Annotated in this window: 98 protein-coding genes, 15 pseudogenes and 1 CRISPR repeat array (2 of these 114 cut by a window edge); of the genes and pseudogenes, 43 read left to right on the top strand and 70 right to left on the bottom strand. The window is 67.1% G+C overall.

Annotated features, from left to right (window positions below):
* From ACSJDS_RS17940 to ACSJDS_RS17950, 3 genes are all read right to left on the bottom strand, one after another.
* Positions 1 to 634, bottom strand: partial view of a DMT family transporter gene (locus ACSJDS_RS17940; RefSeq protein WP_473034422.1) — the 5' portion only. Its footprint begins 260 nt before the window's first position; only the first 634 of its 894 coding nucleotides appear in the window; its start codon is at positions 632 to 634; its stop codon lies beyond the left edge, outside the window.
* A 107-nt stretch (positions 635 to 741) separates the two neighbouring features.
* Positions 742 to 1,044 carry a nucleotidyltransferase domain-containing protein gene (locus tag ACSJDS_RS17945; protein ID WP_473034423.1) on the bottom strand — a complete coding sequence of 101 codons (303 nt, stop codon included), beginning with the start codon at positions 1,042 to 1,044 and terminating at the stop codon, positions 742 to 744.
* Positions 1,045 to 1,094: 50 nt separating this feature from the next.
* On the bottom strand, positions 1,095 to 1,364 hold the full coding sequence (locus tag ACSJDS_RS17950; protein ID WP_473034424.1) for an Rdx family protein: 270 nt from the start codon (positions 1,362 to 1,364) through the stop codon (positions 1,095 to 1,097).
* A gap of 55 nt (positions 1,365 to 1,419) precedes the next feature.
* Between ACSJDS_RS17950 and ACSJDS_RS17955 the strand changes: the two genes are divergently transcribed.
* The 4 genes from ACSJDS_RS17955 (at position 1,420) to ettA (ending at position 5,674) form a co-directional block, all read left to right on the top strand.
* On the top strand, positions 1,420 to 2,733 hold the full coding sequence (locus ACSJDS_RS17955; protein ID WP_473034425.1) for an MFS transporter: 1,314 nt from the start codon (positions 1,420 to 1,422) through the stop codon (positions 2,731 to 2,733).
* A gap of 109 nt (positions 2,734 to 2,842) precedes the next feature.
* Positions 2,843 to 3,277 carry a PAS domain S-box protein gene (locus tag ACSJDS_RS17960; protein WP_473034426.1) on the top strand — a complete coding sequence of 145 codons (435 nt, stop codon included), beginning with the start codon at positions 2,843 to 2,845 and terminating at the stop codon, positions 3,275 to 3,277.
* A 389-nt stretch (positions 3,278 to 3,666) separates the two neighbouring features.
* Entirely contained in the window at positions 3,667 to 3,870 is a 204-nt protein-coding gene (locus ACSJDS_RS17965) for a PA3496 family putative envelope integrity protein (RefSeq protein WP_473034427.1), read from the top strand.
* A gap of 142 nt (positions 3,871 to 4,012) precedes the next feature.
* Entirely contained in the window at positions 4,013 to 5,674 is a 1,662-nt protein-coding gene (gene ettA, locus ACSJDS_RS17970) for an energy-dependent translational throttle protein EttA (protein WP_473034428.1), read from the top strand.
* Positions 5,675 to 5,847: 173 nt separating this feature from the next.
* Here ettA and lpxL read toward each other — a convergent pair whose 3' ends face one another.
* From lpxL to ACSJDS_RS18040, 14 genes and pseudogenes are all read right to left on the bottom strand, one after another.
* Positions 5,848 to 6,762 (bottom strand): LpxL/LpxP family Kdo(2)-lipid IV(A) lauroyl/palmitoleoyl acyltransferase, encoded by a 915-nt coding sequence (gene lpxL, locus ACSJDS_RS17975; protein ID WP_473034429.1) that lies wholly within the window; start codon positions 6,760 to 6,762, stop codon positions 5,848 to 5,850.
* An 827-nt stretch (positions 6,763 to 7,589) separates the two neighbouring features.
* Positions 7,590 to 8,700: pseudogene (gene alr / locus ACSJDS_RS17980) on the bottom strand (alanine racemase).
* A gap of 180 nt (positions 8,701 to 8,880) precedes the next feature.
* On the bottom strand, positions 8,881 to 10,326 hold the full coding sequence (locus ACSJDS_RS17985) for a TolC family outer membrane protein (protein ID WP_473034430.1): 1,446 nt from the start codon (positions 10,324 to 10,326) through the stop codon (positions 8,881 to 8,883).
* A gap of 306 nt (positions 10,327 to 10,632) precedes the next feature.
* Positions 10,633 to 11,628 carry an RNA polymerase sigma factor RpoS gene (gene rpoS, locus ACSJDS_RS17990; RefSeq protein WP_473035068.1) on the bottom strand — a complete coding sequence of 332 codons (996 nt, stop codon included), beginning with the start codon at positions 11,626 to 11,628 and terminating at the stop codon, positions 10,633 to 10,635.
* A 147-nt stretch (positions 11,629 to 11,775) separates the two neighbouring features.
* The gene (locus ACSJDS_RS17995) at positions 11,776 to 12,084 is read right to left on the bottom strand and encodes a peptidoglycan DD-metalloendopeptidase family protein (protein ID WP_473035069.1); all 309 of its coding nucleotides are present in this window, start codon (positions 12,082 to 12,084) and stop codon (positions 11,776 to 11,778) included.
* Complete coding sequence (locus tag ACSJDS_RS18000; RefSeq protein ID WP_473035114.1) at positions 11,994 to 12,815, bottom strand: LysM peptidoglycan-binding domain-containing protein; 822 nt, start codon at positions 12,813 to 12,815, stop codon at positions 11,994 to 11,996. The genes ACSJDS_RS17995 and ACSJDS_RS18000 overlap by 91 nt, the downstream gene beginning before the upstream one ends.
* Positions 12,808 to 13,766, bottom strand: a pseudogene (locus ACSJDS_RS18005) (DUF368 domain-containing protein). The gene ACSJDS_RS18000 and the pseudogene ACSJDS_RS18005 overlap by 8 nt, the downstream one beginning before the upstream one ends.
* Before the next feature lie 35 nt (positions 13,767 to 13,801).
* Positions 13,802 to 14,482 carry a protein-L-isoaspartate(D-aspartate) O-methyltransferase gene (locus tag ACSJDS_RS18010; protein ID WP_473034431.1) on the bottom strand — a complete coding sequence of 227 codons (681 nt, stop codon included), beginning with the start codon at positions 14,480 to 14,482 and terminating at the stop codon, positions 13,802 to 13,804.
* A complete protein-coding gene (gene surE, locus ACSJDS_RS18015) occupies positions 14,469 to 15,215 on the bottom strand; it encodes a 5'/3'-nucleotidase SurE (protein ID WP_473034432.1) in 747 nt (248 codons plus the stop codon). Before surE ends, ACSJDS_RS18010 begins: the two co-directional genes overlap by 14 nt.
* A 10-nt stretch (positions 15,216 to 15,225) precedes the next feature.
* Complete coding sequence (truD, locus tag ACSJDS_RS18020) at positions 15,226 to 16,317, bottom strand: tRNA pseudouridine(13) synthase TruD (protein ID WP_473034433.1); 1,092 nt, start codon at positions 16,315 to 16,317, stop codon at positions 15,226 to 15,228.
* Positions 16,310 to 16,810: a 2-C-methyl-D-erythritol 2,4-cyclodiphosphate synthase gene (gene ispF, locus ACSJDS_RS18025; RefSeq protein WP_473034435.1), complete on the bottom strand. Its 501-nt coding sequence runs from the start codon at positions 16,808 to 16,810 to the stop codon at positions 16,310 to 16,312. The genes truD and ispF overlap by 8 nt, the downstream gene beginning before the upstream one ends.
* A 1-nt stretch (position 16,811) precedes the next feature.
* Positions 16,812 to 17,560 (bottom strand): annotated as a pseudogene (ispD, locus tag ACSJDS_RS18030) (2-C-methyl-D-erythritol 4-phosphate cytidylyltransferase).
* An 84-nt stretch (positions 17,561 to 17,644) separates the two neighbouring features.
* Positions 17,645 to 17,899 (bottom strand): annotated as a pseudogene (ftsB, locus tag ACSJDS_RS18035) (cell division protein FtsB); the annotation flags it as partial.
* A gap of 239 nt (positions 17,900 to 18,138) precedes the next feature.
* Positions 18,139 to 19,284, bottom strand: coding sequence for a GNAT family N-acetyltransferase (locus ACSJDS_RS18040; RefSeq protein WP_473034436.1), 1,146 nt, complete (start codon positions 19,282 to 19,284; stop codon positions 18,139 to 18,141).
* Between the two features lie 1,034 nt (positions 19,285 to 20,318).
* On the opposite strand from ACSJDS_RS18040, the gene ACSJDS_RS18045 reads away from it, so the two are divergent.
* From ACSJDS_RS18045 to ACSJDS_RS18070, 6 genes and pseudogenes are all read left to right on the top strand, one after another.
* Positions 20,319 to 21,311 (top strand): aldehyde dehydrogenase family protein, encoded by a 993-nt coding sequence (locus ACSJDS_RS18045; protein WP_473034437.1) that lies wholly within the window; start codon positions 20,319 to 20,321, stop codon positions 21,309 to 21,311.
* Positions 21,308 to 21,658, top strand: coding sequence for an aldehyde dehydrogenase family protein (locus tag ACSJDS_RS18050; protein ID WP_473034438.1), 351 nt, complete (start codon positions 21,308 to 21,310; stop codon positions 21,656 to 21,658). Before ACSJDS_RS18045 ends, ACSJDS_RS18050 begins: the two co-directional genes overlap by 4 nt.
* 173 nt (positions 21,659 to 21,831) lie before the next feature.
* A pseudogene (gene edd, locus ACSJDS_RS18055) lies at positions 21,832 to 23,717 on the top strand (phosphogluconate dehydratase).
* Positions 23,718 to 23,766: 49 nt separating this feature from the next.
* Positions 23,767 to 24,734 (top strand): annotated as a pseudogene (gene glk, locus ACSJDS_RS18060) (glucokinase).
* A complete protein-coding gene (locus ACSJDS_RS18065) occupies positions 24,734 to 25,684 on the top strand; it encodes a D-hexose-6-phosphate mutarotase (protein ID WP_473035070.1) in 951 nt (316 codons plus the stop codon). The pseudogene glk and the gene ACSJDS_RS18065 overlap by 1 nt, the downstream one beginning before the upstream one ends.
* Entirely contained in the window at positions 25,681 to 26,670 is a 990-nt protein-coding gene (locus tag ACSJDS_RS18070) for a carbohydrate kinase family protein (protein ID WP_473034439.1), read from the top strand. The genes ACSJDS_RS18065 and ACSJDS_RS18070 overlap by 4 nt, the downstream gene beginning before the upstream one ends.
* Positions 26,671 to 26,822: 152 nt before the next feature.
* On the opposite strand, the gene ACSJDS_RS18075 is transcribed toward ACSJDS_RS18070, so the two are convergent.
* The 5 genes and pseudogenes from ACSJDS_RS18075 to ACSJDS_RS18095 form a co-directional block, all read right to left on the bottom strand.
* Positions 26,823 to 26,957: a hypothetical protein gene (locus ACSJDS_RS18075; protein WP_473034440.1), complete on the bottom strand. Its 135-nt coding sequence runs from the start codon at positions 26,955 to 26,957 to the stop codon at positions 26,823 to 26,825.
* A gap of 836 nt (positions 26,958 to 27,793) precedes the next feature.
* On the bottom strand, positions 27,794 to 28,597 hold the full coding sequence (locus ACSJDS_RS18080; RefSeq protein ID WP_473034441.1) for a PoNe immunity protein domain-containing protein: 804 nt from the start codon (positions 28,595 to 28,597) through the stop codon (positions 27,794 to 27,796).
* A complete protein-coding gene (locus tag ACSJDS_RS18085) occupies positions 28,594 to 29,352 on the bottom strand; it encodes a PoNe immunity protein domain-containing protein (RefSeq protein WP_473034442.1) in 759 nt (252 codons plus the stop codon). Before ACSJDS_RS18085 ends, ACSJDS_RS18080 begins: the two co-directional genes overlap by 4 nt.
* Positions 29,353 to 30,327: 975 nt before the next feature.
* Positions 30,328 to 32,334: pseudogene (locus tag ACSJDS_RS18090) on the bottom strand (type VI secretion system Vgr family protein); the annotation flags it as partial.
* Between the two features lie 155 nt (positions 32,335 to 32,489).
* Entirely contained in the window at positions 32,490 to 33,008 is a 519-nt protein-coding gene (locus ACSJDS_RS18095) for an Hcp family type VI secretion system effector (RefSeq protein ID WP_473034038.1), read from the bottom strand.
* A gap of 36 nt (positions 33,009 to 33,044) precedes the next feature.
* On the opposite strand from ACSJDS_RS18095, the gene ACSJDS_RS18100 reads away from it, so the two are divergent.
* Positions 33,045 to 33,311: a hypothetical protein gene (locus tag ACSJDS_RS18100; RefSeq protein WP_473034443.1), complete on the top strand. Its 267-nt coding sequence runs from the start codon at positions 33,045 to 33,047 to the stop codon at positions 33,309 to 33,311.
* 157 nt (positions 33,312 to 33,468) lie between these two features.
* On the opposite strand, the pseudogene cra reads toward ACSJDS_RS18100, so the two are convergent.
* Positions 33,469 to 34,469, bottom strand: a pseudogene (cra, locus tag ACSJDS_RS18105) (catabolite repressor/activator).
* 398 nt (positions 34,470 to 34,867) lie between these two features.
* Between cra and ptsP the strand changes: the two are divergent.
* The 5 genes and pseudogenes from ptsP to ACSJDS_RS18130 all read left to right on the top strand — a co-directional run bounded on the left by ptsP (position 34,868) and on the right by ACSJDS_RS18130 (position 44,211).
* Positions 34,868 to 37,747, top strand: coding sequence for a phosphoenolpyruvate--protein phosphotransferase (gene ptsP / locus ACSJDS_RS18110; RefSeq protein ID WP_473034444.1), 2,880 nt, complete (start codon positions 34,868 to 34,870; stop codon positions 37,745 to 37,747).
* Positions 37,747 to 38,702: pseudogene (gene pfkB / locus ACSJDS_RS18115) on the top strand (1-phosphofructokinase); the annotation flags it as partial. The gene ptsP and the pseudogene pfkB, both read left to right, overlap by 1 nt.
* A gap of 19 nt (positions 38,703 to 38,721) precedes the next feature.
* A pseudogene (locus ACSJDS_RS18120) lies at positions 38,722 to 40,468 on the top strand (PTS fructose-like transporter subunit IIB).
* Between the two features lie 156 nt (positions 40,469 to 40,624).
* Positions 40,625 to 42,313 carry a glucose-6-phosphate isomerase gene (pgi, locus tag ACSJDS_RS18125; RefSeq protein ID WP_473034445.1) on the top strand — a complete coding sequence of 563 codons (1,689 nt, stop codon included), beginning with the start codon at positions 40,625 to 40,627 and terminating at the stop codon, positions 42,311 to 42,313.
* Positions 42,314 to 42,498: 185 nt separating this feature from the next.
* On the top strand, positions 42,499 to 44,211 hold the full coding sequence (locus ACSJDS_RS18130; protein ID WP_473034446.1) for a methyl-accepting chemotaxis protein: 1,713 nt from the start codon (positions 42,499 to 42,501) through the stop codon (positions 44,209 to 44,211).
* Between the two features lie 32 nt (positions 44,212 to 44,243).
* Here ACSJDS_RS18130 and ACSJDS_RS18135 read toward each other — a convergent pair.
* From ACSJDS_RS18135 to cas4g/cas1g, 3 genes and pseudogenes are all read right to left on the bottom strand, one after another.
* Positions 44,244 to 44,333: pseudogene (locus ACSJDS_RS18135) on the bottom strand (bifunctional 4-hydroxy-2-oxoglutarate aldolase/2-dehydro-3-deoxy-phosphogluconate aldolase); the annotation flags it as partial.
* 57 nt (positions 44,334 to 44,390) lie between these two features.
* A CRISPR array of direct repeats spans positions 44,391 to 46,323; the repeat unit is 36 nt; unit sequence GCTTCAATGAGGCCGAGGCTATTCGCCTCGGAATAC.
* A gap of 214 nt (positions 46,324 to 46,537) precedes the next feature.
* Entirely contained in the window at positions 46,538 to 46,831 is a 294-nt protein-coding gene (cas2, locus tag ACSJDS_RS18140) for a CRISPR-associated endonuclease Cas2 (protein WP_473034447.1), read from the bottom strand.
* Positions 46,832 to 46,833: 2 nt separating this feature from the next.
* Positions 46,834 to 48,549, bottom strand: a complete 1,716-nt coding sequence (gene cas4g/cas1g / locus ACSJDS_RS18145) for a CRISPR-associated endonuclease Cas4g/Cas1g (RefSeq protein ID WP_473034448.1) — start codon at positions 48,547 to 48,549, stop codon at positions 46,834 to 46,836.
* 121 nt (positions 48,550 to 48,670) lie between these two features.
* Between cas4g/cas1g and ACSJDS_RS18150 the strand changes: the two genes are divergently transcribed.
* Positions 48,671 to 48,973 carry a ribbon-helix-helix protein, CopG family gene (locus ACSJDS_RS18150; protein ID WP_473034449.1) on the top strand — a complete coding sequence of 101 codons (303 nt, stop codon included), beginning with the start codon at positions 48,671 to 48,673 and terminating at the stop codon, positions 48,971 to 48,973.
* Positions 48,961 to 49,314 carry a type II toxin-antitoxin system PemK/MazF family toxin gene (locus ACSJDS_RS18155; protein ID WP_473034450.1) on the top strand — a complete coding sequence of 118 codons (354 nt, stop codon included), beginning with the start codon at positions 48,961 to 48,963 and terminating at the stop codon, positions 49,312 to 49,314. Before ACSJDS_RS18150 ends, ACSJDS_RS18155 begins: the two co-directional genes overlap by 13 nt.
* Before the next feature lie 50 nt (positions 49,315 to 49,364).
* Here ACSJDS_RS18155 and csb2 (ACSJDS_RS18160) read toward each other — a convergent pair whose 3' ends face one another.
* From csb2 (ACSJDS_RS18160) to zwf, 11 genes are all read right to left on the bottom strand, one after another.
* Positions 49,365 to 49,823, bottom strand: a complete 459-nt coding sequence (gene csb2, locus ACSJDS_RS18160; RefSeq protein ID WP_473035071.1) for a type I-G CRISPR-associated protein Csb2 — start codon at positions 49,821 to 49,823, stop codon at positions 49,365 to 49,367.
* Positions 49,715 to 50,884: a type I-G CRISPR-associated protein Csb2 gene (gene csb2, locus ACSJDS_RS18165; protein WP_473034451.1), complete on the bottom strand. Its 1,170-nt coding sequence runs from the start codon at positions 50,882 to 50,884 to the stop codon at positions 49,715 to 49,717. Before csb2 (ACSJDS_RS18165) ends, csb2 (ACSJDS_RS18160) begins: the two co-directional genes overlap by 109 nt.
* Before the next feature lie 2 nt (positions 50,885 to 50,886).
* On the bottom strand, positions 50,887 to 51,846 hold the full coding sequence (gene cas7g, locus ACSJDS_RS18170) for a type I-G CRISPR-associated RAMP protein Csb1/Cas7g (protein ID WP_473034452.1): 960 nt from the start codon (positions 51,844 to 51,846) through the stop codon (positions 50,887 to 50,889).
* 12 nt (positions 51,847 to 51,858) lie between these two features.
* A complete protein-coding gene (locus ACSJDS_RS18175; RefSeq protein WP_473034453.1) occupies positions 51,859 to 52,197 on the bottom strand; it encodes a hypothetical protein in 339 nt (112 codons plus the stop codon).
* Complete coding sequence (gene cas8g1, locus ACSJDS_RS18180; RefSeq protein WP_473034454.1) at positions 52,143 to 54,044, bottom strand: type I-G CRISPR-associated protein Cas8g1/Csx17; 1,902 nt, start codon at positions 54,042 to 54,044, stop codon at positions 52,143 to 52,145. The genes ACSJDS_RS18175 and cas8g1 overlap by 55 nt, the downstream gene beginning before the upstream one ends.
* 23 nt (positions 54,045 to 54,067) lie before the next feature.
* The gene (cas3, locus tag ACSJDS_RS18185; RefSeq protein ID WP_473034455.1) at positions 54,068 to 55,774 is read right to left on the bottom strand and encodes a CRISPR-associated helicase Cas3'; all 1,707 of its coding nucleotides are present in this window, start codon (positions 55,772 to 55,774) and stop codon (positions 54,068 to 54,070) included.
* Between the two features lie 19 nt (positions 55,775 to 55,793).
* Positions 55,794 to 56,477 (bottom strand): DEAD/DEAH box helicase, encoded by a 684-nt coding sequence (locus ACSJDS_RS18190; protein ID WP_473034456.1) that lies wholly within the window; start codon positions 56,475 to 56,477, stop codon positions 55,794 to 55,796.
* 77 nt (positions 56,478 to 56,554) lie between these two features.
* The gene (locus ACSJDS_RS18195; RefSeq protein ID WP_473034457.1) at positions 56,555 to 57,511 is read right to left on the bottom strand and encodes a helix-turn-helix transcriptional regulator; all 957 of its coding nucleotides are present in this window, start codon (positions 57,509 to 57,511) and stop codon (positions 56,555 to 56,557) included.
* Between the two features lie 179 nt (positions 57,512 to 57,690).
* A complete protein-coding gene (locus tag ACSJDS_RS18200) occupies positions 57,691 to 58,353 on the bottom strand; it encodes a bifunctional 4-hydroxy-2-oxoglutarate aldolase/2-dehydro-3-deoxy-phosphogluconate aldolase (RefSeq protein ID WP_473034458.1) in 663 nt (220 codons plus the stop codon).
* A gap of 33 nt (positions 58,354 to 58,386) precedes the next feature.
* The gene (pgl, locus tag ACSJDS_RS18205) at positions 58,387 to 59,061 is read right to left on the bottom strand and encodes a 6-phosphogluconolactonase (RefSeq protein WP_473034459.1); all 675 of its coding nucleotides are present in this window, start codon (positions 59,059 to 59,061) and stop codon (positions 58,387 to 58,389) included.
* A 1-nt stretch (position 59,062) separates the two neighbouring features.
* Positions 59,063 to 60,556, bottom strand: coding sequence for a glucose-6-phosphate dehydrogenase (gene zwf / locus ACSJDS_RS18210; RefSeq protein WP_473034460.1), 1,494 nt, complete (start codon positions 60,554 to 60,556; stop codon positions 59,063 to 59,065).
* A gap of 220 nt (positions 60,557 to 60,776) precedes the next feature.
* Here zwf and ACSJDS_RS18215 point away from each other — a divergent pair, with 220 nt between their 5' ends.
* Positions 60,777 to 61,640 (top strand): MurR/RpiR family transcriptional regulator, encoded by an 864-nt coding sequence (locus tag ACSJDS_RS18215; protein ID WP_473034461.1) that lies wholly within the window; start codon positions 60,777 to 60,779, stop codon positions 61,638 to 61,640.
* 23 nt (positions 61,641 to 61,663) lie between these two features.
* On the opposite strand, the gene ACSJDS_RS18220 is transcribed toward ACSJDS_RS18215, so the two are convergent.
* On the bottom strand, positions 61,664 to 62,326 hold the full coding sequence (locus ACSJDS_RS18220; RefSeq protein ID WP_473034462.1) for an ArsR/SmtB family transcription factor: 663 nt from the start codon (positions 62,324 to 62,326) through the stop codon (positions 61,664 to 61,666).
* 114 nt (positions 62,327 to 62,440) lie between these two features.
* Between ACSJDS_RS18220 and ACSJDS_RS18225 the strand changes: the two genes are divergently transcribed.
* The 4 genes and pseudogenes from ACSJDS_RS18225 to ACSJDS_RS18240 all read left to right on the top strand — a co-directional run bounded on the left by ACSJDS_RS18225 (position 62,441) and on the right by ACSJDS_RS18240 (position 66,059).
* Complete coding sequence (locus ACSJDS_RS18225; RefSeq protein WP_473034463.1) at positions 62,441 to 62,794, top strand: carboxymuconolactone decarboxylase family protein; 354 nt, start codon at positions 62,441 to 62,443, stop codon at positions 62,792 to 62,794.
* Positions 62,795 to 62,902: 108 nt separating this feature from the next.
* Positions 62,903 to 63,759, top strand: a pseudogene (locus tag ACSJDS_RS18230) (putative selenate ABC transporter substrate-binding protein).
* Between the two features lie 12 nt (positions 63,760 to 63,771).
* Positions 63,772 to 64,545 (top strand): ATP-binding cassette domain-containing protein, encoded by a 774-nt coding sequence (locus tag ACSJDS_RS18235; RefSeq protein ID WP_473034464.1) that lies wholly within the window; start codon positions 63,772 to 63,774, stop codon positions 64,543 to 64,545.
* Complete coding sequence (locus tag ACSJDS_RS18240) at positions 64,542 to 66,059, top strand: PhnE/PtxC family ABC transporter permease (RefSeq protein ID WP_473034465.1); 1,518 nt, start codon at positions 64,542 to 64,544, stop codon at positions 66,057 to 66,059. Before ACSJDS_RS18235 ends, ACSJDS_RS18240 begins: the two co-directional genes overlap by 4 nt.
* Positions 66,060 to 66,066: 7 nt before the next feature.
* On the opposite strand, the gene ACSJDS_RS18245 is transcribed toward ACSJDS_RS18240, so the two are convergent.
* Together ACSJDS_RS18245 and ACSJDS_RS18250 are read right to left on the bottom strand one after the other, a co-directional pair.
* Positions 66,067 to 66,438 (bottom strand): RidA family protein, encoded by a 372-nt coding sequence (locus ACSJDS_RS18245; RefSeq protein ID WP_473034466.1) that lies wholly within the window; start codon positions 66,436 to 66,438, stop codon positions 66,067 to 66,069.
* A 243-nt stretch (positions 66,439 to 66,681) separates the two neighbouring features.
* Entirely contained in the window at positions 66,682 to 68,184 is a 1,503-nt protein-coding gene (locus ACSJDS_RS18250) for a carbohydrate porin (RefSeq protein ID WP_473034467.1), read from the bottom strand.
* A 349-nt stretch (positions 68,185 to 68,533) separates the two neighbouring features.
* On the opposite strand from ACSJDS_RS18250, the gene ACSJDS_RS18255 reads away from it, so the two are divergent.
* The 6 genes and pseudogenes from ACSJDS_RS18255 to ACSJDS_RS18280 all read left to right on the top strand — a co-directional run bounded on the left by ACSJDS_RS18255 (position 68,534) and on the right by ACSJDS_RS18280 (position 75,872).
* The gene (locus ACSJDS_RS18255; RefSeq protein ID WP_473034469.1) at positions 68,534 to 69,805 is read left to right on the top strand and encodes an ABC transporter substrate-binding protein; all 1,272 of its coding nucleotides are present in this window, start codon (positions 68,534 to 68,536) and stop codon (positions 69,803 to 69,805) included.
* Positions 69,806 to 69,820: 15 nt separating this feature from the next.
* Complete coding sequence (locus tag ACSJDS_RS18260) at positions 69,821 to 70,801, top strand: carbohydrate ABC transporter permease (protein ID WP_473034470.1); 981 nt, start codon at positions 69,821 to 69,823, stop codon at positions 70,799 to 70,801.
* Positions 70,798 to 71,640, top strand: coding sequence for a carbohydrate ABC transporter permease (locus ACSJDS_RS18265; RefSeq protein WP_473034471.1), 843 nt, complete (start codon positions 70,798 to 70,800; stop codon positions 71,638 to 71,640). The genes ACSJDS_RS18260 and ACSJDS_RS18265 overlap by 4 nt, the downstream gene beginning before the upstream one ends.
* A gap of 261 nt (positions 71,641 to 71,901) precedes the next feature.
* Positions 71,902 to 73,520 (top strand): annotated as a pseudogene (locus ACSJDS_RS18270) (alpha-glucosidase family protein).
* A 78-nt stretch (positions 73,521 to 73,598) separates the two neighbouring features.
* Positions 73,599 to 74,705: an ABC transporter ATP-binding protein gene (locus ACSJDS_RS18275; protein ID WP_473034472.1), complete on the top strand. Its 1,107-nt coding sequence runs from the start codon at positions 73,599 to 73,601 to the stop codon at positions 74,703 to 74,705.
* Positions 74,706 to 74,822: 117 nt separating this feature from the next.
* Complete coding sequence (locus ACSJDS_RS18280) at positions 74,823 to 75,872, top strand: LacI family DNA-binding transcriptional regulator (protein ID WP_473034474.1); 1,050 nt, start codon at positions 74,823 to 74,825, stop codon at positions 75,870 to 75,872.
* 54 nt (positions 75,873 to 75,926) lie between these two features.
* On the opposite strand, the gene ACSJDS_RS18285 is transcribed toward ACSJDS_RS18280, so the two are convergent.
* From ACSJDS_RS18285 to ACSJDS_RS18315, 7 genes and pseudogenes are all read right to left on the bottom strand, one after another.
* Positions 75,927 to 76,781, bottom strand: a complete 855-nt coding sequence (locus ACSJDS_RS18285; RefSeq protein ID WP_473034475.1) for a universal stress protein — start codon at positions 76,779 to 76,781, stop codon at positions 75,927 to 75,929.
* Between the two features lie 91 nt (positions 76,782 to 76,872).
* Positions 76,873 to 77,886, bottom strand: coding sequence for an isocitrate dehydrogenase (locus tag ACSJDS_RS18290; protein WP_473034476.1), 1,014 nt, complete (start codon positions 77,884 to 77,886; stop codon positions 76,873 to 76,875).
* Positions 77,887 to 77,971: 85 nt separating this feature from the next.
* Positions 77,972 to 79,462, bottom strand: coding sequence for a SulP family inorganic anion transporter (locus ACSJDS_RS18295; RefSeq protein ID WP_473034477.1), 1,491 nt, complete (start codon positions 79,460 to 79,462; stop codon positions 77,972 to 77,974).
* 343 nt (positions 79,463 to 79,805) lie between these two features.
* Positions 79,806 to 80,720, bottom strand: coding sequence for a DMT family transporter (locus tag ACSJDS_RS18300; RefSeq protein ID WP_473034478.1), 915 nt, complete (start codon positions 80,718 to 80,720; stop codon positions 79,806 to 79,808).
* 261 nt (positions 80,721 to 80,981) lie between these two features.
* Positions 80,982 to 81,719: pseudogene (locus ACSJDS_RS18305) on the bottom strand (slipin family protein); the annotation flags it as partial.
* Positions 81,720 to 81,774: 55 nt separating this feature from the next.
* Complete coding sequence (locus ACSJDS_RS18310; protein ID WP_473034479.1) at positions 81,775 to 83,277, bottom strand: NfeD family protein; 1,503 nt, start codon at positions 83,275 to 83,277, stop codon at positions 81,775 to 81,777.
* A 309-nt stretch (positions 83,278 to 83,586) separates the two neighbouring features.
* Entirely contained in the window at positions 83,587 to 83,898 is a 312-nt protein-coding gene (locus tag ACSJDS_RS18315) for a putative quinol monooxygenase (RefSeq protein WP_473034480.1), read from the bottom strand.
* 98 nt (positions 83,899 to 83,996) lie between these two features.
* Here ACSJDS_RS18315 and ACSJDS_RS18320 point away from each other — a divergent pair, with 98 nt between their 5' ends.
* Positions 83,997 to 84,401 (top strand): VOC family protein, encoded by a 405-nt coding sequence (locus tag ACSJDS_RS18320; protein WP_473034481.1) that lies wholly within the window; start codon positions 83,997 to 83,999, stop codon positions 84,399 to 84,401.
* A 306-nt stretch (positions 84,402 to 84,707) separates the two neighbouring features.
* Here the strand turns inward: ACSJDS_RS18320 and ACSJDS_RS18325 are convergent, their stop codons facing one another.
* Together ACSJDS_RS18325 and ACSJDS_RS18330 are read right to left on the bottom strand one after the other, a co-directional pair.
* Positions 84,708 to 84,962 (bottom strand): hypothetical protein, encoded by a 255-nt coding sequence (locus tag ACSJDS_RS18325; RefSeq protein WP_473034482.1) that lies wholly within the window; start codon positions 84,960 to 84,962, stop codon positions 84,708 to 84,710.
* 11 nt (positions 84,963 to 84,973) lie between these two features.
* Positions 84,974 to 85,465 carry a hypothetical protein gene (locus ACSJDS_RS18330; RefSeq protein WP_473034483.1) on the bottom strand — a complete coding sequence of 164 codons (492 nt, stop codon included), beginning with the start codon at positions 85,463 to 85,465 and terminating at the stop codon, positions 84,974 to 84,976.
* Positions 85,466 to 85,762: 297 nt separating this feature from the next.
* On the opposite strand from ACSJDS_RS18330, the gene ACSJDS_RS18335 reads away from it, so the two are divergent.
* From ACSJDS_RS18335 to ACSJDS_RS18350, 4 genes are all read left to right on the top strand, one after another.
* Entirely contained in the window at positions 85,763 to 86,830 is a 1,068-nt protein-coding gene (locus tag ACSJDS_RS18335) for a phosphotransferase family protein (RefSeq protein WP_473034485.1), read from the top strand.
* A 47-nt stretch (positions 86,831 to 86,877) separates the two neighbouring features.
* On the top strand, positions 86,878 to 88,089 hold the full coding sequence (locus tag ACSJDS_RS18340; RefSeq protein ID WP_473034486.1) for an ABC transporter substrate-binding protein: 1,212 nt from the start codon (positions 86,878 to 86,880) through the stop codon (positions 88,087 to 88,089).
* A 75-nt stretch (positions 88,090 to 88,164) separates the two neighbouring features.
* On the top strand, positions 88,165 to 89,859 hold the full coding sequence (locus ACSJDS_RS18345; RefSeq protein WP_473035072.1) for an ABC transporter permease: 1,695 nt from the start codon (positions 88,165 to 88,167) through the stop codon (positions 89,857 to 89,859).
* Positions 89,856 to 90,491: an ATP-binding cassette domain-containing protein gene (locus tag ACSJDS_RS18350; protein WP_473034487.1), complete on the top strand. Its 636-nt coding sequence runs from the start codon at positions 89,856 to 89,858 to the stop codon at positions 90,489 to 90,491. Before ACSJDS_RS18345 ends, ACSJDS_RS18350 begins: the two co-directional genes overlap by 4 nt.
* Here the strand turns inward: ACSJDS_RS18350 and ACSJDS_RS18355 are convergent.
* From ACSJDS_RS18355 to ACSJDS_RS18370, 4 genes are all read right to left on the bottom strand, one after another.
* Positions 90,481 to 91,275: a YiiX/YebB-like N1pC/P60 family cysteine hydrolase gene (locus ACSJDS_RS18355; RefSeq protein ID WP_473034488.1), complete on the bottom strand. Its 795-nt coding sequence runs from the start codon at positions 91,273 to 91,275 to the stop codon at positions 90,481 to 90,483. The two genes, ACSJDS_RS18350 and ACSJDS_RS18355, sit on opposite strands and share 11 nt — an antisense overlap.
* Positions 91,276 to 91,437: 162 nt before the next feature.
* Complete coding sequence (locus ACSJDS_RS18360) at positions 91,438 to 91,836, bottom strand: hypothetical protein (RefSeq protein ID WP_473034489.1); 399 nt, start codon at positions 91,834 to 91,836, stop codon at positions 91,438 to 91,440.
* Positions 91,837 to 91,982: 146 nt separating this feature from the next.
* The gene (locus ACSJDS_RS18365; RefSeq protein WP_473034490.1) at positions 91,983 to 92,396 is read right to left on the bottom strand and encodes a hypothetical protein; all 414 of its coding nucleotides are present in this window, start codon (positions 92,394 to 92,396) and stop codon (positions 91,983 to 91,985) included.
* Between the two features lie 403 nt (positions 92,397 to 92,799).
* Positions 92,800 to 93,198 (bottom strand): hypothetical protein, encoded by a 399-nt coding sequence (locus ACSJDS_RS18370; protein WP_473034491.1) that lies wholly within the window; start codon positions 93,196 to 93,198, stop codon positions 92,800 to 92,802.
* A 318-nt stretch (positions 93,199 to 93,516) separates the two neighbouring features.
* Here ACSJDS_RS18370 and ACSJDS_RS18375 point away from each other — a divergent pair, with 318 nt between their 5' ends.
* Positions 93,517 to 94,140 carry a sigma-70 family RNA polymerase sigma factor gene (locus tag ACSJDS_RS18375; protein ID WP_473034492.1) on the top strand — a complete coding sequence of 208 codons (624 nt, stop codon included), beginning with the start codon at positions 93,517 to 93,519 and terminating at the stop codon, positions 94,138 to 94,140.
* Positions 94,134 to 94,352 carry a zf-HC2 domain-containing protein gene (locus ACSJDS_RS18380; RefSeq protein WP_473034493.1) on the top strand — a complete coding sequence of 73 codons (219 nt, stop codon included), beginning with the start codon at positions 94,134 to 94,136 and terminating at the stop codon, positions 94,350 to 94,352. The genes ACSJDS_RS18375 and ACSJDS_RS18380 overlap by 7 nt, the downstream gene beginning before the upstream one ends.
* 89 nt (positions 94,353 to 94,441) lie before the next feature.
* Here the strand turns inward: ACSJDS_RS18380 and ACSJDS_RS18385 are convergent, their stop codons facing one another.
* From ACSJDS_RS18385 to ACSJDS_RS18400, 4 genes are all read right to left on the bottom strand, one after another.
* Positions 94,442 to 94,903 carry a DUF302 domain-containing protein gene (locus ACSJDS_RS18385; RefSeq protein ID WP_473034494.1) on the bottom strand — a complete coding sequence of 154 codons (462 nt, stop codon included), beginning with the start codon at positions 94,901 to 94,903 and terminating at the stop codon, positions 94,442 to 94,444.
* A gap of 45 nt (positions 94,904 to 94,948) precedes the next feature.
* On the bottom strand, positions 94,949 to 95,362 hold the full coding sequence (locus ACSJDS_RS18390; RefSeq protein ID WP_473034495.1) for a hypothetical protein: 414 nt from the start codon (positions 95,360 to 95,362) through the stop codon (positions 94,949 to 94,951).
* A 163-nt stretch (positions 95,363 to 95,525) separates the two neighbouring features.
* Entirely contained in the window at positions 95,526 to 95,876 is a 351-nt protein-coding gene (locus ACSJDS_RS18395) for a DUF3179 domain-containing (seleno)protein (RefSeq protein ID WP_473034497.1), read from the bottom strand.
* Positions 95,876 to 96,559, bottom strand: a complete 684-nt coding sequence (locus ACSJDS_RS18400) for a DUF3179 domain-containing protein (RefSeq protein WP_473034498.1) — start codon at positions 96,557 to 96,559, stop codon at positions 95,876 to 95,878. The genes ACSJDS_RS18395 and ACSJDS_RS18400 overlap by 1 nt, the downstream gene beginning before the upstream one ends.
* A gap of 220 nt (positions 96,560 to 96,779) precedes the next feature.
* Here ACSJDS_RS18400 and ACSJDS_RS18405 point away from each other — a divergent pair, with 220 nt between their 5' ends.
* Both ACSJDS_RS18405 and ACSJDS_RS18410 read left to right on the top strand, forming a co-directional pair.
* Positions 96,780 to 97,472, top strand: coding sequence for a TIGR04283 family arsenosugar biosynthesis glycosyltransferase (locus tag ACSJDS_RS18405; RefSeq protein WP_473034499.1), 693 nt, complete (start codon positions 96,780 to 96,782; stop codon positions 97,470 to 97,472).
* On the top strand, positions 97,462 to 98,079 hold the full coding sequence (locus ACSJDS_RS18410) for a TIGR04282 family arsenosugar biosynthesis glycosyltransferase (protein WP_473034500.1): 618 nt from the start codon (positions 97,462 to 97,464) through the stop codon (positions 98,077 to 98,079). The genes ACSJDS_RS18405 and ACSJDS_RS18410 overlap by 11 nt, the downstream gene beginning before the upstream one ends.
* A 122-nt stretch (positions 98,080 to 98,201) precedes the next feature.
* On the opposite strand, the gene ACSJDS_RS18415 is transcribed toward ACSJDS_RS18410, so the two are convergent.
* From ACSJDS_RS18415 to ACSJDS_RS18430, 4 genes are all read right to left on the bottom strand, one after another.
* Positions 98,202 to 98,543 (bottom strand): hypothetical protein, encoded by a 342-nt coding sequence (locus ACSJDS_RS18415; protein ID WP_473034501.1) that lies wholly within the window; start codon positions 98,541 to 98,543, stop codon positions 98,202 to 98,204.
* A 67-nt stretch (positions 98,544 to 98,610) separates the two neighbouring features.
* Entirely contained in the window at positions 98,611 to 99,042 is a 432-nt protein-coding gene (locus ACSJDS_RS18420; protein ID WP_473034502.1) for a DoxX family protein, read from the bottom strand.
* A 107-nt stretch (positions 99,043 to 99,149) separates the two neighbouring features.
* Positions 99,150 to 99,809, bottom strand: coding sequence for a hypothetical protein (locus ACSJDS_RS18425; RefSeq protein WP_473034504.1), 660 nt, complete (start codon positions 99,807 to 99,809; stop codon positions 99,150 to 99,152).
* Positions 99,809 to 100,894 carry a cation:proton antiporter gene (locus tag ACSJDS_RS18430; protein WP_473034505.1) on the bottom strand — a complete coding sequence of 362 codons (1,086 nt, stop codon included), beginning with the start codon at positions 100,892 to 100,894 and terminating at the stop codon, positions 99,809 to 99,811. Before ACSJDS_RS18430 ends, ACSJDS_RS18425 begins: the two co-directional genes overlap by 1 nt.
* A 330-nt stretch (positions 100,895 to 101,224) precedes the next feature.
* Here ACSJDS_RS18430 and ACSJDS_RS18435 point away from each other — a divergent pair, with 330 nt between their 5' ends.
* Complete coding sequence (locus ACSJDS_RS18435) at positions 101,225 to 101,806, top strand: sigma-70 family RNA polymerase sigma factor (RefSeq protein ID WP_473034506.1); 582 nt, start codon at positions 101,225 to 101,227, stop codon at positions 101,804 to 101,806.
* Complete coding sequence (locus tag ACSJDS_RS18440) at positions 101,806 to 101,991, top strand: zf-HC2 domain-containing protein (RefSeq protein WP_473034507.1); 186 nt, start codon at positions 101,806 to 101,808, stop codon at positions 101,989 to 101,991. The genes ACSJDS_RS18435 and ACSJDS_RS18440 overlap by 1 nt, the downstream gene beginning before the upstream one ends.
* A 53-nt stretch (positions 101,992 to 102,044) precedes the next feature.
* Here the strand turns inward: ACSJDS_RS18440 and ACSJDS_RS18445 are convergent, their stop codons facing one another.
* From ACSJDS_RS18445 to ACSJDS_RS18485, 9 genes are all read right to left on the bottom strand, one after another.
* Complete coding sequence (locus tag ACSJDS_RS18445; RefSeq protein ID WP_473034508.1) at positions 102,045 to 103,346, bottom strand: DcaP family trimeric outer membrane transporter; 1,302 nt, start codon at positions 103,344 to 103,346, stop codon at positions 102,045 to 102,047.
* A gap of 329 nt (positions 103,347 to 103,675) precedes the next feature.
* Positions 103,676 to 104,032: a hypothetical protein gene (locus tag ACSJDS_RS18450; protein WP_473034509.1), complete on the bottom strand. Its 357-nt coding sequence runs from the start codon at positions 104,030 to 104,032 to the stop codon at positions 103,676 to 103,678.
* Positions 104,033 to 104,103: 71 nt separating this feature from the next.
* Complete coding sequence (locus ACSJDS_RS18455) at positions 104,104 to 104,667, bottom strand: DinB family protein (protein WP_473034510.1); 564 nt, start codon at positions 104,665 to 104,667, stop codon at positions 104,104 to 104,106.
* 49 nt (positions 104,668 to 104,716) lie between these two features.
* Positions 104,717 to 105,694, bottom strand: coding sequence for an IS110 family RNA-guided transposase (locus tag ACSJDS_RS18460; RefSeq protein WP_473032061.1), 978 nt, complete (start codon positions 105,692 to 105,694; stop codon positions 104,717 to 104,719).
* Positions 105,695 to 106,108: 414 nt separating this feature from the next.
* Entirely contained in the window at positions 106,109 to 106,405 is a 297-nt protein-coding gene (locus ACSJDS_RS18465) for a hypothetical protein (protein ID WP_473034511.1), read from the bottom strand.
* 123 nt (positions 106,406 to 106,528) lie between these two features.
* The gene (locus tag ACSJDS_RS18470; protein WP_473034512.1) at positions 106,529 to 107,182 is read right to left on the bottom strand and encodes a hypothetical protein; all 654 of its coding nucleotides are present in this window, start codon (positions 107,180 to 107,182) and stop codon (positions 106,529 to 106,531) included.
* Positions 107,134 to 107,649 carry a PqqD family protein gene (locus ACSJDS_RS18475; RefSeq protein WP_473034513.1) on the bottom strand — a complete coding sequence of 172 codons (516 nt, stop codon included), beginning with the start codon at positions 107,647 to 107,649 and terminating at the stop codon, positions 107,134 to 107,136. The genes ACSJDS_RS18470 and ACSJDS_RS18475 overlap by 49 nt, the downstream gene beginning before the upstream one ends.
* Positions 107,646 to 108,569 (bottom strand): ATP-grasp domain-containing protein, encoded by a 924-nt coding sequence (locus tag ACSJDS_RS18480; RefSeq protein ID WP_473034514.1) that lies wholly within the window; start codon positions 108,567 to 108,569, stop codon positions 107,646 to 107,648. The genes ACSJDS_RS18475 and ACSJDS_RS18480 overlap by 4 nt, the downstream gene beginning before the upstream one ends.
* Positions 108,569 to 108,907: a hypothetical protein gene (locus ACSJDS_RS18485; protein ID WP_473034515.1), complete on the bottom strand. Its 339-nt coding sequence runs from the start codon at positions 108,905 to 108,907 to the stop codon at positions 108,569 to 108,571. Before ACSJDS_RS18485 ends, ACSJDS_RS18480 begins: the two co-directional genes overlap by 1 nt.
* A gap of 350 nt (positions 108,908 to 109,257) precedes the next feature.
* On the opposite strand from ACSJDS_RS18485, the gene ACSJDS_RS18490 reads away from it, so the two are divergent.
* From ACSJDS_RS18490 to chrA, 3 genes and pseudogenes are all read left to right on the top strand, one after another.
* Positions 109,258 to 110,214 carry a sulfurtransferase gene (locus tag ACSJDS_RS18490; protein WP_473034516.1) on the top strand — a complete coding sequence of 319 codons (957 nt, stop codon included), beginning with the start codon at positions 109,258 to 109,260 and terminating at the stop codon, positions 110,212 to 110,214.
* Between the two features lie 390 nt (positions 110,215 to 110,604).
* Entirely contained in the window at positions 110,605 to 110,922 is a 318-nt protein-coding gene (locus tag ACSJDS_RS18495; RefSeq protein WP_473034517.1) for a PadR family transcriptional regulator, read from the top strand.
* A pseudogene (chrA, locus tag ACSJDS_RS18500) lies at positions 110,919 to 111,569 on the top strand (chromate efflux transporter); it runs 548 nt beyond the window's last position. Before ACSJDS_RS18495 ends, chrA begins: the two are co-directional and overlap by 4 nt.

Consider the following 111,569-nt stretch of genomic DNA (forward strand, 5'->3'; position numbering starts at 1 on the left):
GCCCCGCCCAGCCGGGCCACGGAAAGCCCGGGCCGGCCAGCAGCAGCAGCGTGAGCACCGGTACCCCGACGCTGAAGTTCTGCCACTGGGCCACCAGCGGCGGGCGGTGATCGCGGGCGTTGAGCAGCCAGTAGAGCGCCCAGATCAGCGTCGAGGCCAGGGCCAGCCCCACCCCCAGGGGGTCGGCGAAGGCGACATCCAGGACGGCACCGCGGGTGGCGATCACCCAGACGCCCGAGTAGGCGATCAGCCCGGCCAGGACATCGATGCGGGTGAGGCGCTGCCCGAGGATCGGCACGGCCAGCAGCGCCATGGCCAGCGCCCAGGTGTAGTTGAGGGCCATGGCCTCCTGCCCCGGCAGGCGGTCGTAGGCGCCGAACAGCAGCAGGTAGTAGGCCACCGGGTTCATCAGCCCGGCCCAGGCGGCGGTGCGCCAGCCCTGCCTAAGCGCCTGGCCGGCGAGCCCCTGGCGCACCACCAGCGCGCCGATCAGCGCCCAGGAGACCAGCGAGGCGAGCCACATCAGCGCCAGCGGCGACATGTAGCCCAGCGCCACCTTGAAGGCGGTGGCCACCGTAGACCAGAGCGCCACCGCGCCCAGTCCGAAGAGCATCGCCTGACGATCCTGTGTCATGCTTTCCCCTGTCTAACGTGCGATATGGCGACGCTGGAAATCCAGGTGCTGCGCCATTCGCGCTGCCACTTCCAGCTGATCGAGAAGAATCTTTTCCGGTGTGGAGGTCACAGGCGCACTCCCTGTTGCAAGGCGTCGCGATGAATGGGCCGCAGCGGCTGGTCATCGCTGCGGATCAGCAGGTCGATACGTCGCGCTCCCAACCGCTCCCAGAGGCGGCGCTGCAGCGCCACCTTGGCATCCAGCCAGGAGGGCATGGGCGAGGCATGGACCTCGATATAGAGGTCGATATCGCCGCCGCGCCGGCTGTCGTCGACCCGCGAGCCAAACAGGTAGACCCGGGCATCGGGGCCCAGCACCTCGGCCACGACTTCCTTGATCGCCTCGATCTGCTGGTCTGACAGTCTCATGGCGCTCTCCCGCTGATACTTGGCTTGATCATGGCATATCTCCCTCCCCGCTAACGATCGACATGCCCCAGGTCGCGTTCGGGGTCGAGGCGGTCGCGAACCTTGCGCTTGAGCACCTTGCTGTCGGGGAAGCCGCCGTCGCGCTTGCGCTCCCAGATCGATTCGTCGTCGTAGAAGATCTCGAAATAGCCGCCGTGGGAAGGCACCAGGGCAACCTCATCGAGCGACTCGCCGAAGGTGGAGAGCAGCTCCTGGGCCAGCCAGGCGCTGCGCAGCAGCCACTGGCACTGGGTGCAGTAGTGGATACGAATCCGTGACATAGGCCCTTTCCGTCGCAACAATGGTTCCTTTGATGATACCAGCCAAGGACCCCGCATGGCCGAACCCGATATCAGCCAGTCCCGCCTCTATGAATGGCTGACCGGCGACGACGACAGCCGCATGTGCAAGGACATCCCCGACGAGGCCTGCGACGAGCAGCCGCGCAACTTCTTTCTGCACCTGTTCGCCTCGCTGGGCAACAAGCTGGCCGACGAGCTGTCCAGCGCCCGGCTGGTGCTGCCCTGGCTGCTGGGGGTGATCGGCGCCCCGCTGTGGATGGTCGGCCTGCTGGTGCCGATCCGCGAGGCCGGCGCGCTGCTGCCGCAGCTGTTCGTGGCCGGTTTCATCCGCCTCAAGCCGCAGCGCAAGTGGGCCTGGGTGGTGGGTGGCCTGCTGCAGGCGCTGGCGGCGGCGGCTCTGGCGCTGCTGGCCCTCATGGGCAGCGGCGGTGTCGGCGGCGGTCTGGTGCTGGCGGCGCTGGTGCTGCTCTCCCTGGCCCGCGGGATCTCCTCGATCGCCACCAAGGACGTACTGGGCAAGACCATCGCCAAGCGGCGCCGCGGCAACCTAATGGGCTGGAGCGGCAGCGTGGCGGGGGCGGTAACGCTGGCCGCCGGGGCGGTGCTGATGCTCTTCGACGACCGCCCCGGGGAGCTGGCCCTGGCGGTGCTGCTCGGCGTGGCGGCCCTTGGCTGGGCACTCAACGCCCTGTGCGCGGCGCGTATTGCCGAGGCGCCCGGCGCCGTGGAAGGCGGCGAGAACGCCTGGGAGAGCGTCAAGCTGGGGCTGCGCCTGCTGCGCGACGACCGCACCTTCCTGCATTTCAACCTGTCGCGGGCGCTGCTGCTGGCCAGCGCCCTGGCGCTGCCCTATGTGGCGCTGCTGGGCCAGCAGCAGAGCGGCGCCGAGCTGGGCGGGCTGGGCATCCTGATCGTGGTCTCGGGGGTGGCGGGCATGCTGGCGAGCCCCATCTGGGGCAAGCGCGCCGATGCCTCCAGCCGCCGCGTGATGCGCGACGCCGGCCTGGGGGCGGCGGCCTGCTGCCTGCTGGGCGCCGCCTTCGCCTGGCTGCCGGGGACCTGGAGCGCCACCGTGTGGCCCTACGCGCTGGTCTATGCGCTGCTGGTGGTGGTGCATGCCGGGGTGCGACTGGGGCGCAAGACCTATGTGGTTGACATGGCCGGCAGCGACAAGCGCGCACTCTACGTGGCCCTCTCCAACTCCCTGACCGGGGTGCTGATGCTGGTGGTGGGGGGCGCGGTGGGCGCCCTGGCCCAGTGGCTGGGGGCCGCCGCCCTGCTGGTGGTGCTGGCGGTCATGGCGCTGGCCGCCGCCGCCAGCGCCCAGCAGCTGCCGGAAGTGGAGTAGTCGCGGCGCGTTGTGATTGTCAACGCGCCGCCGGCTGGCCATGATATAGCATGGAAACGAACCGCTGCGGCACGCCCGTATGCCAGGAACCGCGACAGGAACACCTAGTATGAAACGATCCCCACTGATCAGCCCGGAACTGCTCGAGCGCATCATCGACGCCTCGGAAGACGGCATCGTGGTCGCCGAGCAGGAGGGCGACGAGAACATCCTGATCTACGTGAATCAGGGGTTCGAGCGCCTGACAGGCTACAGTGCCGACGAGATCCTCTATCGGGACTGCCGCTTCCTGCAGAACGAGGATCGCGACCAGCCTGCCCTCGACAACATCCGCAAGGCCCTCGCCGAAGGCCGCCCCTGCCGCGAGGTGCTGCGCAACTACCGCAAGGACGGCACGCTGTTCTGGAACGAGCTGTCGATCACCCCGATGTACGATGAAGACGACAAACTGACCTACTTCATCGGCGTGCAGAAGGACGTCACCGAGCGGGTCGAGGCGCAGCAGGAGCTGGAGCGGCTGAAGACCGAGCACGGCCTGAGCTAAGCGCCGAGCACCGCCCCACCCGACAAAAGTGGTTCATCGCAGACTGGCGTGAAGTGGCGTTGTGGGAGGTGGGAGGGAGCTTCAGCTCGCGAAGTAGCGCGCAGCGCTACCCAAGGGGCGCCTTCGTCGAAGCGTCGAACCGCCGGCAGAGTCGAGACGTCGAACCGCGGCCTCCCACCGAAAAACCTGCCAAACATTTTCACGCGAAAGTGCGAAGCCCCAAAAAAGTCGCCCCCGGGGTCTTGCAGTTCGCGGCCTCCCGCTTTATATAGCCGTCAGGTGCCGCCGCGCGGCGCCATGGCGCTTCCGGTCCGTCGCTTCGGACACGAAGCGAAACTGTGATGCCGCGACCGCCAGAGCGGTCGGCCATGGCCATGGGAGGACATCGCATGAGCCGCAAACCCCTTCTGGATGACTCGCTCGACGACGATCAGGACGTCTTCGAGGCCGTCAACGACGACGACTACACCCGCCCCCGCGCCCTGACCCGTGCCGAGACCCTTCGCGCCCGTCGCCGCGTCGAAGCGCTGCTCGATGAGCGTCGCCTGAGGCGCGCCATCGAGGACGACTGGGCCCTGGACGAGGAAGAGTAAGGGGCGAGGGGCGAGGGGCGAGCAATGCTGTTTTCCTCGAACCTCGAACCTCGAGCCTCGCCTCCTGACCTCAGGGCCTAGCCTTTCCCCTGCCTGGGCTCTATCATCGTGGCCACTGAAATCCTCAACCCAGTGGAATTCCATGGCGCAATACGTCTACACCATGAATCGGGTGGGCAAGGTCGTGCCCCCCAAGAAGCAGATCCTCAAGGATATCTCGCTCTCCTTCTTCCCCGGCGCCAAGATCGGCGTGCTGGGCCTCAACGGCGCGGGCAAGTCGACCCTGCTGCGCATCATGGCCGGCGTCGATACCGAGTTCGAGGGCGAGGCGCGCCCGATGCCGGGGCTCAACGTCGGCTACCTGCCCCAGGAGCCCGAGCTCGAGGACGACAAGAACGTCCGCGAGACGGTGGAAGAGGCGCTGGGCGAGATCAAGGCCGCCCAGGAGAAGCTCGACGCCGTCTATGCCGCCTACGCCGAGCCGGACGCCGACTTCGACGCCCTGGCCAGCGAGCAGGCGCGGCTCGAGAACATCATCGAGGCCGCCGACGCCCACAACCTGGAGCGCAAGCTGGAAGTCGCCGCCGAGGCGCTGCGGCTGCCGCCCTGGGAGGCCCGGGTCGGCCATCTCTCCGGCGGCGAGCGCCGCCGCGTGGCGCTGTGCCGGCTGCTGCTCTCCAGCCCCGACATGCTGCTGCTCGACGAGCCCACCAACCACCTGGACGCCGAGTCGGTGGCCTGGCTGGAGCGCTTCCTGCACGACTATTCCGGCACCGTGGTGGCGATCACCCACGACCGCTACTTCCTCGACAACGTGGCCGGCTGGATCCTCGAGCTCGACCGCGGCCAGGGCATCCCCTTCGAGGGCAACTACTCCGCCTGGCTGGAATCCAAGGAGAAGCGCCTGGAGCAGGAGGCCAAGCAGGAGGCCTCGCGCCAGAAGGCGATCAAGCACGAGCTGGAGTGGGTGCGCTCCAACGCCAAGGGCCGCCAGGCCAAGAGCAAGGCGCGCCTGAACCGCTTCGAGGAGATGCAGTCCGGCGACTTCCAGAAGCGCAACGAGACCAACGAGATCTACATTCCGCCTGGCCCGCGCCTGGGCGACAAGGTGATCGAGTTCAACGGCGTCTCCAAGCGCTTCGACGACAAGCTGCTCTACGAGGATCTCAGCTTCAGCGTGCCCAAGGGCGCCATCGTCGGCATCGTCGGCGGCAACGGCGCGGGCAAGTCGACGCTGTTCAAGCTGATCAACGGCCAGGAGCAGCCGGATGGCGGCGAGGTGGTGATCGGCGAGACCGTCGACATCGCCTATGTGGAGCAGCTGCGTGACGCCCTGGACGACAAGCAGACGGTGTGGGAAGCGGTATCCGACGGCCAGGACATGCTCAACATCAACGGCTACGAGGTCTCCTCGCGGGCCTATGTCGGGCGCTTCAACTTCAAGGGCAACGACCAGCAGAAGTTCCTCAAGGACCTCTCCGGCGGGGAACGCGGCCGCCTGCAGCTGGCCCAGACCCTGAAGCAGGGTGCCAACGTGCTGCTGCTCGACGAGCCCTCCAACGACCTGGACATCGAGACCCTGCGGGCACTGGAAGAGGCGCTGCTGGCCTTCCCCGGCTGCGCCCTGGTGATCTCCCACGACCGCTGGTTCCTCGACCGCATCGCCACCCATATCCTGGCGTTTGAAGGCGACTCCCACGTGGAGTTCTTCGAGGGCAACTACACCGACTACGAGGCGGACCACAAGAAGCGGGTGGGCAACGATACCCCGCACCGCATGAAGTACAAGCGCATCGACGCCTAGGGCGCTGCGCGCCAGCTGTAAGCTGTAAGCTGTAAGAGAACACCCCACAACCGAGAAGGTTAGTGGGGTTTTCTTATGGCTTACGGCTTACGGCTTACGGCTTACGGCTTACGGCTTATGGCTTACGGCTTAACGCTTACAGCTCCCGGCCCGGTTTCTCCTGAAGCGCCGCTTCAGTAGAAACCGGGATCGCCCTCGGGCCGGGTCTTGAAGCGGCGATGCAGCCACATGTACTGCTCGGGGTGTTTGCGGATGGCCGTTTCGACATAGGCGTTGACCCGGGCGGCGTCGGCCACCTCGTCGCCGCTGGGGAAGTCCTCGAAGGGCGGATGGCACTCGATGGTATAGGTGCGGTTGTCCGGGTTGCGGTGAAACATCAGCGGCACCACCGGCGCCCCGGTCATGCGGGCAATCTTGGCGGTGAGGCGAATCGAGGCGGTCGGGATGCCGAAGAAGGGGGCGAAGACGCTGACCTCGCGGCCGTAGTCCTGATCCGGCGCGTACCAGACGATATGCCCCTCCTTGATGCGGCGCACCACGCCGCGCAGGTCGTGGCGGTCGATGGCCTGGCCGAAGATATGCGAGCGCGCCCGGGTCATGAAGCGGTCGAACAGCGGGTTGTTGTGGGGGCGGTAGACCACGTCGGAGGGGAAGTAGAGCGAGTGCAGCGCTCCGCCCAGGTCCAGGGTGGAGAAGTGGATGCCCACCACCAGCACCCCCTTGCCCCGGGCATGAGCCTCGGCGAGATGGTGCTGGCCCTTGTAGGTGACCCGATGGCGCAGGTGCTCGGGGTCGCGGCACCAGCCGGTGGCGGTCTCCAGAATGCCGATGCCGTTGGCGATAAAGGTCTCCTTGACCAGTCTCGCCCGCTGCGCCTCGTCGAGTTCCGGAAAGCACAGCCGCAGGTTGGTATCGGTGATATGCCGCCGCCGCCGGGCGACGCACCAGGCGAACAGCCCGATGCCGCGCCCCACGGCCAGCTTGAGCCGCCACGGCAGCCAGGCGCCGACCCGCATGCAGCCGATGGCGAACCAGGCGGGCCAGTAGCGGGGGTGGGCGAAGGAGGCGGGCCAGTTGCGCTTGGGCATGCGAGTTCCCTTCGGTCAAAAGGCGCATCATACCGCGATGCCCGGCCTTGCTGAAGGCAGGGGGCCGCGGCGGCCTCCGCCGGGGCGCCTGGCGGCGCCAGTCGCGACGCAAAGCGGCGCTCCTACAGACGAAACTTTCTAATGTAGGAGCAGCTTTAGCTAGCGACTGGAGGCGAAGCCTCCCGACGGTGTTGCCTGCGCTGGCGACCAATGCCAACGCCGGCACCTCCGCCAGGGCGCCTGGCGGCGCCAGTCGCGACGCAGAGAGGCGCTCCTACAACCGGAACTTTCTAATGTAGGAGCAGCTTTAGCTAGCGACTGGAGGCGAAGCCTCCCGACGGTGTTGCCTGCGCTGGCGACCAATGCCAACGCCGGCACCTCCGCCAGGGCGCCTGGCGGCGCCAGTCGCGACGCAAAGCGGCGCTCCTACAGCCGGAACTTTCTAATGTAGGAGAAGCTTCAGCTCGCGACTGGAGGCGAAGCCTCCCGGCGGTGTTGCCTGCGCTGGCGATCAATGCCAACGCCGGTGCCTCCGCCAGGGCGCCTGGCGGCGCCAGTCGTGACGCAGAGAGGCGCTCCTAAAGCCGAAACTTTCTAATGTAGGAGAAGCTTTAGCTAGCGGCTGGAGGCGAAGCCTCCCGGCGGTGTTGCCTGCGCTGGCGATCAATGCCGACGCCGGTGCCTCCGCCGGGGCGCCTGGCGGCGCCAGTCGCGACGCAGAGCGGCGCTCCTACAGCCGAAACTTTCTAATGTAGGAGCAGCTTCAGCTCGCGACTGGAGGCGTCAGCCTCCCGGCGGCGTTGGCGAGGCTGGCGATAACTACCCCGTTAAGGAGAGTAGCGCCGGGGCACGCGGGGCAGGATTCCGGTGAGCAGCGTATAGCTGATGGTGTCGCAGTGGCGGGCGACCTCATCCACGCTGAGCACCTCGCCGCTGGCCGCCCGCCCCCACAGCACCACTTCGCTGCCGATCTCGGCCTCGGGGATCTCGGTGAGGTCCACGGTGAGCATGTCCATGGAGACCTTGCCGGCGATGGCGGTGCGTCGCCCGGCCACCAGCACCGGGGTGCCGTCCACGGCGTGGCGGTCGTAGCCATCGCCGTAGCCTGCCGCCACCACGCCGATGCGTGAGCGGCGGGGAGCGCGCCAACGCCCCGCGTAGCCCACCGGCTCGCCCGCCTCCAGCTCGCGCACGGCGATGATCTCCGAGCGCAGCGTCATCACCGGCTGCAGCCGGCGGCTGGCCTCGCTGGCCACTTCCAGGGGGTCGCTGCCGTAGAGCATCACCCGGGACGCACCCAGGCGCCGTGGGCGTCGGGCCAGGCCAGGGTGGCCGGGGAGTTGGCCAGGCACAACGGCGCCCCCAGCCGTTCGCCGAGGGCCTGCATGCGCGCCAGCTGGCGGCGAAAGTAGTCCGCCTCCACGGCGTCGGCGGTGGCGAAGTGGCTCATCAGCTGAAGGTCGGTGGCGCAGTCGGGGGCGGCGGCCAGACGCTGCCAGACACCGACCGCCACCTCGGGGGAGAAGCCCAGCCGGTGCATGCCGGAGTCGACCTTGAGCCACACCGGGATCGGCCGCGCCGGGCGGTAGGCCAGCAGGGCCTCGACCTGCCAGTCGCTGTGCACCGCCATCCACAGCCCCAGCGCCTCGACCCGGGCCAGCTCGGCGGCCTCGAAGATGCCCTCCAGCAGCACGATGGGCGTGCGCACGCCCCCTTCGCGCAGGGTTTCGGCCTCCTCCAGGCAGGCCACGGCGAAGGCCGGGGGCACGCTTCGGGGGGCTGGGCCTCCAGGGCCCGGGCGCAGGCCAGCGCGCCGTGGCCGTAGCCGTCAGCCTTGATCACCGCCACGGCGCGGCTGTGCGGCGCCAGGCCACGCGCCAGGCGGTAGTTGTGACGCAGGGCGTCAAGGTCGATATCGGCAACCAGCGGCCGAGCCATGGCGTCCTCCTGAAGGCATGGGGTCGGGGTCGAGACACGGCGGTGCAGCACGGCTTCACGCCAATGTGTAAAGAGCCGAAATTATCGACAAGACAGAAGCCAATATCACGAAGAAAACCACCGTATATTCGATGGTTTTCAGCGTGAATTATTGAATATGCGCTGCCATGCAGGCGTTTATCAGGATGGCGCCCTGGGGCGTTCGCCGATGTTCATCACCGGGTCGTCGTTGCCCACGTCGGGCAGCTCCAGGGAGACGGCCCCTTCGGGGGTCAGCCAGTCGTTGACCGCACGAACCGCCTCGGGCCCCAGCAGGCCGGCCTGCTGCTGCAGCTGCAGCAGCCCGAGCACGTAGTCGTAGCGCGCCTCGGCGTGATCGGCAATGGCATTGAAGAGATTGCGCTCGGCGTTGAGCACGTCGACGATATTGCGCGTCCCCACCTCGTAGCCGGAGCGGGTCGCCTCCAGGGCGCTCTGGTTGGAGACGATCGCCTGGCGGCGCGCCTCGACCGTTTCCACGTCGTTGCTGACCCGGGTGAACAGCGAGCGCACCTGCTGGATGGTGTCGCGACGCTGGGCCTCGAAATCGTACTGACTGACCTCCAGGGCGAAGCCGCTCTGGCGAATCTGCGCCTGGGTCGAGCCGCCGGTATAGAGCGGCAGGCTGGCGCGTAGCCCGACCTGGCTCTCGGAGCGCTCGGAGGGGCCGCTGCGATCGCTCTCGGACCAGTTGTAGCTGGCGAAGGCGGAGAGCACCGGCTGCTGGCCGGCGCGGGAGATGTCCAGCTGGCTGCGCGCCACCTCAATGCCGGCCTCGGCCATCTGCAGCATGGGGCTGTTGTCCAGCGCGAGCGTTACCCAGTCGTCGCGATCGACCGGGGTCGGCGCCTCGATGGGAATCTCTTCGGCCAGGGCGTCGATGCTCTCGTAGCGCTGGCCGGTGAGCCGCTCCAGGGCCTCGAAGCTGACCTGCATGGCGCTTTCCGCGGCGATGCGCTGGGCGCGGGCCAGGTCAAAGGAGGCCTGGGCCTCGTGCACGTCGGTGATGGCGATCAGCCCTACCTCGAAGCGCTCCCGGGCCTGCTCCAGCTGACGCTCGATGGCCGTCTCCTGGGAGCGGCGCGCGGCGAGGATGTCGTGGGCGCGCAGGATCTCGAAGTAGGCCTCGGCCACCTCGAACAGCAGCGCCTGCTCGGCCACGTTCAGCGACAGGGTCTCGCGCTCAATCTCGCGCTCGGCCTGCGCCAGCTGGGCGCGCCGGGTGGGGTCGTAGAGCGCCTGCTCGGCCTCCAGGCTAAGGCCGATGCTGGTGACGTTGTCGTCGCTGTCGACCGTCGCGCCGGGCTGACCGCTCGGTGCGGCCGTGGCCTGGCTGCTGTAGAGGCGCGAGTGGGCGAGATTGCCGCCGGCCGAGACCTGGGGCAGCAGCGAGCCGCGCTGGACGTCGCGGGCCGCCTCGGTGGCCTGGAAGCCGGCGCGGGCGGCGGCCAGATCGGCATCGTTGTCCAGGGCGTCGCGGGTGATGGTCCAGAGGTCGGTGGCCTGGACGCTGCCGGCCATCGCCAGGGTGGCGAGCCCAACCAGCCAGCGCCGGCGGTGAGAGGGGTGAGAGCTGAAGCGTGGCATGTTCGACAATTCCCTGTAGCGGCAAGCGGATGCCTGAGTGGCCTCAGGCGGATGCCTGACGCCTGATGGCCCCCTAATTTTTGGTTCATCGCAGACTGGCGTGAACTTGCCCTGTGGGAGGGAGCTTCAGCTCGCGAAGTAGCGCGCAGCGCTACCATGGGCGCCTGCGGCGCCTTCGCCCGGCAGAGCCGGCCTCCCACCATAAAACCTGCCAAACATGTTCACGATAAAGTGCGAAGAACCTAATTCTAGGCCCGGCGGCGTGCAACAAGCGTGCAAGCTCGGCGCCAGCGCCGCCATTCCCTCCTACTCGAAGATGGCGTCCAGCGAGAGCCCCTGCTTCTCCAGCACGCGGCGCAGCTTCTTGAGCGCCTCGACCTGGATCTGACGGACCCGCTCGCGGGTCAGGCCGATCTCGTCGCCGACCTCTTCGAGGGTGGCAGCCTCATGGCCACGCAGGCCGAAGCGGCGCACCACCACTTCCATCTGTTTCTCGGTGAGCTCGGCGAGCCAGTCGTCGACGTGCTGCTTGACGTCGACGTCGACCAGCGACGACTCGGGGCCCTGCTCGTTGTCGTCGGCCAGGGTCTCGATCAGCGGCTTGTCGCTCTCGCCGCCCACCGGGTAGTCCACCGAGGAGACCCGCTCGTTGAGCCCCATCATCTTCTTGACGGTTTCCACCGGCTTGTCGAGGTAGTCGGCGATCTCCTCGGCGGAGGCCTCGTGATCGAGCTTCTGGGTCAGCTCGCGGGCCGCCCGCAGGTAGATGTTGAGCTCCTTGACCACGTGGATGGGCAGACGAATGGTGCGCGTCTGGTTCATCAGCGCCCGTTCGATGGTCTGACGAATCCACCAGGTGGCGTAGGTGGAGAAGCGGAAGCCGCGCTCGGGGTCGAACTTCTCCACCGCGCGAATCAGCCCCAGGTTGCCCTCCTCGATCAGATCGAGCAGGGTCAGCCCGCGGTTGAGATAGCGCCGGGCGATCTTGACCACCAGGCGAAGGTTGGACTCGATCATCCGCGCGCGACCGGCGGGGTCGCCCTGCTGCGCCAGGCGGCCGTAATGAACCTCCTCTTCGGGCGTCAGCAGCGGCGAGAAGCCGATCTCGTTGAGATAGATCTGGGTGGCGTCCAGGCTATGGTGGTAGTGGCGATCCTCGCGGCTCAGTGCCTTCTCGAAGGCGTCCTCGTCGCGAACCGCGCTCTCCTCGTCTTCGTCCTCAACCGCCGCATCACGATCGAGGCCATCGTCGGTCTCGGTGGCATCGTCGAGACTCACGTCCTGAAGGTTCCGTTCAAGCATACTCATCGGTGGCTACCCCATGGTTGCGTCCTGGATACCGGCATGGCCTCGACATCGGTGGCAACGCCGGCTGTTGTTATTGTGTCGCTCGCGTCCGCCGCCGAGACTACCCGGAAGGGCCGAAGCCGCGGCGAACGCTCCGGCAGCCTATCGTTCCGGAAGATAGTTCAGGGGATCCTGAGGCTGGCCATCCCGGCGCACCTCGAAGTGCAGCCTGACGTCTTCAGCATCGCTGTCGCCCATGGTGGCGATGACCTCGCCGGCCTCGACCACGTCGTTCTCGGTGACGCTGAGGCTGTCGTTATGGGCGTAGGCGCTCAGGTACTGGTCGTTGTGCTTGAGCAGGATCAGGTTGCCGTAGCCCCTCACCCCGCTGCCGGCATAGACCACGATCCCCGGCCCGGCTGCCCTGACAGGTTGCCCCTTTTGCCCGGCGATATCAATGCCGGCGGTGATGCTTCCGCCCTCGCCGAAACGCCCAACGATGTCGCCGTCCGCCGGCCACTGCCACTCGACCTCGGCCACCGGCGTGTAGCTGCGGTCGCTGCGATCCGGCTGCCGCTCCGGGGCCCCGGCCACCTCGGTGCCCACCTCCGGCTGGGGTTCGGCTGCCGGCTCGGGTTCCGGCTCGGGTTCCGGCTCGGGCTCGGGCTGCGGTTCAGGCTGGGGCTCGGGGTCGGGCTCCGGCTGGGGGATGCGGCGGCCAGCTGTTCGGCGCCCTCCACGGCCACCTGGCTGGGCCCCGAGTCGTCCGGGGTCAGCGGCTCGGCGGTAAGGCGCCGGCTGCGCTCGATGGCGGCATCGTCGGGCTGCAGCCAGTCGGTGTCGGCCGAGTCGGCCGGTGCCTCGCCCAGCGGCGTGGCGGTGGCTACCTGCCGGTCGCGGCCGCTCGCCTCCGCCGGGCGGGATGAGGGCGCGCCGGCCTCCCGGCTCAGGCGCAGCTGCTGGCCCGGGTGGATGCGGTAGGGCGGGCTGATCTGGTTGAGCTGGGCCAGATCGCGGTAGTCCATGTCGTGGCGCCAGGCGATGCCGTAGAGGGTGTCGCCGGCCTCGACGGTGTAGTGGCTGTCGGGCGCGCGTTCGCGGCTGGCGGAGAGGTCCCGGACCTGCGGCGCGGAACGCTCCTCCTGGGCCGCACAGCCGGCCATCGCCAGCGCGATGGCGGAAACCAGAAACACCTTACGCATGGGGACCATCCTCCTTGTCGGGTGTCATTCGAGAGCCGGGCGAGGGGGACGGCGCCGCCGCAGCGGTCGGCCTGCTCCCCTGGTAGTGGCTCAGGGTCAGGACCAACGCGGCCCCGACCAGCATGGCGGTCAGCACCGGCAGCAGCAGACCGGACTGGTCGGTCAGAACCGCATAGTCTGACGGCAGCAGGTAGCGGTAGTCGAGAGGGATCATCTGGCCCTCCGGCCCCAGCTGATAGCGCACCAGTTCGCGCCATGGCCAGAGTACCGGCAGCGAGCCGAGAATGAAGCCGAGCAGCAGCTGCAGGGTGGCGGTATGGAAGCGGCGCAGCAGCCAGGAGAGCAGCCGCGAAAAGCCGGCCAGACCGATCGCGCAGCCCACCGCGAAGATCGCCAGCAGCTCCAGGTTGAACTCGCGAATGGCGTTCATCACGGGGCCGTAGAGCCCCATGGTCAGCAGCAGGAAGCTGCCGGAAACCCCCGGCAGCAGCATGGCGCTGATGGCGATGGCGCCGCCCACGACAAGCATCAGCGAGGGGCTGCCCATCAGGGTGATCAGCGGCATCAGCGAGGGCAGCCAGTGGGCCAGCAGCAGCCCCCCACCAGCGGCAGCACGTGCCACAGTTTCCAGTCGTCGAGGTGGCGGCTAACCACCAGGGCCGAGGCTGCCACCAAGCCGAAGAAGAAGCCGTTGAGCAGCAGCGGATGGTCGTCCATCAGCCACACCACCAGGTGGGCCACGCTGATCAGGCTGGCGAGGATGCCGACCAGCAGCGGGATCAGGAAGGTCAGGTTGAGGTGGGCGGCAAGCTGCGCCAGGCCGCCGCGACGCCAGGCGGTGAAAGCGCTGGGACCAAACTGCTTGATGGTGTGGATGAGCTCCTCGTAGATGCCGGTGACGAAGGCGATGGTGCCGCCGGACACACCGGGCACCGCATCGGCGGCGCCCATGCCCGCGCCCTTGAGGAACACGCTAAAATGTGGCTTCAACGAATGACTCCTTGCAGCAGCGGCACGAAGCGAACCTTCTCCAGCCGCTGGACTTCATGTTGGTCGCCCTGGCGACGCACCCGGGTCAGCCACTGCTCCCCGTCGGCGTCCGCCAGCGGCAGAATCATCACCCCGCCCTCGGCGAGCTGACACAAAAGCGCCTCGGGCAGCTCGCCAGCGCAGGCGGTGAGCAGAATGACCTCGAACGGCGCCGCCTCCGGCCAGCCGTGACCGCCGTCGGCCAGGCGCAGCTGCGCCTGGGACGCTCCCAGCAGGCGCAGCCGCGACGCGGCCCGATGGTGCAGGGCATTGATTCGCTCCAGGGAGTAGAGTTCCGGCACCAGCCGCGCCAGGATCAACGTCTGGTAGCCCGAACCGGTGCCGATCTCCAGCACCCGCCGGGGGGATTCGCGCAGCACCAGCTCGGTCATGCGCGCCACCATCCACGGCTGGGAGAGGGTCTGGCCGTGGCCGATGGGCAGCGAGGTGTCCTCGTAGGCGCGGTGCGCGAGCGCCTCGTCGAGAAACAGGTGGCGCGGCTCGGCGGCCATGACGCTGAGCACCCGGGCATCCTCGATGCCCTGGCGGGCCAGCCGAGCCGCCATGCGGTCGCGCGTGCGCTGCGATGTCATGCCGACCCCGCGCAACAGGTCGGGCAAGGTATCAGGTGAGTGCATCCAGCCAGCCCTTTACATCCTCGATGGCGCCGCGCCGGGTCAGATCGGTCTGCAGCGGCGTGATCGATACATAGCCCGCCTCGACGGCGGCGAAGTCGGTATCCGGCCCATCATCGGCGTTGAGACCCACCGCCGCAATCCAGTAGCGGCGCCGGCCGCGCGGGTCACGCACCTCCATGGGGCGCTCGGCGGGCCCGCGGTAGCCCAGCCGGGTGACGCGAAAGCCCTGGATTTCGTCCCAGGGAAGATCCGGCACGTTGACGTTGAGCAGGCTGCGCGGCGGCAGCGAGAGCTGATCGGCCGCGCCCACCAGGCTCGCCGCCACGCGCCCGGCGGTGTCGAAGTGGCGCGTCCCGGTCAGCGACATGGCGATCGCCGGCATGCCCAGGTTGCGCCCCTCCATGGCCGCCGCCACGGTACCGGAGTAGAGCACGTCGTCGCCCAGGTTGCCGCCGTGGTTGATTCCCGAGATCACCAGGTCGGGCTTCTCGTCCCAGACGCCGTTGACGCCCAGGTAGACGCAGTCGGCCGGCGTGCCGTCGACGCAGTAGAAGCCGCTGTCCAGCGCGGTCAGCGAGAGCGGCCGGGAGAGCGTCAGCGAGTTGCTGGCGCCGCTGCGGTCGCGATCCGGCGCCACCACGCGCAGCCTGGCATGGGGGGTCAAGGCATCGAACAGGGCGCGCAGGCCCGGCGCATGCACGCCGTCATCGTTGGATAGCAGCAGTCGGCGCATGGAGGTCTCCTCACGAGGCCGGCGACGCCGGCTCGAAGTTCAGGGTCGGGTGATCGATCAGCTCGCGCAGCACCGCCGTGGCGAAGCCGCCGCGGGGCAGATGGAAATCGAGCCGCAGGCCCTCGGCCTCGCGGCTGAGCCGGGGCTCGGCCAGGCGCAGGCGCAGGGCGCGGCGGGCCAGGCGCACGCCGGCACGCTCCAGCCCCTCGCACAGCGCCGGATGGCGCGCACGCAGGGCCTGCTCGTGGCTCGCCGCCGCCCCGTCGGCCAGGGAGTCGCCGCTGCCCCACAGGACGCCACTGGGATGCAGGTCGAGCCGCTCGGCGCGCTCGACCAGCGCCGCGTCGACGTCTTCGACGACGAACTGGCTGGCGGTGCCGTCGAGGATGGCCACCTCGCCGGGCACCAGGGCGTTCCAGCTGCCGTCGTCCAGCCGCCTGGCCAGCAGCTCGTTGAACAGGTAGCTGCGGGCGGCGGAGAGCAGCATGCCCTGGCGGTCGTCGCGCTTGCGCCAGCCCCGCGCCAGCACGGCACGGGCGCGGGCCAGGTTGCGCCCCTGGGGGCCGAAGCGCTGGGGCCCGAAGGCGTTGGGCACGCCGTGGGCGCACAGCCAGGCCCAGCGCGCCTCCAGCCGGGGGTCGTCCAGGGCCGCGCCGCGAATCACCAGTGAGAAGCGATTGGCGCGATGCACGCCGCGCTTGAGCTTGCGCGGGTGGCGGGCGCTTTCCAGCAGGGTCACGCCGCCCTCGGCCAGCGCCTCGGCCAGGCCGGCGGGCGCTTCGCGCCCCGGCAGCTGCACCGAGAGCCACTGGCGGGTCACGGCGATGCGATCCTTCATGCCGGAGTAGCCCACCGCCCGGGGCGAGACCTCGCACAGCCGGGCCAACAGGCGCACCGCCTCCAGGGTGGTGAGCTCGCGCTTCTCGATCCACAGCCAGAGGTGCTCGCCCTGCCCTTCCGGGGCGAAGTCGAGGCACTCCTCGACCACGAAGTCCTCGGCACAGGCGCGGTACTCGCCCGGCCAGGGGGCGCCGAAGGCGGCGTCCAGCGCGCGAGGCCAGGCCGGTGGCCAGGCGATGTCGTCCCTTGATGCCTCAGTCACCGTCGGGCCCCTCGGCGGCGCCAGCGGTCAGCAGCACCACCGCCTCGGCGGCGATGCCCTCGCCGCGGCCGGTGAAGCCCAGCCGCTCGCTGGTGGTGGCCTTGACGTTGACCGCGCCGGGCGCAACGTCGAGCTCCTCGGCGATGGTGGCCGCCATGGCGTCGATATGGGGGGCCAGCTTGGGCGCCTGGGCGATCACCGTGGCGTCCAGGTTGCCGACCCGGTAGCCGGCCTCCCTGACCAGGGCCATCACCTGGCGCAGCAGGACGCGGCTATCGGCGCCGGCCCAGGCCGGGTCGGTGTCGGGGAAGTGGCGGCCGATATCGCCCAGCGCACAGGCGCCGAGCAGGGCGTCGCAGACTGCATGCAGCAGTACGTCGCCGTCGGAGTGGGCGACGAAGCCGCGCGCGAAGGGAATGGCGACGCCGCCGATCATCAGGTGGTCGCCGTCGCCGAAGCGGTGCACGTCGAAACCGTGGCCGATTCGCAGCATGTCAGGGCCTCTGCCGGCCGGGCCGCGTTGCGCCGCGGCCCGGGTGGGTGGTGGGGTCGGCGCACTGGGCAACCAGGATCTGCTCGGCCAGCGCCAGGTCTTCGGGATGGGTGATCTTGAGGTTGTCGCGGCGCCCGGCTACCAGCCGCGGCGCCAGTCCCAGCGATTCCACCGCCGAGGCCTCGTCGGTCACCGAGACCCCGGCCTCGGCCGCCGCCGCCAGGGCACGGCGCAGCAGCCCGAAGCGAAACCCCTGGGGGGTCAGGGCGTGCCACAGCCCGGCCCGGGCTCGGTGGCCGCGACCCGCCCGGCGCCGTCGTCGCGCTTCATGGTATCGGCCACCGGTGCGGCCAGCAGGCCGCCCGCGGGGTCGCCGCGAAGCGCCTCGCAGAGCCGCTCGAGATCGGCAGGGGTAACGCAGGGGCGGGCCACGTCGTGGACCAGCACCAGGTCGTCCTGGGCCGCCTCGCCGGCGATAGCGGCCAGGGCATTGGCCACCGAGTCGACCCGCTCGGCCCCGCCGGCCACCCGCCGCCAGTCGGCGAAGGGCACCCAGGCGGGGTCGAAGTGGGCATCGTCCGGATCCAGGCAGAGGCAGAGCCGCGCCTCGGGCAGGGCCGCATGCAGCCGTGCCAGGGTGTGGGCCATCACCGGACGGCCGGCCAGGGGCAGGTACTGCTTGGGCCGTGCCGCGCCCATACGCCGCCCCTGGCCCGCGGCGGGGACCACCAGCCACAGCGACTCACTCATGGCCGCCCCCTCCGCGGCGGGCGACGCGGCGGTGCGCTCCCCCGCAAACCCGCTGGCCTCGAGCACCGCGCCGGGCACCCAGTAGAAATGCTCGTCGGTGCGCACCATGCCGATATCGCTGCGCGCCCGCTCCTCGATGGCGTCGAGCCCGGTCTTGAGGTCCACCACCTCGGCGGCCAGCCGGGCATTGCGGTCGCGCAGGGGCTTGTTCGCCTCGTCCAGTGCCGCCACCCGCTCACGAATCTGACGCAGCTCCTGAACGCCGCCGTCGCCGAACCACAGCCGGTACTGCAGCAGGGCCAGCAGCAACAGCAGGGCGATGGCGAGCCACTTGAGCATCGGGTCCTTCCTCGCAGTTTGAAACGGCCGACATTATGCCACCTTCCTTTGGCTCACGTCTTGAACCCGGAGGCCTAGGCGATCACGCATAAGAATCACTCTCCACACTTGCGGCTTATTGTCGTGGGAGGCCGGTTTACCGGGCGAAGCAGTGCGGCGCACTGCCAGAGTAGGGCGCCTGTCGGCGCCTTCGTCGAAGTGTCGAACCGACGGCAGAGCCGCCCTCCCACTCTGCCAGTTCATGCCTTGAACGGCAGGGCGCGCTCGGCGGCGCGACAGTAGGCCCGCACATGACGGCGCTCCTCTGCGCAGAAGCGCGCCACCGCCGCGTTCAGCCCCGGGTCGGCGATATGGTGCAGCGAGGTGAGCAGCCGCGGCGCAAAGCCGCGGGCGAGCTTGTGCTCGCCCTGGGTGCCGGGGTCGAAGCGGGTCAGCCCCCGCGCCAGGCAATGCTCGATGCCCTGGTAGTAGCAGGCCTCGAAGTGCAGGCTGTCGGCGATCACCTCGCTGCCCCAGTAGCGCCCGTAGAGGGTGTGCGCCCCCTGCAGACAGAGGGCGGCGGCCACCGGCCGGCCTTCGAGACGCGCCTGGACCAGCACCAGGCGCTCCGGCATCGCGGCGCGCAGGCGACGGAAGAAGTCGAGATTGAGATAGCCGTGGCGACCGCGTTCCAGGTAGGTGATCTCGTAGCAGCGGAAGAAGTGCGCGATGGCCGCGGCGTCGATCGCCTCGCCTTCCAGGCGGTGCAGACTGAGGCCTTGCTCGTCGACGAGGCGCCGCTCGCGGCGGATCGCCTTGCGCCGCTTCGAGGTCATGGCGGAAAGAAAGCCGTCGAAGTCGCCGTAGCCGGCATCGCGCCACTGGAACTGCACCCCATGGCGAGCCAGCAGCGCGGGGCGGGCCGCCTGCCAGGCGGCGACCTCTTCCTCCTCGGCGAACAGCAGGTGCCAGCTGGAGAGCTCGCCGCCGATCCCGTCGCCCTCCCAGGCCGCGGCCAGCGCCTCGCGGGCCTCGAAGGGATCGACGTCCTCGGCCAGCGCCAGGCGCGGCCCCGGCACCGGCGTAAAGGGAATCGCCGAGAGGCCCTTGGGGTAGTAGCGCCCGCCGGCCCGCTCCCAGGCGTCGGCCCAGGCCCAGTCGAAGACATACTCCCCGTAGGAGTGGTGCTTGTGGTAGTGGGGCAGTATCCCGACCAGCGCCTGGCCGCGCCACAGCGTCAGGTGGCGCGGCACCCAGCCGGTAGCCGGCCCCACCGCCCCGCTGGCCTCCAGGGCGTGGAGGAACTCGTGGCGCAGAAAGGGATGGTCGTCGCCCACCAGGGCGTTCCAGGCCGCAGCCGGTACCGCCTCGATGGCGGGCAACTCCTTGAGTACCAGTTCGGGCATGGGGTCTCCTGGCATGGTCACTCATGGCACGCCGGCTCATCTGTGTGAGAGGCCGGTTCACCGGGCGAAGGCGCCGCAGGCGCCCCGGCATCCTCCGGCAGCGCTGCGCGCTGCTTCGCGAGCTGAAGCTCCCTCCCACAAGGCCCATTCACGGTGGGAGGCCGGTTCACCGGGCGAAGGCGCCGAAGGCGCCCCGGTATCCTCCGGCAGCGCTGCGCGCTGCTTCGCGAGCTGAAGCTCCCTCCCACAGCGGCCAAAGCGCGCTCATCTGTGGGAGGCCGGTTCACCGGGCGAAGGCGCCACAGGCGCCCCGGTATCCTCTGGCAGCGCTGCGCGCTGCTTCGCGAGCTGAAGCTCCCTCCCACAAGGCCCATTCACGGTAGGAGGCCGGCTCTGCCGGGCGAAGGCGCCGCAGGCGCCCCGGTATCCTCCGGCAGCGCTGCGCGCTGCTTCGCGAGCTGAAGCTCCCTCCCACAAGGCCCATTCACGGTAGGAGGCCGGCTCTGCCGGGCGAAGGCGCCGCAGGCGCCCCGGTATCCTCTGGCAGCGCTGCGCGCTGCTTCGCGAGCTGAAGTCGAGACGTCGAACCGTCCCTCCCACAAGGCCCATTCACGGTAGGAGGCCGGCTCTGCCGGGCGAAGGCGCCGCAGGCGCCCCGGTATCCTCCGGCAGCGCTGCGCGCTGCTTCGCGAGCTGAAGTCGAGACGTCGAACCGTCCCTCCCACAAGGCCCATTCACGGTAGGAGGCCGGCTCTGCCGGGCGAAGGCGCCGCAGGCGCCCCGGTATCCTCCGGCAGCGCTGCGCGCTGCTTCGCGAGCTGAAGCTCCCTCCCACAAGGCCCATTCACGGTGGGAGGCCGGTTCACCGGGCGAAGGCGCCGCAGGCGCCCCGGCACCCTCCGGCAGCGCTGCGCGCTGCTTCGCGAGCTGAAGCTCCCTCCCACAGCGGTACGGCTGACAATCCGCTGGCTGAAGGCCTACATTGTGCCCAGTACCCGAGCCCCCTTCTATCCCTTATCGACTTGGAGAGGCGCATGACCGATGCACGCGCGCTGCAGGCGCGGTTCGACGCCCAGCGCCAGGCCTTCGCGGCCGAGCCCTACCCCAGCCTGGCCAGGCGCCGCGACCGCCTGGCAAGGCTGGCGGCCCTGTCCCGCCGTCACGGCGACGAGATCGTTCGCGCCATCGCCGCCGACTACGGGCACCGCGCCGAGGCCGAGACGCGGCTCGCCGAGATCGCCACGGTGGGACTGGCGGCACGCCACGCCCGGCGCCACCTGCGCCGCTGGATGCGCTCGCGGCGCGCCGCGGTCCCCTGGCGCCTGCTGCCCGGCCGGGCGCGCATTCACCGCCAGCCGCTGGGTGTGGTGGGCATCATGGCGCCGTCCAACTACCCCTGGAACCTGACCTGGCTGCCGGCGGTGGATGCCCTGGCTGCCGGCAACCGGGTGCTAATCAAGCCCAGCGAGCACACCCCGGTCACCAGCGCGCTCATGGCGCGCCTCGCCGAGCAGTATTTCGCCCCCGACGAGCTCACCGTGATCACCGGCGGCGTGGAGACGGCCCAGGCCTTCGCCGCCCTTCCCTTCGACCACCTGCTGTTCACCGGCAGCCCGCGGGTGGGTCGCGAGGTGGCCCGCGCCGCTGCGGCCAACCTCACCCCGATCACCCTGGAGCTCGGCGGCAAGACGCCGGTGATCATCGGCCCCGACGCCGACCTGGCCAAGGCCGCCGAGCGCGTCGCCTTCGGCAAGTGGCTCAACGCCGGCCAGACCTGCATCGCCCCGGACTACGTGCTGATCGAGACCTCACGGCTCGACGCCTTTATCGAGGCGCTGCGCGAGACGCTGCGCGACTTCTACCCCAAAGGCTGTGCCAGCCGGGACTACAGCGCCGTGCTAGGCGCGTCTCAGCGACAGCGGCTGGAGAGCATGCTGGCCGAGGCTCGGGACCACGGCTGCCGGGTGATCGCGCTCGGCGAGCGGGTGGCAGTGGAAGACGGCGCCGAGCTGCCCCCACCCTGGTGATCGACCCCCACCACGGCCTGACCCTGATGCGCGAGGAGATCTTCGGCCCTTGGCTACCGGTGATCGGTATCGCCGACTTCGACGCCGCCCTGGCCCAGGTCAACGCCGGCCCGCGGCCCCTGGCGCTCTACGCCTTCACCGATGACGCCGCCCGGCGCCGGCAGCTGCTGGAGCAAACCCACTCCGGTGGCGTGGTGTTCAACGACACCCTATGGCACAACGCCGTGCCGGCGCTGCCCTTTGGCGGCGTGGGAGAGAGCGGCATGGGGCCTACCATGGAGAGACAGGCTTTCGGCGCTTCAGCCACACGCGCGGCGTCTTCCTGCAGTCGCGGCACAGCCGCGTGAGCTGGCTCAATCCGCCCTACAAGCGCTGGCTGCTACGCCTGGTGGGTCGATGAGCCGCCAACCCAAGGTAATAAAACTACATAAAGGCCCATAAATGGCGTACCATGGCGGAAACTGCGCGCATTATTTTGGTAAACTTACCATAAACCGAATCTCGACCCGCGAGGTGCCCCATGACTAGCCCATCACCCGCCCTCCATCCCACCGTCGCCGACGTCACCCGCCGGATCCGCGAGCGCTCCACCGAGCGCCGCGCCCTCTACGAGAGCCGCATGGCCGACCAGCACAAGCGCGGCGTGCATCGCGGCGAGCTCTCCTGCGGCAACCTGGCCCACGGCTTCGCCGCCTGCGGCGCCGAAGACAAAAACTCGCTGAAGCTGATGAACTCGGCCAACCTGGGCATCATCTCCTCCTACAACGACATGCTCTCGGCCCATCAGCCGCTGGAGGTCTTTCCCGAGACCATCAAGGCCGCCGCCCGGGCCATGGGCTCCACCGCCCAGTTCGCCGGCGGCGTGCCGGCGATGTGCGACGGCGTCACCCAGGGCCAGCCGGGCATGGAGCTGTCGCTGTTCTCCCGCGATGTGATCGCCATGGCCACCGCCGTGGGGCTCTCCCACAACATGTTCGATGCCGCCCTCTATCTCGGCGTGTGCGACAAGATCGTGCCGGGGCTGTTCATCGCCGCGGCGCGCTTCGGCCACCTGCCGGCGATGTTCGTACCCGCCGGCCCCATGGAGAGCGGCCTGCCCAACAAGGAGAAGGCGCGCATCCGCCAGCTCTACGCCGAGGGCAAGGCGAGCCGCGAGGACCTGCTGGAGGCGGAGTCGGCCTCCTACCACAGCCCCGGCACCTGCACCTTCTACGGCACCGCCAACTCCAACCAGCTGATGATGGAGATGATGGGCCTGCACCTGCCGGGCACCTCCTTCGTCAACCCCGGCACCGAGCTGCGCGAGGCGCTGACCCGCTTCGCCACCGAACAGGCGGTCCGTAACACCGAGCCGGGCGGCAAGTATCGGCCGTTCTACAAGCAGATCGACGAGCGCGCCATCGTCAACGCCATCGTCGGCCTGCTGGCCTCCGGCGGCTCCACCAACCACACCCTGCACCTGGTGGCGATGGCCGCCGCGGCGGGCATCACCATCGACTGGAACGACTTCACCGAGCTCTCGGCGGTCACGCCGAGTCTGATGCAGGTCTATCCCAACGGTCAGGCCGACATCAACCACTTCCAGGCCGCCGGCGGCATGAGCCTGGTGTTCCGTGAGCTGATGGGCGCCGGGCTGATTCATACCGATATCCCCACGGTGTTCGGCACCGACCTGACCGCCTACACCCGCGAGCCCTTCCTCGAGGACGGCAAGCTGACCTGGCGCGAGGGACCCACCGAGAGCCTCGACCGCGACGTGCTGGCCTCGGTGGCCGAGCCGTTTGCCGCCACCGGCGGACTCACCGTGCTCGACGGCAACCTGGGACGCGGGGTGATCAAAATCTCGGCGGTGGCTCCGGAGCACCGCCTGGTCGAGGCACCGATCAAGATCTTCGAGGACCAGAACGAGCTCAAGGCCGCCTTCGAGGCCGGCGAGCTGGACCGCGACGTGATTGCCGTGGTGCGCTTCCAGGGCCCCAAGGCCAACGGCATGCCGGAGCTGCACAAGCTGACCCCCTACCTCGGCGTGCTGCAGGATCGCGGCTTCAAGGTGGCGCTGGTCACCGACGGGCGCATGTCCGGGGCCTCGGGCAAGGTGCCGGCGGCCATCCATATCAGCCCCGAGGCGCTGGACGGCGGCCCCTGGCCAGGCTCAGGGACGGCGATGTCGTGCGCCTCGACGCCGACCGCGGCACCCTGGAGGTCAAGCTCTCGCCCCAGGCGCTGGCCGACCGCGAGCTGCGCATGGGCGACCTGGACCACTATCATGTCGGCCTGGGCCGCGAGCTGTTCGGCGGCTTCCGCCACCTGGCCATGCGCGGCGAGCAGGGCGCGGGCGTCTTCGGCGGCTTCGAGGCCGACGACCTCGCCCGCCAGGAGAGCCAGATCCACGAAGACGACGCCTGAGCTACGGCCATAGCGAGAAGCACCGGGGAGAGAAAAGGACATATTGACGATGACACGACCCGCGTTGATCGGTGATATCGGTGGCACCAATGCCCGCTTCGCCCTGGTGACACCCGGCAACTTCGCCCCCCAGCAGGTGCAGAGCCTGCCCTGCGCCGACTACCCGGGGCCGGTGGAAGCGGCCCGGGACTACCTGGCGCGGGCCGGGCTGACGGGCAACGATGCCCCGCGCGAGGCCTGCCTGGCCTTCGCCTGCCCGATCCGCGGCGACCGGGTGAGCATGACCAACAACCCCTGGGCCTTCTCCCGGGGCGAGGTCCAGCAAACGCTGGGGCTCGAGCGTTTCAAGGTGATCAACGACTTCACCGCCCAGGCGCTCGGCGTGCCGCACCTCCGCGATGAGGACCTGGTCGAGGTCCGCCCCGGCGAGGCGCAGCCCGATGCCCCCGCCTGGTGATCGGCCCCGGCACCGGCCTGGGCGTGGCCGGGCTGATCCCTGGCCGACGCGCCTGGATCCCGCTGACCACCGAGGGCGGCCACGTCACCTTCGCCCCCACCGACGAGCGCGAGCAGAACCTCTTGCGCCACTTCCGCAACCGCTACGGCCGGGTCAGCGTGGAGCGCATCCTCTGCGGCCAGGGGCTTCACGACCTCTACCTGGCCCACTGCTCGCTGAAGGGGGCCCCGCCCCGCTACGCCGATCCCGCCGAGGTCACCCGGGCGGCCGACGAGGGGGACGGCGTGGCGCGTGATACCCTGTTGCGCTTCTTGAAGATTCTCGGCGACGTCTGCGGCGACGCGGCACTCACCCTGGGGGCTCGCGGCGGGGTCTATCTGTGCGGCGGCATCCTGCCGCGGCTGCGCGACTGGCTGCCGCAGAGCCGCTTCGAGGCGGCCTTCACCGCCAAGGGGCGCATGAACGCCTACACCGCCGCCATCCCGGTGCGGCTGGTGACCTCCCCCTGGCCGGGCCTTCTGGGCGCCGCCGAGGCCCTGCACAATGAAGAGGTGACATGATGATTCCGCACGCCCTACGCACCCTGCTCGACGAAACCCGCGGCCAGCGGCGCACCCAGTGGGAGGGCCGCGAGGTTTGGCTGGCCAACGAGCCCTGGGGCGAGCTGGCGGTGTCGCTCCAGGGCGCCCAGGTCCTGCACTTTCTTCCGGCCGGCGATCCGGCGGCCGGCGATCCGGCGGCGCCCGACCCCGCACCATCCACCGCCGAGCCCCCGGAGGGCATGGTCGCCGGCGGCTGGCTATGGGTCACGCCCACGCCCCAGGCGCTGCCCGGGGCGATCCGTGGCGGAATCCCGCTGTGCTGGCCCTGGTTCGCCGACGACCACTACGCCGACGAGACGCCGGACCGCTCAGGCCCCTTCCACGGCCCGGCGCGCAAGGCCGAGTGGCGCCTCGATGCGGTGGACGAGCACGAGGAGGGGGTGGAGCTGCACCTCTCGCCGGAGACACGCCTGCACAGCCAGCTCTCGCCCCGCGCGGTGATCCAGGCCAACGCCCGGCGCCTGCACGTCGAGCTGATCACCGAGCACGTGGGCGAGACCCCCGAGAAGCTCAGCGGCGCCCTGCACAGCTACCTGGCGGTGGCCGACAGCTTCGCCTGCCGGGTGGAGGGGCTGGCCGGCGCCCGCTACCTGGACAAGCTGGCCGGTTTCGCCGAGCGCGACCAGCAGGGCGAGCTCGCCGTGCGCGGCGGGCTCGACCGCATCTATCACAGCAACGCCGAGCTGACGCTGGACGACGGCGCGCGCCGCCTGCGCATCGCCCGCCAGGGCAGCGACTCGGCGGTGGTCTGGCACCCGGACGAGGCCCTGCCCCCGGACACCCCGGCCGAGGCCGGCCGTCACTTCCTGTGTGTCGAATCGGCCAACACCCGCCTCGACCCAGTGTGGCTGGTACCCGGTGCCCAGCACCTGCTGGGCACCACCCTGAGCCTGGAGACGCCGTCATGATTCCCCTGATCAGCTTCGGCGAAGCCCTGGTGGACATGCTCTCCAGCCGCCTCGGCGAGTCGGCCGGCGACGCCCCCGAGACCTTTACCCCCTATGCCGGCGGCGCCCCCGCCAACGTGGCCGTGGCCTGCGCGCGGCTGGGCGTGCCCAGCCGCTTTCTGGGCATGCTCGGCGAGGACTACTTCGGGGACTTCCTGGCCCGGGAGCTGGCCACCCACGGCGTCGACACCAGCGGCGTGGTGCGCACCCGGCAGGCGCGCACGGCGCTGGCCTTCGTCTCCCGGGACACCGACGGCGAGCGCACGTTCGACTTCTACCGCCCGCCGGCCGCCGACCTGCTCTACCGGCTCGAACACCTGCCCGCCGGGATCTTCGCCGAGCCGGCAATCGTCCATTTCTGCACCAACAGCCTCACCGAGCCGGCCATCGCCGAGACCACCCTGGCCATGGCCGAGATGGCACGCCGCGCCGGCTGCCTGGTCAGCGTCGACGCCAACCTGCGCCACAACCTCTGGGAAGGCGGGGAAGCCGATATCGCCCTGGTGACCCGGCTGCTGGACGAGGCCGACTTGCTCAAGCTCTCCACCGACGAGCTCGACTACCTGCGCGCCGACCACCCGGCAGACGCCTGGCTGGCCGAGCGCCTGGCCGCCGGGATCAAGGCCGCCGGGATCAAGGCCGCCGTGATCACCGACGGGGGCGGCGAGGTGGTGCTCAAGGGGGTGGACATCGAGCAGCGGGTGGCCCCGCCCCGGGTCCAGGCGGTGGACACCACCGCCGGCGGCGACGCCTTTATCGGCGGCCTGCTGGCCGAGCTCGCCGCGCACCTCGGCGAGGTGGGGATCGACGGCGACTGGCACCGCGACACGGCCTTTCTCGCCCGCGCTGTGGAGACCGCCTGCCGCTGCGGCGCCCATGCCGTGACCCGCCCCGGCGCCTACGCCGCCCTGCCCACTCGCGAGGACCTGGCGAAGCTCAAGGAGTAGGCTCCCGCCGCGCCACCGGGTTAATCGTCGGCGGGCGCGAACTTGCCGGCATGCGGCAACGCGGCGCGGCATTCCGGCGCCGGCCCAGCCCTGGCTCACTCTCACCCAGGCACTCGCGATGTCGTCGGGCTCGACGTAGCGGTCTCAGGGGACTACAGGTTGAGGGCGTCGATATCATGATCGGTGAGGGTGAAGCACACCCCAGGGGCCAGTTCCAGCAGGTCGCTCTCGGCCTCGGCGGTATTGCTGAGGCCTGCACTGCGCAGGCGCTGACTGTCATTCTCCAAGATCCAATCGTTGCTCGCCAGCCGATGGCCAGTTGCAGTCTTGCCCAAGGCGCCCGATTATACTTGGCCTCAGTAATCACGAATTCCGGCGGTGGGTTGGTGTTACGGTATACCCCATCAATGCCTTGGGCTCCGGGCGTATACCGGCCGTTGGTATTGCCCACCGGCGTAAACCCTCTTTCTTGCATCAGCAGGTGGGCATTGTGCTCGCCCGCCGCCGCCCGGCGATGATTGAGCCCGGCGTAGGGGAAGTCATCCGGGGTGAGTGCCCCCTGGGGCGCTGGCAATCGCCCAGGGCGCATGCCTGCACTGTCCGATCTGCGGGTGCCGCGTATGCCGTCACCGGCTTCGCCCACTTTGCGCACGGCCCGGACCCCGGGCACGACCGATACCGCCGTGAGCGCGGCCATACCCGTCGCGGCGCCATAACGCCCCTCGCCCCATAGCTGATAGGTATCCTGGGCGTCCACCGCGGTGCCGTAGGGCGTGAAGACCTCGGCGGCGAACGTCCCTACCGCCCGGGTCGCCTGACCAGACGAGGAAGCGTAACGCACCTGCCGCTCGGCTTCCTGGCGCAGGTCATTGGCACGCTGTGCCGCTTCGTCGACGAGGAAATGGCTGTCGAGGAGGTCGTCGCTGCCGAGGCGTCCTTCCCTGGCGGCATCCATCAGGGCGTCTTTCTGCCCCCGGGTTTCGCCGATCAGTCGCTCGACCTCGGCATACAGCGCTTCGGCGTCTTCCAGCGATCTGTCGTTGGGGGCGTCGTTCAGGGCCTCACGCAGCCGGTCGGCTTGCGCCAGGTGGGCGTCGGCTTGCTGGCGGCTACCTCGACGGCATCAGCTTCTCGCTGGCATCGAACGGTAATGCGCTACCAGGTCGGCCGGGTAGTGCGGGTGCGCTCGGAAGGATGTGTCGTCGATATCGTAGAGCGCCACGACCAGCGCTGCCTCGAAGCACCAGTAGCCGACATAGAAATCCGCCAGCTCGAACTCCTCGTCTTCCTTGAGGTGGTTGTCGTACCAGGCGGCGGGTTCGCAGGCCGTGTACCAGTCGTCGAGGAAACGCTGAAGCCGGGCTGGGCGCTGTGCCGGCGGTGAGACGATGACGCCAAGCAGCGTGCCGTGCAGGGCCGGATAACAGAGCGTGTCGGCCACCTCGCGGTGGCGGTCCCCAAGCCGCACGGCCAACCGGTCGAGCAGGGAGTCCTGGCCGACATTGCCGGTGAGGGCCAGCATTCGCTGGCGATAGGCATCATCCACACCCAGGCAGCCCGCCAGCGACCACCACCAGAGATGGTAGAGGTAGGTGTCGAAGGTGTTGAAGCGACTGTCGAATTGCTCCAGCGGACGGCGCATCACCTGCTGGCGTTCGGGCAGCTTATCGGCGTACTCGGCCAGTTGCTCACGCCGCCTGAGCACCTCATCCAAGTGGGGCCGCAGGCTCTCCAGCGCATCGCCCTGGGAGTAGCGGGCGATGAGGCCGTACAGACTGCCTTCGAAGAGCTGCCAGGCGCTGCGCACCCGGTCATCGGGCAGACGGTTGACCGGATCGGTAGGCTCACCCTGCAAGCCGACATCGAGTTCGCTCAACAGCGAGGTGAAATACGCCGGTGACTTGCGGGTGTCGCGCAGGGTCGTCATGCCGGGTCTCCATGAATCAGCGCGGCGGGATAGAGCGGATGATCGCGGAAGGCGCTGTCGTCGATGTGGAACAGCTTGACCACCAGCGCCGCTTCGAAGCACCAGTCGCCGGGGTGATAGGGGCCTGTGCCCTTGCGGATGATGCCGATGCCCCAACTACGGATGGTCTTGGCATAGCCATCGAGAAATTTCTTGATCAGCTTGCCCTGCTGGGCCGGGGCGGCGTCCAGAGCCTCATACAGCGGCGCATAGGGTTTGGGGTAGAGCAGGCCCTCGGCCACGGGACGTTCGCGGTCCCCCAGGGCAATGGCGATGCGGTCGAACAGCGCATCCACTCCGGCATTATCGATCAGCGCCAGGGCACGCTCGATATGCGCCTGCTCGGCGCCCAGGCAGGCGGCGAAGGTCAGCCAGCGGCAGTACTCGATATAGAACTTGTCGTCCAGGCGCTCATACATCACGCGAGATTCCTGATCTTCCTCGGGCAGGGCGTCGCAGTAGTGCAGCAGCTTTTCGCGCTGTTCGAGTAGCCCAGGCAGGTCGTCGCGGAGGGCCGTCAGATCGTCGCCTCGCGAATAGCGGGCAACCATCAGGTCGAGCGCTTGCGAGAACATTCCAGAGGCAGCTGTGACTTTGCCTTCCGGGGGCCACAGGTCCGGATTGAGGATGTCGACTTCATCCTCGGCCAAGGCTTCCGAGAAAAAGCGAATATATTCGTCGAGATCTTCTTTCTTGCGAGTCGTTTCACGCAGCATGTAACTTCCTCTCCTTTTACCCTAAAACCCCGGGGCATCGCCGATGACTCTAGCATTATTATCCAGCAGTCTTACCCGGGACGAACCGTCGGGTTTGACACGCACCAGATACTTGTCGATGCGGCCGGCTCTTCGTGCTCTGTCGACTTCACGAAAGAGCGCGGGGTTGTTATCACCATCCACGGCCTCGAAGAGATTCCGCTGCACCCAGCGATTATCCATCTGCTTGGAGCCATCGGCCAACCGCTTCAGTCGGCTACGGCCGAACTTGGCCTCGGTGATGACGAAGTCCGGCGGCGGACTGGGGTGGCGATAAATGCCGTCGATGCCCGTCTGCCCCGGCAGATAGATGCCGTCGGTGCGGCCGATCGGTTCCAGGCCATTGCGCGTCATCAGATCGTGGGCACGCGCTTCGCCGAAGGCGGCTCTCTGATGGTTGGTGGCGTTGCGGGAGATAGATACCCCGTCGCCGTCCGGGGCACGCCGGGCGGTGCCGGCCGCACTGCTGGCAGCGCCGCTACCTCGACCTCCCACCGCCTCGATGGCGATTGCCGTCGCGCTCATCTCCAGGGCGCCCGGGATGCCGTTACGCTCACTAGCGTCTTGCCAGGCCTCCGTCCCGGCATCCCAGATGGCGCCGTAGGCCTCTGTGGTGCGCTGCCAGTCGTCGACGTACTGAAGGGTGGGCTCGATATCGCCGCTGCGCAGGCTGAGGGTGCTTCTAGCCAGAGATATCGCACTTGGCCCTGACAGGGTGCGCAACCCCTGGTAGGTGTCTTGGGTACCTTGCACGACACGGCCTCGGGCGGCTTTCGTGGCGTCGTCGTCGCTGGTGAATGGCAGCGCCTCCCAGGCGGTCCTGGTGGCTGCCTTGGCATTATCCCAATGGCTGCTGACCACACGGCCCGCTTCCTGGCCGGGGTTGTAGCTGACCATCTCGTCATCGAGCAGGGCCTGCTGATGCGCCTTGAGCGTCACGTCTTCGCTGCTTTCGGGGATGGCCTCGCCGGGCAGGCGCGGCGGCTCAGCGTGTTGGCCGCTGCCCGTGCCGGGGCTGCCGCCGGCATTGACCTTGATCCGGGGACCGACGATGGTCACCCCAGAGGCATCAAGCTTGATAAAGCTGCCACCGGCCTTGAGGGTGATCTCGCGGCCGGCGTTGAGCACGGCCTTCTGGCCGGCCTTGATATGCAGTTCGCGGCCGCTCTCGGTCAGCCAGGCCTGGCCGGCCTCGAGGTGCAGGCTGCCGTGCACGGTGAGGTGCTGGCCGCCCTCGCCCTTCACTTGGGTGTGGCGCTGGCCGTGCACCGTGAGGTGGTCGTCGCCGTGGATCTCGCCGAGGCGGTGGCGCTCGATGGCAAGGTGGCTGTCGCGGCGGATGGTCTCGGTGCGGTCGTTGAGGGTCAGCAGCTCCAGGTCCATCTGGGCGTGCAGCCAGATCTGCTCGGCGTCGGTCGCATCCTCGAAGCGCAGCTCGTTGAAGCCTTCCGCCTTGTGGCTCTGGGTGCGCAGCACGGTACGGGTCTTGTGCGCGGGCAGCGCATAGGGCGGGGTGTTGACCGCGTGGTAGGTGCGCCCGGTGATGATCGGCTGGTCCGGGTCGCCCTCCAGGAAGCTGACGATCACCTCGTGGCCGATGCGCGGAATGGCCATGGCGCCGTAGCCGCCGCCGGCCCAGCCCTGGCTGACCCGAATCCAGGCACTGGCCCCTCTTTCAGCGGCTTCGCCGCCAGCCCCGGCGGTATCGGGCTCGGCGTAGCGGTCCCAGGGGAACTGCACCTTGACCCGGCCGTGTTCGTCGCAGTGGATCTCCTCGCCCTCGGGGCCGACCACGACGGCCACCTGGGGGCCGTCGACCCGCGGCCGGACGGGGGGCTCGGGGCGCCAGACGCGCTCAGCGGGGGCCAGCACCAGCTCGTTATAATAGCGGGTCATCTGGCCCTGGCCAGCCGCCTCCCCCTGGGCGACGCCATCCTCCTCCAGGGCCTGGGGCTGCTCGCCATGATGCACCACCGCCACCACCTGCCAGTCGCGGTTGAGGGCGTCGATATCGTGGTCGGTGAGGGTGAAGCACATTCCCGGGGCCAGCTCCGGCAGGTCGCTCTCGGCCTGGGCGGTATTGGCCTCGGCGCGCAGCGCCTCCAGGCGCACCCGGGTGAAGGGCACCCCCGAGGCATCGGCCTTGTAGCGGCCGGGGTAGTCGAAGTGCTCGTAGTCCTCCCGCTGGGCGTGCTCGCCGAGCCCCGGCGCCGGGTGCTCGTGAAGCTGGTCGTAGGCCGGGTTCTTGAAGGTGTAGTCCTTGAGCATCGCCGACGCCGGGCGCACCCGCGACACCTGGCGCAGCTTGCGGATATGGCGCCGCGGCGGGGTGCCGCCGGCCCGGCCGTGGTAGGTGCGCTCCCCCACCCTGGGCAGCAGCTGGGTGGCATCGATGAAGACCAGCCGGTGGGCGCCGCCTTCGGCATTCTCGAACTCATGGAGGTAGACGAGCCCTTCCTCGGCGGCCAGGCGCTCGACGAAGGCCAGGTCGGTCTCGCGGTACTGCACGCAGAACTCGCGCTCGGCGGGCTCGCGGGTCAGGGCGAAGGCCACATCACGCAGGCCGCGCTCATCGCACAGGGTGGCGAGGATGTCCTGGGGCGGGGTGTCCTGGAAGATCCGCGAGTTGTGGCGCAGGTCGAGGCGCCACAGCGCCGGGCGGATGACCAGAGTGTAGAAGGTGCGGCGGTGGCCGCGGTCGCCGCGGCCGAACTCGCTGACGATGCCGTGGACGCGGCGTAGCGGCTCGCCGTCCTGCCAGACCGTCAGGGTAGCGTTGCGATCGAGCGTGTCGGCGGGGGCGATCTCCGGGTCGCGGCTGGCCAGGGTCACCCTGAGCTCGAAGGGGGCGGAGAGGGCCTCGCGATAGATGAAGTCGATGACCGCCACATCCTCGCCCCCGGGCAGGGTCAAGGTGAACTGCAGTCCGCTTGCATGGGCCATGCGGCGTCTTCCCTCCTGGAAGTCGGTACGGCTGCCGCACGATGTGGGCGCGGCGTGTCCAATGGGGTCACTCGAGCCGCTGATGCCAGGGCGCGGCGAGGTGCCCTGGCATCAACGGCCAAGACGATGGCCGCCCACAGGCGGCCATCTGGCGCTTATGATTCCAGCGGGGCGCGCCAGTCGTCGGACCCGGAGGTACCCGCCACGGTGTGCTCCCAGTCGATCTTGCGGTAGGCCAGGGAAACATCCATCAGCTGCGTGAACTCAGCCTTGGTCAGGTCCTGGGCATGGGGCATGTGCAGGTTGATGTCGACGATGGTGGCGTCGGTCAGGGTGGTGGTGAAGAAGTGCTCCTGACGGCCCTCCACGGAGGTGCGGTACCACCTCAGCTCGACATTCGGCAGCATCTCGCCGGAGGCCAGGGCGTTGTAGAGCAGCGGCACGGCCTTGTTGAGGGCCACGGTGAAGATGAACGGCTTGTGGGCACGCTGGCCGGAAGGCTGGCCGGACTGCGGGTCGGTGGGCACGGTGACGATGTGCTTGAACTCCTGCACCAGCATCTCATCTTCGTGGCCTTCCACGTAGATATTGCCCACGGAGTCCGGGGTGAAGGCGCCCGCAGTGATATGGCCCTGGGTCTGACCGTGGATGCTGATATAGCAAGGTGTCGGCATGAGTCTGCTCCTTGACGGTATGAAAGAGAGTGTCCTGTGGACACCCAACAAGGGGCAGGGACCATGCCAATATTAGCAAAATACAAAATAATCAAATACCTACGAAAACCCTCCGTGCTCACAGGCCTTCTTCCAGGCAATACATTGCCTGAAAATCGGGTCATTTCTTGCCTGCGGGCAAGAAATGGCCCGGCCAATGTTTCCCACAAAACCCTCAACAGTTACAAAGATTACAGAATATTAACCTCTTCTCTCGGCATTCTGATTCCCTCCTTAACCTATGCCGCTTCCCAAATGACCTGACTGGCCAAACACTTCACCGTGACGGCAACAAGCATCACAGCGGTGGCTTTCTCACCGCGAGGTAGGCATGGCCTAACGTGTGGGAACAAATCCCTTAATCCACCACGGCGCCCGTCTCAAGGGCTGAAGCGAGCCATAGTGGCCTGACCGGTTCGCCCTACTTCACCGCCTGGCGCTCCGGCCGCCGCCAGCGCAGCCGGCGGGCGATCACCGTCTCGCCCGGGCGGTAGTCGCCCCGGGCCGCGGCCAGGGCGGCCTGCAGGGCCGTGGCGGCGATGCGGTCGTGGTCCTGCACCGCCGAGTTGACCGGCTGCGGCAGGAAGTCCAGCAGCCGGCTGTCGCCGAAGGTCGCCAGGCGCAGGCCCTGGGGCAGCCCCCCTCCTCCAGCAGCACGTCGAAGACGCCGTCGAGCAGCGTATAGGAGGCGGTGATCAGGGCGTCGGGCAGGCCATGGGCGTCGAGCAGCTCGCGCAGCAGCCGCGCCCCCTCGTCGCGATCGTAGCGCTCGCCGCTGGCGAGGATCGCCTCGGCCTCGCTGTCCGCCAGGGCCCGCTCGAACCCCGCCCGGCGCTCCCGGGTGATGGAGATCCCCGGCACGGCGTCCAGCCAGGCCACCCGCCTCACCCCCTCGCCCAGCACCGACCGGGTCAGCCGCTCGGCGGCCTCGCCGTCGTTGCTCACCACGCAGGTGAAACGCGAGGGGTCGAGCCCACGGTCCACGGCGATCACCGGCAGGCCATCGGCCATCAGCTCAACATAGAAGGGATCGTCCGGCGGCAGGCAGCTGGCGGTGATCAGCACCTCGCAGCGCTGGGCGCGCAGCGCCAGCGCCAGGTCGCGCTCGCTCTCCGGCCGGTCGTCGGAGCCGACGATCAGCAGCTGGTAGCCCTGCTCCCGGGCACCCCGTTCCAGGCGCTTGGCCAGGCGCGCATAGCTGACGTTCTCCAGGTCCGGCACGATCAGCCCCAGGGTGCGGCTCGATCCGCGCCGCAGGGCCGCGGCCTGGGCATCGACCCGGTAGCGGTGCTTGCGCACCAGCGCCATCACCCGCTCCACGGTCTGGGGGCTGATGCGCTTCTCCTCGGCCTTGCCGTTGATGACATAGCTGGCCGTAGTGCGCGAGACACCGGCCAGGCGGGCGATTTCGGCAAGCGTCATGACCACCTCTCGATGTAATGGGTGACTCGATTCTACGCCAATCGCAGACAAGATCACCGCCATCGGATGGCGAATAGCGAGAGGCGCCGGGACAGGCCTGGAGGGGGTCCTACGCCAGGGGTGAGGAGCACTGCTCCGAACGGGCGGGCCATGGATGGCCCGCACCGGCTCTGCAAGCGGCGCAGGATGCGAGAGCGCCGCAGAGCGTCGGTAGCGCCCAGGGAAGGGTTCACAGCGCCCCCGAACAGGCCTGTCGCCGCATAAGCCTCTAGCCCTCCCCTCCTACCAATGTCGTAGAAGAACAGCCTTGCCAAATCGGGTGAATCGATCCAGCCTTAACCCCATAGGTGACACGATTCAGCCATAACGCACAATGCTCACACTTTGAGGAAAGTCCCATGCTGACCCTAAGCCAGGACGACATCCTGCTCGGCTGCGAGGCCCAGGACTGGCACAGCGCCCTCGATAGCGCCGCCGAGGCCCTGCAGCAGGCCGGCCTCACGGCCGCTGGCTACCGCGACGGCCTGCACGCCCGGGAGGCCCAATCCTCCACCTTCCTCGGCAATGCCATCGCCATCCCCCACGGCACCCCCGAGAGCCGCGAGCACGTCAAGGCCACCGGGGTGCGGGTGCTGCAGTTCCCCCGCGGCATCGACTGGCACGACGGCAACCGCGTCCATGTGCTGGTCACCATCGCCGCCCAGAGCGACGAGCACCTGGGCATCCTGCGCCAGCTCACCCATGTGCTGGACCGCGAGGGGGTCTCGGAACGACTGGCCGCCGCCGATTCCCGCGCCGAGATCGCCGGACTGCTGTCGAAGGCGATGGTGGAGGCACGCCTGGATGCCGATACCCTGTGCCTGGGCTTCCCCGCCCGGGACAGCCACGAGCTGGCGCTGGCCGCCGCCGCGCGGCTGCGTCAGGCCGGCTGCGTGGAGAGCGCCTTCGTCGCCGAGGTGGCCGACCAGGCCCCCCGTCCCCTGGGCCAGGGCCTCTGGCTGGTGGCAAGCGACAAAGGCGTGATCACCCCGGCCCTGGGCCTGGCCACCGCCGAGGGCCGCCTCGCCGCCGACAATAATGAAAGACTGGCCGGGGTCTTCTGCCTGGCCGCCCAGGGCGAGGGCCACCTAAACCTGCTGGAGCGACTCGTCACCCTGCTGGAGAGCGGCGGTGCCGACGACCTGGCCGGGGCCGATGCCGCCACCGTGCTGGCCCGGCTGGCCGGCGAGAGCGCGGCCGCCCTCACCCGCCGGGTGCGGGTGCTCAATGCCCATGGCCTTCACGCCCGCCCCGCCAAGCAGCTGGTCCAGGTGGCCCGCGCTCAGGAGCTACCGATTCGGGTGCGCCTAGCCGAGGGCGGTGGTGAGGCGGTCTCGGCCACCAGCCTGACCAAGGTGATCAACCTCGGCGCCCGTCGCGGCCAGCTGCTGCAGTTCTCGCTGGAGGGCGACGACACCCCGGCGGACGAGGCCGAGCGCGCTCTGGAGACCGTCTGCCGGGCGGTGACCGAGGGCCTGGGCGAGGCGGTGGCGCCCTTCGACGAGAGCCGCGAGCACCAGCTGCCCGAGCCCGAAATCACCCTCGAGCCGCTGCCCGACAACGCCCCCCAGAGCGCAGTGGCCGCCTCCCCGGGCCTGGCCATCGCCCCGGCCTTCGTGCTGCGCACTCCGCGCTTCACGTACCCCGAGCGGGCCAGCGATCCGGCCGCCGAGAACCGCCGCCTGGAGGCGGCGCTGCACGAGGGTGCCGAACAGCTCGAGGCCCTGGTGCGCCAGGCCCGCGGCGGCGAGGTGGCCCAGATCCTCTCCATGCACGAGGAGATGCTCACCGACCCCGAGCTGCACCAGGCCGCCCGCGAGGGCATCGCGGAAGGTGCCTCCGCCGAGGCCGCCTGGTGGCACGCCATCGAGACCGCCGCCCACGCCCAGGAGATGCTCGCCGACCGGCTACTGGCCGAGCGTGCCGCCGACCTGCGCGACGTGGGCCGCCGGGTGCTGGGCATTCTGTGCGACGTCGCGCTGCCCGAGCCGCCGGACGCCCCCTATGTGCTGGTGGCCGACGACCTCGGTCCTTCCGACGTGGTCCGCCTGGATACCGCCCGGGTGCGCGGCCTGCTCACCGCCCGCGGCGGCGCCACCGCCCATAGCGCCATCCTGGCCCGGGCGCTGGGCATCCCTGCCGCGGTGGGCGCCGGCGAGCGGGTGCTGACGATGGCCAACGACACCCTGCTGATCCTCGACGGCGACCGGGGGCGCTACACCGTGGCGCCCTCCGAGGAGCGCCTGGCGAGCGCCGAGCAGCGCCTGGCCGACCAGCGCCGCCGCGAGGCAGAGGCCTGGGAGGCCCGCCACCAGCTGGCCCAGACCCACGACGGCCACCGCGTCGAAGTGGCCGCCAACCTGGGCAACACCGCCCACGCCGCCGATGCCGTGGAGCGCGGCGCCGAAGGGGTCGGCCTGCTGCGCACCGAGTTCATCTTCATGGCCCACGCCGCGATGCCCGACCTGGCGACCCAGGTCGAGGAGTACCGCGAGGCCACCGACGCCCTGGACGGTCGCCCCCTGGTGGCCCGTACCCTGGACGTGGGCGGCGACAAGCCGCTGCCCTACTGGCCGGTGCCCCAGGAGGACAACCCCTTCCTCGGCCTGCGCGGCATCCGCCTGGCGCTGACCCGCCCCGAGGTGCTGGAGACCCAGTTGCGCGCCCTGCTGATGGCCAGTGTCGGACGTCCGTTGCGCATCATGCTGCCCATGGTCAAGGACCTCGGCGAGTTCCGACAGGCCAAGGCGATCTACGACCGCCTGCTGGAGGAGATTCCCGAGACCGAGCGCGCCACCGACGTCCAGCTGGGCGTGATGATCGAGGTGCCCTCCGCGGCGCTGCTGGCCCCGACGCTCGCCCCCGAGGTGGACTTCTTCTCAGTGGGCACCAACGACCTGACCCAGTACGCGCTCGCCATCGACCGCGGCCATCCCGAGCTCTCCGCCCAGTCCGACGGCCTGCATCCGGCGGTGCTGCGGTTGATCCAGATGACCGTCCAGGCCGCCCACGCCCAGGGCAAGTGGGCCGGGGTGTGCGGCGAGCTGGCCTCAGACGCCACCGCGGTGCCGGTACTGGTCGGCCTCGGCGTCGATGAGCTCTCGGTGAGCGCCCGCCAGGTGCCGCTGGTCAAGGCGCGGCTGCGCGAGTTCGATCTCGAAGAGGCCCGCGCCCAGGCCGAGCTGGCCCTCGCCCAGCCCACCGCCGAAGCGGTGCGCGACGCCCTGGAGGTGCGCTGATGGCCCGGATCCTCACCCTCACCCTCAACCCCGCCCTCGACCTGTCGATCGGCCTTGAGCGGCTCGTTCCCGGGGAGGTCAACCGCACCCGGGAGACCCATCTCGAGGCCGCCGGCAAGGGGGTCAACGTGGCCCGGGTGCTGGTCGCCCTCGGCCACGAGGTCGCGGTGTCGGGCTTTCTCGGCGCCGACAACGACGGCCCCTTCCTGCGCGCCTTCGAGGCACTCGGCGTGGAGGACGCCTTCCTGCGCGTGCCCGGCGAGACCCGCATCAACGCCAAGCTCGCCGAGGCCGACGGGCGGGTCACCGATATCAACGGCCCCGGCGCCACCATCGACGCCGCCGCCTGGCAGCGGCTGCTGGCCTGGCTCGACGCCCGCCTGGCCGATCCCGAGCGCCGTCCCGACGCGGTGGTGATCGCCGGCAGCCTGCCCCCGGCGTCTCGCCCGCGGGGCTGGCCGAGCTGATCGCTCACCTGCGCGGCGACGGCTTGCCGGTCTGGGTGGACACCAGCGGCGAGGCGCTGGGCCAGGCCATCGCGGCCCGCCCCACCGCGGTCAAGCCCAACGAGCACGAACTGGCCGACTGGGCCGGCCAGCCCCTGGAGGGCTTCGAGGCGCGCCTCAAGGCCGCGCTCCGGCTCTACGCGGTCGGCGTCGAGGAGGCGCTGATCTCGGCGGGTCCCGCCGGGGTGCTCTGGGTCAGCGGCCGCGGCGCCTGGCAGGCGGTGCCGCCGCGTCTCGAGGTAGCCAGCACCGTAGGCGCCGGCGACACCCTGCTCGCCGCCCTGCTCCACGGCGTGGTCGAAGGCCACACCCCCGAGCAGGCCCTGCGTCTGGCCACGGCGCTCTCCGCCGAGTCCGTCCGCCACCTGGGCGTGGGCAATCCCCGCGCCTCCGACTTCCCCCACCTCCAACAACAGACCCGCGTGCGGCGCCTCAACGACGTCGATGCCAGCGCGGGGGAGCCATCGCATGAACGTCATCATCGTCACCGCCTGCCCCAGCGGCATGGCCACCACCTTCCTCGCCGCCCGCCGCCTGGAGCAGGCCGCCCGGCGCCTGGGCTGGACCCCCAGCGTCGAGATGCACGGCGAACTGGCGCCCCCGGCGCCGCTCTCCGCCGAGACCATCGCCGCCGCCGACCTGGTGGTGGTCGCCGCCGACCGGGTCCCGGCTCCCCAGCGCTTCGCCGGCAAGCCGCTGTTCCAGGCCGCCATCGACCAGGCGCTGCCCGACCCGCAGACCTTCCTGGCCCGCGCCGAGCGCGAGGCCGAGCCCTTCACCCCGCCGCAGGAGGCCGACACCGAGGCCCCGGCCGCCGCCCCGGGCGGCGCGCGGATCGTGGCGGTGACCGCCTGCCCCACCGGGGTGGCGCATACCTTTATGGCGGCAGAGGCCCTGTCCGAGGCCGGCAAGGCGCTCGGCCACGAGATCCGCGTGGAGACCCAGGGCTCGGTGGGCGCCCAGGACAAGCTCACCGAGGAGGAGATCGCCGCCGCCGACCTGGTGATCCTCGCCTGCGACATCGAGGTGGATCCCACCCGCTTCGCCGGCAAGCGCCTCTACCGCACCTCCACCGGCAACGCCCTGAAGCAGGCCCAGGCCACCATCGAGGCGGCCCTGGCCGACGCCGAGGTGGAGCGCGAGGGCGCCTCCGCCAGGGGCGAGGCGCAGAAGGGCGTCAAGGAGAAGGGGGTCTACAAGCACCTGCTCACCGGGGTCTCCTTCATGCTGCCCATGGTGGTGGCCGGGGGACTGCTGATCGCGCTCTCCTTCGTGTTCGGCATCGAGGCCTTCGAGCAGGAGGGCACCCTGGCCGCGGCGCTGATGCAGATCGGCGGCGGCACGGCCTTCGCGCTGATGATCCCGGTGCTGGCCGGCTATATCGCCTACTCCATCGCCGACCGCCCCGGCATCGCCCCGGGCATGATCGGCGGCATGCTGGCAGCCGAGATCGAGGCGGGCTTCCTCGGCGGCATCCTGGCCGGTTTCCTGGCCGGCTATGTGGCCCTGGCGGTGGCGCGCCACGTCAAGCTGCCGGCCAGCGTCGAGTCCCTCAAGCCGATCCTGATCATCCCGCTGGTGGCGAGCCTGGTCACCGGCCTGACCATGATCTACGTGATCGGCGAGCCGGTGGCGGCCATCATGGCCGGCCTGACCAGCTTCCTGGCCGGCATGGACGCCACCAATGCCGTGCTGCTGGGCATCCTGCTCGGCGCCATGATGTGCTTCGACCTGGGCGGGCCGGTCAACAAGGCGGCCTACACCTTCGGCGTCGGCCTGCTGGCCTCCCAGACCTACGCCCCATGGCGGCGATCATGGCCGCCGGCATGGTGCCGGCCATCGGCATGGGCGTCGCCAGCTTCGTGGCCCGGCACAAGTTCTCCGAGCCGGAGCGCGAGGCGGGCAAGGCCTCCTTCGTGCTGGGGCTGTGTTTCATCAGCGAAGGCGCGATTCCCTTCGCCGCCAAGGACCCGCTGCGGGTGATCCCCGCCTGCATCGCCGGCGGCGCGGTGACCGGTGCGCTCTCCATGTGGGTCGGCGCCCAGCTGATGGCCCCCCACGGCGGCATCTTCGTGCTGCTGATCCCCATGCCATCACCCCGGTACTGCTCTACCTGGCCGCCATCGTGACCGGCTCGCTGATCACCGGCCTGGGCTATGCTGCGATCAAGCGCGGCGCCACCCCGGTGGCGGTGGGCGCCAGTGCCAACGCCTGAGCCCCAGGGGCAGGCCGCCGGCCTGCCCCGCATGAATGTTTTATTAACAATTCCAACTCGAACATCACGGCGCTATTGCTTACCACCCCCTTTTATGTAGTATTTTTACATACATACTCCATTCAGCGCCTCTGACCCACCACACCGGATCGCCTTATGTTTCAACTGACCCGCAGCGTCACCTGGCAGGCACTCGCCCAGCTCCACGAGCAGACCGCCAACGATCGTATCCGCGACTATTTCGCCGCCGACCCGCAGCGCTTCGAGAAGATGAGCCTGCGGGTGGGCGGCCTGTTCCTCGACTACTCCAAGCACCAGGTCTCCGAGGCGGTGCTGGCCAAGCTGCTGGAGCTGGCCAACCACTCGGCGCTGGTGCAGCGCCGCGCCCAGATGTTCTCCGGCGACATCATCAACGTCACCGAGAACCGCCCGGTGCTGCATACCGCCCTGCGCAATCAGGGCGAGGGCCCGCTGATGGTCGACGGCCAGGACGTGATGCCGGAGATCCAGCGCACCCGCGAGCAGATCAAGCGCTTCTCCGAGGCGGTGCGCAGCGGCGAGTGGAAAGGCTACAGCGGCAAGCGCATCAAGGACGTGGTCAACATCGGCATCGGCGGGTCGGACCTGGGCCCCAACATGGCCTGCCGGGCGCTGCTCAAGTACCGTCACTCGGAGCTCAGCTTCCACTTCGTCTCCAACGTCGACGGCGCCCATATCCAGAAGGTGCTCAGCCGCCTCGACCCGGCCACCACCCTGTTCATCGTCTCCACCAAGACCTTCTCCACCCAGGAGACGCTGCTCAACGCCAAGACCGCCCGGCGCTGGTTCCTGGAAAACGCCGGCGAGGATGCCGACGTGGGCGCCCACTTCATCGCCGCCTCCACCAACAAGACGGCGGCCATGGCGTTCGGCATCCGCGAAGAGAACATCTTCGAGTTCTGGGCCTGGGTCGGCGGGCGCTACTCCATGTGGTCCTCCATCGGCCTGCCCATCGCGCTCTCCATCGGCTTCGACGGCTTCATGGAGCTGCTCGAGGGGGCCTATGAAATGGACCAGCACTTCCTCAACGCGCCTTTCGCCGAGAACATGCCGGTGCTGATGGCGCTGATCGGCATCTGGTACATCAACTTCCACGGCGCCGAGACCCAGGCCATCGTGCCCTACGACCAGGCGCTGCATCAGCTGCCCGCCTTCCTCCAGCAGCTCGACATGGAGTCCAACGGCAAGTCGGTGGATATCTTCGGCCGCCCGGTGGACTACAAGACCGGCCCCATCGTCTGGGGCCAGACCGGCTCCAACGGCCAGCACGCCTTCTTCCAGCTGCTCCACCAGGGGACGCGCTATGTCCCCATCGACTTCATCGCCTCGCTCAAGCCCGAGCCCGGCATGGAGGAGCACCACTTCGCCCTGCTCACCAACATGCTGGCCCAGGCCAACGCCTTCATGGAGGGCAGCCATGGTGGGCAGGACAGAGGCGATAGCCAGCTCGACCCCTATAGCTGCCCGGGCAACCGCCCCTCCAGCGTGCTGCTGCTCGACGAGCTGACGCCGAAGAACCTCGGCGCGCTGATCGCGCTGTACGAGCACAAGGTGTTCGTCCAGGGGGTGATCTGGAACATCAACTCCTTCGACCAGTGGGGGGTGCAGCTGGGCAAGCGCATCGCCGGCGAGATCAGCGAACGCATCGACGCCCAGAGCCAGGACTTCGACGCCTCCACCCAGGGGCTGCTGGCGCTGGTGCGGGGCCATTTCGGGCGCGACGCCGGCAAGGCCGACGCGCCGGCCGACGGCGCCGCCGACACGCCCCCGGCCAAGGCGCCACGCCGCAAGGGCAAGCGACAGTAGGGCGACAGCCACCGTCTTCGCCTCTCCCGCGGCGGCGATCTTCGGATCGCCGCCGCGGTCTTTTTGTGACCAGCAAACGGCTATTTCATGTACAGGCATTAACACTATCAGGCAAATAGCTTTACAAACCTGAGACAATATAGGAGTCTTATACAAAACCAGTACAACGGATAGAGGCCATCCCCATGCGCAAGACCGGTCCCGTCACCCAGGTCGAGTACAGCCTTCGCGATGACGACGTGCTGATCTCCAAGACCGATACCCAAAGCCGCATCACCTACGCCAACCAGCGCTTCATCGAGGTCAGCGGCTACGACTACGCCGAACTGAAAGGCGCGCCCCACAACCTGGTGCGCCATCCCGACATGCCGCCCAGCGTGTTTGCCGACATGTGGCAGGACATCCAGGCCGGTCAGTACTGGTCGGGACTGGTGAAGAACCGCCGCAAGAACGGCGACCATTACTGGGTGCGCGCCAACGTGGTGCCGATCCGCGAGGCCGGCAGGCTGGTGGGCTTCGCCTCGATCCGCGTCAAGCCCAGCGCCGCGGAGACCGCGCGGGCCGAGGCCGTCTACCGGGACATCCGCGAAGGCGGCGGCCGTTTCGGCGTGCGCCACGGCCGGGCCTATCGCCGCGGGCTGCTGCACCTGGCGAGCCGCCTCGATTTTGGCAGCCTGAAGGGGCGCGCCGCCGCCATCGCCGCCGCCACCCTGCTGCTGACCGCCGGGGTCGGCGCCGCCGCCGCGACGCTGCTGCAGCCCGTAGCCCCCGCCGCCGCCCTCTGGCTGGGCGGCACTGCCGGGGTGGGCGGTGCTCTGGTGGCATGGCTCAACTGGCGCTCGGCGGGTCGGACCCGCCGCTCACTGCACCAGGCCAACGACTTCGCGCTGCAGGTGGCGGCGGGCAACCTGCAGGTGGCGCTGCCCGCCCGGGACGGCAGCGAGCTGGGGCAGATGCTCGGCTCGCTGGACTTCATGCGCCAGTCCCTGGAGGCGCTGATCGGCGATCTCAACCGGCGCGTGGCGGCGGTCGACCCCGCCGTGGCCGAGCTGATTCGCAACAACGACGCCATGGCCTCCCGCCTGGAGCAGCAGGCCGCCTCGGTGCAGCAGACCGCGGCCAGCGCCGAGCAGATCAGCGCGACCGTTCGGCAGAGCGCCGAGCACGCCCGCCAGGCCAGCGACGCCACCGCCGGCAACGTGGCGGCGGTGGAAGCGGCCGACGCGACCATGCAGGCACTGGCCGCCTCGATGCAGGCCATCACCCGCCAGGCCGAGAACATGGCAGGCATCGTCGGCACCATCGACGCCATCGCCTTTCAGACCAATATCCTGGCGCTAAACGCCTCGGTGGAGGCCGCCCGGGCCGGCGAGCACGGACGCGGCTTCGCGGTGGTGGCCCAGGAAGTGCGCAAGCTGGCCGGAGAATCGGCGGATGCCGCCCATCGGGTGCAGTCGCTGATCGGCCAGGCCCAGCGCGAGATTCACACCGGGGAAGGGCGTACCGAAGAGGCTCAGGGCGCCATGGCGCAGATCAAGGCGGCCAGCCACCAGGTCAACGACCTGATCCGCGACATCAGCGCCGCCGCGGCGGAGCAGAGCCAGGGGATAGGTCAGATCAGCCAGGCCATCGGCGAGATCGACCAGGCCACCCAGGTCAGCGCCGAGAGCATGCAGCGCTATCAAACCGCCACCGCGGCGCTCAGCCAGGAGGTACGCGCCCTGGCTCATGGCGCCGGTGCCTTTCAGTCAGACGGCGTCCGGCCGGCAAGCCAAAGCGCTCGGCCGCTCGCCGAGGCGCCGCATCCGGCGGAAGACAATGACCCCAGGCCCCACAACGAGCGTCGCCTGACGCCCCCCGCAGCCCGCAAGCCCGAGCCCGAGTGGGAAGCCTTCTGACCCCGCCGAACATCCCCTGCGGATACAAAAAAGCCCCGGCGAGGGCCGGGGAAGAACTTGAAGCGCCGGTATCCATATTGCCAGCAGGTCATCAGCTCGGAGATGGTCGCCACCCCGGGCAGGCTTATCGACTCAGAATACGTGTGCAGCGGCCTGGCGCTCGACTACCTGGTATTCGCTCTTCAATAAGACCGAGGCTATTCGCCTCGGAATACCGGAAAAGCCGAATACCGCCGCGCTGTTTTGTGATGCTTCAATGAGGCCGAGGCTATTCGCCTCGGAATACGGCGTCGATGTGGCGGCGTATGAAGTCAGCCCCCAGGCTTCAATGAGGCCGAGGCTATTCGCCTCGGAATACTACTGTTTATGCACTATCTGCCCCTGCAACTTCACTGGCTTCAATGAGGCCGAGGCTATTCGCCTCGGAATACTACTGGCAGTGAGCCAAATGAATCCGACTACCATTACTGCTTCAATGAGGCCGAGGCTATTCGCCTCGGAATACGCCATGCAGATTGGCGAAATGCTCTTCGTTCGCCTTGGCTTCAATGAGGCCGAGGCTATTCGCCTCGGAATACGTTGTGCTGGCCTTCATCCTGTACGGCCGGTGGAAGGCTTCAATGAGGCCGAGGCTATTCGCCTCGGAATACCAGTACAATGAAGTCCAAGTACAGAAGTTGTGCAAAGCTTCAATGAGGCCGAGGCTATTCGCCTCGGAATACATGAGCGTGTCATTAACTGGGCAATCAACAAGCTGGAAGCTTCAATGAGGCCGAGGCTATTCGCCTCGGAATACGGCAAGTTCATCAAAGAATCTACCTGAATCCCTGACGCTTCAATGAGGCCGAGGCTATTCGCCTCGGAATACCCGGTAGAGCCGGCGCACGCCACCACCGCCGCCGAGTTGCTTCAATGAGGCCGAGGCTATTCGCCTCGGAATACGACAACACAATTATCTGGTAGAACTGTCATTTCTGGAGCTTCAATGAGGCCGAGGCTATTCGCCTCGGAATACCCCATCTCAAACGATACTGGCGATACGAGATACCATCGCTTCAATGAGGCCGAGGCTATTCGCCTCGGAATACGTCCAGGCTCTCGACCTCGGCATTCTCTCCGAAGAAGCTTCAATGAGGCCGAGGCTATTCGCCTCGGAATACCCTGCGTTGGCGGATAGCTCCGTTCGCGGGATGCGGTCGCTTCAATGAGGCCGAGGCTATTCGCCTCGGAATACGTCAGTCCCTCAACCTCAATAGTGCATTCAGACGAAGCGCTTCAATGAGGCCGAGGCTATTCGCCTCGGAATACAAGTACGGCTCCGAGGTGTGGCAGGTGTTCCCTGTCGCTTCAATGAGGCCGAGGCTATTCGCCTCGGAATACTTTCCTTGTCGATGTAGCGGTCGATGTGGTGCCGCGAGCTTCAATGAGGCCGAGGCTATTCGCCTCGGAATACCGGTCCGTCGAGCGGCCCAGGAGGAGAAAGTGGCCGGCTTCAATGAGGCCGAGGCTATTCGCCTCGGAATACCAACGATAGACAGTCGCCATCCCCTTTCCACGTTTTGTGCTTCAATGAGGCCGAGGCTATTCGCCTCGGAATACTTGCATTTTGATCGAATCTGGCTATTCTGGAAACCGGAGCTTCAATGAGGCCGAGGCTATTCGCCTCGGAATACTCAAATACTCACGACAATAAGAGATGAGGTTATTAAGCTTCAATGAGGCCGAGGCTATTCGCCTCGGAATACATGTGTTGAGCATGTCACAGCTCCATCACGTAGCCGCGCTTCAATGAGGCCGAGGCTATTCGCCTCGGAATACCGGGTCATTAATCCGATCGGTTCTCGGGGGAGTTCCACGCTTCAATGAGGCCGAGGCTATTCGCCTCGGAATACTTTCCTTGTCGATGTAGCGGTCGATGTGGTGCCGCGAGCTTCAATGAGGCCGAGGCTATTCGCCTCGGAATACTCGCGGATCGGTGGCCCGGCCCGCCACCCTCTCTGCTGCTTCAATGAGGCCGAGGCTATTCGCCTCGGAATACGCGTTGATAGTGGCCCGCAGTAGGATCGCCGAGCCAATGCTTCAATGAGGCCGAGGCTATTCGCCTCGGAATACAGCCCACTCGGAAGTCCATGTTCGGCAAAGGCGAATCGCACCAGTTGCGAGAGGTCTCCGAACCGGCTCGCGGGCATGCCACCAAATATTCCACCACAGGAGACCAGCGGATTTCAACTCATTCATTTTAAAAGAGCTTTCCGTATACGAGCGCTCCCCGGGGAAACGGCCACCACTGGAGTGCTCGCGACCCACCGGCAAAAAAATCAGCGCTTCAGACGATCGTGGGCTCCCGGGTGACCGGTTCATAGTCCGTCTTCCCCAAGCTGGTGATGCGGGGCTTGATACGCTCGGCCAGCCCCACATCCATGATGACCACATGGTCTTCATCATGATGGATCATTTCGTCCAGCACCGCGACCAGCTCGGCATGTCGACGGGAAGAGAGCCGGCATTGGAACACCGATAGCTGCAGCCACTCTCCGTAGCCCTTCATGAGTCGGAAGATCTTCCGCCAGCGGCGCTGGTCGGAGATGTCGTAGGTAACGATATAAATATGCTCGTTCATAGCTATCGGGTGGTGAAGTTAGGATATTCCGGCAGTTCGCCAAGCAGGAAGCGGGCCAGCAACCGGGCTTGAAGCTCGAGCACCCGCCGATAGCTGATGCGATACCCGAACAGGGGATGGGTGACTTCCTGGGCTAGTCGACGCTCGAAGGTGGCGATGAAGCGCTTGCGCCCCTCTGGCGTGAGATTGACTGCATTGCCGACAGAGACGAAGTCGCTGGGTCGCACCTCGCCGTTGTTGATGGCCATCAGCACGGCGGAGTCCGCGAGCAGCGGGCGAAACGGCTCCATCAGATCCAGCGCCAGTGCCGGGCGCCCATAGCGTGGCTGGTGGTAGAACCCTAGGTAAGGATCGAAGCCGACGGAAGACAGGGTGACCGTCCAGTTTCGCACCAACAAGCTGTAGGCGTAAGACAGCAGGGCATTGACCGGATCGGTCGGCGGTCGTCGATTGCGGCCGGCGAAATCGAACCGGAGAGCGCCATTTTCCGAGTCGGCCTGCCGAATCAAACGATCGAAGTGGCCGAAGTATGCCGAGGCACCGGCGCCCTCGATACCCAGCAGGGTTTGCTGGCTGGCAGCGCGCCCACTCTGCTCCGCCAAGCGACGAAGATCGGCCAGCAGACTGGAAGGCGCACTCCCCTCACGCCAATTTCGGCGCATCAAGGTGCGGGAATTCAGGATCTTGGCCTTCACCAGCCCCCGCGCGAGGCGCAGGCAAACCTGCTCGTCGTCATGACCCCGATACTGGGCCAGCCGCAGTTCTACATTACCGTGGCCGGTCCCCTGGGTGTGGCCGAGAAACCAGCCACCATAGGAGTGCCAGCTCACCGTGATGCCCCGGCGCAGCAGCTCGTGCAGGGTCGGTGTCGTCACATAGACATTGCCCATGAGCACGGCCTGGGAGACATCCATCAGCCGGGGCCGGGCCACGACCTGGTCTTCCACGGCGACTTCCAGGTTGTCGCCCTTCTTTCGCACACTGGCCTTGTTGGCCTGAACGTACAGCGGCACGGTCTCTTCCCGAGCGACGGCGATGGGGCGCAGCGTCGTCTTACCCTGGCGCAGGAAGTTGACCTCGTCCGGCAAGCAGATGCCGACCAGCGAGCAGCGCGGGCACTTGGGGCTGTCCTCCAGTGGCGGCGGCATGCGCCCGGCCGCCGCCAGCATACGCAGTCCGTTGATCGAGGAGAGCGTGAGGCTCTCCAACTCTTCGTCGAAGGCAACACGTACCCGTTCCCGCGAGCCGGCGAAGTAGAGCACCCCCTCGTCGCACCGGTAGCCGTGCTCCTGTAGCAGCAAACCCTGCACACAGAGCTGCACCCGCTCCGGATCATAGGCTCCCTTGGCGACATGGGGACGCTTGCCACGCTTGTAGTCAACGGGCACCACTTCGCTACCCTCGCCCTCCACCAGATCCATGCGTGCGATCAGGCCCATGCGATTGGAAGACAGGGTGATGGAGCGGGCGTGGATGCGTTCATCCTCCTCGGGGGATTCCGGTAACTTGCCGGACTGGCGGTCGACGCGACGATGAACATGCCGTCCCTGGACGGTATCCGCCGAATCGTCCCATTCACCCTGCACCCACTCCAGATAGGCCAGGCGCGGACAGTAGACAAACTCATTGATCATGCGCGCCGGCAGTAGCGGCTGGTCGCCCGACAGCTCCGGGAACGGCAGTGGCAACTCTTGCTGTTGAAAGGTAGGCGTATCCACGATGTCACCTCCAATCCCCTGCCTCTGGCACACTTCATCCATGAATCATGCGAGATGGCGTTTTCATGTCGTGTCGTCCATATTGATACTTGTCATACGCAACGCATGACGAGGCGAAGTGATGTCGACTCTGAGCATTCGATTCCCCGAAGAGCTGGAGCGCAAGCTCGACGAAGAGGCCCGCCTGGCCCACAAAGGCCGCTCCGAACTGGTGCGTGAAGCGGTACAGGAGTACGTGCAGCGCCGCGAGAAGGAGCGCTTCATGCAGGGCATGGTGGTAGAGATGCGCGAATGGCAGGGCGATGAGACTACACTTCGGGAGTCTCGCGAATTGTCTGACACCATGCCGGACGATGATCTGGAGGCTCTGATTCGCACCGAACAGGACGCAGGAGCGAATTCCAACCAACGGTGGTGGAAGTGATACGGCGAGGTGAGATCTGGGTCGGCAACCTGAACCCCGCCCGTGGCAAGGAAGTCGGCAAGGTGCGACCGGTGCTGGTGATCCAGGCCGATGTGTTGATCGAGGCGGGCGCCGAAACGGTCATCGTGCTGCCGCTCACCACGCAATTCCGGCCAGGCTGGCGCCGGTTCCGTGTTCCCTTGCCCGCTCGCGATCGCCTGCTGGTGGATTCCTACGTCGTCATCGACAAGCCCCGGGCCCTGGATCCGTCCCGGCTTGGAGACGGGCCGCTGACCACCCTCACCGCGGAAGAGATGGCGGCCGTGGAGCAGTCGCTGCGTGGTGTGCTCGGGATGTTGTGACACGATTCTCTCTCCCTCGCCCTCTGCAGGCCTGTATCGGTTCCCTCTGCTCAACCAGCATCCGGGGCAAAGATTCCAAGCCCGAAGTGGCAGCCGAATCCCAGGGCCAGCGGCCCGGTCACCGGCTCGGGAAACGTCAGGCGACAGAACTGGCCACGGGTATCGGGCTGGGTGAGCCCACGACGATTGCGAAAGCGATGAAAGTGCACCGATCGCCTACGACTGTTCCCCACCGTCACTTCCGGGATCATAGCCACTTCGACGGGCTCCGGCAGGCCACGCTCGCGACACTCGCGCCGCAACTGTTCCGCTACGTCCAGCCGCTTCTTGCGATACCAGGGGTGCAGATAGGGCGTGATCGAGACCCACTCGGTGCCCGTTCCGCTGTAGCGAGACTGGTTCAGCTCCTCCGCAAGGCCGTAGCTCTCCAGGATGACCTGCCACTCGCCACCCTCCCGACTCCATAGCCGCGTGACCCCGTCCAGGGCCTGGAGGGCCTGGCGAGACAGTCCCCCGGCGCATGCACCAGGATGTGGTCGATGTGGCCATCACCGTCGACATCTTCGGGCAGGTAGAAGGCGTGCCCGTGGCGGTTGTCGGCGGGCATGGCGTGCCCCGACAGCTCCGTGGGCACTGCCGCCTCACCGACGCAGCGCTTGGCCTGGGACATGACCGCCATGCGCATCAGCTCGCCGATGCGCACGGCATCCTCCAGCCTGGGTAGCGGCTTGCCTGCCAAGGCGAAGCTGACCGTGGTGACCGGGTGCCGAGCCGTCGCCGACGGTTTCCTGGCTGCGGAGATCGGCGTGAAGCAGTCGTAGGGACGCTGATAGGTCACGAAGCGCGCGCCTGGCGGGCGACTCCACCCGGCCGCCTGAATGTCGGCGGTATCCAGGCGCAGGCTGTCCAGCAGCTGTTCTGGAAGGGTCTTGCGCAGCCTGGCCACGGCCTTGCCCTTGGCCTTGGGCGGAATCTCGGCCAGACGGGCCTGGCGCCAGTCGCGATACGCCGAACTCGTCAAGGGAACAATGAGTCGGATGGGGTCGGTGATCTCGCCGGTGTCGGCATCCACCGCGATCTCGGCGGGGCGGCAGTTGGGCTCACTCGACCAGTGCGACAACCGGCGCGCCTCCACCCAGCTCTCGGCACGCCCGAGGAATCCCATGTCCCGCAGCAGCACATCCAACAAGGGGGCCTGATCATCCGGTAGCGCCAGCTCGGGCCAGGCGATGATCACCTCCGAATCCGGTGCCAACCGCACGAAGGCATCGAAGATCAGAGTGCTCTTGTCCCTTCCACCCTCACGCACCGGCATGTAGTGGCGAGTATGGGCATGTACCGCCAGAGGCAAACGGTAGACCGGCAGCGAGCCGGAGAGGCTGTCGATGAGGCTTCGTAACAGCGCTTCGGGATGCTCCCGAGCGTCCACCTTGCGGTGCCAGGTGGCGATGAGTGCCCGCAGCACCCGCCAGGGTGATGGCGGCCACTCCACCTCGGCCTCGTTGACGTGCCGCCCCCAGGGGGTGGCATGGTAACGGCCGGCCGGGAAACGGAAAGCGATGGCTAGCATGGTTACTTCTTCCCGTAGGTGAGCTCGGTAACCCGCGCTTCGGTGAAACCGCCCTCGGCGGCCACGGCCTCGATCAAACCGGGCAGCGCCTCTTCCAACTCCACCAGCGAAGCCACCTGAAAGGCTTCGGGACGGGTGACCGTCAGCTCCACCAAGTCCAGGTCACAGGCCGTGCGCAGGCGCAGACCGGTCTCCAAGAAGCGACGGATCTTGTAGAGGGCCAGGGCGATCAGTAGCCGCTGCGCCGCCTCCCCGAGGCCAAAGGCGCGGATCTGGGCCAGGTCCAGGTTGAAGTAGGCGGTAATGCGCGGCGCCACGTATTCATCCCGGGCAAAGGGCACGTTGCCGAAGCCCTTGGCGGTGTCGCCGCGGGGATTGACCGCGTCATTCTTGACGCCGCCACTGGCCGCCACCTTGACGTCCTCGGCCTCGATGAAGGCCGACAGTACCCGTGGCAACCGCAGACGGCCGCCGGCCAGCTCTTTCTTGGCCAGGAAGACGCCATGGAGCAAGGCATTGGCATCCACCCTCAGCAGGGTGGCGGCGAGCTTGCGGATGTTCACCCTCCCTTCTTCCATGTCGGCCAGCTCATGCTTGAGCATCTCCAGTACGGTGGTGTCCTTGCCCTCCAGGATGTAGGGCGAGTTCAGGCGATGCGCCTCGAGGACCGAATTGGTCAGCGGTTGGCCATCAGTATCCAGCACCTTGACCAGCGGCAAGCCCCGCAAGGGTGGCTGCCAATCGTCGGCCACTTCGTCCCAACAGACCGCCTCCAGCCGGTTGGCCATGCTCTGGGCCGACTCCACCAGCAGCATGCGGCCCTCTCCTTGGGGGCTGGGATATTCGGCGGCCCCCAGGTCGGGAAAACCAGTGGGCTGAAAGCGACTGCCCTGGACGGGCCGGAGGCTGGCTTCGAGCAGCAGCCGTGGGCTTCCATTCAACGATTCAAGATTCAATGACATGGTGGCTTCTCCTTAGCGAGTGCTGCCTTCGGTGGTAGTTGGGGTGATAGTCACGGTGGTAGTCGCCGGCGAATGGACGCGACGCATCAGCCGTTTCAAGTCGCTATCGCTCAGCGGGACGAGCAGCGTCGCCAGCAATCGTCGGCCGGACAGGCTGCCCGTCTCGATGCGTACCAGCCCGATCGGGATGCCGGCCACCCGCAGCCGCCGCAGCGCGAGCTCGACGGCGCCATCGATTCGACCGGCGGCCAGGCGGCGCACCAGTTCGCCGGGCAGGTCGAGGGTTTCGCCATCCGCTAGCAGTCCGGTGCGCTGCAGCTGCGCATCGGTGCAGAAGAAGGGCTTGAGCACGGCAAGGACTGCGGGGAGCGGCCAGGGGATATCCCTGCCCGCATGGGATAGCCGGGGTATCCGCGCCAGGGCGATCCCAGGCAGCAGCGTCGCGATGCGGCCGGTATCCAGGCCCCGCCCAGCCAGGCGGCCAGATCGCCCAGCGGCGCGGGGCCATTGGTAAAGAGCGGCTTGTCGTCCAGCTGCTCCGCCGCGGCATCCAGCAGGCGGCGTTGCAGTACGGCCAGCAGGTTGCGCTCCAGGTCCGTGTTGCCCCAGACCACCCGGCGGTTCTCGCCCTCTACCCACCAGCGGTGGCGGCCATCCTGCCACGACGGTGCCAACTGGTCGGCCAGAGGCAGCCGATGCTGGCTGCCACCGTTAGGATACTGGCGCCTGCCATGCAGGCCGGCCAGGGCAATGGCGATGCGCAGCTCGGCGCTGTCGTCACCGGCCAGTGCCGTGCTGATCCACTCTTCGCTCAGCAGAGGTACCGGCCCGCACTGCTCCCGGGCGGAAGGGCTGCGCGCCAGGTAGCGTTGGATCTCCCCCAGGCAGACGAGAATTCGCTGTGCGTGCGGACTCGCGTCATCACGATGACAGGCCAGATCGAACAGCGCATCCTCCAGCCGCCGCACCAGCGAGGCCAACTGGTGGGTGGCATGGTCGCCGCGGCCCAGACGGCGGAAACGCTCCAGCCAACCGGCACTGTCGAGTTGGTCGATGAGATCCGCGTTGGGGTTGCGCTGAACGTGCACCCGGTTGAGCGGCGTCGCCAGATACGCCTTGCCGGAGCGCATCATGAAGGCGTAGCGCTGGAAGCTGCCGATACCCCGCTCCAGGCCGAGGTGCGCCACTGCCCGCATGAACTCGAGCCCATCTCGCACGGGACGCCGCCCCAAAGATACCCGTCCTTCCGACAGCAGCCCGCGCAGTTCCATAAGGCCAACGGGTGTCTCCCAGATGGGCAGCCACATCTCCGCCCGGGCCGGCTTTTCGTCGGCCAGCGCCGAGCCGCCCGATCCGCTGCCCGTGGGGTACACGGTGAAGGGATAGCTCAACGTGCCGGAGCCGGCCGACTCCAGGCGCCGGCTGGCCGCCGCCGCGAACAGCAGCGCCCCCTCGAGCATGAGTACGAAGTCCCAGGGATTGACGGTGGCGCTGCCCTCGAAGCCGGTGCTGGCATTGGGACCACCGCCAGGAGAGAACTGGCCAATGGCGCTGGAGGGCATCTCTGCCATGGGCTTGGCGAACAGGCTTTCCTCCAGCAGCGAGCCGGCCCGCCCGATTGCCTGGCCACTTTCCGGGTCGAACAGCTCCACTAGACGCTGCAGGAAGTTGTTGGTGAAATCCAGCCGACCATCGTTACCCCCAGTACCCAACAGCGGCGGATAGCGGGGCGCTTCCTCGGTGAGCAGCACGGCACCGTCCAGCCAGGCCAGAGCCACGTCCGGAAGCTCCGCGCGCAAGCGCATCAATAGCTGCCGCTTCTCCTCCCCCGCCGGCCGTTCACTGAGCCGCAGCTCCTCGATGATGAGCCGAGTCTGGGCGATGGTCTCTCGCAGATCGCGGAAACGCTCGGCCGATGCAGTACCCATGGGGCCGATGCCGGACTGGTTGTCCTTGGGATAGAAGCCGCTTCCCCCATTCCAGGGGGCGAGCACAGGCGTGGGCTGCCACGCCTCGAGCAGGAAGCGAGCGAGCACACCTGCGTCCAGCCTCGAGTCAATGACAAAGCGCTCCGCCTCCCAATACCCCCGCGCTTCAGGATCAGCCTGCTCGGCCACCAGCCGAAGCACCCCCAAGGCCTTGAGATAGCTAGCCAGCGGGGTGGGGCTGCACCCCTCCAGAACGACGGTATGTCGCATGTCGACGGCCTCCGCTCTCGTGTTCATGGCTGTGCCTCCCGCCGGCTGGCCCGCCAGTCGGCGATGCGTACCAGTGTCTCCAGCCAGCTGAGCCGGAAGGGTCCGTACTGGGCCAGCAAGCGCCGGGTGCGCTCGGCCCATGATGGCCCCTGCGGCCCCTCGCCCAGGCGCATCAGGTCCAGCCGCAACAGGGTCTCCGGCACCTCGTGCTCTCCCAGTTGAATGGCGGGCAGGGCATCACCCTCCCAGACGCCACGGGCAAACAGGCGCCCGTCGGGCGGAGCCTGCTCCGTAGGCAAGGCGCGAAGGCCCAGGCGCACCCGCCCATGGTGGGCGGCGATCAGGTAGGCGATCAGATCCTTCTCCGGCGACGCATCGCCATGAGCCAGCCAGGCGAGCATGGACACCAGTTCGTGGCGAAAGCCAGGGCGTGGCTGCGGCTGGCCCTTCTCGTCCGCCACCCGATACGTCATGCGACCGCGGCCATCCGACTTCGCCCAAGGCCCAGCCTGGCCCAGCCCTGCCCCAAGGGCCGTCTGGAAGGCCTCGTGGGCTTTACCGAGATCGTGCCAACGGCCGGCCTCGATGAGCGCCTGGGCATCCACGTCGGGGAGCCCAAGGCACTCGGCGATTTGCCGGGCATCCTCGGCCACGTCCCTCAGGTGCTCCACCAACCCCACCCAGCGCCCGATCTGCGTGGGCCGGTCGCTTCCGTAGCCTTCGGGAAAAGCCTCACCCGACAACACCGGTGCGACGCGGCCCTTCGCTCTGGGCACGAACCCCTGATCCCTCAGGTAGCCACCCTCGGCTGCGCGCAGCATCAGGGTTTGCCCCGGGCGCACCTGCTCGCGTCGAGCGGCCGTCCAACGCGCCGCCAGGCCATCCCAGACCCAGGCAGCCGTGGTACCGTTCGCCCCCAGATGCTCCTTGAGCTGCGTCTGCCCCACCGGGCAGAGCTCCTCCCGGGAAGGTGGTGCCAGCTCGGGGTCGGGTTGCGCATCCGCCGGGATATCACGCCAGAACACCTGACACTGGGGCGTGCCCGTGTCCCGGATATAGGGCGAGATGTCCACGTCGAAGCCGGAGAGATCGGGGTCCGTGTTGAAGAGTTCGAGGAAGTCGCGCCGCCGCAGCACCTGGTGCAAACCGGGGCCACCCTGAACGGCCGGAAGGTGCTCAGGCCCCGCCTGCTCCAAGCCCTGCAGCAGGGCGCGAGCCTCGGCGAGAGGCTCGGGCTCGTAGGGCTGGCACTCGTCGGCCTCATCGGCGATATCGATCCAGCGAATCTCCGCCCGACCATGCTCGCCGGCCCGGTTACAGCGGCCGAAGCGCTGCACCAGCGAGGCCCAGGGGGCGAGTTCGGTGAACAGCATCCGGCTGGAGATATCCACCCCGGCCTCCACCGCCTGGGTGGCGATGACGATACGCCCGGTAGCGCCAACAGGTTGCCGCAGCTTCTGCTCCAGCCCCCGCCGTTCCGCCGGCCGGAAGCGAGCATGCAGCAGCAACCGCTCGGCCTTCACGTCCAGCTTGCCCAATCGCTGGTAGAGCGCCTGGGCGCGATCGACACGGTTCAGGATGACCAGTGTCTGCTGGCCGGCCTGGTGGGCAGCGGCCACCTCGCTCGCCAGCGCCTGGATATAGGCCGCCGCCTTGGCCTTGCGGCTGTCGCCATCCAGGCATGCCTCGGCCCGTTGCAACACCTTGACCGCGCTGCGCCGACGGCGCACCGCCGCCTGGGCCAGATCCTCATCGTCCAGTCTGGCGACGCGTAGACCATCGAGGTAGGAGCGAAAATCGACGGTGCCCAGCCAGTCCGGCCGCAGGGTAGCGGAGACCCAAAGGCTGCGCGAGGACCGGCCCAGGGCGTGCGCCCGCCGGAAGGCCTCCAGCTGCGCGGTGGTCGCCAGGCCCGGACCCGATGAGCTGCACTTCGTCATACACCCAGAGGGCATCGTTGTGCAGCAGGGCATAGTGGACCGGCCACTGGTAGCGGCTCATGCCATAACCGCGCATCAGGGCGCGGGAGAGCAGCATGTCCTGGGTGCCGATCAGGATGCTCTCTTCCTCCGGATGGTGGGCCCACTCGGCCGTGCGAACATCGGCCTCGCCGCCCATCAGCACCTGCACCGAGACGCGGCCGTCACCCGGGTTTCCGAGCAGTGCCAACCGCTCCAGCCACTGCCGGATAACGTCAGCCGTCTGCTCCACCAGCACCCGCATGGGGAGACACCAGACTAGCCGCCGGGGCATGTCCGTCTCACCTAGCTCGCGACGACGGTAGAGCCAGGCCAGGGTCACCGCCGCGGTCTTGCCCAGCCCCGTGGGCACATCCAGCACCTCGGGCCAGTCCCCTTCCGCCAACCGCCGCTGGTAGGGATAGGGTGCCGGCAAGCCGGTTGCTGATGTAAAGAAGCTATCAAAGGACGTCATGATCGACCCTGTTACTTGGCATTATGAAACTTGATACCACCTCCACTGCCCCAGGGGCTGCACCAGTGGATGCATTATCAGTATTGGCTTGCCGCCGCCCTCAACCGCTGCGCCACGGCGTCGCGGATTTCGTCGGGCGCAACCGCCTCAACGTCCGGGCCGTAGCGGAGGATCTCCATCACCAGCTCGGTGGGGTCGGAGTAGGGAATCTGAAGCTCGTAGCGGCCATCGGACCAGTGGCCGACCTGATCGGGATGCCAGCGCTCCTCGGCGGCCCAGCGCGCCGCCTCGGGGGTGAAACGCAGCACCGCCCAGTCGCGGGCGGTGCCGGTGAAGATGCCGTAGCTGCCTTCCAGGATCCGGTCGATGTCGCATTCCGGGCGTGTTGCCGCGGCGTCGAGTAATTCCGGGCGACTGGCACGATCCAGGGAGAAGAGTCGGGGTTCACTCGCCTGCTCGCAGTCAGCCAGCAGGTACCAGTTGCCCCGGTGGTTGACCAGGCGCTGGGGATGAACGGTACGGCGACCGCGGCTATCGCGAGCCCGGCCATGGTAGTCGAAGGCTAGCCGGCGGCCGCTGAGCACCGCTTCGGCGATGCAGCCGAAGCCGTCGGTGTCGACCCGACGATGCCCTGTCGCCAAGATCCGGACTCGCTGTCCGATGGCCTCGGCTGACCGACCGCTCTGCCCCAGCAGCTTGCGCACTCGGGCCTTCAACGGGCCAATGAAGGGGCCCAGGAAGCCGGGCTGTACCGATTCCAGCAAGTGTTCAATGGCGAGCAGGGCGTAGAGTTCGGACTGATTCAGCCAGAAACCGGGGAGCTCGAAGGCTTCTGCATCGGGGTCATAGTGGTGGCCGTTGGCCTCGCGGTCATAGACGATGGGCGCGCCGAGGAAGTCGCGCAGGTAGGCCAGGTCGCGGGTCACAGTATTGCGGGAGGCTCCTAGCTCCTCCATCAGGCGGCGCATGGGTACCGGCCGGCGCGACCCTGTCAGTAGCTGATGGATGCGGACGATCCGCTCGAGCAGGTTCACGCGGCATCCCTTCCCCGTCAAGTTTGCTTTGTTTCAAGCAAAGCCCATGTCGCCAGCAGGCGTCAATCCCATCATGCCTCCCTGGCTTGAGCCCAATCAAAAAACCCGGCGATAGCCGGGGAAGACAGGACAGCGCTGAGCTGCCACGAGAGCACACGGGAAACCGATAGCGGACGATCTCAGTGGTGGAAGCGCTCTGCCGCCTCCTTGGCCAGCAGGCGGATGCCGTTCCAGTCCTCGGCCTCCACCAGCGACTTGGGGGTCAGCCAGGAGCCTCCTACGCACATCACGCTCTTCAGCGCCAGGTAGTCCTCGGCGTTGTCCAGGCTGATGCCGCCGGTGGGGCAGAAGCGCGCCTCGGGCATCGGGCCGGCGAAGGCCTTTAGGGCCTTGACGCCGCCGCTGGCCTCGGCGGGGAAGAACTTGAAGCGACGGTAGCCATACTGCCAGCCGGTCATTAGCTCGGAGATGGTGGCCACGCCGGGCAGCATGGGCACCGGGCTGGTCACGCCGTAGCGGTAGAGGGCCTCGGTGGTTCCCGGGGTGACCACGAAGTCCGCCCCCACCTGCTCGGCCTGACGGTACTGAGCGGGGGTCAGCACGGTGCCCACGCCGACGCTGGCCTGAGGCAGCGCCTCCTTGATGCGGCGAATGGCCTCCAGGGCACAGTCGGTGCGCAGCGTCACCTCCAGCACGCTAAGACCGCCCTCCACCAGGGCCTTGGCCAGCGGCACGGCCTCTTCGATGCGTGCGATGGCCAGCACGGGGATCACTTCCGCCTTGAGGCAGATGCTGTCGAGTTCGGTGGTGCGCGTGGACGGCAGCTGTTTTTCGATGGTCATGATTAGCACTCCAGAAAGTCGGACCGGCAGCGGTCAGGGGGCCCAGTAGACGGCCAGCGGACAGGAAAGAAAGGCGCGAATGGGCAGCTCGCGGATGTCGTCTCCGACGAGCGCGCGCCCCAGCACGGTGCGTTTGTCGTCGCCAGTGATATGCAGCAGGTGCCGACGCGCCTGGTGCAGCCGGTCGGCACTGAGGGTGATACGCGCCTGGGGCTGGCTCGGCGTGCGCACCGCCACCAGCGGTTCGGCGGTGGAGAGCGCCAGGTCGAGCTCGCGGCTGTCGGGGAACAGCGAGGCAGTGTGGCCGTCGCCACCCATGCCCAGGATCACCACGCTGGCGGGCCAGGCCAGCCCCGCCAGGCGTTCGGCGACCGCGGCCACCCCCTGCTCGGGGGTGGGGTCGGCGCTGGTCAGGGGCACGAAATTCGCCGCGGCGGCCGGGCCCTGCAGCAGGTGCTCACGGACCAGACGGGCATTGCTGTCGTCGGCATCCTCGGCCACCCAGCGCTCGTCGGCCAGGGTCACGTCGATGCGCGACCAGGGCAGCTCGCTCTGGGCCAGCGCCTGGAAGAAGGGCACCGGGGTCGAGCCGCCGGAGACCACCAGCAGGGCACGCGGCTGCTCGTCGAGGTCCTGGCGCAGCGCATCGGCGACGGCACCGGCCAGCTGACGGGCCAGCGTCTCACGGGGAGTGGCATCGTACGACATCTCAGTAATCCTCATACCAGCTACGACCGTCCTGGGTAATCATGGCGATGGACGCGACCGGCCCCCAGGAGCCGGCCGGATAGCGGCGCGGCGGTTCGTTGCGATCGTGCCAGGCGGCGATCAGGCTGTCGCACCAGCGCCAGGCGTATTCGACCTCGTCGCGGCGCACGAAGAGATACTGCTGGCCCTTCATCACCTCGAGCAGCAGCCGCTCGTAGGCGTCGGGAATCCGCGTCTTGGGGAAGGCGCTGCTGAAGTCCAGGTGCAGCGGCCCGGGGCGCAGCCGCATGCCCTTGTCCAGTCCGCTGTCCTTGGTCAGCACCTGCAGGGCGATGCCCTCCTCCGGCTGCAGGCGGATCACCAGCTTGTTGGCGGCCAGGCCGCGCTGGTCCGGATCGAAGATGTAGTGGGGCTGCTGGCGGAAGTGGATGACGATCTGCGAGAGCTTCTCGGGCATGCGCTTGCCGGTACGCAGGTAGAAGGGCACGCCGGCCCAGCGCCAGTTGGCCACCTCGGTCTTCATCGCCACGAAGGTCTCGGTGTGGCTGTCGAGGTTGGCGCCCTCCTCTTCCAGGTAGCCCGGCACGGCCTGTCCCTCGCTGGTGCCGGCGATGTACTGGCCACGCACCACGTCGCGCCCCAGCATATCGTCAGTGAACGGCTTGAGCGCCTTGAGCACCTTGACCTTTTCGTCGCGGATGGCGTCGGCATCCAGGTTGGCCGGCGGGTCCATGGCGATCAGGCAGACCAGCTGCAACAGGTGATTCTGCACCATGTCGCGCAGCTGACCGGCCTCGTCGAAGTAGCCCCAGCGGCCCTCGATGCCGACCTTCTCGGCCACGGTGATCTCCACGTGGGAGATGTGGTTCTGGTTCCACTGGGTGCCGAACAGGGGGTTGGCGAAGCGCAGGGCGATCAGGTTCTGCACCGTCTCCTTGCCCAGGTAGTGGTCGATACGGTAGATGCGCGACTCGGGAAAGACCTCGCCGATGGCGTCGTTGATGTCGGCCGAGGAGGCCAGGTCGTAGCCGATGGGTTTCTCGACCACCACCCGGGAGGTCTCATCGAGGCTGCCGCTGGCTGCCAGGTGGTGACAAATGGCGCCGTAGAGCTTCGCCGCCACCGACAGGTAGACCACCATGGGCCGTGGGGCGCCCTCGCGCCACTCGCGGATCGCCGCGTAGCCGTCGCCCCGGGTAAAATCGAGCTGCCGGTAATCCAGTCGGGACAGGAAACGCTTGAGCACGCCGCGGTCGAGCTCATCGGCCTTGACGTGGGTCTTCAGCGCCGCTTCCACCCGCGCCTTGAAGGTCTCCGCGTCGAGCTCCTGGCGCGCCAGGCCGAGCAGACGGGTATGGGAGTCGAGCAGGCCCTCGCGGTCGAGATGAAACAGCGCCGGAAACAGTTTGCGCTGCGCCAGGTCGCCGAGAGCCCCGAACAGCGCCAGGTCGATCTCGGTGCTGGCCTCCCGGCCGGTTCGGTTGAAATGACTCATGCCGCCCCCCTATTTAGTTAACTTACCAAAAAAATACCCCAACCATGCGAAAACCTTCAAGCAATATCTGTAACTTTACAACAAAAAGGCGCATCGGCGCGACCGGTTCGCACTCGAATGGCGCTTCGCGCTAGGATAGCCGCTTTGGTGTAGTTAAATCACCACATCGGGACCGCACCCCGTCAACTCCCCTATCGCCGTATGGAGACGCTCCCCCACCATGGCCCATCACGATCTGCTTCAGCGCATTCGCCAACGGCTCGATGAACTCAATCGCTCCGAGCGCAAGGTCGCCGACGTGATCCTCGCCGACCCGGCCCGTGCCACGGGCCTGAGCATTGCCAGCCTGGCACAGGCGGCCTCGGTCAGCGAGCCCACGGTCAACCGTTTCTGCCGCAGCTTCGACGCCAAGGGCTACCCCGACTTCAAGATCAAGCTGGCCCAGAGCCTGGCCGGCGGCACGCCCTATGTGAGCCAGGCGGTGGAGCCTAGCGACGCCGCCGTCGACTATACCCGCAAGATCTTCGGCGCCACCATCGCCGCCCTGGACGAGGCCCGCCGCGACATCGACCCGGCGCGCATCGAGCGGGTAGTGGACTACCTGACCCAGGCCAAGCAGATCCACTTCTTCGGCCTGGGCGCCTCGGGCGCCGTGGCCCAGGACGCCCAGCACAAGTTCTTCCGCTTCAACCTGCCGGTGACCTCCTACGTCGACGTACTGATGCAGCGGATGATCGCCTCCGCCTGCCATACCGGCGACGTGGTGGTGGTGATCTCCTGGACCGGCCGCACCCGGGAGCTGGTGGACATCGCTCGCCTGGCGCGGGAGAGCGGCGCCGTGGTGCTGGGCATCACCGCCCCCGGCTCGCCGCTGGCCCGGGAGTGCACCGAAACCCTGGAGGTGGCCACCCCGGAGGACACCGACCTCTACATGCCAATGACCTCGCGGATGATTCAGCTAACGCTGATCGACGTGCTGGCCACCGGCGTCACCCTGCGCCGCGGCGAGGACTTCCTGCCCCACCTCAAGAAGATCAAGGACAGCCTCAAGGAGACCCGCTACCCGGCCGGCGGACGCGACTGAGGCCGGGGCGGCTCCCGGCGAGCTCATTCCAGCGGCAGGCCGGCGGCCTTCCACTCCGGGACCCCGTCTTCCAGGCGACGCACGCGAAAGCCGCGGCGGCGCAGCAGCTGCACCGCCCGGTGAGACGTTACGCAGTAGACCCCGCGGCAGTAGGCCACGATCTCCTGATCCTTCGGCAGCTGGTCGAGCATCGCCTCCAGCCGTTCGAAGGGCAGATTGATCGCCCCGGGCAGGTGTCCGGCCCGGTACTCCTCCTCACCACGGACATCGAGCAGGGCGATATCGCCCTGCTCCAGGCGACGCCGCAGCGCCTCCCGGGAGATCGGCTCCAGCGCCTCGCCGTCCGTCTCCTCATCGGCGAACAGCTGCCCCACCAGGCGCTCCACCTCAGCCAGGTTGCGCTCGGCGATCTCGCGTAGCAGCCCCATCAGCACGACGATCCGCTCGTCGGTCAGCCGGTAAATCATCTGGCGCCCTTCACGGCGCGCCGTGACCAGCCCCGCGCGGCGCAACTGCTGCAGGTGCTGCGAGGCATTGGCCACCGAGAGATCCGCCGCCTGGGCCAGGCTCTCCACCGGCGCCTCGGCCTGGGCCAGGCGCTCCAGCAGCTCCAACCGGTTACCGTTGCTCAGCGCGCGACCGACCTGGGCCAGGGCATCGTACAGCTCGTGTCGAGAAATCGGCATGGGGATCCTCAGCTTTGCATTGTCCCGATGGTACGCCGCGACTTGACAACCTGCGACACGGCCCTCAATAATTCAATCATTCAATTGAATATACATCAAATTGAGGAAACCGCCATGCACAAGGACTGGAACAAGATCACTCAGGACCTCTCCGGGCTGATGCAGCGTATCGGCAAGGAGATCCCCGACGTCACCCGGGGCTTTACTCAGATGGCCAAAGCGGCCAACACCGAAGGGGCGCTTTCCCATAAGCAGAAAGAGCTGATGGCACTGGCCATCGGCATCAGCGTGCGCTGTGACGGCTGCATTGCCTTTCATGCCAAGACCGCGGCGGAGCTGGGCGCCACCCGCGAGGAGGTCATGGAAACCATCGGCGTCTGCATGTACATGGGTGGCGGCCCCGCCTTCACCTATGCCGCCCAGGCGCTGGAAGCCTACGACAGCTTCGCCGAGGGTCAGCAAGGCTGACCCTGCGGCTACCGGACGGCTGGCCGCGGCCCGCTCCCCTGGCGGACTTGCTTGGTGGGCCGCGGCGCACAACAATAGCGGCTCCCTGATGCCTAACGGAGTCACCCCATGCGCCGGATCGCCCTCGCCTTCGCTGCCCTCGCCCTGGTCAGCCATACCGCCAGCGCCGAGACCTTCCGCTTCACCGCCATACCCGATGAGGACCAGGCACGGCTGGTGGAGCGCTTCGGCAAGGTGGCCGACTACCTGGAGGCGCGCCTGGGCGTGGCGGTGGAGTACGTGCCGGTCAAGTCCTACAGTGCCGCCGTGACCGCCTTTCGCAACGACCAGGTGCAGCTGGCCTGGTTCGGCGGCCTCTCCGGCGTGCAGGCCCGCCGCCTGGTGCCGGGCTCCCAGGCGCTTGCCCAGGGCAGCGAGGACGACGCCTTCATGAGCTACTTCATCGCCCACCGCTCCACCGGCCTGGGGATGGCCGACGCGCTGCCCGATGAACTCGAGGGCATGAGCCTGACCTTCGGCTCGCGCACCTCCACCTCTGGGCGCCTGATGCCGGAGCACTTCTTCCGCGAGCGCTTCGACGACATCGACCCCGAGGCCTTCTTCTCCCGGGTGGGCTACTCCGGCGACCACTCCCGCACCATCGCCCTGGTCGAGGCCGGTACCTACGATATCGGCGCGGTCAACTACACCGTGTGGGAGGCGGCCGTGGCCGACGGCCGCGTCGACACCGACCGCGTCGAGGTGATCTGGGCCACCCCGCCCTACCCCGACTACAACTGGACCCTGCGCGGCGACGCCGACGAGCGCTTTGGCGAGGGCTTCACCGAGCAGGTGCGGGCCGCCTTCCTGGAGATGGACGACCCGGCACTGTTGGCGAGCTTTCCCGGGAGGCCTTCATCCCCGCCGACAACGCCCTCTACGCCCCCATCGAGGAAGTGGGCGAGGCGCTGGGCCTGCTGCGCTGAGGTCCGAACGTCATGGAGAGCGAGCAACGCCGGCCTCTGGTCGCCTTCGACGCCGAGGACCTGGGCTATAGCGTCAAGGGGCAGGACGACCGGGTGGTGCTGCCCCGCCTGACCCTGCACCTCTTCGCGGGAGAGCGGATCGCCCTGCTCGGCCAGAGCGGCGCCGGCAAGTCGACCCTGCTCGGCGAGCTGCGCACTCGTCTCGGCCGGCAGGCTGCCTGGTGTCCCCAGCACCACGGCCTGGTGCCCCAGCTCGCCGTCTACCACAACGTCTACATGGGACGCCTCCCGGAGCGCTCGGCGCTGGCCAACCTGTGGAACTTGGTGCGACCGCTGGCGCGCCCCTGGCAAGAGGTGGGCGAGCTCTGCACGCTGGTGGGACTCGCCGACCTCGCGCGCCGCCCAGTGGGCCAGCTCTCCGGCGGCCAGCGCCAGCGAGTGGCCATCGCCCGGGCCTTCTACCAGGGACGCGTGGTGTTCCTCGGCGACGAGCCGGTGGCCAGCGTCGATCCCCACCAGGCGCTGCGACTGCTGGCGCTGATCGCGGCGCGTCACACCACCCAGGTGGTGGCCCTGCACCAGCGCGAACTGGCGCTCTCCCACTTCGACCGGGTCTGGGGCCTGCGCGACGGCCGCCTGGTGATCGATGCGCCTGCCGACGAGCTGACCCTGGCCGACCTGGACAGCCTCTACCCGGATGCAACGGCCGGCTCGTCCAGCGTCGACGACGCCACGCCGGCGGCCCCGGATCCCGAGGCCCTGCCCTGCGCCCGGGGTCGCCCATGAGCGAGGCGGCCAGCCCGCCGCGTCACGGCCGTTACTGGTGGCGCGGCCAGAGCACCGGCCTGCGCCTGGCCCGCCACAGCCTGGCGCTGCTGGCGCTGGCCGTGCTGCTGCTGCCCTTCGCCGACCTGGCCGTGCATACCCGGGACCCGTGGGCGGAGCTCGGCCGCATGGCGCTGGGCCTGGCCTGGCCCGCCTGGGGATCGCTGGAATCGCCGCTCTCGGCCATCGGCCTGACCGTGGCGGTGTCGATCTGGGGGACGCTCGCCGGTGTGGTGCTGGGGCTGCCGCTGGCCCTGCTGTTCCTGCGTTCGCGGCTGGTGCGCGCCGGCTGCGCCTTCGTGCGGGCCATCCACGAACTGTTCTGGGCGCTGCTCTTCCTGCAGGTATTCGGCCTCTCGGCGCTCACCGCCCTGCTCGCCCTGGCCATCCCCTATGCCGGGATCTTCGCCAAGGTCTATGCCGAGATCCTCGAACAGCTGCCGCGGGCCCCGAGCGAGTCCCTGCCGCCCGGCACGGGGCGGCTGTCGCGCTTCGTCTACGTGGAGCTGCCGCTGGCCTGGGCGCAGCTCGTTGCCTACACCCGTTACCGCTTCGAGTGCGCCCTGCGCGCCAGCGTGCTGCTGGGCTTCGTGGGCCTGCCGACGCTGGGTTTCCACCTGGAGACCGCCTTTCGCGAGGGGCGCTACCACGAAGCCGGTGCCCTGCTGTGGCTCTTCTACCTGCTGATCGCCAGCCTCCCCTGGTGGAGTCACCGCGCCTTGATCCCGCTGCTGCTGATCGGCGGCGCCTGGCTGCTGGGCCCCTGGCCCAGCGTGGATGGGGGACTGGTGTGGCGCTTCGTCAGTGAGGACATCTGGCCGGCGCCGCTGCTCGCCGGCGACTGGGCGGGCGTGGGGCAATGGCTCGCCCGCCTTCCACAGCTGGGGCCGGCCATCGGCAATACCCTGCTGCTGGGACTGCTCGGCACCGTGGGTGCCCTGGTGGTGGCCATGGTGCTCTGGCCGCTGGCCTGTCGCCATGTCGGCAATCGCGGCACCCGGCTGGCCGGGCACGGGCTGTTGATCTTCCTGCGCTCCACGCCGGAGCTGATGCTGGCGTTTATCTTCCTGCTGCTGCTGGGCCCCTCGCTGCTGCCGGCGTGGCTCGCCCTGGCACTGCACAACGGCGCCCTGATCGCCTTTTTGGTGGCCCGCCACGCCAACGCCATCCAGCCCGGCATGCCGGGGCTGCCGGCCTCGGGCCGGCTGGCCTACGAGCTGGTGCCGCGGCTCTATCCGGGGCTGCTGGCGCTGCTCTACTACCGCGCCGAGGTGATCCTGCGCGAGACGGCGATCCTCGGCATGCTCGGGGTGGCGACGCTGGGCTTCTACATCGAGGAGGGCTTCGACTACCTGATGTTCGATGTGGCCTTCTTCCTGCTCTTGATCACCGCGACGCTGAACATCGCCGTGGACGCCCTCTCGCGGCGGCTGCGGCCGCGGGAGGCGCCCATGGACGATCCCTGCACCCGCTAGGAGTGCCTCAGTAGCTGTACTCGCCGATCACCAGGGCGGTAACGGTGATCTCCACCTTCAGCTCGTCGGCGGGCATCGGCGCACAGACGCAGGTGCGCGCCGGGGCGTGGCCGGTGGGCACCCAGGCGTCCCACACCGCGTTCATGGCGGCGAAGTCGTGCCCGTCCTTCAGGTAGATCGTCGCGGTGAGCAGGTGCTCCCGGTCGGAGCCGATCTCGGCGAGCAGGGCATCCACGCGCGCCAGCATGCTCTGGGTCTGCTCGGTGATGTCGCCGTGGCGCGCCTCCGGGCCGGCCACCTGGCCGCACAGGTAGGCGATGCCGTTGTGGATCACAGCGCGGCTCATGCGCGCCTTGGTGTCGTGGCGAATAATGGTCATGGACACTTCCCTTAGCGGTTATCGACAGAAAGAAAATCTGCCAGCTGAGTGGCAAGGCAGCCAGTATTACCGGATCATGGCGAATAGTCGATACGTTGGCAGCGTCGAGCACCGCACCGAGCGCCACCCGACGACTCGTCCGGCATGGCCGACTGCTGCACTGTATCGAAAAGCCCGTGGCCTGAGCCACGGGCAAAGATCGAAACCGCAAGCAGGGCCCGGCCTCCTGCCGGGCCGTCTCCCTCAGAACCACACTTCGGTCTGGACGCCGAAGCTCCACTGGCCGCCGGTGAAGCCGTCGTCGCCGAAGCTGCCGTTGAACGCGTTCAGCTCGCTATCCCAGTCGGTGTAGGAGGCGAAGAGACGAATCTCGGGGCGCTGCCAGAAGCCGCCCACCTGGGGCTTGAAGGTGGGCGCGATGGTCAGCTTGCCCCAGTTGCCGCTGACAGCGTTGCCGCCCTCACCCGGGTCGAGATCCATGTACTGATAGCTACCCTCGTACTGCATCTCGAAGTTCTGGGTGATCTCGTTGGCCAGGCGCAGGTTGAGCGTCGCCCAGTCGAAGCGGTCGCCGACGGCCAAGCGATCCCGGCTGGTCTCGGCCAGCAGCGCCGGGGCGACGCGCCAGTTGGGGGCCATGTAGGTGGTGCCGTAGACGCCGAGGCGGGTGGCCTGGGCATCCTCGGTCAGCTCGCCGTTGCTGCCGAGTCCCTTGACCTCGGCCCCCAGGCCCTGGCCGTGCAGCAGCGCCACCTTGAAGTTGCCCTCCCCCAGGCCGAAGAAGCTGTCGCCGTGGTAGGCCACCATGGTGTGCCAGCCGCTGTCGGCGGCCGAATAGTCCTCCCCCTCCATGACCCGCTCATCGTTGTCGGCGGCGGAGAGGCCGTTGACCATGAACTGCCAGTTGCCGATGTAATTGTTGGCGGTGAGGATCAGGCTGTCGGTATCGCCGGTCAGGCCCGGGTTCTCGCGACTCACCGGGAAGTCGCTGAAGCTGCGCCCGTAGAGCGAGAGGTTGGCACGCCAATCGTCGGCCAGCTGGATATCGTAGAGCCCCGCCCCGGTACCGGCCAGGAAGACGAAGTCGCTGTCGAGCCAGTGGATATCGAAGTTGTCGCGGTCGAAGCGCTTGCCCGCCCAGATGGAGGCGTTCTCGAAGGCGCCGGTGAAGGAGGGCAGGTCGCTGAACTCGGCGTAGACCTGGCGTACGTTGAGGTTGGCGTCGTCGTTCCAGTCGTTGCTGGTGGTGGTGCCGTCGGCCAGCATGGTGCGGTAGAGCGCCCTGGCACCGTTGTCGAACTGCATGCGGTAGTTAAGGATCGCCTCGGCATAGGTGTCGGGTTCGTTGCCCAGCCGCCCCACGGCGCCGCCCAAGGATCCCGCCGGGGTCACGTAGGGCCCGCCCGGGAGACTCTTGCGATCCTCGCCCAGCAGCAGGCCGGAGCGGGCGTAGACATTGAAGGAGAAGCCCTCCTCGCCGCTGGCCTGGCGCTCGACCCTGGCCAGCCGCTCCTCCACCTGCTCGGCGGAGAGAGCGCCCTCGGCCCCGGCTTCAGCCTGACGCTCGGCAATCTCGGCGCGCTGCTCGGCAGCGGTGGCCCGCTGTTCGGCGGCGGCGATCCGCGCCTCCAGTTCGGCCAGGCGCTGCTCCAGGCCTTGGCCATCGGCACTGGCCGTAGTGCTCAGGGCGAGCCCCGCGGCGGTGATGGCGACGGCGAGCGGTGTCTTGAACATGGCGGTGTGCATGATGATGCGGTCCTCTTGTTGTTATGAAACGAGTTGTTAGGCAACGTGCCGTTAGGGATTGGGTGCGCTGACCCCGGCCGATCTGTATCGATTAAGTCTGACGCTACAAAAAATCCCGGGGCCGATCGGGGCCGGGTCGAGCGACAAGCCAGACAAAACTTAATCGTTTAAGCCCGATGCCTCAATGTTACCGCCGAAGAATGCAACCAAAGTCTAACGAACGGCATTGCCTGAAGATGACACTTCGACAAAAGTCTAGGTTGATGGCGCCTCGGCCATGGTCTTAACTGTCGCCACGAACTTAATCGTTTAAGACAACCATTTCATAACAACAATCGTGAGGATGCCCATGCTCAAGAAATCCCTGCTCTCCGCCATTGCCCTGGGCTCTGCCGCCCTGACCGCCACGGGCCAGGCCCAGGCCGCCGACCTGACCATCTCCTGCGGCGCCGTGGGTGCCGAACTGACCCTCTGCCAGGAGGGCGTGCGCGCCTGGGAGGCGCAGACCGGTCACAGCGTCGATGTCGTATCGACCCCCAACTCCTCCACTGAACGGCTGTCGCTCTACCAGCAGATCCTCTCCGCCAACTCCAGCGATATCGATGTCTTCCAGATCGACGTCATCTGGCCCGGTCTGCTCGCCAACCATCTGCTCGACCTGCGCGAGGTGCTGGGCGATCAGGCCGGCGAGGGGCACTTCCCCACGATCATCGAGAACAACACCGTGGACGGCCGCCTGGTGGCCATGCCCTGGTTCACCGATGCCGGGGTGCTCGACTACCGCCAGGACCTGCTGGAGCAGTACGGCTTCGAGGCGCCCGAGACCTGGCAGCAGCTCACCGAGATCGCCCGCGATATCCAGGACGCCGAGAGGGCAGCCGGCCACGAGCGGATGCACGGCTTCGTCTTTCAGGGTCGCGCCTACGAAGGGCTGACCGTCAACGCCCTGGAATGGGTAGCCAGCTTTGGGGGCGGCAGCCTGGTGGAGCGCGACGGCGAGATCAGCATCAACAACGCGCGTGCCGCCGCGGCCCTGGAGCTGGCCGCCAGCTGGGTCGGTGAGATCGCCCCCAGCGGCGTGCTCAACTACACCGAGGAGGAGGCACGCGGCGTCTTCCAGGGCGGCAACGCGGTGTTCATGCGCAACTGGCCCTACGCCTGGTCCCTGGCCCAGAGCGACGGCAGCGAAGTGCGCGGCAAGGTAGGGGTGACCCAGCTGCCGGCAGGCGCCGATGGCACCAGCGCCGCCGGCCTGGGCGGCTGGAACCTGGCGGTCTCCCGCTACAGCGACAACCCCGAGCTCGCCGTCGACCTGGTCGCCTTTCTCAGCGGCTTCGAGGAGCAGAAGCGCCGCGCCATCGAGGGGGCCTACAACCCCACCCTGGCGGCCCTCTACGAAGACCCGGCGGTGCTCGAGGCGGTGCCTTTCTTCGGCGAGCTCTACGACACCTTCGTCAACGCCGTGGCCCGCCCCTCGGCAGTCACCGGCGACGCCTACGGCCGGGTCAGCAACGCCTTCTTCAGTGCCACCCACGACGTGCTCTCCGGCAGCCGGAGCGGCGAGCAGGCCGTGGCCGACCTCGAGCGCGACCTGTCACGCGTCAAGCGCCGCAACTGGTAATCCGGGAGCCCTCCCATGAGTACGACCGTCGACGATAGCGCGCCCGCCGCGGCGCGCCTACCGGCCAAGGCCTACCGCAGCACCAAGGTGCGCCGCCAGCGCGTCAAGGCCGCCTGGACCTTCCTGGCGCCGATGCTGGTGGCACTGACCCTGGTGGCCGGCTGGCCCCTCGCGCGCACCTTCTACTTCAGCTTCACCGATGCCTCGCTCTCCGACCTGAGCAATGTCTTCTTCGTCGGCCTGGAGAACTACCTGGTCTACGACGACGGCCGCTGGTACGGCGTGCTCGCCGACCCCATCTGGTGGCGGTCGGTATGGAACACCTTCTACTTCGCCATCGTCTCGGTGTCCCTGGAGGTGGTGTTCGGGGTGATCGTGGCGCTGATCCTCAATGCTCAGTTCAAGGGCCGCACCTTCGTGCGCGCCGCGGTGCTGATTCCCTGGGCCATTCCCACCATCGTCTCGGCGCAGATGTGGGCCTGGATGCTCAACGACCAGTTCGGAATCATCAACGAGATCCTGATGGCGCTTGGCATCATCGGCGACCCTATCGCCTGGACCGCCGACGCCAGCTTCTCCATGTGGGCGGTGATCATGGTCGACGTCTGGAAGACCACCCCCTTCGTTGCCCTGCTGGCCCTGGCCGCCATGCAGATGCTGCCCAAGGACTGCTACGAGGCCGCCGAGGTCGACGGCATCCATCCGGTCAAGGTGTTCTTCAAGGTCACCCTGCCGCTGATCACCCCGGCTCTGATGGTGGCGGTGATCTTCCGCCTGCTCGACGCCCTGCGGGTCTTCGACGTCATCTATGTGCTGACCTCCAACTCCACCAGCACCATGTCGATGTCGATCTACGCCCGCCAGCAGCTGGTGGAGTTCCAGGATGTGGGCTACGGCAGCGCCGCCTCGACCCTGCTGTTCCTGATCATCGCCCTGGCCACCGTGGCCTATCTCTACTTGGGCCGCAAGCAACTCAACCTGGGAGGTGACGCATGACCTCGCGCCAGTTCAACAAGCTCGCCACCCGTGTCGGCTTCTGGGTCCTGGTGGCCTTCGTGGTAGTCGTCGCGGTGTTCCCCTTCTATTACGCCGTGATCACCTCCTTCAAGCCGTCTAGTGACCTCTTCCGGGTCGAGCTTTGGCCATCCACCTGGAGCCTGGCCAACTATGTCCAGGTGTTCACCCAAAAGAGTTTTTTGCAGGCGATCTTCAACTCCATCCTGATCGCCACCAGCGTGGTGTTCATCGCCCTGCTGCTGGGCATCACCGCCTCCTACGCCCTGGGCCGGGTGCGTTTCCGCGGCCGCTCCACGGTGCTGCTGGTGATCCTCGGGGTCTCCATGTTCCCCCAGGTGGCGGTGCTCTCCGGGCTCTTCGAGGTGATTCGCGCGCTGAACCTCTACAACAACCCGGGCGGCCTGATCCTGAGCTACACCATCTTCACCCTGCCCTTCACCGTCTGGGTGCTGACCACCTTCATGCGTCAGCTGCCGATGGAGCTGGAGGAGGCAGCAATCATGGACGGCGCCACGCCCTGGGTGACCATCACCAAGGTGTTTCTGCCTCTGATGTGGCCCGCCATGGCGACCACCGGGCTACTGGCCTTCATCGCCGCCTGGAACGAGTTCCTGTTCGCGCTGACCTTCACCCTCACCGACAGCCAGCGCACCGTGCCGGTGGCCATTGCCCTGCTCTCCGGCGGCAGCGCCTACGAGCTGCCCTGGGGGCCGATCATGGCCGCCTCGGTGGTGGTTACCGTGCCCCTGGTGATCCTGGTGATCATCTTCCAGCGGCGTATCGTCTCCGGCCTCACCGCCGGCGCCGTGAAGGGCTGATTCAAGCACGAAAGCTGGCTGTGCTAGCAGCGTTTGCGCACCTGAATTTGGTTCATCGCAGACTGGCGCGAACTGGCCCTGTGGGAGGGACGGTTCGACGCCTCGACTTTAGCTCGCGAAGTAGCGCGCAGCGCTACCCTTGGGGCGCCTGCGGCGCCTTCGCCCGGCAGAGCCGGCCTCCCACCTTGAAGCTTGCCAAATATGTTCACGCCAAAGTGCGAATAACCTGATTTTTCTTACTTATTAATTATGGAAACCAAGATGCAAGACAGCACCCTCTGGTGGCGCGGTGGCGTCATCTACCAGATCTACCCGCGCAGTTTCATGGACGCCAACGGCGACGGCATCGGCGATCTGAAGGGCATCACCGAGAAGCTCGACTATGTGGCGAGCCTCGGCGTCGACGGCATATGGCTATCGCCCTTCTTCACCTCGCCGATGCTCGACTTCGGCTACGACGTCAGCGACTACCGCGATGTCGACCCGATGTTCGGCACCCTGGACGACTTCAAGGCGCTGCTGGCGAAGGCCCATTCACTGGGCCTCAAGGTGATGATCGACCAGGTGATCAGCCACACCTCCGACCAACACCCCTGGTTCCAGGAGAGCCGCGCCGATCGCACCAACGCCAAGGCGGACTGGTACGTCTGGGCCGACCCCAAGCCCGACGGCACCCCGCCCAACAACTGGCTATCGATCTTCGGCGGCGCCGCCTGGACCTTCGACTCCGCCGGCGTCAGTACTACCTGCACAACTTTCTGACCAGCCAGCCGGACCTCAACTTCCATCATCCGGAGGTGCGTGCCGCCCAGCTCGACAACATGCGTTTCTGGCTGGAGCTCGGCGTCGACGGCTTCCGTCTGGACACCGTCAACTTCTATTTCCACGACCCGGCGCTTCGCGACAACCCGCCGGTGCCGGCGGGCGAGGCCAAGACCCTGGGCGCCCCGGACGCCAACCCCTACACTTGGCAGCGCCACGTCTATGACCTGAGCCGCCCGGAGAACCTCGACTTCCTCAAGGAGCTGCGCGCCCTGATGGACGCGTTCCCCGGCACCACCACGGTGGGCGAGATCGGCGACGACAATCCGCTGGAGCGCATGGCCGAGTACACCGCCGCCGGCGACAAGCTGCACATGGCCTACACCTTCGACCTGCTCAACGCCCCGCGCTCGGCCCAGTACCTGCGGGAAGTGATCGAACGCTTCCAGCGCCTGGCCGGCGACGCCTGGCCCTGCTGGGCACTCTCCAACCACGACGTGGTGAGAAGTGCCACCCGCTGGGGAACCGACGAGGACCCCGTCGCCTACCCCAAGGCGACCCTGGCGATGCTCTTCTCGCTGCGCGGCAGCGTCTGCCTCTACCAGGGCGAGGAGCTGGGCCTGCCCGAGGCCGACGTGCCCTTCGAGCGCCTCCAGGACCCCTATGGCAAGGTGCTGTGGCCGGAGTTCAAGGGCCGCGACGGCTGTCGTACCCCCATGCCCTGGGAGAACGCCGAGGCGGGTGGCTTTACCGCCGCGGGCGTGGAGCCCTGGCTGCCGGTGGAGGCCCGCCAGCTACCGTTGGCCGTGGCCGAGCAGCAGGACGACCCGGACTCGCTGCTCAGCGCCACCCGCCGCCTGCTGGCCTTCCGCCGCGCCCATCCGGCCCTGGTCGACGGCGACCTGAGTCTGGTCGAGGTCGGCAACGACCTGCTCGGCTTCGTGCGGGAAACGGGCGACGAGCGCATCCTGTGCGTGTTCAATCTGACCGGCCAGCCCCAGGAGACCCGGCTACCGCTGACGGTACAGGCGGCCCTCGAGGGGCACGGCTTTCGTCACGAGCAAGACGGCGAGACCCTGCGCCTGCCGCCCTACCAGGCGGCTTGGCTCAGGGTCTGACTCTCTACGGCAACAGACATAACAACAGGCCGGCCCGCGGCGAGACCCTTCATCACCGGGCCGGCAAGGAGACACCCCATGGCAAGCGTCACACTCGACAAGGTCAACAAGGTCTTCGGCAGCACCCATATCATCAAGGACGTCGACCTCGACATCGGCGCCGGCGAATTCGTGGTCTTCGTCGGCCCTTCGGGCTGCGGCAAGTCCACGCTGCTGCGGCTGGTCGCCGGGCTGGAATCGATCAGCGACGGCGAACTGCGTATCGGCGAGACCGTGGTCAACGAACTGCCGCCCCGGGAGCGCGGCGTGGGGATGGTCTTCCAGTCCTATGCGCTCTACCCGCATATGACGGTCTACGACAACATGGCCTTCGGGCTCAAGCTGGCCAAGACCGCCAAGCAGACGGTCCACGAGCGGGTGATGGCCACCGCGCGCATCCTGCAGCTCGAGGAGTTGCTCGACCGTAAGCCCAAGGCGCTCTCCGGCGGCCAGCGTCAGCGGGTGGCCATGGGCCGCGCCATGGCCCGGGAGCCGCGCATTCTGCTGTTCGACGAGCCGCTCTCCAACCTGGACGCCTCCCTGCGGGTGCAGATGCGCAACGAGATCGCCCGCCTGCACCAGCGCCTCGCATCCACCATGATCTACGTCACCCACGACCAGGTGGAGGCCATGACCCTGGCCGACAAGATCGTGGTGCTCAACGCCGGGCGGGTGGAGCAGGTAGGCACGCCCCATGAACTCTACCAGCGCCCGGCCACCAAGTTCGTCGCCGGCTTTATCGGCTCGCCCACCATGAACTTCCTGTCCGCGGAACTGGTCTCCGGCGGCGCCGAAGGATGCCGGGTGGCGACCGATGGTATCGGCGAACTGGCCCTGCCCCAGAACGCCAGCCGCCATGCCCCCGCCGAGGCCCTGACCCTGGGCGTGCGCCCCGAGCACCTGCGCCTGGCCGAGGCCAGCGGCGACAACGCCTTCGAGATCGTCAACGTCGAGTACCTGGGCAACGAGGTCTATGTCTACCTGGAACCCAGGGCCGGCGAGACCCTGCTGATCCACCGCAGCGAGGCACCCAGCCCCTGGCGGGTCGGCCAGAAGGTGGCGCTCGCGCCCGACCCCGAGCATGTCCACCTGTTCGACGGCCAGGACCGCGCGCTTGGCGTCGTCCCGACCCGGGCGGTGGCCTGATGCACGGGGCGTCGCATCACCGCCGGGGCTGCATCCATGGTCGCATTGGCCAAGGTGCGCCATCGCGACTATGATAGCGGGCTAACTGAATCGATAAAGATGGCGAAGGAAGCGCTCGTGTCCACTCCCCGACGTATTACCCTGAAGGACCTGGCCCGGGAGCTCGACGTCTCCACGGCGACCGTTTCCAACGCCTTCAACCGGCCGGATCAGCTGTCGCCGGCCCTGCGCGAGCGCATCCTCGGCGAGGCCAAGCGCCTGGGCTATCGCGGGCCTGACGCCAAGGCGCGCAGCCTGCGCACCGGGCGCTCGCGGATCATTGCGGTGATCCTGGCCGAGAGCCTCACCTACAGCCTCAACGACGCCGTGGCCAGCGAGCTGCTCTCCGGCGTCGCCGAGGTGCTGGACGCCCAGGGCCATACCCTGCTGCTGCTCTCCGCCCGCCAGATGCAGAGCGAACTGCCCGGTGCCGCCAGCATGGCGGACGGCTATATCGTCTATGGCCTGATGCCCAGCGAGACGCTGCTGGCGACCCTGCCGACCCAGGCGCCCCTGGTGGCGGTGGACTTCGACGTCGAAGGCCGTCCTTCGATCCATGTGGACGATGAACGCGCCTGCTACGGAATCGCCCGCCACGCGCTGAGCCGGACCACTCGCCGCCCGGGCATCATCAATCTGCGCCTCACCGCCGAGCCTTGCAACGGCCCCATCGACGCCGGCCGGCGGCTGCTCAGCGCCGAACAGACCATCACCCGCTCGCGGCTCGCCGGCTTCTATCGGGCGCTGGAGGAAGCCGGTCATGACCCCGCCGCCGTGCCCATGTGGAATATCGAGGAGAACACCTTCGAGGTTTGCGCCCCGGTGATCGCGCCGATCCTCGACTTGCCCACCAACGCGCGCCCCGATCTGCTGTTCTGCATGTCCGACCGCATCGCCCTGACCGCCCTGACCCTGGCCGAAAGCCGCGGCCTGCGCATCCCCGAGGCGCTGCGGATCACCGGCTTCGACGGTATCGCCGAGGGGCAGTACCGCGCCCCGCGTCTAACCACGGTACGCCAGGACAGCGTCGAGAAGGGGCGCATGGCCGCCCGCATGATCCTGGGCCTGACCCCGCCCGCCTCCAGCCTGCTGACCACGGAGCTGCTGATCGGCGAAAGCTGCCCCTGAACGCAAGCCGCCGACCCGAGGGTCGGCGGCCTGCGTTTCCTGGCGGCACCAGGCTCAGCGCAGCAGCAGCACCGGCACGCTGGCACGCCGCAGCATGGCGGTGGTGGTACTGCCCACCAGCAGCTGGCGAATCCGCGAGTGGCCGTAGGCCCCCATCACCAGCAGGTCGATCCCGTGCTCCTCCTTGTAGGTGCGCAGGGTCGCCTCCACCTCGCCGGCGCGGATGGCGCCTTCGGCTTCATGGCCGGCCTCGCGTAGCGTCGTCAGCGCCCAGTCGAGCTGAGAGCGGTTGTCACCGGTCTCGGCGCCGACGATCACCACGTGCACCGGAATTCCCTCGAACAGCGGGCTCTGGGCCAGCATCTCCACGCCCTTGCGGGTGGTCTTGCTGCCGTCGAAGGCAAGCATCACCGTCTCGGGGCGTGTGAAGGTATCGGGCACCATCAGGATCGGCCGATGCAGGCTGCGCACCACCCGCTCCAGATTGGAGCCCAGGTGGCCGCTGTCCTGATGGGCGGTCTCGCCGCGCTTGCCGATGACCAGCAGGCGCATCTCCTCCTGCAGCTCCTCCAGGGTCTCCACCAGGGTGCCGTTGCGCTGGCGGATGGCGGGCTCCTCGACGCCGGCCTCCACGGCCCGCTCCCTGGCGGCCCCCAGCATCAGCCGCCCCTGCTCCTGGGCAATCTTGGCGCGCCGCTCGTCGAGGTGGGCGAGCTCCTCGAGCAGGTGCTCACGAGACCCCAGGCCGATATTGCCGGAGAGGTCTGCCTCGGCGGTCTGGGGGTGGTTGTCCACCACGTGCAGGAAGGTCAGCGGCGCCTCGAGCGCCTGGCTGGCCCAGGCAGCATAGTCGCACACGCCCGCCGAGAACTTGGAGCCGTCGATAGCGGCCATCACCTGATCTGTCATTGCATCGTTCCCCTAGCTGGCGTTCATTTCACTATCCCTACGGGCGTTTCTACCGCATCGTCAGGGTGTTGCCTAGGCGCCCCGGCGAGTCTTACGCCGTCAGGTTTACCACCAGGGCCTCGGCGAAGGTGTCGGTGGTACCGCTGCCGCCCAGATCCGGCGTCACCTGGTCGCGAGCCGTTTCCAGCACCTCGCGGATGGCGGTGCGAATCCGGGTGCCCTTGTCCACCATGCCCAGGTGGTCGAGCATGTCCGCCGCGGCCAGCAGCAGGGCGCAGGGATTGGCGAGCTGCTTGCCGGCGATGTCGGGAGCCGAGCCGTGGACCGCCTCGAAGATGGCGGCGTCCTTGCCGATATTGGCCCCCGGCGCCAGGCCCAGGCCGCCCACCAGGCCGGCGCACAGATCGGAGAGGATATCGCCGAATAGGTTGGTGGTGACGATGACATCGAACTGGTGGGGATTCATCACCAGCTGCATGCAGGCGTTGTCGACGATCATCTCCTGGAACTCGATCTCGGGGAATTCCTGGGCGACCTCGCGGGCCACGTCGAGGAAGAGCCCGGAGCTGGTCTTGATGATATTGGCCTTGTGCACCGCGGTGACCTTCTTGCGGCCCTTGCTGCGGGCCAGCTCGAAGGCGTAGCGGACGATGCGTTCGGAGCCGGTGCGGGTCACCTTGATGCTGGCCAGGGCGGTCTCGCCGTCCTCGCTGAGACTCTGGCCCTCGGCCATGTAGGCGCCTTCGGTGTTCTCGCGCACCGTGATCAGGTCGATATCATCGTAGCGCGAGCGAGTGCCGGGGAAGCTGATCGCCGGGCGCACGTTGGCGTAGAGGTCGAAGTGGCGGCGCAGCTGCACGTTGATCGAGGAGAAGCCCTTGCCGATGGGGGTAGTCAAGGGCCCCTTCAGGGCCACGCCATACTCGGCGATCTTGTCCAGGGAGGGCTGGGGAATCAGGGTGCCGTGCTTCTCCAGGGCGCCCAGCCCCGCCTCCACGAAGTCGAACTCGAGCCCGCAGTCCAGGGCCTCCAGCACCTTGAGGGTCGCGTCCATGATTTCCGGGCCGATGCCATCGCCTTTGAGTACCGCTATCGTTTGACTCACCAGTGCCTCCTCGTCGAATCAGTGTGCGCCGGTATGGTCGAACACGGCGCACCGCTTGACCAGCCCGGCGAAAGTGGCATGCGCCTCAGTGCCCGCCCATCAGCTTCTCCACGGCGGCGGGGTCGTCATGCACCGCGTAGCGGTCGACGATGGTGGCGCTCGCCTCGTTGAGGCCCACCAGCTCCACCTCGGTGCCCTCGCGGCGGAACTTGATCACCACGCGGTCCAGGGTCTGCACGGCGGTGATATCCCAGAAGTGGGCGCGGGAGAGGTCGATGGTGACCTTCTCCACGGTCTCCTTGAAGTCGAAGGCGTTGCCGAAGCGCTCGGAAGAGGCGAAGAACACCTGCCCCACCACCCGATAGGTCCGATGGCGCCCCTCATCGGTCTCTTCGGAGCCGATATACAGGATGTTGCCTACCTTGTTGGCGAAGTTCATGGCGGCGATCAGCACCCCGACGAAGACGCCGATGGCCAGGTTGTGGGTCGCCACGGTGACGATGACGGTGGCGACCATCACCACGTTGGTGCTCATCGGATGCTGCTTGAGGTCCTTGATGGAGCTCCAGCTGAAGGTGCCGATGGAGACCATGATCATCACCGCCACCAGCGCTGCCATGGGGATCTGCGACACCCAGTCCGAGAGAAAAACTACCAGAATCAGCAGCACCACGCCGGCCACCAGGGTGGAAAGCCGCCCGCGGCCGCCGGATTTCACGTTGATCACCGACTGGCCGATCATGGCGCAGCCCGCCATGCCGCCCAGCAGGCCGGAGCCGATGTTGGCGATGCCCTGGCCCTTGCACTCGCGGTTCTTGTCGCTCGGGGTATCGGTGAGGTCGTCGACGATGGTGGCGGTCATCATCGACTCCAGCAGGCCCACCACGGTGAGCATCAGCGCATAGGGCAGGATGATCCACAGGGTCTCGAGGTTGAGCGGCACGTCCGGCCACAGGAACATCGGCAGGGTATCGGGCAGCTCGCCCATGTCACCCACGCTGCGGATCTCCATGCCCGAGATCATGTAGACGGCGGTGAGCACCACGATGCAGACCAGCGGCGAGGGAATCGACTTGCCGATCTTCGGCAGGTAGGGAAAGCCGTAGATGATGGCCAGGCCGGCGATGGTCATGGCGTAGACATGCCAGGTCACGCCGGTGAGTTCCGGCAGTTGGGCCATAAAGATCAGGATCGCCAGGGCGTTGACGAAGCCCGTCACCACCGAGCGCGAGACGAAGCGCATCAGCTCGGCGAGCCTGAGATAGCCCGCGATGATCTGCAGCACCCCGGTGAGCAGGGTAGCGGCGAGCAGATACTCGAGACCGTGGTCGCGTACCAGGGTGACCATCAGCAGCGCCATGGCGCCGGTGGCCGCCGAGATCATGCCCGGACGGCCGCCGGTGAAGGCGATGATCACCGCGATGCAGAAGGAGGCGTAGAGGCCCACCTTGGGGTCCACGCCGGCGATGATGGAGAAGGCGATGGCCTCGGGTATCAGGGCGAGGGCCACCACGATACCGGCGAGGGTGTCGCCCTTCACGTTGGAGAACCAGGTCTGTCTTAAGGATTCGAACATGTGACCGTCCAGTGGAGCGTTATTGTCATGCCGTCAGGCGCCAGGGGGTCTTGCGTGCGACACCATGCCGTTGGCCGCACCCTGAAGGGTACGGAGGCAGGAGGGTCGCCATCGGGTAAAGCAGAAAGGCACAGCGCGCCCGAGGCATCAGCGTGATGCCCAGCAGCCGCACTGCCAGATTGCGGGAGGAGTACGCTAGGGCGGCGTGGCCAGCCCTGTCAGGGGAGTCATCACGGTGTGTCGTTCCCTTGTTCTTTACGATCGGGGCTTGCCGATCGCGCTATTCGATCGGCCACGCTGTCAAAGGTCCAGGCGACCGCCACGTCAGGAGCGCGGCATTCTATCAGACTCGATGCTGCGCTGCATCCTGGCCGCGCAGCCGCTTCTCCAGGCGGCGCTCATAGAGGCCCTTGGCGACCAGGGTGCCGAGTACCAGGCCGCCGCCCACCAGGGCGATGGGCGCCGGCCGCTCGGCGAGGATCCACCACACCCAGAGCGTGCCCACCACCACCTCGAGCAGCATCAGCAGGCCCACCTCGGCGGCGGGCAGATAGAGGGGGCCGCGCTGGATCAGGGTGAAGCCCAGCGGCAGCAGCACCAGGCACAAGAGCACCAGCAGCAGCAGGCTCTCCGCCGGGGGCAGAGCCAGGCCGCCGGTCACGCTGCCCACCAGGGCGGCCACGCCGGCCACCAGCAGCCCGGAGAGGGTCAGCATGGGGCTCATGTCGATCCCCGGACGGGTTCGGCAGAGGGTGAAGTTGGCGGCCAGCGAGGTCGCCGCCAGCAGCGCGAAGCCGTTGCCGATCCAGGAGCCCTCGCCGGCATCGTCGAGCACGATCAGCGAGGTGCCCAGCAGGCAGAGCCAGATCGCCAGCCAGGTCCGCCGCGGCAGCCGTTCACCGAGAAACAGGCGCGACAGCAGCGCGGCGATCAGCGGCGCCCCGGCCAGGATCATCAGCACGTTGCCGCCCTTGGTGTACTGGTTGCCGAGCACGAAGCCAAAGGTGGAGCAGCTGAACAGCACCGCCACGCCGATGCCGGTCCAGCCGCAGCGCCGGTAGGCCTGCAGGGTGCCGGCGCCGTGACGCAGCAGCATGATGGCGATAAAGCCCAGTGCCGTGAGCAATCCCCGCCAGACCAGGATCTCGGCGTCGGGAAGGCCGATCAGTTTGATCAGCAGGGCGTCGGGAGAGATGATCAGGGCGCCGCCGCCGGTCAGCAGCAGCCCCTGCTGGCGATGTGAAAGCGAATGAATCAAGGCGACCCCGTTGCCGGAAGCCCCGTCGCGGGGGTCGTTGAAATGGGCGTCTTATCCCTTGTCACGCCCCTCGTCGTTCTGGTCGTCCCTGTCCGCATGCTTGTCTGGCTCCTGGTGAGTGTCCGGGTCCGGCTGATCGACATCGTCCTGCTGGAGAAACTCGGCCTGCTCGGCCTCGGCCTGCGCCCGATCCGCTTGGTAAGGGTCCGCGCCGTTCCCGGCAGGGGTTCCGCCGCTGCCCCCGGGACGCAAGGCGCCGCCCATCTGCTTGAAGGCGTCCATGAGATCGATGGGCAGCGGTACCACGATGGTGGAGGCGTTCTTGTTGCTCATATCGTTCATGGTCTGCAGGTAGCGTAGCTGCAGGGCCGCCGGGTTGCCGGACATGATATGGGCCGCCTCGACCAGCTTCTTGGAGGCCTGCAGCTCACCCTCGGCGTGGATCACCTTGGCGCGCCGCTCGCGCTCGGCCTCGGCCTGGCGGGCGATGGCGCGAATCATGCTGTCATCCAGGTCGACGTGCTTGATCTCCACGTTGGCCACCTTGATGCCCCAGCCTTCGGCCGAGCTGTCGATGATCTCCTGAATGTCGTCGTTGAGCTTGTCGCGCTCGGAGAGCATCTCGTCCAGGTCGTGCTTGCCGAGCACCGAGCGCAGTGTGGTCTGGGCGAGCTGGCTGGTGGCATTGACGAAGTTCTCCACCTGGATGATCGCCTTCTCCGGGTCCACCACCCGGAAATAGAGTACCGCATTGACGCGCACGGTGACGTTGTCCTGGGAAATGACGTCCTGCTCGGGCACGTCCATGGTGATCACCCGCAGGTCGACCACCTCCATCTTCTGAATCCCGGGGATGATGATGATCAGGCCCGGCCCCTTGACCGACTGGAAGCGGCCGAGGAAGAACACCACCCCGCGCTTGTACTCCGGCAGGATACGAATGGCCGCTGCCAGAAACATCAGTACCAGTACCAGCGGCACGAGATAGGTAATCAACATGGTCGCGACTCCTTGGCAGTTCCTTGGCTTACGATGTCATGGCCGCAGCCGATGGCTACGAACCGGATGAGTGGGCCTCGGCCGGAACCACCTCGACGGTCAAGCCGTCGATGGCCACGACCTTGAGCGACTGCCCCCGATGGATCGGCTGGCTCGCCTGTGCCCGCCAGCGCTCCCCGTGGAGGCGCACATGGCCCTGTCCCTCGAAATCCTCCAGCGCCACGGCCTCGGCGCCCACCAGCTCCTCCTGTCCGGTACGCACCCGGCTGCGACGCAGCCCCACGAACCGGGTCATCACCCACAGCATCAGCAGCGAGGCCAGGCCCGCCACGCTGGCGATCATGGGAATGGAGATGTGCAGAGTGTCGGCATCCATCAGGATCACCGACCCGATCACGAAGGCGACGATGCCTCCCGTACCCAGTATCCCGAAACTGGGCATCAGCGCCTCGCCGACGATCAGCGCCAGGCCCACCAGGATCAGTGCCAGGCCGGCATAGTTCACCGGCAGCACCTGGAAGGCGAACAGCGCCAGCAGCAGGCAGATGATGCCGATGGTGCCCGGCACCAGGCTACCCGGGTTGGACAGCTCGAAGATCAGCCCGTAGAAGCCGATGATCATCAGGAAGTAGGCGACGTTGGGGTTGGTGATCACCTGCAGCAGCTGGGTGCGCCAGTCGGGATCGAAGCGCTCGATCACCAGATCAGCAGTCTCCAGGGTGCGCTCGCCATCATCCATCACCACGGTGCGGCCGTCGATCTGCGCCAGCAGGTCCTCGATGTTTCTGGCCACCACGTCGATGACATTCTTCTCCAGGGCTTCACGAGAGGTCAGGTTGACCGCTTCACGAACCGCCTCCTCGGCCCAGTCGGCGTTGCGGCCGTGACGTTCGGCCAGCCCACGGATATAGGACACCGCGTCCTCGAGCACCTTGCGTTCCATGGCGGTCTCGCCGCGCCGCGGGCTGTCGGCGGCCTCGCTGCGCTCGTCGGCCTCCTCGCGCATCTCGTCGTCATCGGGCAGCGCCTCGTCATCGTTGGCACCTTGTTCTTCGCTCGCCTCGTCATTGGTATCATCGGCGCGCGCGTCGTTGTCGTCATCGTCGTCGTCACCGATGCCCGGAAAGCCGCCTCCCATCTGCACCGGCGTGGCCGATCCCAGGTGCGTGGAGGGCGCCATGGCGGCGACATGGCTGCCGTAGATCAGGTAGGTGCCGGCGCTGGCGGCCCGCGAACCGCTGGGCGACACATAGATGGCCACCGGGACGCTGGAGGTGAGCATGGCGCGGATCATGTCCCGCATGGAGGCATCCAGGCCGCCGGGGGTGTCCATCTCTACCACCACGATCTCGGCGTTCCCTTCGGCGGCCCGGCTCAGGCCGCGCTGGAAATAGTCGCTGGTGGCGGGGCCGATGGCGCCGTCGATGGTCATCACCAGGGCGGTGCGCTGCTCCTGCTGGGCGTGGGCATGCCACGCCATCAGCCCGCCCAGCACCAGGCAGAGCAGGCTGAAGAGAAGCACCAGGCGATGAAACAGGGAGGCACGGAGCACGCTCATGATGACCCTTCCTTCCGGTAACGGCAGCTGTCCTGTGTGAGTGTCTCCGCCGCGGTTGGTTCAGCGTCTTCTGATTCCAGCCTAGCAGGGCAGGCAAGGCGACGCCGAATCGAATCAAGGCTATCGCAGTTGGCGACAACGAAGGGCGCCGGGGACAAGCCAGAGAGGAGGTCCTACGCCATGGATGGCGTCGGTAGCGCCCAGGGAAGGGTTCACAGCGCCTCCTCTCAGGCTTGTTGCCGGATCAGCCCCGAGCGATGGAGCTATCTGCGATAACCCTGCGAATCGAATGTCGGCCTGGCGCCTGGGTCAGTGAGCGACCGCTCGCGGCTGGGTGGCCAGCACGTCGGCGCGAATCACCCGCTGTTCGGCGATCAACGGATTGACCACCTCCCGGCAGGCCAGGTAGTGGGGCGTCTGCTTGTGGGCGGCGAGCGCCGCTTCGTCGGCGTAGATCTCGTAGAGGTGAAAGAGGTCCGGCGTGTCGCGATCCTCGATGACGTCGAAGGCATGACAGCCCGGCTCCTCGCGTACCGAGGCGGCGGCATTGGGCAGCATGGCGGCCAGGAAGGCGTCGCGCTGGCCGGGCTTGAGGCGGGTCTGGACGATGATGCAGTACATGGGCGGACTCCTGTCGGAAGCGATGGGGTTGTGGTTAAGGGATATTTATGAAAACATTTTCCACAAATACGTGAAACCCTGACCCGGAGATCGAGCCCATGCAACGCCCCGCCCCGCTCAACGGCATGCGCCATATCGCCCTGCAGGTACAGGACCTGGAGGCGTGCGAGCGCTTCTACGTGGATATCCTGGGCATGCGCGTGCTGAGACGCGCCCATGAAGACCTGGTCTACCTGACGCTTGGCAACGACAACTTTTCCCTGAGCCGCGCCAAGGCCGACACCGGCGGCGACCCGCAGCGCCTGGATCACTTCGGCTTCGTGGTCGACACCCCGGAGGACGTGGATGCCTGGCACGACTACCTGCAGGCCAGCGGCGTCGAGGTAGTACGCGGCCCCCACGATCACGGCGACGGCGGCCGCAGCCTCTACTGCCGGGACCCCGACGGCAACAGCGTGCAGCCGCTCTACCACCCCAGCGTCTCCGGCCAGCGGCTGCGCTGACCCCCTTCTCTCTCGTTGGCGGCCTGCTGGCCGCCGGTTCACTGGCATGCCCGACATGCTGGCTCTTCGGGTGCCACCGCTGGCGGTGGCACCTTTTTTGGTTCTTCGCACTTTAGCGTGAACATGTTTGGCGAGCTTCAAGGTGGGAGGCCGCGGTTCGACGTCTCGACTCTGCCGGGCGAAGGCGCCGCAGGCGCCCCATGGGTAGCGCTGCGCGCTACTTCGCGAGCTGAAGCTCCCTCCCACAAGGCCCATTCACGCCAGTCTGCGCTGAACCCTTTTTTTCATCAGTCGAGCAGGGCCGGGCTAGAGGTCATGCGGTTCACCCGCATAGCGTCGCTGCACCTCCACCACATAGGCCGAGAGCGCGGCCAGCTCCTCGCTGTCCCAGCCCATCGCCTCGGCCGCCATGGGGACTACCATGCACATCTGGACCATCTCGTCGGCGTGCACCTGGTCCAGGCCGAACATGTTCTCGCCCATGGCCACACGATGCGGATAGGGCTGCTTGAAGGTTTCCAGATACCCCGCATCCTCAGCGTGGCAGGTGGCGCAGGACATGTTGTTGGCGCTCAGGGAGTTGTCGCGAAACAGCTCTCGACCCAGCGCCAGCAGCTCGGGTCGTTCGTGCCGTCCTCGCTGTAGCCCGGTGAGTAGCCCTCGGGGCGCTGGATATCACTGGTATCCGCTTCGGCTTCCGCTTCTGCCTCGGCTTCTCCCTCTGCTTCAGCCTCCCCTTCCGCTTCGGCTTCTCCCTCTGCTTCAGCCTCCCCTTCCGCCTCGGCTTCTCCCTCTGCCTCGGCTTCTCCTTCTGCCTCGGCTTCTCCTTCTGCCTCCCCTTCTGCCTCAGCCTCGCCTTCGGCCTGCCCTTCCGCCTGGGCGCTGGCCAGCAGCAGCGTCTCTTCCGACAGGGACGCCAGCCCCCTGTCGCCCGAGGTATCGTCGGCGGTGACCTGCAGCGCCACGCCGCCGGCCGCCATCAGGGCCAGGGCCGGTGCCGTGTAGGCCAGCTGTCGACTGAGGCGACCCAGCAGTCTGCGGCGTTTCTCGTCATGCTGTGACATGATCTCTACCTCCCTATGGCAATCCATAGCAAGTTGTTGATTGTTAAGATTGTATTATGATCGCTCCCTAATGAGAGGGCACCGCCGACTGTCGACGGTAGGCTTTGGTAGGCTGAGACAGCGAGACCTTACAGCCGGAGACAGACTGGATACCGATTGGCGCCTGCGCATGGTCAGTGCAGGACATCCCTGTAAGGAAAGGGCCCCACCTCCGACCATTCACTGGCACACTGCCCACTTGTTCACTGTCTACCGGTCCACCGCCCGAGATCGGACGACCCGATAGCGAGGAATGCCATGCCGAATACCGTCTCTGCCTTCGCTGGTCCGGAAACGCTAACCGCTCAGCTCGAGGCGGCGCTCAGCCTGGACGGCCAGCGGCGCGACATTGGCCAGATTCAGCCGATGGCCGATACCGGCCTGGCCCATCACCACCTGTGGCTTGGCCGCGAAGGCGGGGACTGGGTCGCCCGACTGCCCAAGCAGAGTCAGCTGGGCCTGGCTCCGGACGCCAACCTGGACTACCAGGCGGCCTGCTTCGCTCGCGCGGCTGCGAGCGGCCATACCCCGGCGCTGCAGGGGTACTCCCCCTTCGTCGGCGCTGCCCCGCGGGGGCTGCTGGTCAGCGCGGTGCGTGGCCGCCCGGCACGACTGCCCCAGGATCTGCCGGCCATCGCCGCCGCCCTGGCCGCCCTGCATGCCCTGCCGCTGCCGCCACGAGAGCGGCGCGCGCCGCTGCTCGCTCCCGCCGACCCTTGGGCAGCGATGCGCCGGGAGGTGGCCGACCAGGCCGCCTTCCTCGACGAGGCCGACCTCGGACCGGCGCAGCGCGACGCCATCGAGGCGGAACTGGCGGCACTGCCCGACACCCTGCCCAAGGCCGACGCGCGGCTGATCAGCTTCGATGCCCACCCCGGCAACTTCCTGATGACGGCTGAAGGCCGTGCGGTGCTGGTGGACCTCGAGAAGTGCCGCTACGGCCTACCCGGCTTCGACCTGGCCCACGCCACTCTCTACACCTCCACCACCTGGGACCTGAACAGCCATGCCGAGCTCACGACCGACCAGGTGGCCGGCTTTTATCGGGGCTGGGCACAGGCTGGAGGGGCCGTTGCCGATAGCGCCAGCCTGCTGGCCTGCCGGCGCGCCATGTGGCTCTGGTCGCTGACCTGGTGCGCCAAGTGGCGCGCCCGCCATGGCCGCGCCCAGGACGCTACCGCGCGCGGGGAAGACTGGTCGGCCGAGCTCAGCGACGACGCCCTGGTCGCCCACGTCCGCGACCGGGTCGAGCACTACCTGTCGCGGCCGATCATCGAACACGTGCGCGCCGAGCTGCGCGAACTCGAGCGCAGCCTCTCCCTGTGACCCGGCCCTGAGGCCCCATGACGACACTGCCGAAAGGAACTCCGACGATGCCAATCCGCCCCCTTTCCCTGCTACCCGCCCTCGCCCTGCTGCTGCCCCTGTCAGCACATGCCGCCCCCGACCCCGGCGACTGGGAGGCAGTGCTAGACGAGGCCCGTGGTCAGACCGTCTACTGGAATGCCTGGGCAGGAGAGGATCGCACCAACGCCTATATCCAGTGGGCGGGACGCCAGGTCGCTGAACGCTTCGATATCGAGCTGGTGCATGTCAAGCTTGGCGATACCGCCGAGGCAGTATCGCGAGTGCTGGCCGAAAAGCAGGCCGGCAACCATGAGCGTGGCAATGTGGACTTAATATGGATCAACGGCGAGAATTTCGCCGCCATGAAGGCAAACGACCTGCTGTTCGGCCCCTGGTCGGAGCAAGTGCCCCACTACCCGCTCACCGATCCGGACAACACCCCCGCTGTGCGCTACGACTGGACGATCCCGGTGGACGGCCTCGAACTTCCCTGGAGCAGTTCCCAGGTGGTGTTCTACTACGACACAGCACTGGTCGCAGAGCACCCGCGCTCCATGCCCGAGCTGCTCGACTGGGCTCAGGAAAACCCGGGTGACTTCACTTATGCTCGGGTGCCCAACTTCCTCGGCAACGCCTTTATCACCCAGGCGCTGTTGGAGCTTGCCGACGACACGGAGCGCTTCTATTCACCGGTGGATCAGGCCGACTTCGAGGCCGCCACGGCCCCTCTCTGGGAGTTCCTCGACGCCCTTCACCCCCACCTGTGGCGCAGCGGCCGCGCCTTTCCAGCCAACAGCGCCGAGCTGCGTCGGCTGATGGGCGACGGGGAGATCAGCATCGGCCTCTCGTTCAGCACCACCGAGGCCTCCGGCGCCATCGCCAACTTCGAGCTGCCCGACACGGTGCGCAGCTATGTCCACGATGACGGCATGATCGGCAACATGAGCTTCTTGGCGATCCCCTACAACGCCCAGCACAAGGCCGGCGCCATGGTGGTGGCCAATTTCCTGCTCTCTCCCGAAGCCCAGGCCGAGAAGCAGGACCCGGTGGTCTGGGGCAGTAATACCGTGCTCTCCCTGGACAGCCTGGACGAGGCGGATCGCGCCCGCTTCGAAGATATCGATCTGGGTATCGCGACGCTCTCACCGAGTGAACTCGGCACCGTGCTGGGCCAGCCCCATCCGAGCTGGGTAGATGCCCTGGAGGCCGCCTGGCAGGAACGCTATGTGGGCAACTGAAGGACCTCAGAGAGTCGCCAGTCCCTTGTGCCGGCCGTATCGTGAGAGGCGCCCACATCGGGCGCTTAGGCGGTGATGCTGCGTCTCGCGCCGGCGCTGATCGTCACCCTGCTGGTCGGCCCCATCCTCGCCGGGCTGGCCATGGCGGTGCTGCCCGCTTTCGGCTATCTGCCGGCGCTGGGCGGCACCGCGTTCAGCCTGGCGCCATGGCGGGAGCTGTTCGCCCAGCCCGGCCTGGGGCGCTCGGTGGCGGTGAGCTTCGCCAGCGGCCTGGCCACCACCGCGGTGTCGCTTGCCGTGGTGCTGCTGTTCCTGGCCGGCGCCTCGGGCAGCCGGCTGGACCGCTGGATCCGGCGGATGGTCTCGCCGCTGCTGTCGATTCCCCACGCCGCCGCCGCCTTCGGGCTGGCCTTCCTGATTGCTCCTTCCGGCCTGGTGGCACGCCTGCTCTCGCCGGGACTCACCGGCTGGGAGCGCCCGCCGGATGCGCTGATCGTCCAGGACCCCTGGGGACTCTCGCTGATGGCCGGCCTGGTCATCAAGGAGATCCCCTTCCTGCTGCTGATGAGCCTTGCCGCCCTGCCCCAGCTCGACCCCGAGCGGCGCCTGGCGATGGCCCGCTCGCTGGGCTATCGCCCGACCATCGCCTGGCTCAAGGTGGTGCTGCCGGCGCTCTATCCGTTGATCCGTCTGCCGGTCTATGCGGTGATCGCCTACGCCACCTCGGTGGTGGACGTGGCGCTGATCCTCGGCCCCACCCTGCCGCCGACGCTGTCGGTATCGATCCTTACCTGGTTTCACGACCCCGACCTCTCCCGGCGCTTCATGGCCTCGGCCGGTGCCGTGCTTCAGCTCGGCGTCACCGCCACGGCGCTGGCCACCTGGTGGTGCCTGGAGCGTGTGATCTCCCGTCTGGGACAGCGCTGGATCGCGCGCGGCGGGCGCCGGCGCGGCGAGCAGCCGCTGCGCCTGGCCGGCAAGGGATTGATCCTGCTGGCCACCCTGACCGCCTTCACCGGCATGGCCAGCCTCGCCCTCAACTCCGTCGCCGGTTTCTGGCGCTTCCCCGAGGCCCTGCCCCAAAGCGTGACCACAACGCACTGGCTGCGCGCCCTGCCTGCCCTATCCGGACCGGTGATCTCGACCATCGTCATTGCCTGCGTCGCCACCCTGATCGCCCTGGCGCTGGCGCTGGCGGCACTGGAAAATGAGCAGCGTACCGGCCGCCATCCGACCGAGGGGCGGGTGCTCTCAGCGCTGGGGCTGCTCTATCTGCCGCTGATCGTGCCGCAGATCGCCTTCCTGTTCGGCCTGGTGGTGGTGATGGAGTCCCTGGGCACTCGCCCCACCCATGGCCTGGTGATCTTCGGCCACCTGCTGTTCGTGCTGCCCTATGTGTTCCTGTCGCTGTCCGAGGCCTACCGGCGCTTCGACCCACGCTGGACACAGCTGGCGCTCAGCCTGGGGGGCTCGCGCAACGGCGCCTTCTGGCGAGTGCGGCTGCCCATGCTGCTGGCACCGATGCTCACCGCCTGCGCGGTGGGGCTTGCCGTCAGCATCGGCCAGTACCTGCCCACCCAGCTGCTCGGCGCCGGCCGGGTACCCACCGTGACTACCGAAGCGGTGTCGCTGGCGGCCGGCGGCAACCGCCGGGTGATCGGCGTCTGGGCCCTGGTCCAGGCCAGCCTGCCGCTGGTGGGCTTCATCATTGCCGTGGGACTGCCACGGCTGCTCTGGTCCCACCGTCGCGGCATGCGAGGCGCCCCATGAACGACCGCCATACCCTGACCCTGGAACAGATCCGCATCACCCTCGACGAGGTGACGCTGCTGGAGCTCGACGCCGAGGTGGGTCCCGGCGAAGTGCTCACGGTGATGGGCCCCTCGGGCTCCGGCAAGTCGACCCTGCTGGCCTTCCTGGCCGGCTTCCTGGCCCCGGCCTTCCGGGCCAGCGGCCGGGCGCTACTGGATGGCCAGGACATCACCGGCCTGCCGGCGGAGCGACGCGGTATCGGCCTGCTGTTTCAGGACCCGCTGCTGTTTCCCCATCTCTCGGTGGGCGGCAACCTGCGCTTCGGCATGCCCCGCGCCACCCCCGACAAGGCCGCTCGGGTGGCCTCGGCGCTTGCCCAGATCGGCCTCTCGGGCTTTGCCAAGCGCGACCCGGCCACCCTTTCCGGCGGCCAGAAGGCCCGGGTGGCGCTGATGCGCCTGCTGCTCTCCGAGCCCTGTGCGGTGCTGCTCGACGAGCCCTTCTCCAAGCTCGATACCCATCTGCGTCACGAGATGCGCCAGCTGGGGTTCCAGCGGCTGCGCGATGCCGGGCTGCCCAGCCTGCTGGTCACCCACGACCGGGAAGACGCCGAGGATGCCGGCGGCCGGGTGATCGAACTCAGTCACTGAGTCCGGACGAGGTAGTCGGCATGCCCCCATGCGGTTCTTGCCAGCGCAGCCGATAAGGATCGAAGCCGTCGACCAGCTTGGGTTTGACGATCTGGAAATAGGGCGAGAGATCGAAATCCCGAGGCGTGAACAGCGAATGGTGGCGCCGTCGTAGCAGAGGGCGCCCCTTGCGCGGCCCGGACCCAACCTTGCTGGCGCCTTCATGGCTGGGCAGTATCGGGTAGCGAACCGACTGAAACGCCTCGGCAATCAGCGTAGAGCAGATGGCCCGGGTCGGGTCTCCGCTACCGAGCATGAGCATGCCCCGACGCCAGCGCGAGGGTACCGGAGGAAGCGGCATCAGGTAGCGCGCCAGATCCAGGATGTTGCGCAGGTCGTAGCAGTGGCCGACTCGACCACAGGCGAAGCGTATCAGCGCATCGACATCCTCAGGCGCGAGCCCCATGGGGCGGCAGATTCTCAACGGCACGCCGACAAACTCATCGAACCCCACCAGCCTGACGCCTTCGCTGAGATCCGCTTCGACGAAGCAGTCACCCGGCCGCCCGCCAGCTTCCCGAGCGGCTTGCTCGCCGACGAAGAGCGCGGCATGGGACCAGGAGGACTGAGTGAGATACTTGATCACGGTGCTGAGTCGTGAAGAGCCCTCCACCAGCAGCACATCTCCCGGCTCCAGGCAGGGCAGCAGGTCGCTTTCAATACGCCCCTCGGGCTGATGCCAGGGGCGCGGGCAAGAGAGCCAACAGCTCAGCAGATACCCGATGCGTTCGATCAACTCGTTCATGATCCGCCCCTCCCTCAGCTAGCCAGGCACCAACACGCCGGCTATGACTTGCTGTCGCGACCATTGGCCGCGCCTTACAGGGGAAGCGGCTATCGCAGAGGCGCAGACGACATCGCCAGGCGTGTCGCCTGGCGATGTCATGGGGAGGGGGAGAGTTGTCGATTAATAGTCGGCGCGCAGCTGGTAGCGATTGGCACCCTGCTGTTTGCCGCTGGCGTTCCAGGACTCGACTTCCAGCGTGTAGGTGCCGGGCTGCAGCTGACGGTCGAGGACGAAGTTGCTGCCTTGCCGGGACGCCGTGGTCACCACGCTGCCGCTCTCATCCCGCAGGGCGCCACGAACATGAATGTGCGCCGTTTCAGTGGGAACGAGTGCCTGGCTGGCGACCTTGACCCGGGTCGGGGACTGGACCTGCAGGGTATAGTGGTCTTTGCCACCCACCGCCTGTGAGCTTGAGTAGCCATTGTTCAGGTCCAGCGACATCGCGGATGCCTGGCCGGCCAAGCCCAGTGCAAGTGAAGTCGTCATTGCGGCAGCGGTAATTTTCATCGAAAGTTTCATAACACTCTCCTGACACTATCAAGTTTATAATCAATTTATCACCAGGATCTTATTGCGCCGATCCTTGGTTATTTAGTAGGTAACTCAGACCGATTCCTTACAGCATTTCCCCAACAAATCATCAGCCAGCTGTCGGCCACACCCCATCACCGCCCGGCGACGATACGGGTGTTAAGCAGATAACGATTGGGGCCGGCCTTCTTCATGGTGATGTTGCGAGAATCCACCAGCAGCGTATAGCGACCCGGCTCTAACTGGCGATCGATCGTGAAGGCGCTGCTCCAGTGAGGGATGGATGCCACCACGTTGTTGTTTTCATCAACCAGGCGGCCACGAACATTCAGGCTGCCTGAGTAGAGGGGCACGATACTATGGCTCTTCACGGTCACTCTCGCCGGCGATTGAAGCTGCAGGCTATAGCGGTCCGTTCCTCCTACCGAGCTGGAACCCGACCAGCCTTGGCGCAGAACCGTATCATCACTTGCCGATGCATGAGCCACGGCTCCCAGAGCCAGCGACGCTGTTAACAGTGTTGCCGAAAATTTGGTTATCGCTTTCATGACGCTTCTCCTTCCATCATCTTAACTCGTTAGCTTTCGAGGACCCACCTCGTGAATCCTTGCCTCTTAGTAGTACAGCCACAGCCAGTCATTACAGGAAAAACGACAAAAACAAGATTCCATTGTCTTCTATAAAACAGTCAGAAGGTTTCATACCGACCTGTAAGGAATCGCCTTCTTCTACGACTAAAGCCTTCGCGCATTTCGCCGGCCGGCTCGCGAGAAAAACCGGGAGAGGCCGCATGATGTTAGTCCCGGATCACTCCCGCGAGGGTACCGGCGACCGAGCGGCCGAATTCAGCCACTGCCTTTCATGGTGGGAGCTCATCTGTCAGGACGCCGACGACATCGCCAGGCGTGTCGCCTGGCGATGTCATGGGGAGGGGGGTGGGAGAGTTGTCGATTAATAGTCGGCGCGAAGCTGGTAGCGATTGGCGCCCTGCTGTTTGCCGCTGGCGTTCCAGGACTCGACTTCCAGCGTGTAGCTACCGGGCTGCAGCTGGCGGTCGAGGACGAAGTTGCTGCCTTGCCGGGCCGCCGTGGTCACCACGCTGCCGCTCTCATCCCGCAGGGCGGCACGAACGTGAATGTGCGCCGTTTCAGTGGGAATGAACGCCTGGCTGGCGACCTTGACCCGGGTCGGGGACTGGACCTGCAGGGTATAGTGGTCCTTGCCACCCACCGCCTTTGAGCTCGAGTAGCCATTGTTCAGGTCCAGCGACATCGCGGAGGCCTGACCGACCATGCCCAGCGTAAGTGCAGCCGTCATTACAGCAGCGGAAACATTCATTGCGAGTTTCATGACACTTCTCCTTCATCAGCTAATCCTGGTTATCATCTTTCGAGGATCCATTCTGTGAATCCTTGCCTCTTAGTAGTAACACCACGCCCAGTCATTACACGAAAAATGCCAGAAACTCGATTCCATTACTTTCTATACAGCTACCAAAATCTTTTATCATGACCTGTAAGGCCTCCCTTCTATATGCGACAAAGCCCTACGCCACTTTTCTGTCAGGCGCCATACCAATGGCGGAGGTGTCTCGCACGCGCTCTGGATAGCGATGCACTTCCGCATGAGACAGGTTTCGTTCGCACAACAACACAGGGGGCGGAAGCCATGACGAATGAAGCACCAGCCAAGAAAGCCACTGGAAATGCAGCACCCAGAGACGCTGAGCGAATCGCACGATTGGCTTCCATCCGTCCTCGCCTGCTATCGTTTTCCCTGCTACACCTGCGCGACCCTGCGCTGGCCGAAGACACCGTACAAGACGCCATGCTTGCGGCCATTGAAAATGGCAGCACCTATTCCGGCCGTTCGGGGTATGAAACCTGGGTATTTGGCATCCTCAAGTATAAGATTCTCGATGCCATACAGGATCAAAAACGCCGTGGGTACTGGCAGACCCTGGAAGAAAATGCCAATCACGACGCCACCGATCGGCAGTTTCTGCACAATGGCCGCTGGCACGCTCTGGCCCGACCCAGCGCTTGGGGCGAACCGGAGAGCATGTTCGAGAACGAACGCTTCTGGCAGGTATTTGACGCCTGCATGCAGAACCTTTCCGACAACTTGGCCAGGGTCTTTTTACTTCGTGAGCTGATGGGGCTATCGACTCGCGATGTCTGTCGGGAGGTAGGGATTGGAGAGAATCACTGCGCCGTATTGCTTTACCGGGCGCGGCTCAAGTTGCGAAGCTGTATCGAGAGCCGCTGGCTCACGGAGGCCCAACCATGCTGATGTGCAAGGAAGCCACGCGCCTGATGTCGCTGAAGCATGACCGGCCGCTTACCTTTCAAGAGCGACTATCGCTGCGCCTGCATCTTTCGATGTGCGGGGCCTGTCGTGAATGCGACCGTCAATTCACCCTGTTGCACGAGATCGGCCGGTCCTTCGATTCAGCGCGGATCCACGAGGAGGATGAAGACCAAGGCGATGACAGCTCCCGCTAACCGGGGGCAACACTCGAAAACACACGGCGAAAAAAATCGCCCGGCGCTATCCGGGCGATTCATCATATCCTGCGCTGCATTGGGTCGAGCTATCGACCTGCCGCCTCGGCGGCAATACCGGCCAGGGCATCGGCTACGTCATCGAGCGGCAGGTCGCAGGCACTCAAGTCGTGGCGCTCGGCGAGATAGTCGGGATGATTCCACTCCAGCACGGTTCCCGCATCGGTTTCGCGAAGCAGCAGTTTCTGGGGCAGATCGAGGGCCACGCTGCCCTGGCACTGCATCATTGGCGTGCCAACCTGGGGATTGCCGAACACGAAGACTCGCGTGGGAGACAGGGACAGCTCGACACTCGCCGCGTTGGCCGCATGATCCACCACCGTGACCAGGGTCATGCCGCGCGACTCGAGCGCGGCTCGCAGCCGCTGGTCGACCTCATCGATAGCGTCATTACTGGTCAGGCGCTCGATCCCCTGGCCGCCCAGCGCCGGGCCGGCGACCAGCAGGCCGGCAAGCATCAGCATCGTCAGCGGTTTGCGAATCTCAATCATGGTCGTGCCTCCTTGTCATGGCTCAACGTGCATTTTGGTCAGGTTTCAGCGTGAATGCTCAGCATCGTCCAGCCGGCGGCCGTAAGCAACGTCGAGCCGTTTGGCCATCCCCCACAGGGCGACGCACAGCAGCAGCAGCGACACGGGAATCAATACCGGGGCCAGGCTGGCCACGGCGCCGGCGATCGGCAGCCCCAGCCAGATCAGCACCAGCGGCGCGCAGCAGGCGCCGCCGGCCAGCAGGGCGGGCAGCGCTGCCAGCAGGCCGGTGCCGGAGCCCCCCAGGCCGCAGACGCGTGGCGCCCGCCACAGCCGCCAGCCGGCCACCAGGTTGAGCCCCACCAATAGCCCCACGATCAGCGCAAGCAGGGTATTGATGGGGCTGAAGGTCCAGACCAGCCTGCCCAGGAAGAACAGCCCCACGGGCTCGAACTGGAAGGGCCCCCGCGTCTCCCACACTCTTTCCCAGGCGGGAAAGAGCGCCAGCCAGCCACCCTGGCCTCCCCCATGATGTCACCTGTCAGCCACAGGTACAGCAGGGCGTACACGACCGTTACCGTCCCCACGGCGCTGGCCATGGCGGGATGCGACAGCAGTGACGTCACGACGCGCAGCAGGGCCCTCATGGTGCCTCCCCGCCTTCATAGAGGATGGTATCGGGATAGAAGGCCGCCCAGGCAAACCACATCGCCTCGAAGGCGTTGACCGGTTCCAGCTCGCCGGTACCGCCGCCGCTGATCCCGTCATCGCCGAAACGAATCGCCTGGGCATCGAGAGCGAGCTGCTCGGGGTTATGGAACACCCAGCCGGTGGCAAGCTCGGGGTCGTGCACCACGCTGTAGTGGCTGTCACCCAGCGCCAGGTCGACCACCCCCTCGGCCGCCAGCGCCTGCGGCGTGATGGCCGCGGCGCCGTGTCGGGTGCGAAAGCCGAGGATTTCCGTCTTGGGCGCAAAGCGATCGTCCCGGTTCATCACCGGAAAGAGGCGGGCGCTGTCGGGCCGATAGTAGCCTGACAGGGGGTATAGCTACCGTAGGGGTCACGCTGGTAGTTCCGCACGAAGCCGGTCCGGTCGGTCAGCACCTCGCTGTCGGGATAGCGCGCCTGCCACCGCTCCCAGGTGGTCCAGACCACGCGGAACTCTTCCAGCCCGCGTCCCTCGAGCGGTCCGTCGATGGCCACGCCGAGAATCTGCGGCCACTCGCTGTCGGTGGCCCGGTCGTACATGATCAGGTTGCTGTTGACCAGCCGACCGGAGACCCCCAGCTCGGCGGTACCGCGCTTGAACCCCAGCGCGGTACCGGTCAACGGACAGTAGGTGATGCTCACCGGCTCGCCGCCCAGCTCATCGTTGACGATTTCATGCCAGACCAGGATGCGCTGCGGGTAGGCGCGTACCACGCCGTTATGATGTACCCCGATGATCCGCTCCTCGGGATCCAGGTCGGACTGGTCGGCCGGCTGGAAATGCGGCCGGTCGATGGAGGGGATGCCGTCCTTGCCGGGCCCGCCGGCGCGAATCTCGCCGCGAAAGGCCTCCAGCGAATACGCCAGAGGAACCGCAGGAGGGTGCTCGGTAGGCGGTGCGGCCAAGGCGGCCATCAGCGGTGACAGCGTCAGGGTCAGTGCCAGCGGCAGGGAGTGCGAAGGCTTCATGGTCCCCTCTCCTCGGTTTCAGGGCGGCGGTGGCGGCTTTACGCCGTCGGCGTCGGTACGCGTCCCCCTTGGTCGCCACAGGAACCGGATGCCTTACAGCTCACGAACAGACCAGCCCTCGCCTCCGGCCGCCATGGCGAGCGCCCTATAGCGGCAGGATTCCGTGTAAGCTTCTTCGCGACGGCACGACCAAACGGCACCCCGCTACCGGAGATCGCCCATGCCCCCGGCCCCTCGGCTGAGCATTGTCATTCCCACACTCAACGAGGCCGAGACCGTCGACGCCTTGATGCACCACCTGCTTGGCCTGTGGGTCTGCGGCGTGGAGATCATCGTCGTCGACGGCGGCAGCCGGGATGACACCCTGGCCCGGGTCCGCCCCTTGGCCACCCACGTGATCACGACGCCCCCGGGGCGCGCCACCCAGATGAATGCCGGCGCCCGGGCCAGCCGCGGTGAGCACCTGCTGTTCCTGCATGCCGATACCCGGCTGCCGAAACGCGCCGACCGGCTGGTCGCCCAGGCGCTGGCCGGCAGGCGCTGCTGGGGGCGCTTCGATGTCCGTCTGGAGGGCCGCCATCCGCTGCTGCCGCTGATCGCCTTCGCCATGAACCGCCGCTCGCGGCTCACCGGTATCGCCACCGGCGACCAGGCCATGTTCATGATCCGCCGGGCGTTCGAGGCAGTGGGCGGCTTTCCCGACCAGCCGCTGATGGAGGACATCGAACTCTCGAGGCGGCTCAAGCGCCTCTCGCCGCCGGCCTGTGTGGGCGCCAGGGTCACCTCCAGCGGCCGCCGCTGGGATCGCGGTGGCGCCTGGGCGACAATCTGGCTGATGTGGCGGCTGCGCTTTCGCTACTGGCGAGGCGTCGCGGCCGAGGAGCTGGTCCGGGAGTATCGCCATGTCCGCTGACTTCCCACTGGCGATACTCGCCAAGGCGCCGCTGCCGGGGCGGGTCAAGACGCGGTTGATCCCGGCGCTGGGCGCCGAAACGGCGGCGCGGCTGCATGCCCAGCTGCTGCGTCAGACGCTCACGGTGGCCACGGCGGCCACCGTATCCCACCGTATCAGCCTATGGACGGCGCTGGATCACGCCCATCCGCTGTTCCTCGAGCTGGCCAGGCGCTACGACATCGAGCTACACGCTCAGCCGGCGGGCGATCTGGGCCAGCGCATGCACCACGCCCTGACCGCCATGCCGGGGCCGGGGCTGGTGATCGGCAGCGACTGCGCGGTCCTGACGCCGGCGCTGCTGCGGCAGTGTCACGCGGCGCTTGCCGAGTCGGACGCTGTCTGCCTGCCGGCCGAAGACGGCGGCTATGCGCTGATCGGCGCGCGCCGTCCCGACATCCGGCTGTTTGCCGCGATCGACTGGGGCAGCGAGCGGGTCATGGCCCAGACGCGGCACCGGGTCGCAGCGCTGGGCTGGCGCCTCGCCTGTCCGGCGACGGTATGGGACGTGGACCGTCCCGAGGACGTAGCACGCTGGCTCGGGGCCGAACCGGCCGCCGGCGACTGAGCACTCCTTCGCCCTTCCCTCCACTCGGAGCTCTTACCGATCCAGCGCAGCGGCCAGGCTGTCACCCGACGCACTGCGCATTCGTGGACGCGGCATATCCAATCGCGGATAGTCCAGCGGGCTTATTGGGCTTCTGCTTCCGCCTCGACCTCGCCTTCTGCTTCGCCTTCCGCTTCTGCCTCAGCCTCGCCTTCTGCCTCGGCCTCGCCTTCCGCTTCTGCTTCAGCTTCGCCTTCCGCTTCCGCCTCGCCTTCCGCTTCCGCCTCGGCTTCGCCCATGGCTTCCGCTTCGGCTTCACCCTCTGCCTCGGCTTCCGCCATCATGTGATAGCCGCTTTCGGTGGCCACATCGGAATAGATCGCCGTGAGCGCCGAGCCCCCGGTAACCAGGGCCAAGACGGGGACGGCATAGGCAACGCCCCGGGAAAGGCTGTTGAGAAGATTTTGTCGCTTGTCGTCCGGCATACATCCTCCTTGTCGGGTATTTCGGTGGCAACGTCAGGTCAGGCCACCGAATCGGGGATCACGGCGTTCAGGCGTTATTGCCTTTGGCCAGCAGGTAGAGGGCCAGCATCACCAGCGTCACTTGGAACATCATGCCGCCGAGCGGATGCGACGCCGTGGCCATGAAGTGCCACTGGCCCCAATGCACCATGAAGATGGCCCCCAGCAGGATCAGGATCATGCCCAGGGCGGCCAGACGGGTGGCCAGGTCGCCTAGCTCGGACGCGATCAAACCTCCGAGCAGGATCAGCACTCCGGTGCCGACCTCACCCAGTGCCACGGCGCCGCCAAGCACTAGGGGGAGTCCCATCATCATGGAGAACTCGGCGACACCGCCCCCCATGAATTTGTCGATCCCCATGTAGAGAAAGACACTGGCCAGGGCGAAGCGCAGAAACCAATGGGCATACCGCTCTACAGGGGCCTGTTGGACGGCGCCGGCGGTTCTGTCTGTGTTCATCTCGTCATCTCCTTGGCTTGATCTCGAAGTATCGGGGCTCAAGAGTCTGTCGAGGACAGCGGCGGAGCCTTACAAAAGCGGCATGGCCTTCGCTCTTCTGCCGCCCCTCAGCGAGAGTATCGGCGAGCCAGGCAGTAGCTAATGGCCAGTACCGCGCCGAATACCAGATGCGCCAAGATGGTGATCCAGTTTCTCGCCATCTCGAACCAGGGGAACATGGCGGTAAACAGGTAGAAGTTCACCAGGTAGATCGCCAGCCCGAAGAGCAGGCCAGCCCCCAGCGCCTTGATCGGGCCGGCCTCCTCGATAAAGGGGGCGAGTATCCAGGCATAGACCAGCGACAGGGTGAAATGCACCACCATGGCCACCAGCGCCAGGTCGATGGCGAAGGTGGCAGGCGGCGGCAGAACGTGCGGCCCCATGCCGATCGCCGCGATCATTCTGACCGGCGCCCAGGGGCTCATGCCCTGAAAGAGCCAGACCATGGCCATCTCCAGAAGAATGAAGACGACGCCGGCAATGACACCGGCAATGGCGGCCAGCCCCCAGGCGCTCTGTTTCAGACGCCGCGCCAGGAAAGGCGACATACTGCTCATGGCGTCGCCGGGATCCGAGCTTTCCCGTCCCTCGGCAACCGGGAGCTCATTGACCGGGTAACGTTTCAGATAAGACGCCATCAGCAGTGGATGCACTAGGATGCCGAAGGCAACCACGGCGAACACCATCACCAGCAGTTCATCCCGGTAGGGGTAATCCAGGGGCAGCATCAGGGCAAGCCCAGCGGGTATCGCCCCCGCAACCCACCCAGCATCAGGGCATGACGCCATGCAAGTGGCAAAGCACAGCCTTGCAGGCGGATAAGGGGGCCAGAGGCATAGACCAGTAGGGCGCGACTGAATAAGAGCAGTACGATGATCAGCGCGTGGGTCCAGTCGAGGGAGAACACTTGTGGCGCCATCGCCGCCCCCAGGGCAAAGAACAGCACGCTTGACCCCAGACTGCCCAGGTATTCCCAGAAATCGTCATAGAGCTCTCGCTTGTCAGGCGCGCTACTGCGGCGGGAGTGGCTGAAGGCCAAAGCCGCGAACACCACCGCGATGATGCCCGAGGCGTGCAGCAGGCGTTCGCTGAGCAGAAAGCCCGCAACGGGAAGCGCCAGGGTCAAGGTCAACCCTGACATACGATTCTGCTCGCCCCAGTGGCGCACCAGACGCCCTATCAGCCAGCCCAGCAAAAGCCCAACCGGCACGGCGAGCAGCATGCTGCGAAAGGTTTCGATGGCGATATCGCCAGGCAGAAAATCGCCCGCCCCGATCACGGCCCCGGCCAGTGCCGTGAACATCACCACGGTGATGGCATCGATGAAGATCGACTCACCGTCCAAAAGCAATCTGAGCCGCCTGGGTATGGTGAACCGGTCCAGCAAGTGGGCGACGGAGATGGTGTCGATTGCCGCCACGGCGGCACCGAACATCAGACCATGCAGGTAGGGGAGCTCAAGCAGCCAGGCGACAGGCAGGCCGATCAGAAACATCGCCATGGGCATGCCGAGCAGCACTAGCAGCATCACCGGAGCGGCGGCACGCACCAGTAGCGCAATCGGCAGGTGGCGCCCTTCCGAGAAGGCCAGCACGGGCAGCAGTATGCCGAAGACCACTGCCGGATCGAGACGCAGGGACGGAAGCTCGGCGATGCGCGACGCCGCCAACCCATAGCCGATACCCGCCAGGAGCAGCCATGACTCTGCGGGCAGCACCGTACGCGGCGCATAATGGCGAATGCAGGACACCAGAAACAGAAAGCCGCACAGCGCGGCCAGAAGCCGGGTATGGTCGTCGACGAAGCCTTCCATCCACTACCTCCAGACGCTATTGCCGAGCCGCGGGCCAGCATGAGCTGGCGGTGGGTATTTTGCCCTTCGCATCGTGTCAGTATGTTTAGGGTTCAAAGTGTAGTAATACGGTCCTGACAGATATTGGAACGATCGGTACTAAATGCATATCATGTAGGGGCCGCCAGTGGCGGCGTTGCGCATTTCACATGACGCCAAGGCGATAGGCAGCCAATACGTCGAGCTAAAAAGGCAGGAGCCCGACGGAAAATTGCCAATGCCTGAGACCCTGGACCATGCTGTGTTAGCGCATGCCCTATGGACTACCGTGCCGAAACAGGAAGCCCCAACATGACCGCAGAAACGCTAGACGACCGCATGCAGCGCCTGTCCGCCGTCCGGCCACGGCTGGTATCCTTCGCCCGGCTGCACCTGCGCAACAACGCCCAGGCCGAGGATGCCGTCCAGGACGCGCTGGAGGCTGCTATCGAGAAAGACGCCAGCTTCTCCGGCCGCTCGGGCTACGAGACCTGGGTCTTCGGCATTCTCAAGTACAAGATCCTCGATACCATGCGCGCCCAGAAACGCCAGGGCAAATGGCAACCGCTCGAGGACGAAACCGACGACGAGGCCCTGGACCGCCAGTTCCAGCAGAACGGCCGCTGGCGAGAAGAGGCCCGCCCGGCCAGCTGGGGCGAACCGGAGGCGGCGTTCGAGAACGAGCACTTCTGGCAGGTGTTCGATGCCTGCATGATCGCCCTGCCGGATAACATCGCCCGGGTCTTTTCGCTGCGCGAGCTGATGGGGCTCTCCACCGAGGATATCTGCCGAGAGCTCGGCATCAAGGAGAACAACTGCTGGGTGATCCTTCACCGGGCTCGGCTTCGCCTGCGCAGCTGCATCGAACAGGGCTGGCTGAAGGAGCAATGCTGATGATAGTGATGTGCCGACGTGCCACTGAGCTGATGTCCCAGCGCCTGGATCGACCGCTGACCTGGCAGGAACGCCTCTCGCTGCGTCTCCACCTCTCCATGTGCGGCGCCTGCACCCAGTGCAACCGGCAGTTCGAGCTGCTGCATCGGGTGCAGTATCGGTTCGATCTGGATCAGCAGGACTAGGGGGCAGGTGAGCCCTGCCCCCTCGCCCTTGCCTGAACAGGTTTGGGCACCATTCAGAAGCTATACTGCGCCGAGAACTGCAGGCGCGTGTTGTCGTTGGACGCGCGACTCTGCTCCTCCTTGCGGGCATGGGAGACCTCAAACCCCAGCGTCACCGGCTCGCTCACCTGATAAAAGTGGCTGAAGTGAATGCTCTCCAGCTTGCGAGTGGAATCGGGGAACAGGTTGCTCGGACGATCCCCCCGAACCTGCCCGTAGGAGAGGCTGGAGCTGAACTGGTCGGTCCACTGCTGGACAGCAGCGACGTTGAAGCCGTAGGCCTCGATGGTCTCCAGGCTGCCGTTGGCATCCACGAAAGCTTCGCCGATCCCACTCGAACCATCGCTGGCCCCGCTCGCCGTATACAGGTAGCGCCCGATGCCATCGCCATAGATGGCGCCCGCCATCAGGGTCGTGTCCGGCCCGACACCCACGTTGCCCGCCAGCATCAGGCCATAGCCGGTAGCGGAGTCATTGACGTTGCCGTCGTCGACCTTGAGCCGCCTGACCACAGCAGCCGTCTCGAAGCCGGCATTGTCCCCGCTCCATTGATAGCGGGCGGTAACATCCGGCGCGGTATCACGCGATCCTTCGAAGCCGGTCGCCTCGGGGTTCTCTGCGGAGAACGACAGTGCCCCGTCGCCCACCGGCAGGGTATAGCGCACCTGCGCCTGGCGCAGGAAGCTCACGCCCACCGGACCGTCGAAGTCGACGGTGCTGGGGTAGGCAGTGAAATGCATGAAGTTGGTCCAGGTCTGCCCCGCCAGCAGCCCGGCCCACTCCCCGTAAGCGTGGCGCAGGCGGAAGCTGCGCGAGTTGGAGAACACTTCATTGCCGCCCCCGCCGAAGAAATCCCCCTCGAGGTGGGTGGTCGCCGGTCCCATCGCGGTGGGCGTCGACGTCTTGAGAAACAGTCGCGACTGGCGGGCATGGGCGCGGAACGAGTTCTTGCTCGACGGGGCCCCCGTATCGATACCTTCGGCGAACAGGGTATCGCCAAGGTCCTGGTCGAGGTCGTAGATCGCATCCAGCTTGACGTAGCCGCCAATCTCCACGGAGGTATCGGAGCCCGGGAGCTTGAAGCTACCGGGGGTATCCCCGCCGGTCACGGCATCGGCCGGCCGCTGCTGGGCTTCTTCCGACTGCCGCTCCAACCGATCGATCTGGCGCTGCATCTCCTGCATCTGGGCGCGCAATTGCTCGGCGGTCACGTCTTGCGCCATGGCGGGCACGCTCAGCATGCCGAATGTGAGTGCCGCCGTCCCCGTCGACACCAGCATGACGGGCAGACGCTTCTTGTGATGTGAATGTCCCATGGAATTCCCCTTCTTCACTACATGGCATTGTGTTGTCGAGGCCGGAAGATACTCGACATCTTATGCATCCCTTCTGCGAAAGAAGGTCGCCATGTTGAGTCAGAAAAAGGAGCGCTTTATGACAGCGAATCCACCTGATTAACTTATAATTTTTCATGCCGGCCATATTTCAACAAACAGGCTCCCAACGGCGTAAGGAAATCACTAACGAGCCGACGAATGCCTTTGGGCTTTTGACTCTAAAATCCCCATAATGGGCCGGGGATTCACAGCCGACACCTGACGCTTGGCCAAGTTCTTGACCATCGGGATTGAACCGGTGGGTAGCGCTAGAAGAGCAGGTCGCCGTAGCTCCAGATCAGGGTGCCGAGGAAGATGGCCAGATAGCAGATGTAGGGAACCGAGCGCCAGAAGCGCGTGATCCAGCGCGCCAGCCACTGGGAGTGACCGAACAGGGAGCCCCCTTCGGGCGCAATGCAGCGCATCATGTGGGTACGGTGATATTCCACGGCAAAGGAGAAGAGTACCATCAGGGCCCCGGAGCGCTGAAACCAGTGCCCCTCCCCCGTGACCAGGCTGGCGTAGGCGGAGACGATCACCGGCAGGATGGCCAGCATCATGAGCACCGCCTCGATGACGTGATCCCTGGGCGAAGGTATCAACTGGGCGTCGTCTGGAGGAGCCATCGCCTTGCCCTCCCGGGTGTTGTCAACATGCTGCCTACGCTGACCGGGCTATATGCCGGCAACCACCGGCATCAGGCCCCCTTCTGATCCACTGCATCGCGCTGCCAGTGGCGCCGCGTCGAGGGGTGCACCCCGAAGTGCTCGGGCAGCGCAATGCCGAGCTGCTCGGCCAGCAGGCCGATGATCGCCATATGATGAACGGTGTGGCTGGTCAAGAAGGCCAGCTCACGCCCCACGCTGGCGGTCAACGACAGCGTCTCGCCGCCGGTCGGATAGACAAGCCTCACCTCCCGACCGGGCGATAGCCCATCCGCGGCGTGCAGCCGCTCGGCAATCTCGCCCAGCCGACGGCCGGCGAGCTGCGGCCACTGCTCCAGCGCCGCGTCGCGCTGACGGTGCTCGTAGTCCAGTTCGCCCTCCCCCGCAGCGGCCTTGCCGATGAGCAGGGCATCATAATGATCGATGATATGGCGAACGTGTTTGCCCAGGCTGTGACGCCCCTGAGCACCGAAGGGATGCTGGTAGTGCTCCGGCGACAGCTCGGCGACAAGGTCCCTAAGCTGTGCCAATGCCTCGAGGTTTTCCTCGATGAGCGCGTCCTTCTCCGGCGCTGGCATTGCAGTGATCGATGACATGGCCACACTCCCTAGATACCATCTCTCCTAACCGGCCACAAACATTCCATCAGGCGGTTTGTGGCCGATATTCGGTCTGGGTCTTGAGGACACCGTAGGCGATGTGGATTAGCTTCCGCATCGCCGCCCCCAAGGCCGCCATTTTGCTCTTGCCGTTTGTTGTAAGCCGCTGGTATAGCGCGGAGATATCCGGATTCCGCCTCAGCCCGACAACGGCTGCCATGTACAGGCTCTGCCTCAGTTTCGGATTGCCGGCTTTCGACAAGCGAGGCCGCCCACGTACGGAGCTGCCCGATTCCCAACTAACAGGCACAAGCCCCGCAAACGCCGCGGCCTGGCGGGCGCTTTCGAAAGCGCGGCTACGCAGCATCGCCAACAGTCGGAGAGATACCGCAGGGCCAATGCCGGGAATTGTTTGCAACAAGGCGCGATCCTGCTTCAAGCCAGGGTGCTGATCGAGGTGGTCATCGATCTCCTGTTGGAGGCGATCCCGCTCACGAGTCAATGCCAACAGGATGTCATCGATCGAGCGGAGGATATCGCTTGCCATGGCGAACTCGGCTTTCTCGCGCCGGTTTCGCTCACGCTGGATGTCCTTGTCCAGCGCGTCGAGTCTCGCTGCCAGCGCCTTGAGCTTGCGCACTTCCTCGGGCTCCGGCTTCCAAGCCTCAGGTCGTTGCGTCGCGCCATAGCGTGCCAGCACCACACTGTCCTTCTTATCCGTTTTGCCGCGTACTCCCAGGCTTCGGGAGAAGTCGCGCACCTGCGCGGGGTTGAGGACATAAACCTGGATGCCGGCAGCATGCAGCCAATACGCGAGCGTTTCGTGATAGATGCCGGTGGCCTCCATCAACACATGCAACTGATCCTGTGGCTCCCCGGTCTGGTGTTCGAGCCATTCAAGCAAGCGAGGAAAGTCCTGCCGACGATTAGGGAATACACGGGTCTTGACCTTGCCGCTCGCCACATCGCGCAGCCAGGCGCAGTCGATCTTCTGCTTGCTGACGTCGATACCGATCACTGCCATGCTCTCGTCGCCTTTCCTTGTTCGTGCAGCCTCACTCCGGGTTGGGAGGGGCTTGGATACCATTCAAGCTATCGAGATAGAGGGCATCAGGGGGCATAATCTAAATCCCAGGCTGTTGCGCCTCAGGCTCTGTGGATGCTCACCCTGATGCCAGGCCTGCTGGTAGCTAATCAACAAGCCCGGAGAGACACAAGGCTCTGTCTGAAAACTGGCTGCGCTCGACCATACGGCGTTAAAAATCGGCTCAAAATACTCATTTACACCCCGTAAATTCCGTCTTTTCGCCGATTTTCGCCTTGTCTGGCCTTCGCTCGCCGACTTTTCGGACAAAGCCTAATCCAGTTTGTTATTTCGTAAAGGGGAAGCCCGCAGCGCTCGACTCGCCCCGGCTGCGGCTTCCCGCTCAGCCGCGGGTCAGCCTTCCGCTTCGCCCTCGGCCTCGCCTTCCGCTTCTCCCTCTGCTTCTCCTTCGGCCTCACCTTCTGCTTCGGCTTCGGCTTCCCCTTCTGGCTTGCCCTCTGCCTCGCCTTCAGCGTGGGCCTCAGCCAGCATTAGCGGCGCCTCCTGTCCGCTGGTGTAGGCCGGGGCATCGTTGGCAACGGCCTGCATGGCCGCACCGCTGGCCACCAGCGCCAGGGCGGGTGCCGCGTAGCCGAGCTGGCGACTTAGCCGGCTCAGAAGCGTGCGGCGCTTTTCGTCGTGCTCTGTCATATCAAGACCTCCATCAGGGTTGTGGCACGGCTAGCGGCCGATGGCCGACATGCCGCTTGCTGCGAAGCGTGCCCTGGGGCAGCGCTTCACGAAGGCGACCCACCGGAGTGAATCGCCGACGACTCAAGCCTCGGCCGACAGGGAGCCCGCCGGGGCGTCACGCTCGGTTGCCTCATGCCGGGGCGCCTCGAGCCAGGTGATCAAGCGCGTTGCGCTGATGTCGGCAGCCACCGACCAGCAGGTGCGCCCCTGAAGCCACCGATCCAGCGCCTGGACCGCCTCGGCCGACGGCGGCGCCCCTTGGGCGGCGCGGCACCCGGGCAGCAGCGCGGCGAGGGCTTCGAACCGCGCCAGGGACGACGGGGGATCGGTCTCGGCGAGCGCGTCGCTGAAGCTCACCACCCCTATCGCCTGATCGGGCCGCTCCTCGAATGGCTCGGCGACAGAGGCGACCGGGCCCGACCAGGGCAACGCCAGCGGCTCGAGCCGGGACGCGCCCTCCTCCGGGACCAGCCGCACACCGCGGGACAGCCTGCCGTCGAGGGACGCGGCGAGGCTGTCCAGCGCCTCTCGGGCCTGGGCATTGTCTACCGCACAGACCACCCGTTGGCCCTCCGGTGTGACCAGCAGCCCGGCGTCGATCACCAGCTCCCCCGGGCGTGCCGCCTGGTGAAGCAGATAGTCGACCAGGGCCGGGGCGATATCCGCCAGGGACAGGCGCGAGGCGATCAGTTCGTCCTCCGCGACCAGGGCATAGCCCGCCGCCGCCTTGAGCACCGCCAGGCGCGGCAGGGGGCTGGCCGTCTCGGGGGGAGGGCCGAGAGCCGCCCTTCGAACCAGGCCTGCAGCCGGTTGGCGGCGGCGGCATCAGCCACCTCCAGCACCCAGCGTCGGCCCTCATGCGCCAGCTGTAGTCGCCGTAGGGCCTCGGCCCTGGGTGGCGCGGACTGTTCCGCCCGGGGAGGGTCGGCCGAGGCAAGCGGCTCGGCCTCGCCCTGGCAGAGCAGCCCGGCCCGGCACCACTCGCCCAGGGTGGACCAGACCTCGTGGCGCAGCGTCTCGGGCGACACCTGGGCCTCGCCTTCCCGAGCGGTGGCGGCCGCCAGCGTCTCGACAATGGCATCCGGTTCCAGGCCTTCGGTGGCCAGCAGCCAGATCAGCGCCGCGGTGTCGTTGGGGCGATAGAGGCGCCCGCTGTCGGGGGCGTAGAGGGCCAGGCGCTCGTCGTCATAGAGCTCACTCACCCGGCGCCGCACCAGCCGCGGTCGCGGCACGCGCCGACCTGCCAGGGCATCGGCCAGCGCCAGGTCCTGGGGGGTCGGCAGGGAAAGCTGGCCAGGTAGGGCATGGGGTCGGCCGCCGGAAGCAGGCGCTTGAAGCCTCCCGCCCGCGCCAGCTCCGCGCGGCTCTCGGCCAGCGGGTCGTCCCCCTCGCCGGCGTCGGGCTCGAGGGAGGCGAGATCGACCAGTGAGATCATGTCGCGCACCAGGCTGCCCTTGACCTCCTCCTCGATGCGCCCGCCGGTCTCCGGTGCGGCACAGATCCCCAGCGACGGGCTGAGGTTGCACTCCAGGATCCAGGGCTTGAGGGTATCGTCCAGCATGCAGTCGAGCCCCAGCAGCTCGTAACAGCCCCGCGGATCGGCGCCCACCGCCGCCGTACGGCTGCGCATGGCGTCGACCCCGGCGATGGCGGTCAGCGCGACCAGCTCCTCGATGCGCGCGAACAGCGCATCGGCGTCATGGCCCTGGTCGCCAAGCCAGGCGCGGTAGCGGTCGAGGTCGATGAACTCCACCGGCACCTCGGCGCGGGTATTCAGGGCATTGATATCGGGGTTGGTGAGCTGGCTGAAGGGGTTGTCGGCATCGTCGGGATCCCAGGGCTCGGAGGCCAGCTTGGCGAAGCCCTGCCGATACAGGTAGACCCGCAGCGGCGCCAGCGAGCTGATCAGCACATAGAGGCGCAGCACGTACTTGTGGCCGCGGATGGTATGGGGGTTGTCCAGGTACTCCTGGACCAGCCAGTCGGGCGCCAGCGGCGCCTCGGCCACGTCGCGCAGCACGCGCACGCCCTTGCCCTTGGAGGCGTTGGTGGGCTTGAGGATCCAGCGCTGCATCGGGTTGTCCAGCGCCGCCTGCTGCAGGGCGTGATAGTCGTGGGGCATCACATAGGCGCGGGGAAGAAGTTCAGCCGGGCGGTGAGCGGGTGGTGCTCGCCGTAGCCGTCCACCAGCCGCCGACGCAGACCGGAGAGGCTTTCGTGCAGCCGGCTCTTGACGGTCAGCGCCGCATTGCCGGGAAAGTGGTTGAGCTTGCGACGCGCCGAGACGCGTCGGAACTGGGCAGGCTCGGGCATGCCGGTGATCCAGGCGGCATCCCACTGCTGAGCGTCACCCTGTTGCCAGCCCAGCGGCTCGAGGGTCTCGCGGAAGAAGCGGTCCTGCTCGGCGGCGCGCTTGCCTCCCAGCCAGAAACGCGGTGTCGGCGGCAGCTGTTCCGTCATGCTCGCGATCTCCTGTGCATTGTTGTTGTCGGCGGCCACGGCGCTGGCGCTCGCGGGGCCGCTCGACGCCGTCGTAGCCCTTATGTCGCAGCCGCGGCGGCATCCTTACAGCGAAGCGTAGTCCAACGGCCTGCAGCCATCGCCTTGAATTATGTACTAATCGATCCTAAATTTACGACGTGAGAGCCCAAGCCGGTCACACTGGCCCTGGCCTCCACGCCAGGGCATCAGAAGCCGACAAGTTATTCCCTTTGGTGCTGAAGGGCGAGATAAGCGTTCTCGATGAGGCGTTGCCCCGGCACCATCGGCCGGCCTAGGCTCACCTCATCCCCGACGAAGAGGACTGCCCCATGCGACTCCACCTGTTCCTGGCCGCCGGCGCGCTGGTCGCTGCCGCCCCCGCCCATGCCCTGCATCCCGCACCGCTGGTCGACGCCGACTGGCTCGAAAGCCAACTGGGCAACGACAGCCTGGTGGTCCTCGACGTACGCTCCTCCATCGACGATGGCGGCGACCGCGACGCCTTCGAGGCCGCCCGCATCCCCGGCAGTCGCTACAGCAGCTACACCGATGCCGGCTGGCGCGAGGAGCGCGACGGCGTGCCCGGACTGATGCCGGACGTCGCGGAGCTGGAAGCCTTGATCGGCGATCTGGGCATCGACAATGACGATACCGTGGTGGTCGTACCGGCCGGCACCGGGGCCACCGACTTCGGCAGCGCCGCCCGGGTCTACTGGACCTTCAAGGCCCTGGGCCACGAGGAAGTGGCGATTCTCAACGGCGGCTTCGCCGGCTGGCAGCAGCAGGGCCATGAGGTGACCAGCGGCCCGGCAAGCGAGCCCGCCGCGACCCGTTTCGAGGCGAGCCTACAAGAGGCGCTGCTGGCCAGCACCGAGGCGGTCGAGGCGGCCCGCCAGGCGGGAGAACAGCTGGTGGACGCCCGCCCGGAGGGGTTCTACACCGGGGAGACCCAGTCACCGGCAACGCTGGTGCCCGGCACCATCCCCGGCGCCACCAACCTGCCCCACGACGGCGCCCTGGTAGCGCGGGACGGTGCCTACTACCTGGAGCCCGAGCGGCTTAACGCCGCCATCGACGCCGCCGGACTGGATCGCCAGGCCGCCACCGTGGCCTTCTGCAACACCGGCCACTGGGCCGCCAGCGGCTGGTTCCAGCTCAGCGAGATCGGCGGCCTCGACAACACCACCATGTACGACGGCTCCATGGCCGCCTGGACCCGGGACGACGCGCGCCCCATCCAGCTGGCTGGCCGCGACACCGTGACCGTGGAAGCACTGCGCGAGTGAGGCCTTGCCCGGCGACCCGCCGTGCCCCTTCCCTCCCGTAGAAGAGCCTGCCTCGATGACAGAGCGGCAGGCTCTCGCCTTGCCGTTATTAGCTTATAGAAAAATCAGCTAATTGAGCGACGCATGACTTGACCATGGACAAGGAAGCCCTTCCCCTACTCGCCTTTGCGCGCTCCCGCCTCCCCTATAAGGCTTATCGTCGAGTCCGCTCCAAATGGGACCACTTCAACCTGCTGTGATCGACCGCCCCCTGTCATTGGTCGGAATGCTCAACCCTTGATGCAACGTCTGGCGCCTCTCTGGAACACGACGAGTTGAAACGAAGGTGCCGGCTTGATAAAACGAAATTCGATATCGACTTTCGTTATTGGTCACGGGAGTGTCACTTCCATGGAGCATCATGACCTGCTGGCAGGCCTGGTGAGGCTGCATGTCCTCCACCATGCGGTTCAACATGAGATCTACGGCCAGTGGATGATCGACGAGTTGGCCCACCATGGCTATCGACTCAGCCCCGGTACCCTATACCCCATGCTGCATTCGATGGAACGCAAGGGGTACCTGATTTCCCGTGAAGAGTCCCAAGGAAGCACCCGCCGTAGACTCTACCGAGCAACCGACCTCGGTCGGGAAGGGCTGGCGGTCGCCAAACGACAGCTGCGAGAGCTTACCGGTGAAACCATGAATGACAAGGAGTCCGAGCGATGAGCCATACACCAGAACCCGCCGGGCACATCAGAGAAGTTTTCACCGCCTTTTTGATGCTGGGCCTGACCTCCTTCGGCGGTCCCATCGCCCATCTCGGCTATTTTCGCACCGAGTTCGTGGAGCGTCGGCGATGGCTCACGGAGCACGCCTATGCCGACCTGGTGGCGCTTTGCCAGTTCCTGCCCGGGCCTGCCAGTAGTCAGGTGGGCTTCGCCCTGGGGCTGATGCGCGCCGGCCCCTGGGGGGCGGCGGCGGCGTGGGCGGCCTTCACGCTACCCTCGGCCATCGTGCTGGTGCTGTTTGCCTTGGGTGCTGCCGCGCTTGACGGCCACGTCAGCCAAGGCATTATCCACGGCCTCAAGGTGACGGCGGTGGCCATTGTCGCCCACGCCGTCTGGGGCATGGCCCGAAGCCTCTGCCCCGATCAGCGGCGCGCCGGCATTGCACTGGCGGCCATATTCACCGTTGTGCTGGTTAGCGGCCCGCTGGGCCAGGTATCGGCCATCGTGGTCGGCGCCCTCGCCGGCATGGTGCTTTGTCGCGCTCACGCCGAGGCGGAGGTAACGCCCATGACACTGCCCGTCTCGCCTCGGGCCGGCTACCTGGCGGGGCTGGCCTTCATGACCCTGCTGGTCGGACTGCCGCTG

Source organism: Halomonas sp. SL18_1 (assembly GCF_055755715.1).

Bases quoted from the DNA above. Each gene is read 5' to 3' on its own strand.
- ACSJDS_RS17945 (WP_473034423.1), bottom strand. From the start codon at position 1,044: ATGAGACTGTCAGACCAGCAGATCGAGGCGATCAAGGAAGTCGTGGCC.
- ACSJDS_RS17950 (WP_473034424.1), bottom strand. From the start codon at position 1,364: ATGTCACGGATTCGTATCCACTACTGCACCCAGTGCCAGTGGCTGCTG.
- ACSJDS_RS17955 (WP_473034425.1), top strand. From the start codon at position 1,420: ATGGCCGAACCCGATATCAGCCAGTCCCGCCTCTATGAATGGCTGACC.
- ACSJDS_RS17960 (WP_473034426.1), top strand. From the start codon at position 2,843: ATGAAACGATCCCCACTGATCAGCCCGGAACTGCTCGAGCGCATCATC.
- ACSJDS_RS17965 (WP_473034427.1), top strand. From the start codon at position 3,667: ATGAGCCGCAAACCCCTTCTGGATGACTCGCTCGACGACGATCAGGAC.
- ettA (WP_473034428.1), top strand. From the start codon at position 4,013: ATGGCGCAATACGTCTACACCATGAATCGGGTGGGCAAGGTCGTGCCC.
- lpxL (WP_473034429.1), bottom strand. From the start codon at position 6,762: ATGCCCAAGCGCAACTGGCCCGCCTCCTTCGCCCACCCCCGCTACTGG.
- ACSJDS_RS17985 (WP_473034430.1), bottom strand. From the start codon at position 10,326: ATGCCACGCTTCAGCTCTCACCCCTCTCACCGCCGGCGCTGGCTGGTT.
- rpoS (WP_473035068.1), bottom strand. From the start codon at position 11,628: ATGCTTGAACGGAACCTTCAGGACGTGAGTCTCGACGATGCCACCGAG.
- ACSJDS_RS18000 (WP_473035114.1), bottom strand. From the start codon at position 12,815: ATGCGTAAGGTGTTTCTGGTTTCCGCCATCGCGCTGGCGATGGCCGGC.
- ACSJDS_RS18010 (WP_473034431.1), bottom strand. From the start codon at position 14,482: ATGCACTCACCTGATACCTTGCCCGACCTGTTGCGCGGGGTCGGCATG.
- surE (WP_473034432.1), bottom strand. From the start codon at position 15,215: ATGCGCCGACTGCTGCTATCCAACGATGACGGCGTGCATGCGCCGGGC.
- ispF (WP_473034435.1), bottom strand. From the start codon at position 16,810: ATGCTGCGAATCGGCCACGGTTTCGACGTGCACCGCTTCGGCGACGGC.
- ACSJDS_RS18040 (WP_473034436.1), bottom strand. From the start codon at position 19,284: ATGCCCGAACTGGTACTCAAGGAGTTGCCCGCCATCGAGGCGGTACCG.
- ACSJDS_RS18045 (WP_473034437.1), top strand. From the start codon at position 20,319: ATGACCGATGCACGCGCGCTGCAGGCGCGGTTCGACGCCCAGCGCCAG.
- ACSJDS_RS18065 (WP_473035070.1), top strand. From the start codon at position 24,734: ATGATTCCGCACGCCCTACGCACCCTGCTCGACGAAACCCGCGGCCAG.
- ACSJDS_RS18070 (WP_473034439.1), top strand. From the start codon at position 25,681: ATGATTCCCCTGATCAGCTTCGGCGAAGCCCTGGTGGACATGCTCTCC.
- ACSJDS_RS18080 (WP_473034441.1), bottom strand. From the start codon at position 28,597: ATGACGACCCTGCGCGACACCCGCAAGTCACCGGCGTATTTCACCTCG.
- ACSJDS_RS18085 (WP_473034442.1), bottom strand. From the start codon at position 29,352: ATGCTGCGTGAAACGACTCGCAAGAAAGAAGATCTCGACGAATATATT.
- ACSJDS_RS18095 (WP_473034038.1), bottom strand. From the start codon at position 33,008: ATGCCGACACCTTGCTATATCAGCATCCACGGTCAGACCCAGGGCCAT.
- ptsP (WP_473034444.1), top strand. From the start codon at position 34,868: ATGCTGACCCTAAGCCAGGACGACATCCTGCTCGGCTGCGAGGCCCAG.
- pgi (WP_473034445.1), top strand. From the start codon at position 40,625: ATGTTTCAACTGACCCGCAGCGTCACCTGGCAGGCACTCGCCCAGCTC.
- ACSJDS_RS18130 (WP_473034446.1), top strand. From the start codon at position 42,499: ATGCGCAAGACCGGTCCCGTCACCCAGGTCGAGTACAGCCTTCGCGAT.
- cas2 (WP_473034447.1), bottom strand. From the start codon at position 46,831: ATGAACGAGCATATTTATATCGTTACCTACGACATCTCCGACCAGCGC.
- ACSJDS_RS18150 (WP_473034449.1), top strand. From the start codon at position 48,671: ATGTCGACTCTGAGCATTCGATTCCCCGAAGAGCTGGAGCGCAAGCTC.
- csb2 (WP_473034451.1), bottom strand. From the start codon at position 50,884: ATGCTAGCCATCGCTTTCCGTTTCCCGGCCGGCCGTTACCATGCCACC.
- cas7g (WP_473034452.1), bottom strand. From the start codon at position 51,846: ATGTCATTGAATCTTGAATCGTTGAATGGAAGCCCACGGCTGCTGCTC.
- cas8g1 (WP_473034454.1), bottom strand. From the start codon at position 54,044: ATGCGACATACCGTCGTTCTGGAGGGGTGCAGCCCCACCCCGCTGGCT.
- ACSJDS_RS18190 (WP_473034456.1), bottom strand. From the start codon at position 56,477: ATGACGTCCTTTGATAGCTTCTTTACATCAGCAACCGGCTTGCCGGCA.
- ACSJDS_RS18200 (WP_473034458.1), bottom strand. From the start codon at position 58,353: ATGACCATCGAAAAACAGCTGCCGTCCACGCGCACCACCGAACTCGAC.
- pgl (WP_473034459.1), bottom strand. From the start codon at position 59,061: ATGTCGTACGATGCCACTCCCCGTGAGACGCTGGCCCGTCAGCTGGCC.
- zwf (WP_473034460.1), bottom strand. From the start codon at position 60,556: ATGAGTCATTTCAACCGAACCGGCCGGGAGGCCAGCACCGAGATCGAC.
- ACSJDS_RS18215 (WP_473034461.1), top strand. From the start codon at position 60,777: ATGGCCCATCACGATCTGCTTCAGCGCATTCGCCAACGGCTCGATGAA.
- ACSJDS_RS18220 (WP_473034462.1), bottom strand. From the start codon at position 62,326: ATGCCGATTTCTCGACACGAGCTGTACGATGCCCTGGCCCAGGTCGGT.
- ACSJDS_RS18225 (WP_473034463.1), top strand. From the start codon at position 62,441: ATGCACAAGGACTGGAACAAGATCACTCAGGACCTCTCCGGGCTGATG.
- ACSJDS_RS18235 (WP_473034464.1), top strand. From the start codon at position 63,772: ATGGAGAGCGAGCAACGCCGGCCTCTGGTCGCCTTCGACGCCGAGGAC.
- ACSJDS_RS18240 (WP_473034465.1), top strand. From the start codon at position 64,542: ATGAGCGAGGCGGCCAGCCCGCCGCGTCACGGCCGTTACTGGTGGCGC.
- ACSJDS_RS18245 (WP_473034466.1), bottom strand. From the start codon at position 66,438: ATGACCATTATTCGCCACGACACCAAGGCGCGCATGAGCCGCGCTGTG.
- ACSJDS_RS18250 (WP_473034467.1), bottom strand. From the start codon at position 68,184: ATGCACACCGCCATGTTCAAGACACCGCTCGCCGTCGCCATCACCGCC.
- ACSJDS_RS18255 (WP_473034469.1), top strand. From the start codon at position 68,534: ATGCTCAAGAAATCCCTGCTCTCCGCCATTGCCCTGGGCTCTGCCGCC.
- ACSJDS_RS18260 (WP_473034470.1), top strand. From the start codon at position 69,821: ATGAGTACGACCGTCGACGATAGCGCGCCCGCCGCGGCGCGCCTACCG.
- ACSJDS_RS18265 (WP_473034471.1), top strand. From the start codon at position 70,798: ATGACCTCGCGCCAGTTCAACAAGCTCGCCACCCGTGTCGGCTTCTGG.
- ACSJDS_RS18275 (WP_473034472.1), top strand. From the start codon at position 73,599: ATGGCAAGCGTCACACTCGACAAGGTCAACAAGGTCTTCGGCAGCACC.
- ACSJDS_RS18285 (WP_473034475.1), bottom strand. From the start codon at position 76,781: ATGACAGATCAGGTGATGGCCGCTATCGACGGCTCCAAGTTCTCGGCG.
- ACSJDS_RS18295 (WP_473034477.1), bottom strand. From the start codon at position 79,462: ATGTTCGAATCCTTAAGACAGACCTGGTTCTCCAACGTGAAGGGCGAC.
- ACSJDS_RS18310 (WP_473034479.1), bottom strand. From the start codon at position 83,277: ATGAGCGTGCTCCGTGCCTCCCTGTTTCATCGCCTGGTGCTTCTCTTC.
- ACSJDS_RS18315 (WP_473034480.1), bottom strand. From the start codon at position 83,898: ATGTACTGCATCATCGTCCAGACCCGCCTCAAGCCCGGCCAGCGCGAC.
- ACSJDS_RS18320 (WP_473034481.1), top strand. From the start codon at position 83,997: ATGCAACGCCCCGCCCCGCTCAACGGCATGCGCCATATCGCCCTGCAG.
- ACSJDS_RS18325 (WP_473034482.1), bottom strand. From the start codon at position 84,962: ATGTCCTGCGCCACCTGCCACGCTGAGGATGCGGGGTATCTGGAAACC.
- ACSJDS_RS18330 (WP_473034483.1), bottom strand. From the start codon at position 85,465: ATGTCACAGCATGACGAGAAACGCCGCAGACTGCTGGGTCGCCTCAGT.
- ACSJDS_RS18335 (WP_473034485.1), top strand. From the start codon at position 85,763: ATGCCGAATACCGTCTCTGCCTTCGCTGGTCCGGAAACGCTAACCGCT.
- ACSJDS_RS18340 (WP_473034486.1), top strand. From the start codon at position 86,878: ATGCCAATCCGCCCCCTTTCCCTGCTACCCGCCCTCGCCCTGCTGCTG.
- ACSJDS_RS18345 (WP_473035072.1), top strand. From the start codon at position 88,165: ATGCTGCGTCTCGCGCCGGCGCTGATCGTCACCCTGCTGGTCGGCCCC.
- ACSJDS_RS18350 (WP_473034487.1), top strand. From the start codon at position 89,856: ATGAACGACCGCCATACCCTGACCCTGGAACAGATCCGCATCACCCTC.
- ACSJDS_RS18355 (WP_473034488.1), bottom strand. From the start codon at position 91,275: ATGAACGAGTTGATCGAACGCATCGGGTATCTGCTGAGCTGTTGGCTC.
- ACSJDS_RS18360 (WP_473034489.1), bottom strand. From the start codon at position 91,836: ATGAAACTTTCGATGAAAATTACCGCTGCCGCAATGACGACTTCACTT.
- ACSJDS_RS18365 (WP_473034490.1), bottom strand. From the start codon at position 92,396: ATGAAAGCGATAACCAAATTTTCGGCAACACTGTTAACAGCGTCGCTG.
- ACSJDS_RS18370 (WP_473034491.1), bottom strand. From the start codon at position 93,198: ATGAAACTCGCAATGAATGTTTCCGCTGCTGTAATGACGGCTGCACTT.
- ACSJDS_RS18375 (WP_473034492.1), top strand. From the start codon at position 93,517: ATGACGAATGAAGCACCAGCCAAGAAAGCCACTGGAAATGCAGCACCC.
- ACSJDS_RS18380 (WP_473034493.1), top strand. From the start codon at position 94,134: ATGCTGATGTGCAAGGAAGCCACGCGCCTGATGTCGCTGAAGCATGAC.
- ACSJDS_RS18385 (WP_473034494.1), bottom strand. From the start codon at position 94,903: ATGATTGAGATTCGCAAACCGCTGACGATGCTGATGCTTGCCGGCCTG.
- ACSJDS_RS18395 (WP_473034497.1), bottom strand. From the start codon at position 95,876: ATGAACCGGGACGATCGCTTTGCGCCCAAGACGGAAATCCTCGGCTTT.
- ACSJDS_RS18400 (WP_473034498.1), bottom strand. From the start codon at position 96,559: ATGAAGCCTTCGCACTCCCTGCCGCTGGCACTGACCCTGACGCTGTCA.
- ACSJDS_RS18405 (WP_473034499.1), top strand. From the start codon at position 96,780: ATGCCCCCGGCCCCTCGGCTGAGCATTGTCATTCCCACACTCAACGAG.
- ACSJDS_RS18410 (WP_473034500.1), top strand. From the start codon at position 97,462: ATGTCCGCTGACTTCCCACTGGCGATACTCGCCAAGGCGCCGCTGCCG.
- ACSJDS_RS18415 (WP_473034501.1), bottom strand. From the start codon at position 98,543: ATGCCGGACGACAAGCGACAAAATCTTCTCAACAGCCTTTCCCGGGGC.
- ACSJDS_RS18420 (WP_473034502.1), bottom strand. From the start codon at position 99,042: ATGAACACAGACAGAACCGCCGGCGCCGTCCAACAGGCCCCTGTAGAG.
- ACSJDS_RS18425 (WP_473034504.1), bottom strand. From the start codon at position 99,809: ATGCTGCCCCTGGATTACCCCTACCGGGATGAACTGCTGGTGATGGTG.
- ACSJDS_RS18430 (WP_473034505.1), bottom strand. From the start codon at position 100,894: ATGGAAGGCTTCGTCGACGACCATACCCGGCTTCTGGCCGCGCTGTGC.
- ACSJDS_RS18435 (WP_473034506.1), top strand. From the start codon at position 101,225: ATGACCGCAGAAACGCTAGACGACCGCATGCAGCGCCTGTCCGCCGTC.
- ACSJDS_RS18440 (WP_473034507.1), top strand. From the start codon at position 101,806: ATGATAGTGATGTGCCGACGTGCCACTGAGCTGATGTCCCAGCGCCTG.
- ACSJDS_RS18445 (WP_473034508.1), bottom strand. From the start codon at position 103,346: ATGGGACATTCACATCACAAGAAGCGTCTGCCCGTCATGCTGGTGTCG.
- ACSJDS_RS18450 (WP_473034509.1), bottom strand. From the start codon at position 104,032: ATGGCTCCTCCAGACGACGCCCAGTTGATACCTTCGCCCAGGGATCAC.
- ACSJDS_RS18455 (WP_473034510.1), bottom strand. From the start codon at position 104,667: ATGTCATCGATCACTGCAATGCCAGCGCCGGAGAAGGACGCGCTCATC.
- ACSJDS_RS18460 (WP_473032061.1), bottom strand. From the start codon at position 105,694: ATGGCAGTGATCGGTATCGACGTCAGCAAGCAGAAGATCGACTGCGCC.
- ACSJDS_RS18465 (WP_473034511.1), bottom strand. From the start codon at position 106,405: ATGACAGAGCACGACGAAAAGCGCCGCACGCTTCTGAGCCGGCTAAGT.
- ACSJDS_RS18480 (WP_473034514.1), bottom strand. From the start codon at position 108,569: ATGCCCCACGACTATCACGCCCTGCAGCAGGCGGCGCTGGACAACCCG.
- ACSJDS_RS18485 (WP_473034515.1), bottom strand. From the start codon at position 108,907: ATGACGGAACAGCTGCCGCCGACACCGCGTTTCTGGCTGGGAGGCAAG.
- ACSJDS_RS18490 (WP_473034516.1), top strand. From the start codon at position 109,258: ATGCGACTCCACCTGTTCCTGGCCGCCGGCGCGCTGGTCGCTGCCGCC.
- ACSJDS_RS18495 (WP_473034517.1), top strand. From the start codon at position 110,605: ATGGAGCATCATGACCTGCTGGCAGGCCTGGTGAGGCTGCATGTCCTC.